This window comes from Janthinobacterium sp. BJB304, assembly GCF_002735765.1.
Classification (GTDB): domain Bacteria; phylum Pseudomonadota; class Gammaproteobacteria; order Burkholderiales; family Burkholderiaceae_D; genus Janthinobacterium.
The window spans coordinates 57,672-155,068 of the sequence record NZ_PDZN01000018.1 but is presented as its reverse complement, the minus strand read 5'-3'; the positions used below and the strand labels follow the sequence as shown (position 1 = coordinate 155,068).

Annotated in this window: 83 protein-coding genes (1 of these 83 only partly in view); 49 read left to right on the top strand and 34 right to left on the bottom strand. The window is 65.4% G+C overall.

The window, feature by feature from the left end; translation table 11 throughout:
- On the top strand, window positions 1–275 hold a 275-nt coding region (locus CSQ95_RS20935; RefSeq protein WP_143450023.1), incomplete at its 5' end, for a hypothetical protein.
- 4 nt (window positions 276–279) lie between these two features.
- Window positions 280–648 (top strand): hypothetical protein, encoded by a 369-nt coding sequence (locus tag CSQ95_RS29255; RefSeq protein WP_143450022.1) that lies wholly within the window; start codon window positions 280–282, stop codon window positions 646–648.
- A 466-nt stretch (window positions 649–1,114) separates the two neighbouring features.
- Here CSQ95_RS29255 and CSQ95_RS20930 read toward each other — a convergent pair whose 3' ends face one another.
- Entirely contained in the window at window positions 1,115–2,050 is a 936-nt protein-coding gene (locus tag CSQ95_RS20930; RefSeq protein WP_257218131.1) for a transposase, read from the bottom strand.
- Window positions 2,051–2,215: 165 nt separating this feature from the next.
- On the opposite strand from CSQ95_RS20930, the gene CSQ95_RS29250 reads away from it, so the two are divergent.
- From CSQ95_RS29250 to CSQ95_RS29235, 4 genes are all read left to right on the top strand, one after another.
- Window positions 2,216–2,479, top strand: coding sequence for a hypothetical protein (locus CSQ95_RS29250; RefSeq protein WP_143450021.1), 264 nt, complete (start codon window positions 2,216–2,218; stop codon window positions 2,477–2,479).
- Window positions 2,476–2,949 (top strand): hypothetical protein, encoded by a 474-nt coding sequence (locus CSQ95_RS29245; RefSeq protein WP_143450020.1) that lies wholly within the window; start codon window positions 2,476–2,478, stop codon window positions 2,947–2,949. The genes CSQ95_RS29250 and CSQ95_RS29245 overlap by 4 nt, the downstream gene beginning before the upstream one ends.
- 280 nt (window positions 2,950–3,229) lie before the next feature.
- A complete protein-coding gene (locus tag CSQ95_RS29240) occupies window positions 3,230–4,003 on the top strand; it encodes a hypothetical protein (RefSeq protein ID WP_143450019.1) in 774 nt (257 codons plus the stop codon).
- Between the two features lie 176 nt (window positions 4,004–4,179).
- The gene (locus tag CSQ95_RS29235; protein WP_143450018.1) at window positions 4,180–4,575 is read left to right on the top strand and encodes a hypothetical protein; all 396 of its coding nucleotides are present in this window, start codon (window positions 4,180–4,182) and stop codon (window positions 4,573–4,575) included.
- A gap of 194 nt (window positions 4,576–4,769) precedes the next feature.
- Here the strand turns inward: CSQ95_RS29235 and CSQ95_RS30140 are convergent, their stop codons facing one another.
- Window positions 4,770–5,360 carry a transposase gene (locus CSQ95_RS30140; protein ID WP_257218132.1) on the bottom strand — a complete coding sequence of 197 codons (591 nt, stop codon included), beginning with the start codon at window positions 5,358–5,360 and terminating at the stop codon, window positions 4,770–4,772.
- Between the two features lie 62 nt (window positions 5,361–5,422).
- Here CSQ95_RS30140 and CSQ95_RS20920 point away from each other — a divergent pair, with 62 nt between their 5' ends.
- Entirely contained in the window at window positions 5,423–5,824 is a 402-nt protein-coding gene (locus CSQ95_RS20920; RefSeq protein ID WP_099410889.1) for a hypothetical protein, read from the top strand.
- Between the two features lie 420 nt (window positions 5,825–6,244).
- On the opposite strand, the gene CSQ95_RS29230 is transcribed toward CSQ95_RS20920, so the two are convergent.
- The 4 genes from CSQ95_RS29230 to CSQ95_RS20905 all read right to left on the bottom strand — a co-directional run bounded on the left by CSQ95_RS29230 (window position 6,245) and on the right by CSQ95_RS20905 (window position 9,532).
- A complete protein-coding gene (locus tag CSQ95_RS29230; protein ID WP_143450017.1) occupies window positions 6,245–6,532 on the bottom strand; it encodes a hypothetical protein in 288 nt (95 codons plus the stop codon).
- Between the two features lie 107 nt (window positions 6,533–6,639).
- Window positions 6,640–7,173, bottom strand: a complete 534-nt coding sequence (locus CSQ95_RS20915; RefSeq protein WP_099410888.1) for an ankyrin repeat domain-containing protein — start codon at window positions 7,171–7,173, stop codon at window positions 6,640–6,642.
- Between the two features lie 171 nt (window positions 7,174–7,344).
- Window positions 7,345–7,947, bottom strand: a complete 603-nt coding sequence (locus tag CSQ95_RS20910; protein ID WP_099410887.1) for a DUF4291 domain-containing protein — start codon at window positions 7,945–7,947, stop codon at window positions 7,345–7,347.
- A gap of 385 nt (window positions 7,948–8,332) precedes the next feature.
- Window positions 8,333–9,532: a YbfB/YjiJ family MFS transporter gene (locus CSQ95_RS20905; protein WP_099410886.1), complete on the bottom strand. Its 1,200-nt coding sequence runs from the start codon at window positions 9,530–9,532 to the stop codon at window positions 8,333–8,335.
- Between the two features lie 307 nt (window positions 9,533–9,839).
- On the opposite strand from CSQ95_RS20905, the gene CSQ95_RS20900 reads away from it, so the two are divergent.
- From CSQ95_RS20900 to CSQ95_RS29715, 5 genes are all read left to right on the top strand, one after another.
- Window positions 9,840–10,514, top strand: a complete 675-nt coding sequence (locus CSQ95_RS20900; protein ID WP_070288048.1) for a CsgG/HfaB family protein — start codon at window positions 9,840–9,842, stop codon at window positions 10,512–10,514.
- 17 nt (window positions 10,515–10,531) lie between these two features.
- A complete protein-coding gene (locus tag CSQ95_RS20895) occupies window positions 10,532–10,891 on the top strand; it encodes a DUF4810 domain-containing protein (protein WP_205602385.1) in 360 nt (119 codons plus the stop codon).
- Window positions 10,888–11,550 carry a DUF799 domain-containing protein gene (locus CSQ95_RS20890; protein ID WP_070221498.1) on the top strand — a complete coding sequence of 221 codons (663 nt, stop codon included), beginning with the start codon at window positions 10,888–10,890 and terminating at the stop codon, window positions 11,548–11,550. Before CSQ95_RS20895 ends, CSQ95_RS20890 begins: the two co-directional genes overlap by 4 nt.
- Window positions 11,551–11,800: 250 nt before the next feature.
- Complete coding sequence (locus tag CSQ95_RS20885) at window positions 11,801–12,466, top strand: response regulator transcription factor (protein ID WP_070288051.1); 666 nt, start codon at window positions 11,801–11,803, stop codon at window positions 12,464–12,466.
- Entirely contained in the window at window positions 12,460–13,770 is a 1,311-nt protein-coding gene (locus CSQ95_RS29715) for an ATP-binding protein (RefSeq protein ID WP_099410885.1), read from the top strand. Before CSQ95_RS20885 ends, CSQ95_RS29715 begins: the two co-directional genes overlap by 7 nt.
- A gap of 57 nt (window positions 13,771–13,827) precedes the next feature.
- On the opposite strand, the gene CSQ95_RS20875 is transcribed toward CSQ95_RS29715, so the two are convergent.
- Together CSQ95_RS20875 and CSQ95_RS20870 are read right to left on the bottom strand one after the other, a co-directional pair.
- The gene (locus CSQ95_RS20875) at window positions 13,828–14,466 is read right to left on the bottom strand and encodes an NAD(P)H-dependent oxidoreductase (protein WP_099410884.1); all 639 of its coding nucleotides are present in this window, start codon (window positions 14,464–14,466) and stop codon (window positions 13,828–13,830) included.
- A gap of 108 nt (window positions 14,467–14,574) precedes the next feature.
- Window positions 14,575–15,573, bottom strand: a complete 999-nt coding sequence (locus CSQ95_RS20870) for an aldo/keto reductase (protein WP_099410883.1) — start codon at window positions 15,571–15,573, stop codon at window positions 14,575–14,577.
- Between the two features lie 115 nt (window positions 15,574–15,688).
- Between CSQ95_RS20870 and CSQ95_RS20865 the strand changes: the two genes are divergently transcribed.
- The gene (locus tag CSQ95_RS20865; RefSeq protein ID WP_070221493.1) at window positions 15,689–16,579 is read left to right on the top strand and encodes a LysR family transcriptional regulator; all 891 of its coding nucleotides are present in this window, start codon (window positions 15,689–15,691) and stop codon (window positions 16,577–16,579) included.
- On the opposite strand, the gene CSQ95_RS20860 is transcribed toward CSQ95_RS20865, so the two are convergent.
- Together CSQ95_RS20860 and CSQ95_RS20855 are read right to left on the bottom strand one after the other, a co-directional pair.
- Window positions 16,576–17,658: an ATP-binding protein gene (locus tag CSQ95_RS20860; RefSeq protein WP_099410882.1), complete on the bottom strand. Its 1,083-nt coding sequence runs from the start codon at window positions 17,656–17,658 to the stop codon at window positions 16,576–16,578. The two genes, CSQ95_RS20865 and CSQ95_RS20860, sit on opposite strands and share 4 nt — an antisense overlap.
- Window positions 17,658–18,407: a response regulator gene (locus CSQ95_RS20855; RefSeq protein ID WP_070221491.1), complete on the bottom strand. Its 750-nt coding sequence runs from the start codon at window positions 18,405–18,407 to the stop codon at window positions 17,658–17,660. The genes CSQ95_RS20860 and CSQ95_RS20855 overlap by 1 nt, the downstream gene beginning before the upstream one ends.
- Window positions 18,408–18,540: 133 nt before the next feature.
- Between CSQ95_RS20855 and CSQ95_RS20850 the strand changes: the two genes are divergently transcribed.
- Genes CSQ95_RS20850 through CSQ95_RS20840 form a run of 3 tightly spaced genes read left to right on the top strand, consistent with a single transcriptional unit; the run spans window position 18,541 to window position 24,251 of the window.
- Window positions 18,541–19,698: an efflux RND transporter periplasmic adaptor subunit gene (locus CSQ95_RS20850; protein WP_099410881.1), complete on the top strand. Its 1,158-nt coding sequence runs from the start codon at window positions 18,541–18,543 to the stop codon at window positions 19,696–19,698.
- A gap of 33 nt (window positions 19,699–19,731) precedes the next feature.
- Complete coding sequence (locus CSQ95_RS20845) at window positions 19,732–22,878, top strand: efflux RND transporter permease subunit (RefSeq protein ID WP_099410880.1); 3,147 nt, start codon at window positions 19,732–19,734, stop codon at window positions 22,876–22,878.
- Window positions 22,878–24,251 carry an efflux transporter outer membrane subunit gene (locus tag CSQ95_RS20840; RefSeq protein WP_099410879.1) on the top strand — a complete coding sequence of 458 codons (1,374 nt, stop codon included), beginning with the start codon at window positions 22,878–22,880 and terminating at the stop codon, window positions 24,249–24,251. Before CSQ95_RS20845 ends, CSQ95_RS20840 begins: the two co-directional genes overlap by 1 nt.
- Window positions 24,252–24,259: 8 nt before the next feature.
- On the opposite strand, the gene CSQ95_RS20835 is transcribed toward CSQ95_RS20840, so the two are convergent.
- Together CSQ95_RS20835 and CSQ95_RS20830 are read right to left on the bottom strand one after the other, a co-directional pair.
- Entirely contained in the window at window positions 24,260–24,946 is a 687-nt protein-coding gene (locus CSQ95_RS20835; RefSeq protein ID WP_099410878.1) for a DAPG hydrolase family protein, read from the bottom strand.
- 4 nt (window positions 24,947–24,950) lie between these two features.
- Window positions 24,951–26,132, bottom strand: coding sequence for an MFS transporter (locus CSQ95_RS20830; RefSeq protein ID WP_099410877.1), 1,182 nt, complete (start codon window positions 26,130–26,132; stop codon window positions 24,951–24,953).
- A gap of 134 nt (window positions 26,133–26,266) precedes the next feature.
- On the opposite strand from CSQ95_RS20830, the gene CSQ95_RS20825 reads away from it, so the two are divergent.
- The 6 genes from CSQ95_RS20825 (at window position 26,267) to CSQ95_RS20800 (ending at window position 33,994) form a co-directional block, all read left to right on the top strand.
- Complete coding sequence (locus CSQ95_RS20825; protein WP_099410876.1) at window positions 26,267–27,031, top strand: IclR family transcriptional regulator; 765 nt, start codon at window positions 26,267–26,269, stop codon at window positions 27,029–27,031.
- A gap of 219 nt (window positions 27,032–27,250) precedes the next feature.
- Window positions 27,251–30,046 (top strand): heparinase II/III family protein, encoded by a 2,796-nt coding sequence (locus CSQ95_RS20820; RefSeq protein WP_143450016.1) that lies wholly within the window; start codon window positions 27,251–27,253, stop codon window positions 30,044–30,046.
- A gap of 154 nt (window positions 30,047–30,200) precedes the next feature.
- Window positions 30,201–31,481 (top strand): arsenic transporter, encoded by a 1,281-nt coding sequence (locus CSQ95_RS20815; RefSeq protein WP_099410874.1) that lies wholly within the window; start codon window positions 30,201–30,203, stop codon window positions 31,479–31,481.
- Between the two features lie 45 nt (window positions 31,482–31,526).
- Complete coding sequence (locus tag CSQ95_RS20810) at window positions 31,527–32,156, top strand: NAD-dependent dehydratase (RefSeq protein WP_099410873.1); 630 nt, start codon at window positions 31,527–31,529, stop codon at window positions 32,154–32,156.
- 47 nt (window positions 32,157–32,203) lie between these two features.
- Window positions 32,204–32,680, top strand: a complete 477-nt coding sequence (locus tag CSQ95_RS20805) for a GNAT family N-acetyltransferase (protein ID WP_099410872.1) — start codon at window positions 32,204–32,206, stop codon at window positions 32,678–32,680.
- A gap of 24 nt (window positions 32,681–32,704) precedes the next feature.
- Window positions 32,705–33,994, top strand: coding sequence for a nucleotide disphospho-sugar-binding domain-containing protein (locus CSQ95_RS20800; protein ID WP_099410871.1), 1,290 nt, complete (start codon window positions 32,705–32,707; stop codon window positions 33,992–33,994).
- Here CSQ95_RS20800 and CSQ95_RS20795 read toward each other — a convergent pair.
- The 3 genes from CSQ95_RS20795 to CSQ95_RS20785 form a co-directional block, all read right to left on the bottom strand.
- Window positions 33,991–34,938, bottom strand: coding sequence for a DUF2145 domain-containing protein (locus CSQ95_RS20795; protein ID WP_257218130.1), 948 nt, complete (start codon window positions 34,936–34,938; stop codon window positions 33,991–33,993). The genes CSQ95_RS20800 and CSQ95_RS20795 overlap by 4 nt on opposite strands.
- Complete coding sequence (locus CSQ95_RS20790; protein WP_070224319.1) at window positions 34,935–35,366, bottom strand: hypothetical protein; 432 nt, start codon at window positions 35,364–35,366, stop codon at window positions 34,935–34,937. Before CSQ95_RS20790 ends, CSQ95_RS20795 begins: the two co-directional genes overlap by 4 nt.
- A gap of 92 nt (window positions 35,367–35,458) precedes the next feature.
- Window positions 35,459–36,256 carry an HDOD domain-containing protein gene (locus CSQ95_RS20785; protein ID WP_257218129.1) on the bottom strand — a complete coding sequence of 266 codons (798 nt, stop codon included), beginning with the start codon at window positions 36,254–36,256 and terminating at the stop codon, window positions 35,459–35,461.
- 283 nt (window positions 36,257–36,539) lie between these two features.
- On the opposite strand from CSQ95_RS20785, the gene CSQ95_RS20780 reads away from it, so the two are divergent.
- Window positions 36,540–37,037 (top strand): cupin domain-containing protein, encoded by a 498-nt coding sequence (locus CSQ95_RS20780; protein WP_099410870.1) that lies wholly within the window; start codon window positions 36,540–36,542, stop codon window positions 37,035–37,037.
- Window positions 37,038–37,072: 35 nt separating this feature from the next.
- Here the strand turns inward: CSQ95_RS20780 and CSQ95_RS20775 are convergent, their stop codons facing one another.
- Both CSQ95_RS20775 and CSQ95_RS20770 read right to left on the bottom strand, forming a co-directional pair.
- Entirely contained in the window at window positions 37,073–38,179 is a 1,107-nt protein-coding gene (locus CSQ95_RS20775; protein WP_099410869.1) for an acyl-CoA dehydrogenase, read from the bottom strand.
- Window positions 38,180–38,253: 74 nt separating this feature from the next.
- Window positions 38,254–39,039 (bottom strand): helix-turn-helix transcriptional regulator, encoded by a 786-nt coding sequence (locus CSQ95_RS20770; protein WP_257218128.1) that lies wholly within the window; start codon window positions 39,037–39,039, stop codon window positions 38,254–38,256.
- 106 nt (window positions 39,040–39,145) lie between these two features.
- Here CSQ95_RS20770 and CSQ95_RS20765 point away from each other — a divergent pair, with 106 nt between their 5' ends.
- From CSQ95_RS20765 to panB, 3 genes are read left to right on the top strand one after another with little or no spacing between them, the layout of a single operon-like run.
- Window positions 39,146–40,093 carry a DMT family transporter gene (locus tag CSQ95_RS20765; protein WP_099410867.1) on the top strand — a complete coding sequence of 316 codons (948 nt, stop codon included), beginning with the start codon at window positions 39,146–39,148 and terminating at the stop codon, window positions 40,091–40,093.
- A gap of 33 nt (window positions 40,094–40,126) precedes the next feature.
- Window positions 40,127–40,573, top strand: a complete 447-nt coding sequence (locus tag CSQ95_RS20760) for a PaaI family thioesterase (RefSeq protein ID WP_099410866.1) — start codon at window positions 40,127–40,129, stop codon at window positions 40,571–40,573.
- A 14-nt stretch (window positions 40,574–40,587) separates the two neighbouring features.
- Complete coding sequence (panB, locus tag CSQ95_RS20755; RefSeq protein WP_099410865.1) at window positions 40,588–41,424, top strand: 3-methyl-2-oxobutanoate hydroxymethyltransferase; 837 nt, start codon at window positions 40,588–40,590, stop codon at window positions 41,422–41,424.
- Here the strand turns inward: panB and gstA are convergent.
- Complete coding sequence (gene gstA / locus CSQ95_RS20750) at window positions 41,421–42,035, bottom strand: glutathione transferase GstA (RefSeq protein ID WP_099410864.1); 615 nt, start codon at window positions 42,033–42,035, stop codon at window positions 41,421–41,423. The genes panB and gstA overlap by 4 nt on opposite strands.
- A 108-nt stretch (window positions 42,036–42,143) precedes the next feature.
- Window positions 42,144–43,040, bottom strand: coding sequence for a LysR family transcriptional regulator (locus CSQ95_RS20745; RefSeq protein WP_099410863.1), 897 nt, complete (start codon window positions 43,038–43,040; stop codon window positions 42,144–42,146).
- Between the two features lie 94 nt (window positions 43,041–43,134).
- Between CSQ95_RS20745 and CSQ95_RS20740 the strand changes: the two genes are divergently transcribed.
- Window positions 43,135–44,562, top strand: a complete 1,428-nt coding sequence (locus CSQ95_RS20740) for an MFS transporter (protein WP_099410862.1) — start codon at window positions 43,135–43,137, stop codon at window positions 44,560–44,562.
- Here the strand turns inward: CSQ95_RS20740 and CSQ95_RS20735 are convergent.
- On the bottom strand, window positions 44,514–45,233 hold the full coding sequence (locus tag CSQ95_RS20735; RefSeq protein WP_070288097.1) for an SDR family oxidoreductase: 720 nt from the start codon (window positions 45,231–45,233) through the stop codon (window positions 44,514–44,516). The two genes, CSQ95_RS20740 and CSQ95_RS20735, sit on opposite strands and share 49 nt — an antisense overlap.
- Before the next feature lie 60 nt (window positions 45,234–45,293).
- Complete coding sequence (locus tag CSQ95_RS20730) at window positions 45,294–46,157, bottom strand: LysR family transcriptional regulator (RefSeq protein WP_070224324.1); 864 nt, start codon at window positions 46,155–46,157, stop codon at window positions 45,294–45,296.
- A 123-nt stretch (window positions 46,158–46,280) separates the two neighbouring features.
- Here CSQ95_RS20730 and CSQ95_RS20725 point away from each other — a divergent pair, with 123 nt between their 5' ends.
- From CSQ95_RS20725 to CSQ95_RS20715, 3 genes are read left to right on the top strand one after another with little or no spacing between them, the layout of a single operon-like run.
- On the top strand, window positions 46,281–47,816 hold the full coding sequence (locus tag CSQ95_RS20725; protein WP_257218127.1) for an MFS transporter: 1,536 nt from the start codon (window positions 46,281–46,283) through the stop codon (window positions 47,814–47,816).
- Between the two features lie 47 nt (window positions 47,817–47,863).
- The gene (locus tag CSQ95_RS20720; protein WP_099410901.1) at window positions 47,864–48,664 is read left to right on the top strand and encodes a hypothetical protein; all 801 of its coding nucleotides are present in this window, start codon (window positions 47,864–47,866) and stop codon (window positions 48,662–48,664) included.
- Window positions 48,665–48,688: 24 nt separating this feature from the next.
- Window positions 48,689–49,138, top strand: a complete 450-nt coding sequence (locus CSQ95_RS20715; RefSeq protein WP_099410861.1) for a VOC family protein — start codon at window positions 48,689–48,691, stop codon at window positions 49,136–49,138.
- A gap of 127 nt (window positions 49,139–49,265) precedes the next feature.
- Here CSQ95_RS20715 and CSQ95_RS20710 read toward each other — a convergent pair whose 3' ends face one another.
- Window positions 49,266–49,511: a hypothetical protein gene (locus CSQ95_RS20710; protein ID WP_070224327.1), complete on the bottom strand. Its 246-nt coding sequence runs from the start codon at window positions 49,509–49,511 to the stop codon at window positions 49,266–49,268.
- A 293-nt stretch (window positions 49,512–49,804) separates the two neighbouring features.
- Here CSQ95_RS20710 and CSQ95_RS20705 point away from each other — a divergent pair, with 293 nt between their 5' ends.
- Window positions 49,805–51,205: a PLP-dependent aminotransferase family protein gene (locus CSQ95_RS20705; RefSeq protein WP_180279118.1), complete on the top strand. Its 1,401-nt coding sequence runs from the start codon at window positions 49,805–49,807 to the stop codon at window positions 51,203–51,205.
- Window positions 51,206–51,247: 42 nt separating this feature from the next.
- On the opposite strand, the gene CSQ95_RS20700 is transcribed toward CSQ95_RS20705, so the two are convergent.
- Complete coding sequence (locus CSQ95_RS20700) at window positions 51,248–52,309, bottom strand: nitronate monooxygenase family protein (RefSeq protein WP_099410860.1); 1,062 nt, start codon at window positions 52,307–52,309, stop codon at window positions 51,248–51,250.
- A gap of 87 nt (window positions 52,310–52,396) precedes the next feature.
- On the opposite strand from CSQ95_RS20700, the gene CSQ95_RS20695 reads away from it, so the two are divergent.
- Both CSQ95_RS20695 and CSQ95_RS20690 read left to right on the top strand, forming a co-directional pair.
- Entirely contained in the window at window positions 52,397–53,272 is an 876-nt protein-coding gene (locus tag CSQ95_RS20695; protein ID WP_099410899.1) for a LysR family transcriptional regulator, read from the top strand.
- The gene (locus tag CSQ95_RS20690; protein WP_257218126.1) at window positions 53,269–54,399 is read left to right on the top strand and encodes a YbfB/YjiJ family MFS transporter; all 1,131 of its coding nucleotides are present in this window, start codon (window positions 53,269–53,271) and stop codon (window positions 54,397–54,399) included. Before CSQ95_RS20695 ends, CSQ95_RS20690 begins: the two co-directional genes overlap by 4 nt.
- 3 nt (window positions 54,400–54,402) lie before the next feature.
- Here the strand turns inward: CSQ95_RS20690 and CSQ95_RS20685 are convergent, their stop codons facing one another.
- From CSQ95_RS20685 to CSQ95_RS20675, 3 genes are read right to left on the bottom strand one after another with little or no spacing between them, the layout of a single operon-like run.
- Complete coding sequence (locus tag CSQ95_RS20685) at window positions 54,403–55,446, bottom strand: serine hydrolase (RefSeq protein WP_218963628.1); 1,044 nt, start codon at window positions 55,444–55,446, stop codon at window positions 54,403–54,405.
- A complete protein-coding gene (locus CSQ95_RS20680) occupies window positions 55,437–56,240 on the bottom strand; it encodes an alpha/beta fold hydrolase (RefSeq protein ID WP_099410859.1) in 804 nt (267 codons plus the stop codon). The genes CSQ95_RS20685 and CSQ95_RS20680 overlap by 10 nt, the downstream gene beginning before the upstream one ends.
- Entirely contained in the window at window positions 56,237–57,253 is a 1,017-nt protein-coding gene (locus CSQ95_RS20675) for a M14 family zinc carboxypeptidase (protein ID WP_070288115.1), read from the bottom strand. Before CSQ95_RS20675 ends, CSQ95_RS20680 begins: the two co-directional genes overlap by 4 nt.
- Window positions 57,254–57,460: 207 nt before the next feature.
- Between CSQ95_RS20675 and CSQ95_RS20670 the strand changes: the two genes are divergently transcribed.
- From CSQ95_RS20670 to CSQ95_RS20620, 11 genes are all read left to right on the top strand, one after another.
- A complete protein-coding gene (locus tag CSQ95_RS20670; protein WP_143450015.1) occupies window positions 57,461–58,204 on the top strand; it encodes a hypothetical protein in 744 nt (247 codons plus the stop codon).
- Window positions 58,201–58,776, top strand: a complete 576-nt coding sequence (locus CSQ95_RS20665) for an RNA polymerase sigma factor (RefSeq protein ID WP_070288122.1) — start codon at window positions 58,201–58,203, stop codon at window positions 58,774–58,776. Before CSQ95_RS20670 ends, CSQ95_RS20665 begins: the two co-directional genes overlap by 4 nt.
- A gap of 8 nt (window positions 58,777–58,784) precedes the next feature.
- Window positions 58,785–59,759, top strand: coding sequence for a FecR domain-containing protein (locus tag CSQ95_RS20660; protein WP_099410857.1), 975 nt, complete (start codon window positions 58,785–58,787; stop codon window positions 59,757–59,759).
- A 153-nt stretch (window positions 59,760–59,912) separates the two neighbouring features.
- Window positions 59,913–72,539 carry a filamentous haemagglutinin family protein gene (locus CSQ95_RS20655; protein ID WP_099410856.1) on the top strand — a complete coding sequence of 4,209 codons (12,627 nt, stop codon included), beginning with the start codon at window positions 59,913–59,915 and terminating at the stop codon, window positions 72,537–72,539.
- On the top strand, window positions 72,536–73,261 hold the full coding sequence (locus tag CSQ95_RS20650) for an RNA polymerase sigma factor (RefSeq protein WP_099410855.1): 726 nt from the start codon (window positions 72,536–72,538) through the stop codon (window positions 73,259–73,261). The genes CSQ95_RS20655 and CSQ95_RS20650 overlap by 4 nt, the downstream gene beginning before the upstream one ends.
- A gap of 76 nt (window positions 73,262–73,337) precedes the next feature.
- Window positions 73,338–73,994, top strand: a complete 657-nt coding sequence (gene paoA, locus CSQ95_RS20645) for an aldehyde dehydrogenase iron-sulfur subunit PaoA (RefSeq protein ID WP_099410854.1) — start codon at window positions 73,338–73,340, stop codon at window positions 73,992–73,994.
- Entirely contained in the window at window positions 73,991–74,950 is a 960-nt protein-coding gene (locus CSQ95_RS20640) for a xanthine dehydrogenase family protein subunit M (RefSeq protein ID WP_099410853.1), read from the top strand. Before paoA ends, CSQ95_RS20640 begins: the two co-directional genes overlap by 4 nt.
- Before the next feature lie 4 nt (window positions 74,951–74,954).
- Window positions 74,955–77,153: an aldehyde oxidoreductase molybdenum-binding subunit PaoC gene (gene paoC, locus CSQ95_RS20635; protein WP_099410852.1), complete on the top strand. Its 2,199-nt coding sequence runs from the start codon at window positions 74,955–74,957 to the stop codon at window positions 77,151–77,153.
- A gap of 125 nt (window positions 77,154–77,278) precedes the next feature.
- A complete protein-coding gene (locus tag CSQ95_RS20630) occupies window positions 77,279–78,916 on the top strand; it encodes a response regulator (protein ID WP_257218125.1) in 1,638 nt (545 codons plus the stop codon).
- Window positions 78,913–79,941, top strand: coding sequence for an ABC transporter substrate-binding protein (locus CSQ95_RS20625; protein WP_099410850.1), 1,029 nt, complete (start codon window positions 78,913–78,915; stop codon window positions 79,939–79,941). The genes CSQ95_RS20630 and CSQ95_RS20625 overlap by 4 nt, the downstream gene beginning before the upstream one ends.
- A gap of 10 nt (window positions 79,942–79,951) precedes the next feature.
- Window positions 79,952–82,468, top strand: a complete 2,517-nt coding sequence (locus CSQ95_RS20620) for an ATP-binding protein (RefSeq protein ID WP_099410849.1) — start codon at window positions 79,952–79,954, stop codon at window positions 82,466–82,468.
- Between the two features lie 177 nt (window positions 82,469–82,645).
- On the opposite strand, the gene CSQ95_RS20615 is transcribed toward CSQ95_RS20620, so the two are convergent.
- Window positions 82,646–83,260 (bottom strand): bifunctional 2-polyprenyl-6-hydroxyphenol methylase/3-demethylubiquinol 3-O-methyltransferase UbiG, encoded by a 615-nt coding sequence (locus CSQ95_RS20615; protein ID WP_099410896.1) that lies wholly within the window; start codon window positions 83,258–83,260, stop codon window positions 82,646–82,648.
- Window positions 83,261–83,426: 166 nt separating this feature from the next.
- On the opposite strand from CSQ95_RS20615, the gene CSQ95_RS20610 reads away from it, so the two are divergent.
- The 3 genes from CSQ95_RS20610 (at window position 83,427) to CSQ95_RS20600 (ending at window position 87,405) form a co-directional block, all read left to right on the top strand.
- Window positions 83,427–83,945 carry a sigma-70 family RNA polymerase sigma factor gene (locus CSQ95_RS20610; RefSeq protein ID WP_257218124.1) on the top strand — a complete coding sequence of 173 codons (519 nt, stop codon included), beginning with the start codon at window positions 83,427–83,429 and terminating at the stop codon, window positions 83,943–83,945.
- On the top strand, window positions 83,942–84,916 hold the full coding sequence (locus CSQ95_RS20605; RefSeq protein ID WP_099410847.1) for a FecR domain-containing protein: 975 nt from the start codon (window positions 83,942–83,944) through the stop codon (window positions 84,914–84,916). The genes CSQ95_RS20610 and CSQ95_RS20605 overlap by 4 nt, the downstream gene beginning before the upstream one ends.
- Before the next feature lie 95 nt (window positions 84,917–85,011).
- Window positions 85,012–87,405 (top strand): TonB-dependent receptor, encoded by a 2,394-nt coding sequence (locus CSQ95_RS20600; RefSeq protein ID WP_099410846.1) that lies wholly within the window; start codon window positions 85,012–85,014, stop codon window positions 87,403–87,405.
- 51 nt (window positions 87,406–87,456) lie between these two features.
- On the opposite strand, the gene CSQ95_RS20595 is transcribed toward CSQ95_RS20600, so the two are convergent.
- Genes CSQ95_RS20595 through CSQ95_RS20585 form a run of 3 tightly spaced genes read right to left on the bottom strand, consistent with a single transcriptional unit; the run spans window position 87,457 to window position 91,402 of the window.
- Window positions 87,457–89,871, bottom strand: coding sequence for a TonB-dependent receptor (locus CSQ95_RS20595; protein ID WP_257218123.1), 2,415 nt, complete (start codon window positions 89,869–89,871; stop codon window positions 87,457–87,459).
- A 51-nt stretch (window positions 89,872–89,922) separates the two neighbouring features.
- Window positions 89,923–90,888 (bottom strand): FecR domain-containing protein, encoded by a 966-nt coding sequence (locus CSQ95_RS20590; protein WP_099410845.1) that lies wholly within the window; start codon window positions 90,886–90,888, stop codon window positions 89,923–89,925.
- Between the two features lies 1 nt (window position 90,889).
- On the bottom strand, window positions 90,890–91,402 hold the full coding sequence (locus tag CSQ95_RS20585) for a sigma-70 family RNA polymerase sigma factor (RefSeq protein ID WP_086139509.1): 513 nt from the start codon (window positions 91,400–91,402) through the stop codon (window positions 90,890–90,892).
- A gap of 187 nt (window positions 91,403–91,589) precedes the next feature.
- Here CSQ95_RS20585 and CSQ95_RS20580 point away from each other — a divergent pair, with 187 nt between their 5' ends.
- Both CSQ95_RS20580 and CSQ95_RS20575 read left to right on the top strand, forming a co-directional pair.
- A complete protein-coding gene (locus CSQ95_RS20580) occupies window positions 91,590–92,576 on the top strand; it encodes a magnesium and cobalt transport protein CorA (protein ID WP_099410844.1) in 987 nt (328 codons plus the stop codon).
- Between the two features lie 300 nt (window positions 92,577–92,876).
- Window positions 92,877–93,845, top strand: coding sequence for an IS1595 family transposase (locus CSQ95_RS20575; RefSeq protein WP_099410843.1), 969 nt, complete (start codon window positions 92,877–92,879; stop codon window positions 93,843–93,845).
- A gap of 19 nt (window positions 93,846–93,864) precedes the next feature.
- On the opposite strand, the gene CSQ95_RS20570 is transcribed toward CSQ95_RS20575, so the two are convergent.
- From CSQ95_RS20570 to CSQ95_RS20555, 4 genes are all read right to left on the bottom strand, one after another.
- The gene (locus CSQ95_RS20570) at window positions 93,865–94,563 is read right to left on the bottom strand and encodes an alpha/beta hydrolase (RefSeq protein ID WP_099410842.1); all 699 of its coding nucleotides are present in this window, start codon (window positions 94,561–94,563) and stop codon (window positions 93,865–93,867) included.
- 114 nt (window positions 94,564–94,677) lie between these two features.
- The gene (locus CSQ95_RS20565; protein WP_180279117.1) at window positions 94,678–95,619 is read right to left on the bottom strand and encodes an alpha/beta hydrolase; all 942 of its coding nucleotides are present in this window, start codon (window positions 95,617–95,619) and stop codon (window positions 94,678–94,680) included.
- A 154-nt stretch (window positions 95,620–95,773) separates the two neighbouring features.
- Window positions 95,774–96,619 carry a universal stress protein gene (locus CSQ95_RS20560; RefSeq protein WP_070288151.1) on the bottom strand — a complete coding sequence of 282 codons (846 nt, stop codon included), beginning with the start codon at window positions 96,617–96,619 and terminating at the stop codon, window positions 95,774–95,776.
- Window positions 96,620–96,643: 24 nt separating this feature from the next.
- A protein-coding gene (locus tag CSQ95_RS20555; RefSeq protein WP_099410840.1) for an alpha/beta hydrolase crosses the window boundary here: on the bottom strand, window positions 96,644–97,397 show its 3' portion. The gene runs 1,052 nt beyond the window's last position; 754 of the gene's 1,806 nt are visible here — the last part of the coding sequence; its start codon lies beyond the right edge, outside the window; its stop codon occupies window positions 96,644–96,646.

Below are 97,397 nucleotides of genomic sequence, written 5' to 3'. Positions count from 1 at the left end.
CCCATCCCCCATGTGACCCCATCCCCCATGATGTTTATGTAATTCGGGATGCAAAATCGGGAGAGTTACTTCACTTCGGGGAAGCAGGTCGTGACTACCTTACACGGTTTACAGAGCATCAGCGTGTTTTCGCGAAAAAAGATATAGCACTAGATGTCGATTTATTGCGTACGGTAGAGGGGAAGAAAAATGCAAAGGAGCTTGAGTTGAAATATATACAAACCTATACTAAAACTTTCGGAAAACGTCCTCCGTATAACCCAGTAAACCATTAGTGATATGAAAATTTCTCTCAGTTTTGCAGCAGAAAACCCTCAATTTTTAAAAAAAATACGCCGAATTAGATCGGACTTTGAAGGTTTTTTTGATGATTTCTCATTGGTGGATTTAATCAATCCAATTTATGAGGCAATATTAATTGGTGTGACTGATTCAAGAGGGGATGATTTTTTTGAAATAATTAAAAATAGAGATGGATACTTTCAAACTCTTGCAGGTTTGGGCGGATTTAATGATGATGAGGTATTGAGGAGAAAATTATTCCTCATAGTGTCTAGATCAATATCGGCGTGCCCATTTTCAAATCCTGACAGGGAAAAATTTTCTACTCTTTTGAAAAAATGGGAGGGTGAAATAATGAAAAATTGAGTTTCTCCGATGATCTAAGTATTTAGATTTGTGTGATTATGGCCCCATCCGTAGCTGGCCCCCTCTTCAAGGCTCGGCATGTTTTGAGTACACTCTTTCCTTCCGCCTAATACGGGAATCGACCGAGTCGCAGGCCGAGCTGGTGCGTCGTTACAATGTTACGCGGCAAACCGTCGGTCCCGGGGTCAGGTCCGCCATTTGTACACGATCTCAGCTTTGGCCGTCTCTTTTTTTGGCAAGTTGCGCTTTATTAAATGCCGATACGGCTCGACTGACTGTCTTGCTCGAGACGTGAAAAGCGGCGGCGATATGGGACATGGTAAAAGCGCTCGATAGATAAGCGCGTGCCATCGCCTCGTCTCTGTCGCTATAGTGCGCCCGAAACTGCTCTAATGACAGCATGACAGCGCAGCGCTGCGACCTTGGCGCATGGAGCCAGGGTCAGGTCCGCCATTCGTACACGAGCTCAACCTTGGCTGTCTCGATCTGCAGCAGGTCGCGCTTTATTAAATGCCGATACGGCTCGACTGACTGTCTTGGCCGAGACGTGAAAAGCGGAGGCGATATGGGACATGGTAAAAGCGGTAGACAGATACGCGCGTGCCATTGCCTCGTCTCTGTCGGCATAGCGGGCCTGATATTGCGCGAGTGACAGTGTGACCGCGCGGCGTTGCTGCCTTGGCGCATCTTTGAATGCATTGGACCGCTGCGATTGCTGATGTGCCGAAACAAAGGCGTCATCGCCCAGTAGCATCTGGTGGCAAGTGTGGGCGAGCGGACTAGTTTCACCCATACCGGCCGCGACAAACCGAGAATAGTTGGCGACCGCCTCGTCGCGCGTGGCGCCAAACTGGCTCAAGAGCCAGTCACGCGACAACCAGCATGGAGACGCTGCTTCGTCCAAAACGTAGTGATGGCTGCTCCAGTACCAGTCGCCGGGTGATGCCACCATGTGCGCCCGGACTGGATTCAAGACGATGTAGCGGGCCAATTCCAACAGATAATTTTCCTGCTGTACCAAGATGGCTTTGTAGCGGCCTTGCAATACGTGCCCGACAAGCTTGTGGCGCCGATTGAAATGCTGGGTATAAACGCCATTCAGCTGGCGCATGCCCTGCGACAGATTCGCCTCGACCGTTTCAACGAGCAGATGATAATGATTGCTCATCTGGCAGAAACTGTGCACGACAAAATGGTACCGCTCGCAGACCAGGGCTAGTACCTCTTGCCAGGCAAGGCGATCGGTATCGTCCCGGTAAATGGTGCCACGCCGGTCGCCGCGCGAAGTAACGTGGTAGAGGGCGCCGGGAAATTCAAGGCGTAGGCGGCGGGTCATGCGGTAGACGTTATCTGATCCGTACGCATTGGCACCGAGATTGCGCAAAGGTTTGGACAATGGCATGGCTGAGGTCGTGTCTGAATACCGGACCTGACCCCGTCCCCCCTTGTTAGGACTTTAAGTATTTCTGGTACCACAGAGACATCACTATCTCCATTTTTTGATTATGCAAAAAAATATGAAGGTGATGTTTTTAAAATAGTAGTAAAGCCAGGAACTTCGGAAAAATTGCAAGAAATAGGAACTTTTGCAAATTCCGCAGCCTTTGTCGAATTCCCCGATATGGTGGAGGGGAGAAGTGGGTGGGGGAGTAATAGCGTTAGATTTAAGGTGGAGGCTAAACCTAAGAGGGATGATCCTTTTAAAGAAATGAAAATTAATAATGGTCTTGGTGTTATGAATACGCAGCTTGGGATTGGGCCTGGCTTAAAGATATTCAATGATAATATACTAATGATTGAGAAGGTTGGGGAAGGGGATTCGAGGAAATGACGAGTTACTTTGAAGGTTTGAATGAGGGGCATTGTTTTAAGGTTGTATATTCTTTGTTTGATTTTCTTGAGAGAGAGAAGAAGAATAGTGGACGTGAGGATTTGTTTGAGGATGAGGGAGATGATAATTTTAAAACTTTTGGTGCATTTGGTTCGATGCGTTGGAAAAAACATTTAATGGATGGGGAAATTCCAACGGTGCTCGTCTCTGGTGTTGTTGGACGTACTTTTTTTTCTGGACAGGATGATCATCTTGATGATGAGGTAAATGCCTTTAATTTTTTGATGGAGAATGGCTGTGTGGTCAAGGAGGGAATGTATTTCAATGATAAAGAAGATTTTTTTCTTTATAAAGAAGGCGCTAGGATAAATATTCTTTATGCTTTTGATTTGCCTGAATATTTACATATTAAGAATGGCTGCAATTACTCTGATGCAGTTGTTGTTAAAGTGGAAATATGTCCCCTGTGACAAATAAGCGCGTGCCATCGCCTCGTCTCTGTCGCTATAGTGCGCCCGAAACTGCTCTAATGACAGCATGACAGCGCAGCGCTGCGACCTTGGCGTATCTCTGGGCGTCTCGGTGCGCTGCGATTGCTGATGTGCTGAAATGAAGGCCTCATCGCCTAGAAGAATCTGGCGGCAGATGCGAGCCGCCTTGGATGCGCAGATCAGAGCACAGGGCTTCACGCCGCTTCCACCAAAAGTGGTCGTTCCTACACGCACACCAAAACCATGATAAGAGAATTCGATGACTGAGAAAGCATTTGCAATAGGACTTTATAGTTACACGACTCCAGCTCCAGGTGCTGATGGCTTGAAGGCATTGCACGATTTAGTTACGTCAATTTTCCATCGTATCGGGATTGCACCAACATATTTTGCGGCCGAAGGTTTAGGTTATAAGGGCGAGTTAACAAAAATTGGTGGAAGAGTATACACAAAGGCGCTGAAATCTGGCTTCTCTGATATCCATGTTATGTCATTGGTTGCAAATCCAGAAGGCAGCGCAGAGCCTGGTTATGATAGTTTTGCTTCGGCCTCTTTAAGTTATGTTGAAGAGATTGGTGAGACGTTGTTTTGTTTGGCAATTGAAGAGCGCTTCTTGGAGTTTCGCGGCGATATTTTTGAAAGAATTTTAATGTCGTGTATTGGTCTGAGGCACTGGAATTTTGGGTATGCTCTTTCTGAATTTATTGAAAAGAAACCCGAATTCCATGTCCTGGGTCTGGACGGTGGAAAGCTGACTGCTGAGGATCGAAAGCGTTTAAATAAATGGTATGCGTCACTACCTGAAGTACGCTTCCAAAAAATTCGAGATGTATATCCAGTAAACGTCCTAAATGATACACAATTAAATGCACAGGTTTCAGCTTCTCAGACCTTGGAAGATATTATTCGTGCAGATTCATTCTCTTCTTTGCGGCGTGTTGGCGATCGTCAGCTTTGGTTGTGGGAGGTCCAGCTAGGTGGTTTAGATGATCTTCGAAATATGCTTGCAACCGGCAACGTATTGATCACCTAAGGAAGTGCTGATCAATTCGCTTTCGTAACGAGTTTTGGCGCGCCAAATGGTCGACTGGCGCGTCGCTCGAGCCCGCTCGGCCGGTGTCACGCACGGACTAGCTCAACCTAACCCCATCCCCCTGGATATGATGACGTCATTAAAAACAACTAAGCGATAATAAAGTGAGGAAGATTATGATTGAAATATTGCATCCAATGGAATTTGAATTGCCTTGTCCGCTACCCATTGAAATGTCCATAATATTAAATTCTGTTATAGAAAAGTATTTTGTTCATGATATAACTGCTGGTGATTATGTGAGAGCTGCTGAAGGTTTTTTCCGTTCTGTGAAAAGACGAAAAAATAATAATTATGTTGAGTATGTATTGGGGAAAACACAGGAAATTTATGATGTGCTAATAAAAATCCAGGATTATATTAAAATTTCCAGGATTGATTATTTACTAACATCCGGATTGATGATTGGTGTGTATATTATGAAAGATAAAGGGGAAGTGATAGGTTGCATAAAGGGATGCCGTGCGGATAAAATGACTGAGGAGGAATTTATTAATTCGAATTATGAGTAGTTAGGGAGCCAGGGTCAGGTCCGCCATTCGTACACGAGCTCAACCTTGGCCGTCTCGATCTGCAGCAAGTTGCGCTTTATTAAATGCCGGTATGGTCCGACAGACTGCCCTGCTCGACACGTGAAAAGTGGCGGCGGTGTGGGAGATGGTAAAGCGGTTGCAGATAAGCGTGTGCCACTGCCTCGTCTCTGGCGCTATTGCGGGCGTGATATTGCCCCGAGTGACAGTGTGACCGCGTAGCGCTGCTGCCTTGGCGTATCTTTGAATGTATCGGAGCGCTTCGACTGCTGATGTACCGAAACGAAGGCGTCATCGCCCAGAAGGCTCTGGTGGCAGGTATGGGCGAACGTACTAGTTTCGCCTATACCTGCCGCTACAAGCCGAGAATAGTTGGCGATCGCCTCGTCGCGTGTAGCGCCAAACTGGCTCAAGAGCCAGTCACGTGCCAACCAGCATGGAGGTGTCGCGTCGTCCAAAAAGTAGCGATGACTGCTCCAGGGCCAGGCATCTGGCGATACAACCATGTGCGCCCGGACTGGATTTAAGACGATGTAGCGGGCCACTTCCAACAGATAGTTTTCTTTCTGCACCAAGATAGCTTTGTAGCGACCTTGCAATACGTGTCCTACAAGCTTGTGGTGCCGATTGAAATGCTGGGTATATAAGCCATTCAGCTGGCACATGCCCTGCGACAGATTAGCCTCGACCATTTCAACGAGCAGATGATAATGATTGGTCATCTGGAAAAAGTTGTGCACGACAAAATGGTGCCGCTTGCATACCAGGATTGGGTAAAAAAGACGGTTGTTATGTCTTTAATTAGGGATTGTGCTAATGGGATGAAAAAATGAGCTATGAATTTCTTGAGGACTACCTTCCTGATGATATGCGAGTGAATTACAAAATAATAAAATGGTGGTTTTTTAAGTATGCCTATAGGTATTGTCGAAATCGTATTGATCGTATGAATTCGGCAGGGGATTTTTGGGCTGATAATGAATCTGAGTATGCTTATGCCTATGAGCAATTTAATTATGGTATTGAGCAGCCTCTTGAGTATTTAATGATTCAGGTTGTATCTCTGATTGTTGATTCTGGCAGAGGTTCGGAACGATTTTGCGATTTCCATCGTGGCGAGATTGATGAAATTTTAAGACTGAATAAATTGGAGGATTTATTTTTAATGATTGATGATGAGGTTGAATTGAGAGATTTTAAGTGTGATCTAAAGGCTTTAAAAATTTTCTAATTTATATATTATTTATGGATGGAGGCGTCTGCCAGTGCTCGTTTGTCGAACAGGGGGGCGCATTAGGTGCCGGTACCAACACCTATGACATGCCCAAAATTGATGCCTGTTTGACGGTATTGACCTGCCTGGTCCCGTCAAACAGGCCTTGGGTGTGGTTGCGACAACAGTAATGGGCGCCGTTCGCGGTCGTAGCACGGAGTGGTGCGGGGGCGGGGGCAGGTCTGCCTTTCGTACACGGTCTCAACATTTGCTGTATCGATCTACAGCAAGTTGAGCTTCACTAAATGCCGATACGACCCGACTGACTGTCCTGCTCGAGACGTGAAAAGCGGCGGTAGTGTGGGACAGGGTAAAAGCGGTAGGCAGATAAGCGTGCCATTGTTTCGTCTCTGTCGCTATACCGGACCTGATATTGCGTCAATGACAGGGTGACAGCGTTGCGCTGAAGATTGGCGTATCCTTAAATTTATCGGAGCGCTTTGATTGCTGCTGTGCTGAGATGAAGGCGTTGTCGCCCAGAAGAATCGGATGACAGGTGTGAGCAAGCGGGCTGGTGTCTCCCATCCCGGCCGCGACAAACCGGCAGTAGCGGATTTTGCAGGTGAGGGTATTTTTGAGGGTATCGGCAACTGAATGGTTTGGAAAACGCCGAAAAATCAAACGCTTAGCCACCTCATTGACCATCGAGTGGGAAAAATCATTCACCAGCCGCGTAAGCTGACGCCGGCTCAACGACACCGCCAGCCCCCTGATTTTTGAGGATCTTTTTTTGCCGGCGGCGCTTGCAAAACGGCTGGTGATGTCAGCATCGGCTAAGCCGTCTGTCCCAAGCCGACCAGCCGGCCCAGCGTCTCCTGCGCATTCATGCTCTTGGCCAGTTTGACGGCAGTCATGCCGCGGCTGTCCACGGCATCGATGCGGGCGCCGTGTTGCAGCAGCAGGTCGAGGATGGCGAGGCGGTTGAACATGGCGGCCATCATCAACGGTGTCTTGCCGTCCGGGCTGGCGCCGTCCACGCTGGCGCCGTGCTGGAGCAGCAATTCGACGATGTCCTGGTAGCCCTTGTAGGCCACGCCGGCCAGCGGCGTCTGGCCCTGGTCGTTGGGCACGTTGGCGTCTGCGCCCGCTTCGAGCAGCAGGCGCGACGTTTCCAGGTGGCCATGGTAACTGGCCAGCATGATCAGGCTGTCGCCTTTCTCGTTGCGGAAGTTGACCGGGACGCCCTGGGCGACCATGGTGCCCAGTTGCAGCGTATCGCCTTCGCGCACCAGGGCAAACAGGCCCTGGATGAATTCCAAGGTTTCGGCATCCATCGTTGGCGGGAGTTTTCGGGCATCGGTATTCATCGTGTTCTTTTCGCGAAAGTGGGCTATGCCTTTAGTCTACTATGCGGTCGGCGCAAACGCATTTTCCGCCAGGCCAGCGCGGCGCCGATGACGGAGAACCGCTGCCAGGTCCGCGATGCATAGACGACCTCATCCCTGTCGGCGCAATCAGCATCTAGCCACCACCGGCGCTCAGGACTGATGGAATGCTGACGAGTACGGTCTCTCTTTCGGCAGCAGTTGCCCAGCTTCCTCCAACTTCTCTTGAATAAGCAATCCGTGAATGGCGTGGGCCAGTGGCGTCACGTCCTCTATCCTTGTAATCCATTTCTGTACATAAAGCTCAACGGCTTCTTTGCCGAGGCCAATCTGAATGGCTCTGTGTAGTTGCGGCTGCAACAGCAGATCCCGTTCCGGATCCCATTGGATGCGCACGGGTAACGCTTCTTTTTTCTTTGTCCATTCATCCTTGCTGATGGACGCGTCTGCGTGGCTCAGGCAGCCGTGCTCCAGTGCCCATTCAAATCCTGATCTGCTGATATCGATCGCCAGAATACGTTTCTGCCCGACGTCTTTGAATCCCCATCCAGCGCGATACATCATCCATAAAAAAGATGGCTTAATCCAGGTCATGCGTTCCATCTTAAATGGCGGCGAGGTGAATGTGCCATTCGCCAGGGCCGCCTCCGCGATCACATCGGAATAGGCTTGATAGACGCGTATGGTTGCTGCGTCGTAGGAAGCCCTGATCTGACGATGAGGGATTGCTGTTGCCCTGTGACTGTGATCTTGCATTTTTACCTCGTAGATGCCGGGGGAAGCCCGGCAAGTTGAACAATGATGCCGGCAAGGCCGTTGTCCCGCGTGGATAGCTTGGCACGCCGCAGTTGCAGCCCATCCGTCTCCGCTTGATGGACCTTGTCACCAGTCACTGGGCGATGGCTATTTGTTTTTCGTGCGCCTGAAATCGGTGGCGAAATTGGAAATTGAACAGGTTTAATGCATTGATGTTGAAGAATTGGCCGCAAGTTTTAATTATATCGGTTCGGCTTCTCGGTGCTCTGCTTGAAAATGTCAGCTATTAAACTATATTGGAAAATGCATGTTATTTTTATATCGGAGTCAAATGTGTGTGCGGGGTCGTGGGATTCCAATAAGGGCGCCAGATGAAGACAGCCGCTCACGCGCCCGCCGCCAGCGCTTTTTGCCGCGATGCCAATGCCGCGCCGATGAACAGGGCGATGGCCGAGGCGATCAAGCCCCGCTCCAGTCCCGCCGGGCCGTCGGCGATCCAGCCGACCACGACGGGGCCGACGATCTGGCCCAGCGCGAACACGGTCGTGTAGGCGCTGATGCCGGCCGTCCACGATTGCTGCGGCAGGTTATGCCGCACCAGCGCCGTGGTCGACGCCACCACCGACAGGAACACGGCGCCGAAGACCAGGCCGGAGAGGAAGACGACGGGCACAAAGCTCGTCAGCGCGGGCAGGATGGTGACCACGCCCAGCACGCCATTTAATATCGCCAGCGATTCGCCGCCCCTGTAGCGGTCGAGCATGCGCGCCCAGATGCGCGACGAGGCCACCACCGCCAGGCCCAATACCGTATAGAACACGGTGATCAAGTTGGCACGCATGCCTTGCTGCTTGAGCAGGGCGATGACGAAAGTCATGTAGCCGATGTAGCCGACGCCAAACATGAAATAGCCAGCCAGGCTGGGAGAAAAGTCGCGCCAGGCGAAACGCCGCGGTGTGTCGACGGCGCGCGGCGTTTCGCCGATCGTTTTGGCCGGCAGGGCCATGAGGGCGGTGGCGGCCAGGCAGGCGAGTCCCAGGGCCAGCCACGGCCATTGCCAGGCATGCGCGGCGCCGTGGTCTTGCGCGGCGGCCAATGCCGCCGGCACCAGCAGGGCTGACAGCGCGATGCCGAAGCCCGTGCCGCCGTAGTACAAACCGATGTAGAAGCCGGCGCGCTGGCTGTGCATGGAACCGAGCCGCGCCGCCAGCACGCCGCCGGCGATGAAAATGAAGGCGCTGGCCACGCCCGCACACACGCGCTGCAGGAACAGGGCGGCCGTATCGCTGACCAGGCCCGACATCAGCATGAAGACGCTGGCCAGCACGGAACCGGCGATCAGCAGGCGCCACACGCCCAGGCGGCGCATCAGGGCCGGCGTGGCCAGCGCGCCGAGAAAATAGCCGAGCGCATTGAAGGTGTTCATGGCCCCGGCCAGTAGGTAGGACCAGCCCAGATCGTCACGCATGGGCGGCAGCAGCAAGCCATAGGAAAAGCGCGACAGGCCCAGGGCGACGGCGGCGCCCAGCGAGAGCGCCAGCGCCGTGGCCAGCGGATGGGACGGGGAAGGATCGTGTGTCGGCATGGCCTCAATACCCGTTTATGTGAGAGCGTGGAGTGGGCGCCGGGCGGGGGCAATCGGCGGGCAAGGTCTGTGCGGGACAGCGGCTGTGGCGCTGACGACACGCTTTTTTACTGCCAAGTTAATGAACAGGAGCCTGGAAGTCAAGCAGGGCCGCGCCTGTCATGGCAGTCAACAATGCAAATTCTGTCATCGTTACTTTTGGAGAGAATTGTGAGACATGCAATCTCATATAATTGCAATTAGGAAATTAACTTGCCAAAATTCAATTTTGCGGGTTGCTCCTGATCCTCCATATCTTAAGGGCACTATGAACAAGAATAAACCTGGCGCGTTGTTGATTGCAGCGCTGATTGGTGCGGCGTTGGCTGGCTGCGCTTCCGAATCGTCGCAAGCCCTGGCTGTTCCCACAGTCGCCAGTGCGGCCCGACCTTACGTCGGTCCACGCACGCTGATCGCTGTCGGCAAGTTCGACAACCGCTCCAACTTTATGCGCGGCATCTTTTCCGATGGTGTCGATCGTCTGGGCAGCCAGTCGAAGACAATTCTGATTGCACACCTGCAAACATCCAACCGCTTCAACGTCCTCGACCGCGACAATATGGCCGAGCTCAAGCAGGAAGCTGACTTCAAGAAGCAGGGCCAGAACATCAAGGGCGCGGACTTTGTCGTTACGGGCGACGTGACCGAATTCGGCCGCAAGGAAGTGGGCGACAAGCAATTGTTCGGCATCATGGGCCGCGGCAAGACACAAGTGGCATATGCCAAGGTCACCTTGAACGTTGTCAATATCGCCACCTCGGAAGTCGTGTACTCGGCCGGCGGCGCCGGCGAATACAGCCTGTCGAACCGCGAAGTGCTGGGTTTTGGCGGCACCGCCAGCTATGACGCCACCCTCAACGGCAAAGTCCTGGATCTGGCCATGCGCGAAGCGGTCGAGCGCCTGGTGGCCGGCGTCGAAGCGGGCGCATTGCGCAAACAATAAGGTATCCCATGACAACAATGATGAACAAGGGCGCTGCCCTGCTGGCCATGCTCGCCTGTGCCGCCCTGACCGGTTGCGCCACGCAATCGAAGACCCTGTACCAATGGGAAGGCTACCAGCCGCAAGTGTACGAATACCTGAAGGGCGAAAGCCCGGAGCAGCAGATGGCCGCCATGGAAAAAGACCTGCAAGTGATCGCTGCCAAGGGTAATCATGCACCGCCGGGCTTCCATGCCCACCTGGGCATGCTGTACTCGATCGCCGGCAAGCCGGAGCAGGTCGCCGCGCAGTTCGAAGACGAGAAAAAACTGTTCCCGGAATCGACGCCGTACATGGACTTCCTGTTGGGTAAATTGAAAAAAGGCGAGAAATTATGATGTCGCGCATGTTGAAAATGGCCCTGTGCCTGGGTCCCGCCATCTTCATGGTCGGTTGCGCCACCAAGCAGGCGGCATACGATTACACCGCCTTCAAGGCGGCCAAGCCCCGCTCGATCGTGGTCTTGCCGCCGTTGAACAACTCGCCGGAAGTCAATGCCGGCAACAGCGTCTACGCGCAAGTGACCTATCCGCTGGCCGAAGCGGGCTACTACGTGCTGCCGGTGGCCGTGGTCGGTGAAACCTTCAAGCAGAACGGCTTGACGAACGCGGCCGATATCCACGGCGTCGATGCCAAGAAGCTCAACGAGATCTTTGGCGCCGATGCGGGCCTGTACGTGACGATTTCCAAATACGGCACGACGTACGCCGTGATCGACAGCGTGACGGTGGTGGCGGTCGATGCCAAGCTGGTCGACCTGAAGACGGGCGCCTTGTTGTGGCAGGGCGCCGCCAGCGCATCGAGCAATGAAGGCAACAACAGCGGTGGCGGCGGCCTGATCGGCGCCCTGGTGACGGCGGCGGTCAAGCAGATCATCAACACCAGCACCGATGCCAGCCATCCTATCGCCGGCACGGCGAATGCGCGCCTGCTGTCGGCCGGCGTGCCGAACGGCTTGCTGTACGGCCCGCGTTCGGAACGCTACCTGGCGCAGTAAGCGTCCTGCCGCACCCGCACGGGGCCTGCATCCGCCAGGGCCTGTCGCAGGCCTGCCAGGCCGGTGTCGAAAGGCATGCCTGGCAGCGCCGAACTGTTCGTCCACGATCATCACATCCCGGCCTGCGCGATGCGCACCCGGACATGACGCAGCCCGCAGTCCGCGGAGCCTGTGAGACTTCGACTGGCGCAAGCCCACTTTCCCCAGCCACGTTAAGATAGCGGTATTTTCAAGACTGCGAGGGGACCAGGTGCGCGTGTTGCTGGTGGAAGACGATCCGATGATCGGGGAAAGCCTGGTCGAGGGCTTGCGCGGCGAGTGCTATGCCGTGGACTGGGTGCGCGACGGCCACGATGCGGAGCTGGCGCTGGCCGGCTTCGCCTACGATTTGATGCTGCTGGACCTGGGCTTGCCCGGCAAGCAGGGCATGGACGTGCTGCGCGCCATGCGCGCGCGGGGCGCCGAGTTGCCCGTGCTGATCATCACGGCGCGCGACGGCACGCCGGCCCGCGTGGAAGGACTCGACAGCGGCGCCGACGATTACCTGGTCAAACCGTTCGACCTCGACGAGCTGCTGGCGCGTATCCGCGCGCTGCTGCGGCGCCGGGTCAGCCGTTCGCGCTCCGTCATCGAGCATGGCGCGCTGATCCTCGACCTGGCCAGCCACGACGTGACGTTCGAGGGCGAACTGATCAAGCTGCCGCCGCGCGAGTTTTCCGTGCTGCGCGCCTTGCTCGACCATCCGGGCAAGGTGGTGTCGAAGCGTCAGCTGAGCGAAAAGCTGTACGGCTGGGATTGCGAAGTGGAAAGCAATACCGTCGATGTGTACGTCTACCAGCTGCGCAAGAAGCTGGGCGCGGACGCCATCCAGACCGTGCGCGGCGTGGGCTACAAAATGCGGGTGGCGTCTTGCTGACCATCCGCCGCCAATTACTGCTCGGCTTGCTGGCCGCCACCTTGCTGTGCGTGCTCGGCGCCGGCATTTCGCTGTTCCGCTCGCTGCTGGAAGAAACCAATGAACTGGCTGACTTGCAGCTGCGCCAGCTGGCCGTGGCCTTGCCCGACGAGTTCGAGCCGCAGGCGGGCCTGGCCGCCGCGCAGGAGCCGGAAGAGGCGTTCGTGCTGCAGGCGTGGGACGAGGACGGCAAGCCATTGCCCATCCTGCAGGGCCAGCCGGCATTGCCGCGCTATGCGCTGGCCGGCTTTGCCGATGTCACATTGCACGGCGAGGACTGGCGCCTGTACGGCGAGACGCGGCGCGGCCGCTACGTGCAGGTCGCGCAGGCGCAGGCCGTGCGTGACCAGCTGGCCTGGCAGATGACCATGCGCGCCGGCGCGCCCCTGCTGGTGTTCGCGCTGATCCTGGCGCTGCTGATCGTCGCCGTCGTGGGGCGCGCGCTGGCGCCGCTGCACCGGCTGGCCGAATCCGTGGCCGGCCGTTCGCCGGAAGCGCTCACGCCGCTGGCGGCCGACGACATGCCGCCCGAACTGCGGCCCGTGGCGCTGGCGCTGAACAGCCTGATGGGCCAGTTCGAAGCGGCGCTGACGGCACAGCGCACCTTTGTCGCCGATGCCGCGCATGAATTGCGCTCGCCGCTGACGGCGCTGAAACTGCAGCTGCAGGTGGCCGAACGGGCCGGCAGCGAGGAAGAGCGCCGCGTCGCGCTGGGGCGCCTGCATGAACGGCTGGACCGCAGCACGCACCTGGTGCGGCAATTGCTCAGCCTGGCGCGCCATGAAACGGCGCTCACGGCCAGCCAGCTGCACACGGTGGACCTGGGGCAGTTGCTGGAAGCGGCCGTGGCCGACCACAGTGCGCTGGCCGACAGCCGCGCGATCGACCTGGGCGTGGTGGAAACGCTGCCGGCCCCGGTGCTGGTACAGGCCGATCCCGACGGCTTGCAGGTCTTGCTGAATAACCTGATCGACAACGCCTTGCGCTACACGCAGCAGGGCGGCCGGGTCGATCTGCAGGCGGCGCTGGAAGAGGGGCGGCCCCTGCTGCGCGTATCGGACAACGGCCCCGGCGTGCCGCGCCAGCACCATGCACGGCTGTTCGACCGCTTCTTCCGTCCCGACGGCAACGACGCCTGGGGCTGCGGCCTGGGCCTGTCCATCGTGCGCCACATCGCCGAGCACCACCAGGCGGACATTGCACTGGCCGAAGGCGAGGCGGGGCGGGGCTTGCAGGTGACGGTGCGCTTTCCGCAAGCGGCCTGAACGAAAAAAAAGCGGATGCCGGCGAGGGCATCCGCTTTTCAGTCACGCTCGAGGCGCTTACGCCAGCTCGGTGATGAACTGCTCGCGTGCAGGGCGCACTTTTTTCAGGTCCACCAGCCAGTCGCCTTCGTCGGCGCGGTAGCCCAGCGGCAGCATGACGACGGAGCGCAAGCCTTTTTCGCGCAGCTTCAGGATCTCGTCGACCTTGGCCGGATCAAAACCTTCCATCGGCGTCGAATCGACTTTTTCCTGCGCCGCAGCGATCAGGGCCGTCCCCACGCCGATATACGCCTGGCGCGCCGCGTGCTGGTAGTTGGTCTCGGCATCGCGCTGCGGATACGTGGCCAGGATCTGCTGGCGGTACGCTTCCCAGCCTTCGTTCTTGAAGCCGCGCACGGTGTTGACCAGGTCAAAGCGGGCGTTGATGCGCTCGGGCGTGTAATTGTCCCAGGCGGCAAACACCAGCAGGTGCGAGGCGTCCGTCACTTGCGACTGGTTCCACGCGTGCGGCTTAATCTGCTCGCGCAGGGCCGGATTCGTCACGACGAACACTTCGTAAGGATGCAGTCCGCTGGAGCTGGCCGTCAGGCGCACGGCTTCCAGGATGCGCTCGACCTTGTCTTGCGGCACCGTTTTCGTCGGGTCCATTTTCTTGGTGGCGTAGCGCCATTGCAGTGTTTCGAGCAAATCGGACATGTGAATCCCTTTCAGAGTGAATAGTTCAGATTGGAAATGATAGCGGATTCAGCCATTTCAAGTGCGGCCCCTCAAAGAGAGTTGTATAGATGAGCTGTCTCTTGCCCTTTACAGCCCCACCATGGCCAGCTCCACTGCCGGGTAGCGCTCGCCTTGCACGCTGGCGGGCGCGATGGCGGCGCCGATGGCGGCCAGCTCGGCGCCGCTCAGAGTGAGTTGCGCGGCGGCCACGTTCTCTTCCAGGTGGGCCAGGCTGCGGGCGCCGGGAATCGGCACGATGTCGTCGCCTTGCGCCAGCAGCCAGGCCAGGGCCAGCTGGGCCGCCGTGGCGCCGCACGCCGCCGCCAGGCGCTGCAATTCGGCAACGAGATGTCCGTTGGCCGCCATCGCCGGCGGCTGGAAGCGGGGCAGGCTGTGGCGGTAATCGTCTGGCGCCAGCGCGGCGCTGGATGCGAGCCGTCCCGTCAGGAAACCCCGGCCCAGCGGGCTGTAGGGCACGAAGCCGATGCCGAGCGCGCGGCAGGCGGGCAGCACGTCCGCTTCCACGTCGCGGCTCCACAGCGAGTATTCGGACTGCACGGCCGCAATCGGATGCACGGCGTGGGCGCGGCGCAGGGTGGCGGCCGACACTTCCGACAGCCCCAGGTGGCGCACCTTGCCCGCCCGTACCAGTTCGGCCATGGCGCCGACCACGTCTTCGATGGGCACGGCCGGGTCCACGCGGTGCTGGTACAACAGGTCGATGCACTCGATGCCGAGCCGGGACAGCGACCCTTCCACCGCCTGGCGAATATGTTCGGGGCGGCTGTCGACACCGGCCATGCGTTCCACGCCCTGGCCGTGCGGCAAGATCTTGAAGCCGAACTTGGTGGCGATGCTCACCTTGCCGCGTAATTCCTTCAAGGCGCGGCCTACTAAGTCCTCGTTGGCGTAGGGACCGTAGACTTCCGCCGTATCGATCAGGGTCACGCCCAGCTCCACGGCCCGGTGCAGCACGCGCAGCGAGGCGGCCTCGTCGGCGCCGCCATAGGCAAAGCTCATGCCCATGCAGCCCAGGCCGATGGGGGCGACGCGCAAGCCGGAGTTGCCCAGTGTTCTGTGTTCCATTTTTCACTCCTCTTCAAAAAAAGATGCAAGGAGTATGGATGAAGGAACAGCATGCGATAAGATGGCTAATCCTGTATGTATTACTGAATTTTTTTCATGAATTTTTTCCTCGACAATGGCTGACCTCAACGAATTGACGGCCTTTGCCGCCGTCGCCCGCCTGCGCAGCTTCCGCAAGGCGGCATTGGAGCGGGGCGTGTCCGCCTCCGCCCTCAGCCACGCATTGCGCGCGCTGGAAGAGCGCCTGGGCGTGCGCCTGCTGAACCGCACCACGCGCAGCGTCACGCCGACGGAGGCGGGGCAGCAGCTGCTGGCGCGGCTGGCGCCGGCCATGCGCGAAATCGACGATGCCTTGCAAGACTTGAGCGCCCTGCAGGATGTGCCCGCAGGCACGCTGCGCCTGAACGTGCCCCGTCCCGCCGCTCGGCTGCTGCTCGCGCCCATGCTGGCCGGTTTTGTCGCCCGCTATCCGCGCGTGCAGGTCGAAGTGGTCACCGATGACGGCATGATCGATATCGTGCGCGACGGTTTTGACGCGGGCATCCGCTTCGGCGAACAGGTGGCGGCCGACATGATCGCCGTGCCCGTGGGCGCGCCGCAGCCGTTCGTGGTGGTGGCGTCGCCCGCCTACCTGGCGGCGCATGGCGCACCGGGCACGCCGCGCGACTTGCTGGCGCACGCCTGCATAGGCCGGCGTTTTCCCAGCGGGCGCCAGTATGCGTGGGAGTTCGGGCAGGATGGGGAAGCCGTCAGCATCGCCGTCGGCGGTCCGCTGGTGTTCGACGACGACGAGCTGATGCTGCGCGCGGCCCGCGATGGGGCGGGACTGGCCTATGTGTACGAAGCCGACGCACGCGCCGATATCGCGGCGGGGCGCCTGGCGTGCGTGCTGGAAGACTGCCTGCCGCCGCCGTCCCGTTACTTCCTGTACTACCCGAGCCGGCGGCAGATGCCTGCCGTGCTGCGCGCCTTTGTCGACATGGTTCGCGCCGACGGTCTTGCTTAGGCGGCCGGCGGCGCGCCGTGCTCGACCGGCCACTTGACGGTAAACACGCTGCCGCCCGCCTTGCCGCGCGTGCAGGCCGCGCTGCCGCCGTGCGCGCGCGCGATGGCTTCGACCACGGCCAGGCCCAGGCCGCTGCCCGCGTTCAGGTCGCCGCCGTCGCTGTCGCCGCGGCGAAACGCTTCGAACACATGCGGCGCCAGTTCCTCTGCAATGCCGGGGCCCGCATCCTCGACGCTCAGGTAATACTGGCCGGCCTGCACGCGGGTGCGCACGCGCAGCAGGCCCGGATGCGCATAGCGGCGCGCGTTGTCGAGCAGGGCCAGCACGATTTGCCGGATGCGCGCCGCGTCGCAGCAGACGGGATGGTCGGACAGGTGCAGCTGCAGCGTAAAGCCGGCCGCCTCCATCTCCTGCGCCAGCAGGCGGCGCACTTCCTCGATTTCCAGGGTCAGGTCCGTCCACGCCATGCGCAGCTGCATGTGGCCGCTGTCGGCCAGGCTCAGGGTGCGCAAGTCCTCGATCAGGCGGCCCAGGTCCTCGACTTGCGCCAGCAGGCTGGAAAACGGCACTTCCTCGGGCTTGAACACGCCGTCGACGACGCCTTGCAAGGTGCCGCGCAGGATGGTCACGGGCGTGCGCAGTTCGTGCGCGATGGCGGCATTCCACGTTTCGCTTTCCTTGGCGCCCCGCTGCAGGCGCTCGGCCATGCTGTTGAAGTCGTCGACCAGCATGGCCGTCTCGCCCAGGCTGCGGTCGCCCGCGAAGGCGCGCGCGGACAGGTCGCCGTGGGCCACGCGGCGCACGCTGTCCATCACGGAATTGATCGGTTTCAGGATGCGCGCGGCCAGCTTGAGGGCGAAAAAGGCGGCCAGGCCCAGGCCGAAGACGGTGATGGCGAAGATCCACAGCCATTCGACGGTGCTGGGCGACCAGTCGTCGGGCTCGGACAGCATGTCGGGATCGATCTTGAAGGCGATGGCGAAGAAGGTCCAGGAACCGATCCAGATGATCAGGATGCTGCACACCATCAGCACGGACATCGACAGGATGATCTGCCGGTTCAGGCCAGTGAAGCGCATCAGAGCTCGCTTTCCAGCCGGTAGCCCACGCCGCGCAGGCTGGCCGGCATGTTCATCACGCCCGCTTCCTCGAGCTTCTTGCGCAGCTTGCTGACGTGGCTGTCCACCGTGCGTTCCATCGAATTGCTCTCGGGCATGCACGACTCCAGCAATTCCAGGCGGCTGCAGACGCGGCGCGGCGTGCGCGCCAGGTGCGCCAGCAGGCGAAATTCCGTCAAGGTCAGGCTCAAGGGCACGGGCGCGCCGTCGCGCAGCACGCTGGCCACGTACGTTTCCTGGTCGATCTCGATGGGGCCGCAGCGCAGGCGCTGGCCGCCCACCGGGTGGTGGCGCACGCGCGAGCGGCGCAGCACGGCGGCCACGCGCGCCACCACTTCGGCCGGATTGAAGGGCTTGATGATGTAGTCGTCGGCGCCTACGCGCAGGGCGGCCAGTTTGTCGGCATCCTGGTCGCGGGCTGTGAGCATGATGACGGGCGTTTCGCCGCGCCGCCGCACTTCCGCCAGCACGGCCCAGCCGTCGACGCGGGGCATCTGCACGTCGAGCAGCAGCAGGTCCGGCGCCAATGCCAGGTGCTGCTGCAGCGCTTCCTGGCCATCGAGGGCGAAGGCCGTGCGGTAACCGTCGCGCTCCAGATAACCGGCGAGGATGCGGGCGATTTGCGGTTCATCTTCGGCGATCAGGATGAGGGCGGAAGGGGGCGTGGTGGCAAGAAAAGAGGGCTGGCTGGCGCTGTGATGATAGTTCATGCAAATAGTCTAGCATTCTTCTTTCTCTCCATCGAATCTCCACATTTCTTTGACGAAATGTCCACCTTGGCCTTTTATGCTGCGCTTATCTGTCGACCGGACCGCCGGTTGGGATCTGCCATAGAGAAAGACCATGCATCCGAGCCACTTCACCAAGAAAAACATGTTGATCGCCGCGGCACTGTTCAGCCTTGCCGCCTGTTCCAAACCCGCGCCGGACGAGGCGGCCGCGCCGCCCGCCGCCGTGACGGTGCTCAAGCTGCAAGCGGCACCCGTCGTCCTCAGCGACGAATTGCCGGGCCGGGTGGCCGCCTTCCGCACGGCCGACATCCGCCCGCAGGTGGGCGGCATCGTGCTGCGCCGCCAGTTCGAGCAGGGCGCCGACGTGACGGCGGGGCAGAAGCTGTTCCAGCTCAACCCGGCGCCGTTCCAGGCGGACGTCGATTCGGCCGCCGCCGCCCTGCAGCATGCGGTGGCCACGGCGAACCGCGCCAGCAGCCAGGCGGACAGGTTAAAGCCGCTGGTGGAAGCGGACGCCATCAGCCGCCAGGCATATGACGACGCCGTGGCCCAGCGCGAGCAAGCCGTGGCCACCGTGGCGCAGGCGCGCGCGACCCTGGCCCGGCGCCGCCTGGACCTGGCCTTTGCCAGCATCGAGGCGCCGATTGCCGGGCGCATCGGCTCCGAACTGGTGACCGAAGGCGCGCTCGTAGGCGTGGCCGATGCTGCGCCGATGGCGCGCATCCAGCAGATCGACAAAGTGTATGTCGACGTGCGCCAGCCGGCCGCCGCGCTGGCCGCGCTGCAAGCCTCGGGTACGGGTGGCGCGGACAAGCTGCCCGTGACCATTCTAGGCGCCGATGGCCAGCCGCATCCCGTTACGGGCCGCATCCTGTTCTCGGGCATCAGCGTCGATGCGGGCACGGGCGACGCCGTCATCCGCGTGCTGGTCGACAATCCGCAGCGCCAGCTCTTGCCGGGCATGTTCGTGCGCGCCCGCATCGCCCGAGCCGTGCAGGCCAACGGCGTGCTGCTGCCGCAGCAAGCCGTCTTGCGCAGCAGCGGCGGCCAGGCGCAGGCCTGGGTGTTGGACGGCACGAACAAAGCCAGCCTGAAACCGATCGCCGTGGGCGACGTGGTCGAGCACCAGTACGTGGTCAACGGCGGCCTGAAGGCGGGCGACACCGTCGTCATCGAAGGCCAGGAACGGCTGCAGCCGGGCGCCACCGCCGCGCCGCAGCCATGGAAGCCGGCCGTCGTGGCAGCCGCAGCTGCCGCCAAAGCGCGTTGATGCGCCATTTGAATTCAATGAAAGTCTAACGACATGCCTCAATTTTTCATCAACCGCCCCGTCTTTGCGTGGGTGGTGGCGGTCTTCATCGTCCTGTTCGGACTGATCGCCATACCGCAATTGCCGATTGCGCGTTTTCCTTCCGTGGCGCCGCCCAGCGTCAGCATCAGCGCCGTGTATCCGGGTGCCACGCCGCAAACCATGAACGATTCCGTGGTGGGCTTGATCGAACGCGAACTGTCGGGCGTCAAGCACCTGCTGTATTTCGAGTCGTCCACCGACACCTCGGGTTCGGCCTCGATCACCGTCACCTTCCAGCCGGGCACGGACCCGGAAATGGCGCAGGTGGACGTGCAGAATCGCCTGAAAGCCATCGAGCCGCGCTTGCCGCAAGCCGTGCGGCAAAACGGCTTGACGGTGGAATCGGCGTCGTCCGGCTTTTTGATGATCGTCAGCCTGATCTCCGAGAATGGCCAGCATGACGAAGTGGCGCTGGGCGACTACCTGGCGCGCAACGTGACGGAAGAGCTGCGCCGCATTCCCGGCGTGGGCAAGGTGCAGCTGTTCGGCTCCGAGCGGGCCATGCGCATCTGGGTCGACCCGGCCAAGCTGGTGTCCTACAACATCGCCATGGGCGAGCTGACGGCCGCCATCGCGCAGCAAAATGTGCAGATCGCACCGGGCCGCCTCGGCGATTCGCCCGCCGTGCACGGCCAGCGCGTGACGATTCCGCTGACGGTGCAGGGGCAGCTGCAAACCCCGGCCGAATTTGCCGCCATCGTGCTGCGCGCGAATGCGGACGGCTCGAAAGTGACCATCGGCGACGTGGCAAAAGTGTCGCTGGGCGCGCAAAGCTTCAATTTCAGCATCCGCGAAAACGGCCAAGCCGCGTCGGGCGCCGCCATCATGCTGTCGCCCGGTGCCAACGCCGTGCAGACGGCGGCGGCCGTGCGCGCGCGCATGGCCGAACTGGCGCACACCATGCCGGCCGGGATCAAATACTCGGTGCCGTTCGATACGGCGCCGTTCGTGAAAATCTCGATCGAGAAAGTGATCGTCACCTTGCTGGAGGCGATGGTGCTGGTCTTCCTCGTCATGTACCTGTTCCTGCAAAAGATACGCTACACCCTGATTCCCGCCATCGTCGCGCCGATCGCCCTGATGGGAACGTTTACGGTGATGCTGCTGGCCGGCTATTCCATCAACGTGCTGACCATGTTCGGCATGGTGCTGGCCATCGGCATCATCGTCGATGATGCCATCGTGGTGGTGGAAGCGGTGGAGCGCCTGATGGCGACCGAGGGCCTGTCGCCGAAGGAAGCGACCTCGAAAGCGATGCGCGAAATCACGGGGGCCGTGGTCGGCATCACCCTGGTGCTGACGGCCGTGTTCATCCCGATGGCGCTGGCCAGCGGTTCCGTGGGCGCCATCTACCGCCAGTTCACCCTGGCGATGGCCGTGTCGATCCTGTTCTCGGCGTTTCTGGCCTTGACCCTGACGCCGGCCCTGTGCGCCACGATGTTGAAACCAATCGGACCGCATGACCATGATAAAAAAGGCTTTTTCCTGTGGTTCGACCGCCAATTTGAGCGCATGACGGCCCGCTACGAAAAAGGCGTGGTGGCGATGCTGAAACGCGCCGGCCGCTCGATGGTGCTGTACGGCGCCATCGTCGCGGCGCTGGGCGTAGCCTTCATGCAGCTGCCGTCGGCCTTTTTGCCGGAAGAAGACCAGGGATATTTCATTACCTCGATCCAGCTGCCGTCCGATGCCACCATGGAGCGCACGCTCGATGTCGTCAAATTGTACGAACAGCACGTGGCCACGCGGCCCGGCATTGAGGTAAATCAATCGATCCTCGGCTTCAGCTTTTCCGGCGCGGGACCGAACGCGGGCCTGGCCTTCACCATGCTGAAGGACTGGAAACAGCGCAACGGCGCCACGGCGCAGGAAGAAGTGGCGCTGGCGCAGGCGGCCATGTCGCAGGCGAAGGAGGGCGTGATCATGAGCCTGATGCCGCCCGCCATCGATGAACTGGGCAACTCGTCCGGCTTTTCCATGCGCCTGCAAGACCGCGCCAGCCAGGGCATCGCGGCCCTGCAGGCGGCGCAGAATCAGCTGCTGGGCCTGGCCGCGCAAAGCAGCAAGGTGGCGGGCGTGTATCCGGACGGCTTGCCGCCCGGCGCCAGCGTGCGCCTCGATATCGACCGCACCAAGGCCGAAGCGCTGGGCGTATCGTTTACGGCGATTGCCGACATGCTGACGGCGGCCATGGGTTCGACCTATGTCAACGATTTCCCGAACGCGGGCCGCATGCAGCAGGTGATCATCCAGGCCGACGCGCCGTCGCGCATGCAACTCAACGACGTGCTGGCCTTGCGCATCCGCAATAACGCGGGCGGCATGGTAGCCTTGGGCGAACTCGTGCGCCCCGTGTGGAGCGAGTCGCCGCTGCAGCTGGTGCGCTACCAGGGCTACCCGTCGGCGCGCATTTCCGGCAGCGCGGCGCCCGGCGTGTCCAGCGGCGACGCCATGCTGGAAATGGAGCGGCTCGTGAAGCAATTGCCGCCGGGCTTCGCGCTGGCGTGGACGGGCCAGTCGCTGCAAGAGAAGGAATCGGCGTCGCAGGCGCCCATGCTGATGGCGCTGTCGATGCTGGTGGTCTTCCTCGTGCTGGCGGCCCTGTATGAAAGCTGGTCGATTCCCGTCTCCGTGATGCTGGTGGTGCCTTTGGGCTTATTGGGCGCCGTGCTGGCCGTGATGCTGCGCGGCATGCCGAACGACGTGTTCTTCAAGGTGGGCATGATCACCATCATCGGCCTGTCGGCGAAGAATGCCATTCTGATCGTCGAGTATGCGCGCCAGTTGCAGGCGCAGGGCAAGGGGCTGGTCGAGGCGACGGTGGAAGCGGCGCGCCTGCGCTTGCGCCCGATTTTGATGACGTCATTGGCGTTCGCGCTGGGCGTGGTGCCGCTGATGCTGGCCACGGGCGCCAGCGCCGAGACGCAGCACGCGATCGGCACGGGCGTGTTCGGCGGCATGATTACCGCCACCGTGCTGGCCGTGTTTTTCGTGCCCGTGTTCTTTGTCGTGGTGCTGGGCGCCGTCGACAAGATGGGTACGTACTTCAACAAACGCAGTGATCGCATCGCCGTCAAGGCGGTGGAAGGAGAGTTGTAATGCGTTTCTTTTTTCTCACGCCCCTGGCCGCGCTGGCCTTGTCGGCGTGTTCCCTGACGCCGCCGCTGGTCAAGCCGGCGGCACCGATACCGGCCAGCTATGCAGAATCTGCCGCGCCAGCCACGGCCGACACCGCGGCCGACCTGGGCTGGCGCCAGATGCTGCTCGATGCGCGGCTGCAGCGCCTGGTCGATATCGCGCTGGAAAACAACCGCGACTTGCGCGTGGCTTCGCTCAATGTGGAAGCCGTGCGGGCGCAGTACCAGATCCAGGATGCGGGCCGCTATCCGGCCATCGGCGCGAATGCGGGCGGCGTGCGCCAGCGCGGCGCCGACGCTGTGACACAGAATCAGTTCACTGCCGGCATCGCCATGAGCGCGTTCGAGATCGACCTGTTCGGCCGCCTGCGCTCGCTATCGGACGCGGCGTTTGCCCGCTATCTGGCCACGCAGCAGGGCCAGCGCGCCGCGCATATGGCCCTGATCGGCGCCGTGGCCGACGCCTACCTGGAGCAGCGCCTGGCCGAGGAACAGCTGGCGCTGGCCCGGCAAACCCTGCTTGACTGGCGCCAGGCGCTGCTCCTGACGCAGCGCCTGCACGGCGCGCAGCAGGGCAGCGGCCTGGACGTCGCGCAAGCGCAAGGGCAGGCGGCCACGGCGGAAGCGGACGTGCAGGCGCGCGAACGGGCCAGTCTACTTTCGCGCAACAACCTGGAATTGCTGCTCGGTGCGCCGCTGCCAACGGACTTGCCCGCCGGCCGGCCGCTCGATGGCCAGCCTGTGCTGACGCAGCTGCCGCCCGGCCTGCCGTCGGACTTGCTGGCGCGCCGTCCCGACATCCTGCAGGCCGAATATGCGCTGGCGGCGGCGAATGCGGAAATCGGCGCCGCCCGCGCCGCCTTCTTCCCCCGCCTGTCCCTGACGGCGTCGCTGGGCTTTGCCAGCCCGGAACTGGGCGACCTGTTCCGCGGCAGCGCGCGCAGCTGGTCGTTCGCGCCGCAAGTGACGCAGCCGCTGTTCCAGGGCGGCCAGCTGCGCGCGGAACTGCAGCTGTCGCGCCTGCGCAAGGACGTGGCCGTACTGCAGTACGAGCAGGCGATCCAGGCGGCGTTCCGCGAGGTGCGCGACGGCCTGGCCGGCAGCGCCACGTTTGCGCAGCAGATCGCCGCGCAGGAGCGCGTGGTGGCGGCGGCGCGGCAGCGCCAGCGCCTGTCGCAGCTGCGCTACGACGCGGGCCAGGACAGCCGCCTGGAATTGCTCGACGCGCAGCGCCAGTCGTATGCGGCCCAGCAAGCCCTGCTCGACGCGCGGCGCGACCAGTTCAAGTCGGCCGTGGCGCTGTACAAGGCGCTGGGCGGCGGCCTCGAGGAGTAAACCTCCGTCTACCAGGGCAGCGCCACGGGCACGCTGTCGCGGTGCTTCGCCTGGTAGTGGGAACGCAGGAATTGCGCCAGGAAGGTGAATTCGTTGTAGCAATGCATGAGCAGGGCGCGGGCGAATGCCTCGGGGAAGAGGGCGGCGATCTCTTGCGGGCTGTGGCCGGCGTCCGGCAAGTCCTGGCCCATGTAGAAATGGCTGCGCAAGGTCATGCCCCAGGCCGTGTCGCGGCCCATGTGCAGCAGGCGCCCGCCGATGACGGCGCCGTCCGCCGTGCGGGGCGGCGCATAGCTCATGCCCACCCTGGCGCACACGGCGGCAGAAATGCGGCCCTCGGCCCGCGCCGCCTCGTATTGCCGTCCCTCGAAGAATTCACGCGGATCGCGGAACTGGATGGCCAGCTGTTCGGCCGGCATGCCGCTGAAAAATTCTTCCGCCAGATGGATGGAGCCGACGTGCGTCCCGGCGCTGCCTTCGGCCCAGCCGCTGGCCAGGTGGTCGACCGGGTGCCACATCAGGTAGCGTTCCGTGTCGGGCCGCGAGCGGAACCACCATTCAAACATCTCGCCAGTGCAATTTGGCAAGTCGGTGCGGCACGCCACGTGCAGCACGCCGCTGGGCAGCCGTTCGAAGCCCGTTTCCAGTGCCAGGGGAGCGGGGTGCAGCAGGGCGTGGACGTCGTTGAGATCCATGGTCTTACCTTTCAGTGCGGGTGGTGGAAACAGCGGTGGTGCCGGCCGGGCGGCGGCGCAGCAGCGGGGCGGCCGCCACGGCCGCGCCCAGCAGGGCCAGCGCGGCCGTGGCGGCAAACATCGTGGCGTGGCTGCCGGACAGATACGTCATGAAGGAAGAGAGAAATTGCCCGCCGAAGATGGCCATCGACAGATAGGCGAGGTTGCGGTTGCGGCTGGGCAAGTGGCTGCGCTCGACCGTCATGTGCGTGCACAGGGGCACGGACAGGCCGAAGCCCATCCCCAGCGCCACGGCGCCGGCCAGCAGCGTGGGCAGCGCGGCGGCGCCCGCAAACAGCAGATGTGCCAGCGCATAACAGGCGAAGGCGGCGCCCAGGGTGCCGTGTTCATGCAGGCGCCGGACCGCCTGGGGCATCAGCCAGGCGGCCGCCACGGCCACCAGCGACACGAAGGAAAGCAGATACCCGGCCCGGTCCTCGCTCCAGCCCAGTTGCTGCAGGCGCAGGGGCAAAACGATGATGGCGGCGAAAAATACCGTCATGGAGAGCGCCGCCAGCGCATGGACGAGGAGCAGGGCGCGCGACGGGCCGGGCGCTGGCGGCGCGCCATCCAGGCCGGCATCCGGGGCAGGGGCAGGTGCCGGCACGCAGCGCCAGGCGCATGCCAGCAGCACCCACGAAGCCAGATACAGCAGGAAGGGATAGCGCCAGCCCGCCGTGGCCAGCAGGCCGCCCAGGGCGAGGAAGAGCACGCCGCCCAGTTCGATCGTCATGCCTTGTCTGGCGATCATGCGCAGCCTTGCCTGGCCGCTGAACAGGGCCGAGATCAGCCCCGTGCCCGACGCCATCACGAGCGCCGTCGGCGCACCCAGCAGGAAACGGTTGGCGAACACGGCAACGTGCCCATGCAGGAACATGCCCGAGACGCCCAGCAAGCCGTACAGGAACAGCCCCGCCAGCAGGGTGCGGTGCAGTCCCAGGCGCTGCATGAGCATGGCGGCGAAGGGGCCGGACAGCACCACGCCCAGCGAGGGCAGCGTGACGAGCCAGCTGGCGGCGTCGGCCACCCCGAGGCGCGCGGCAATGGACGGCAATCCCGGGACCAGCACGCATCCCACCATGATGGTCAGGCTGGCAACGGAAAGGAGCGTGCACGTTGCTGTCTTCGATATACTGCGGCTGGACATGCGCCTCCCCCGGTGCCTGAGTTGAAAACCGTTATACGGAACACTGTTCCGAATGATGGAACAATTATAGGGCCATGTACAATGCCGGTCAATGCCGTCACGGCAGCTATCGTCATGCATAATTGGGTAAAGAGATGAGTGAAGAAAACGAAGGCAATAGCGGCAAGCAAGTCATTGCGCGCGCGGCGGCGGTGCTGCGCGCGCTGGAAAACCAGACGGGCGGCCTGAGCCTGGCGCAGATCGCCAAGGGCGCGGACTTGCCGCGCACCACGGTGCACCGCATCGTCGCCGCGCTGGAAGCCCAGCAACTGGTCAGTTCCGGCGTCGGCGGGGTGAAGCTGGGTCCGGCCATCGCGCGTCTGGCGGCGTCGGCGCATACGGACGTGGTGGCGGTCCTGCGGCCGTATGCGGAAGCGTTGGGCCGGCGCACGCGCGAAACGGTGGACGTGTGCGTGTACCGCGGCCTGCATGCGGTGTCGGTGGACCAGTACTGTTCCGACCATGAACTGCGCGTCGTGTCGGCCGTGGGAACGGCCTACCCGATCCACTGCACCGCGCATGGCAAGGCCTTGCTGGCGCAGATGCCGGAAGACGCGCTGGCCCGGCTGTTCGGCGAACGCCTGGAAGCGCGCACGGACCAGACCATCACGGCGCTTGCGCAACTGCTGCCGCACCTGGAACAGGTACGCGCGCAGGGCTATGCCGTCGATATGGAAGAGCACGCACCTGGCGTGTGCGGCATCGGCGTGGCCCTGAACACGGGCACGAGCGAGCGCTACGCGCTGTCGCTGGGCGTGCCGGCCCTGCGTTTCCACGCCCAGCGGGAACAGCTGCTGTCGGCGCTATTGCAGTGCAAGGCGGAAGTCGAAGCCGTGCTCGGTGCGCCGGGCGCTGCGTAGCGCACACCATGGGCGGGCATAAGATGGCTTGATTGCCGGCGAATCTGCTTTCGGAATGCTACGCGGGCTTGACGTATCGCCATTTCCCGCTGCTGCTGGCCGCCATGCGTATGGGGCGCGCCTGTCGTGCGTGGAAATGATTTCAAAATAATAAGTATTCTGCCGCCTTGATGTTATTATAATGGTAACATCACTATTCCTCAGTGTTCTGCGGGACTGGTGTCTTTTCTGGTTCACATTGCAAAAGGAGTAGGTATGCGTCAATCCCATGTCGCGCTGTTGTTATCGGTTTGCATAGGCGGAGCGCACGCTGCGCCCGCGATCCTGGCATTCGATGCCGATCACCTGAAGGTGGTTGAGGGCCAGCCGGTGCGCCTGCACTGGGAGGTGAGCGGGGCAGCCACGGTCACGCTGAATGGCGTGCCGGTCAGCGGCAACAGCCAGATTGTCAGGTATGCGGCCGGCGATGCCGCCACCTTGCGCCATACCTTGACGGCCAGCACTCCCGGCGAACCGGAAACCGCTACGCGCACCATCGAACTGTCTGCCGGGGTCTTGCTGGACAAGGACTACATTCCCGAAGCGTACGCGACCGGCTGCAAACCCGTGCAGGAGAGCGATTTTGTCATGGGCCATGAGTATGCCCGCATCGAGCCGCGCGACTGCACGTCCGTGAAAGTGCGTAATCCGGTGTTTGTCTGGCCTGACTTTTATAACGTCGCAGAGATGGTGTTGACGCTTAACTTTCCCAGTGGAAAAAGTCCATTGAGTATCACCACGACGCGCACGTCGCTGATCCTGCCCGAGCTGTTGAACGAAACCGGGCTGTACACGTGGCAGGTGCAGTATCATTTTCCGGACGGCCGGATCAGGTCCGGCGCGGTCCGGCGTTTTCATTTCGACGGCAATGCCGTCGACAACCTGCCCGACCTGCCCGCCGCCACCGAAGTCATCGCCAGGATAGGACAGCGCCTGCATCCGCGTCTGATTCCGGTGGCGGCGAATGGCCAGGTCCTGCAGATGTCGGCCATCCACGCCGCCGTGCAGGCCAGCCCCCTGGCGGCATCCTACAAAACGTACCTGGCCGAGGCGGAGCAGGTACTGGCCAATACGAAGTACCCGATGCCCGCGGAGCCCATCGGCCTGAAACCGGAAGCTATCGCCGACGCAGCGTTCAGGGCTGCCCAGGGGATAGAGCGGTTGTCCGTGGCGGCGCTGCTCAAGGGCGACCAGCGGTATCACGCACAGGCCATCGCCCGCCTGCTGCAGCTGGCCAGCTGGGCGCCGGACGGCGTGACCGGCGAATGCCAGCAGGACCAGGCCAACAGGCTGATCATGGTCGCCCTGGCGCAAGGCTTGGACATGCTTTACTACAACATGACCAGGGCGGACCGCTATGTACTCATCAAGGCGATCAACGGGCGGCTCAATCCTCTGATGTACAAGATGGAGGCGGGTTTGCGCGCCAATCCGTATGATTCCCATGTCCTGGCCGCGGCCTACTATGCGGTGCAAACCCTGATGCTGTCGACCGGCGCCGTCGGCCAGGGACCTGGCGGCGACGTGACGTTTGAACAGGGTGCGGAATATGACAAGTCCTGCAATGCAAAAGGCAAGCCGTTGGCGCCGGTTAACCGTTTTACCACTGCCTGGGAAACGCTGATCACGAGTTCGGGCACGTGGGGCGGCGGCACGGACAGCGCGTTTGGCAACGGCATCAATTATGCCTGGAACGCGCTCAACTCGTATGCACCGGCCATGGCTTCGTATCTGTTGATGGCCAACGTGGATATCAGCCATATCCCCGCGCTGCGGCAGTTCGGCGACAATTTCCACGCGCAGACGGTGCGGGGCCGCTGGAGCAAGGTGCGCGGCACGTTCGGCGACGGCAGCAACCTGACGGGGGGGTATGAATCCTATGCCTGGAACTCCTACCGCCTGTTTGCCCAGGTATCGCAGAATCCTGTCGATGAATGGTATTACCGGGACAATATTGAGCAGACCCAGTCTTTTTACTTGCCTTTCCAGCATTATTTTCTGACGGCAATCAGACCTCCCGTTGAGCCCGCTGTGCTGCCCATCTTGAAACGCACGTATCTGTTCGAGGATGCGGGCGTGGTCGCCATGCACTCCAATGCGGCCGATCCGCAGCGTTCCAGCCTGTTTTTCCGTTCCAGCCGTCTCGGCGCCATCAACCACAGCCATGCTGACAACAATGCGTTTACCTTTGTGTCAAAAGGCAAGAGTATTTTCATTTCTGGCGGCACCTATAAGGAATTTGGCAGTCTGCCGGAGCAGCGGATCAGACGCGCCACGCGCTACAAGAATGCGCTGACGTTCGACGCGGGAGAGGGATATGAGGACGCCGGCATAGGCCAGGCCGAGCCGGCGGCAAGCCCCGTTGCGCCGGGGGCGCCGCTGTTTTATATGCAGCCACATGGCAGGCTGATCAATTTTCATGCGGCCGAGACGAGCGACTGGTCGGTCGCCACCGGGGATGCCACGGACGCCTACCGCAGCCGCGACATAAAAACGTCAGTCTGGAACCCCTTGCTGCAAGGCGCGGTGCGCACGGTCGCCTATAACCCGAAGGCGGGCGTGGCCCTGATCTACGATTGGGCGCAAAGTGCGACCAAGCGCCGCTGGCAGATGAATTATCAGACGCTGGTGGCGCCGGTGGACATCGGGGCGCGGCAATTCAGGGTCGATGCGGGCGATGGCGTCAGCGTCTGCGTCAGTTATCACGGCTATGACGGAACGTTTTCGGCGCCGGAAAAGATGTCCAAGGTAGCCCAGGATACGCAACTGGCATGGCCGGCAGGGGAACCTGAGCAATATCATACGGCGTACAAGACGAATATACGCAGCAATTCCATGGCCAGCCTGATCGTCCTGAAGGAAGACTGCAATGCCGTTTCCGTGACGGCCGAGTATTTGTCGCCGACCAAGCTGCTCGTCAAGGTCGATACGAGCTGGTTCCTTTTCGATAAAAAAGCTGTGCAGCTATCGGAATAGGGAGGGCTTGGCAAGGCGCCGTGCCGGCCGCTTGCGGTCAGGTGAATGATGACTTTGATTCTATTTGATATTTCCAGTATTATGGAATCATTGTATCCACTCACCGGCCTTGGCGCGATTGCGCGCCTTGCTGCCCTCTCCGGAACCTTGCCGCATGCTCACCGCTTTCCTGATCTTTCTCGCCACCTTAACCCTCGTCATCTGGCAGCCGCGCGGCCTGGGCATCGGCTGGAGCGCCGTCATCGGCGCTGGCGTCGCCTTGCTGGCCGGCGTGATCCACTGGGGCGACATCCCCGTCGTCTGGCATATCGTGTGGAACGCCACCGGCACGTTTGTTGCCGTCATCATCATCAGCCTGCTGCTGGACGCGGCCGGCTTCTTCGAGTGGGCGGCGCTGCACGTGGCGCGCTGGGGCGGCGGCAGCGGGACAAAACTGTTCGTGCTGCTGGTCTTGCTGGGCGCGTTGGTATCCGCCGTGTTCGCCAACGACGGCGCCGCGCTGATATTGACGCCCATCGTCATCGCCATGCTGCGGGCATTGAAGTTTTCCGCCAAAGCCACCCTGGCCTACGTGATGGCGGCCGGTTTCATCGCCGACACGGCCAGCCTGCCGCTGGTGGTGTCGAATCTGGTCAATATCGTCTCGGCCGACTATTTCAAGATCGGCTTTGCCGAGTACGCGTCCGTGATGGTGCCCGTCAACGTCGTCGCCGTGGGCGCCACCCTGGCGGCCTTGCTGATCTTTTTCCGCCAGGATATCCCGCGCGACTATGACGTGGCGCAGCTGAAACGCCCGCGCGCCGCCATCCGCGACTTGCCCACCTTCCGCGCCGGCTGGCTGGTGCTGGCGCTGCTGCTGGCGGGCTTTTTCTCGCAGGAAGCCCTGGGCGTTCCCATCAGCCTGATCGCCGCCGTCGGAGCCGCGCTGCTGCTGGGCGTGGCAGGCAAGGGCCATGTGATTTCCACGCGCCACGTGCTGCGCCATGCGCCATGGCAAATCGTCGTCTTTTCGCTGGGCATGTATCTGGTCGTGTATGGCTTGCGCAATGCGGGCTTGACGGCTTACCTGACGGGACTGCTGAACCACTGTGCCCAGTACGGCGTGTGGGGCGCGGCCATGGGCACGGGCGTGTTGACGGCCTTGCTGTCGTCCGTGATGAACAACCTGCCGACGGTGCTGGTGGGCGCGCTGGCCATCGACCCGACGACGGCGCAGGGCGCCGTGCGCGAGGCGATGATTTACGCCAACGTCATCGGCAGCGACCTGGGCCCGAAGATCACGCCCATCGGCAGCCTGGCTACCTTGCTGTGGCTGCATGTGCTCGACAGCAAGAACATCCACATTTCCTGGGGATATTACTTCCGCGTCGGCATCGTGCTGACCGTGCCCGTGCTGCTGGCGACCCTGGCGGCGCTGGCGCTGCGCCTGTCCTGAGTTCCGTGTATGGTGGTGGCTGACAGCAACTTAAACGGGAAATCCATGAAATTATTGCTTGTGGGCGCCACCGGCCTCGTGGGCCGCGAAGTGCTGCGCCTGGCGCTGAGTGACGCGCGCGTCAGCCAGGTCGTCGCCCCCGTGCGCAAGCCCTTGCCGGCGCATCCCAAACTCGATGCGCCGCTCGTCGATTTCGACCGCTTGCCGCCCGGCGCGCCCTGGTGGCAGGCGGACGCCGTCATCTGCACCCTGGGCACGACCATGAAGTTGGCCGGTACGCGGCAGGCATTTTCGCGCGTGGACCACGACTACCCGCTGGCCGTGGCGCGCCTGGCGCTGGCGGCCGGCACGCGCGCGTACGCGCTCAATTCCGCAGCCGGCGCCAATCCCGGCTCGCGTATCTTCTACAACCGCGTCAAGGGCGAACTGGAACGCGACCTGGAAGCACTGGGTTTTGCGTCGCTCACGCACGTGCGGCCCGGGCTGATCGGCGGCGAGCGCGACGTGGCGCGCGCGGGCGAGGGCGCCGCCTTGCGCCTGCTGCGCGTGCTGGGTCCCGTGCTGCCGCGCCGCTGGCGCATCAATCCCGCGCCGCGCATCGCCGGCGCCCTGCTGGAAGCGGCGCTGGCCGCCGCGCCGGGTGTACACGTCGTCGGTTCGGAACAGCTGGCCTGAACGCGCAGCCCGTATAATCGGCGTTCATGTTCTTTTGAGTACGCAAAATGCAAACAGTACGTCCTTACCGGGCCGGCGACCGCGACGCCTGCCTGGCTCTTTTCGACGGCAATACGCCGCGCTTTTTCGACCCGTCCGAGCGCGCGGCCTTCGTCGCCTGGCTGGAAGCATCAACGCAGCCGTATCTGGTCATCGAACGTGCGGTCGAGGGAGCAACGCGCATCGTCGCCTGCGGCGGCCATGCGATCGAGGCGGGCGGCACGGTCGCCAGCCTGTGCTGGGGCATGGTGGCGCAGGACGTGCACGGCCAGGGACTGGGCCGCGCGCTGACGCAGGCGCGCCTGGATGCGATACGCGCCGTGCCGCAAGTGGCCAGGGTGAGCATGAACACCAGCCAGCACACGCAGGGCTTTTATGCGCGCTTCGGCTTCGTGCCGGTCAAGGTGACGCCGGATGGCTTCGGACCCGGCATCGACCAGTGGGACATGATGTTACAACTGCCGGCGCGTGGGGCGCACCGATGAGCGCCGCCAGGCACGGAGGCCACCTTGGCGGATGACCGCCACCCGACGGCGCCGCTCGTCATCGTCGCCAGCAACGGCACCGGCGGCGACATGCAACCATTTATCGCGCTGGCGCAGGGCTTGCGGCAACGGGAGCGGCGCGTGCTGCTGCTGGTGCCGGCCTGGCAGGAAGCGGCGGCGCTGGCGTCAAGGCTGCCGTATCGCACCTTCGGCACGCAGGAAGAGGGGCAGGCCATGCTGGGCGACCCCGGCCTGTGGGATGAGCGCAAGGGCTGGGGCGTCGTGTGGCGCGGCCTCGTGCCGTACCTGGGCGCCGTGCGCGACGTCGTGCAAGGCTTGCCGGACGGTGAAGAGTGCGTGGTGCTGTGCCATCCCTTCCTCGTGCCGATGGCCGCCCTGGCACGCTCGGTACGCCCGGACCTGCGCATCGTCGCGGCCTTTCTGGCGCCATCGAACCTGTGCAGCAGCCATGATTTCCTGGCGGCCGGCTCGCTGCGCATTCCCGCCTGGGTGCCGCTGTCCTGGCGCGAGGCGCTGTGGCGGATGATCCACCGCGGCATGGTCGACCCGGTGCTGCTGCCTGGCCTGAACGGTGCGCGCGCGCAGCACGGCCTGCCGCCCGAAGCGCATTTTTTTGCGCACATGCTGGCCGCGCCCGATGCCTCGCTGGGGCTGTTTCCCGCCTGGTTCGCCGCCCCGCAGGCGGACTGGCCGCCGCATTTCGTGCAAGCCGGTTTCGGCGGCGCCGCCCCGCATGGCGCCGCGGCGCTGCCGCCGGAACTGGAACGCTTTCTGGGCGAGGGCGAGCCGCCCATCGTCTTTACGCCCGGGACCGGTCACCAGCACGCGCAGCGCTATTTCAGCATCGCCCTGGACGTGTTGCGGCGGCTGGGGCGGCGCGGCTTATTCCTCACGTCCCATGCGGCGCAGGTGCCGCAGCATTTGCCACCCAGTGTCATGTGGCAGGCGTACGCGCCGTTCGCGGCCCTGCTGCCGCGCGTGGCGGCCGTGGTGCACCATGGCGGCATCGGCACCAGCGCGGATGCCTTCCGCGCGGGCATCCCGCAACTGATCGTGCCGTTCGCGTACGACCAGTTCGACAACGGCTGGCGGATCAAGCGGCTCGGCGTGGGGGATGTCTTGCTGGCCAGGCGTTTGTCGGCGGGGCGCATGCGGCGCCAGCTGGCGCGTTTGCTGGCCGCGCCCGAGGTTCAATTGGCGTGCGGCGAGGTGGCCCGCCGGATGGGGCAGGGGCCGCAGCCGGCGCACTTGCTCGATCAGGTCGAAGCGGCGCTGGCCGCCCGGACTGCTTAGGGAATGTTGTGCGGCGTATCGTCGAGGGCGATGACGCGGTCGTGCGGGCCGGGCACGCAGCCGTCGGCGACCGGTTCCCAGCCCCGGTGCACCACCACCTGTTTGCCGTCGTGGCAGATTTCCACGCGCTCGCTGGCCGGCAGGCGCTGGCGCGCGAACGCTTCCAGGCTGGCCGGCAGGCTGACTGCCAGCCGCATCGTGCCGATGGCTTCGGGCGGATGGTCGTCCATGTGCACGAGGGGCACGAAGATGGAACCGAGCATCAGCCAGCGGGCGCCCACGTCCACAGGAGCGGGGGTGTAAGGCGCGGCGCGCAGCCAGTCCTGGGCGCGCGCGCGCAAGTCGCTGCCCGCGGCCAGCTCTCCCCAGGCGGCGGCCAGCATTTCCGCCACCCACTGATTGCAGTTCTGGTATTTCAAATTGAAAGCGTACGCGTTGGCGCTGTAGCGGCCCGCCAGCAGCTCTTGCACGCGCACAGGGTCGAGCAGGGCGCGGCGCAGGGGCGGCACGGTTTCGGCCGGCAGTTTCACCAGTGCGATGTAGCCGAGCGATGGATTGGCCGTGCCCATGGCGAAACCGGCCGTGCCCTGGTCGAAGATGCGCGGACGGCCTTCGTCGCAGGCGTAGTACAGCTGGCGCGCGGACCAGCCGCTGTCGTTGTCGTGGCGCCAGGCCAGCGCCGCGTGCGAATAGCGGATGCCGAAGCGCGCCAGGTCCAGGCCGGAGCGGCTGATGAGGGCCACGCTGCCTTCGCTGGCGGCCAGTTCCTCGCGCACGACGGCGGCAAAGCGCAGCAGCCGGTCCTGTTCCGTGGCCGTGAGTTCCTGCGCGCGGTCGCAAAAGCGCGACGAGGCCAGCGAGGTGCCTGCCTGGGCGGCGCCAGCGCTGAAGATGGCGCAAACGCCCAGCAGCAGTGCCGGGCGGTGCAGGAGAAAACGAATCAAAGGCTGACGGGACGCGTGGCCAGTTCGCCGTACCAGTCGTCGGCCAGCACGAGGAAGAAGGCGGCGCGCGTGTCGTTGCGCGAGAATTCGATGCCGTAGGCGCGGTTTTGCGCATGCACCATGTCGCCTTGCGCCAGCTGCTGTTTGTCGAGCGCCGCCTGCGGCAAGTCCAGCACCAGCGGCGTGGCCGTGGCCTCGGCCTGCATGGTCAAACGCGTCATGCCGTCGCGGCCCGGCACGGCGGCCACGTCGATGATGCGGTAGGGGCCATTGGCCACCTTGTTGTCGCGCGAGGAACTGTTGCTCGAACCGTTGAGCGAATCGGAAATGCTGCCGCTCGACTGGGAGCCGGCGCTGGAGGCCGAGGAAACGAAGCTGTCGGCGTTGGCGTTGCACGCCATGGTCAGAGCTGCGGCCAGGCCGAGCATGCGTAGGGAGGTAGTCAAGGCAGTTTTCCAGTGCACATCAATGAAAGCGGGCCGGGTCCGTCCGGGCCTCCGCCATCATAGCAGATCGGCCGTCAGCTAAGCAGCACCTTGATCAGGGCCTTCGCTTCGGCCGACGGCTGCGTGCGCAGCGCCTGCAGCACGGGGTCGTGCTCCAGGTAGGCCTGCAGCGGCGCGCTGATGGTGACGTAGGCCTGCGGCAGCGGCGAAGGCACGGGCGCCAGCGCCTTGGCCAGCAGCAGGGTGTCGCGCAAGCCTTCGGGCGGCAACATGATGGTCGAGCCGGGCAAGGCGTTGACGGCATCGGCCACCGACAGCGGCACGCCCAGCTGGCGCATCAGCGCGCGGCCGATCACTTCCAGGGTGGAGGCCATCTGCGTTTCCAGCTCGGTGTACAGACCCGGGGTCTTGTCGGCCTGGGCCAGCAAATAAAAACCGGCTACTTCATGCACGATACCGGCGAACAGCGCCGTATCGGCATCCGTCTGCGTGACGGCGCCTGCCAGCGCATGCGCCAGCGCCGCCACATGCACGGTGTGCGCCCACAGCTGGGTGGCGCGGGCGCGCAAGGCTTCGTCGCGGATGCCCGCGTTCAGCTGGCGGATGACGGCCGCCGTCGCCAGCGCATACAGGTTGCGGTGGCCCAGCCGCTCGACGGCGGCGCGCACGCTGGTGATGGCGGGCGTGTGGCCGGACGCGAACATGGCCGAATTGGCCAGCGCCACGGCGCGCGCCGACAAGGTGGGTTCGCACAGCAGCAGCCGGCTGATGTCGGCCGAGTGGCAATCCGGGTTGGCCAGTTCCTTTTGCAGGAGCAGGGCCGTATTGATGCTGGTGGGAAAGGACAGGGTTTCCGTTTCGGCGCTGGCCAAAAGTTGCGCAAGGCTGCTGAGCGTGTTGACGTGCATGGATGAGAGGGAGCGAGAAGTAGCAATGTCCCCATATTATCAGGCAATCCGGCTGGCATGGCGTTCGCATGCCTTTCTGCCATCGGCCGTGCATCGGCTTATTCATCAGCCCAGCTTATAAGCCCTAGTGGCGTTGCGCCGCTTATCAGCGCGAGCCAGCACTGTTAAGCTTGACTGGCCAGGACAGGCGAAGCCGGCTGCCCGGCGGCACGTGTGCTTATCTTACCGGCATGAAAGGAAACCAGACATGCATCGATACGCCGCGGCACTCTTGCCGCTTTGCCTGCCCGCCGGCGCCGTTTCTGCCACCGCTTCTGCCGAGGCAGGCGCCATTTCTGCGCCAGCGGCCGTCACCGTCACGCGCGCCGCCGCCATGCCCGCCATCACGGGCGACGCCCGCTACTTCACGGGCGCGGTCGAGGTCGACGCCATGTTCCAGCGACCGTCTCCGGCTCGCGTGGGCGGCGGCATCGTCACCTTCGCGCCCGGCGCACGCACGGCCTGGCATACGCATCCCTTGGGCCAGACCTTGATCGTTACGCAAGGCTACGGCTGGGTGCAGCACTGGCAGGGACCGCTGCAGGCACTGGCCGCGGGCGACGTGGCGTGGATACCGCCCGGTGTCAAGCACTGGCATGGTGCGACGGCCACGTCCGCTATGCAGCATGTTGCCATTGCGGAGGCGCAAGACGGATCGGCGGTCAGCTGGCTGGAGCAGGTGACGGACGACAGTTATCCGCGCTAAGACGCTGGCTGGCGTTGCCGCGCGGCGCGTTCACGCTACGGCAGCAGCAGCGCATGCTGGCTGGCCGTATGGAAATCGCGCCAGACGCGGTTGATGGCGCTGTCTTCGCGGGCCGCGTACAGGCCGCAATATGGATACAGGCCGTCGACGGCCGCGCGGCAGACGGCGACCAGGGCCAGCGAAGCGGCTTGCACGGCCTGCATGGCGTCCGCATCGAGCGCCGCGCCGGCGGCCACCGTTGCCCAGCTGTCATCGAGCACGGCATAAAAGCGCGCGCGGGCGGCGATCAATGCGTCTTGCTTGCCTTGCAGCATGGATATTACTTCCGGCACCTCCAGCAGCGGCAGGCCGGCCCGCGCATGGCGGCGGTGGCGCATGCATTCTTCGGCCAATTCCATGAAATGCGCGGCCATGCCGGCCACGTTGGCGGCCAGGGTCACGTAGGCGAGCGAATAAAACGGGTAGCGGTACAGGGGGCCGTCGGCCGTCGCGGCTGCGGGACTGATGGTGAAACCGTGTTCCTTGCCGAGCCACTGGCCGTCGATGCGGTAGCTGTGCGAGGCGCTGGCGCGCATGCCGATGCTGTTCCACGAGGGCACCAGCCGCACCAGGGCGGCGGGCACGAGGAAGGCGCGGATGCGCGGCTGGCCTTGTTCGTCGAGCAGGGGCTGGCCAGCGCGCCGCAGCCGGGCGTTCAGGGTGAAGTGGGTCGCCATGGGCGCGCCGCTGGCGTAGTCCCAGCTGCCCGTGATGCGGTAGCCGTCGCCTTCTTCCTCCGCGTAGCCGGTGGCCGCGCCGCTGCCGCCAAGGCAGGCGCGCGGCGTGCCGATGATGGCGCGCGCCATGTCGGGCGCCAGAAAGCCGGCGAACCAGCCGGCGCCCGCGCACAGGGTCAGCACCCAGCCCATGCTGCCGTCGACGGCGGCCACGGCTTCTTCCAGGCGCACCACTTGCGGCAGGGGCAATTCCGCGCCGCCCGCGCTGCGCGGCGCCAGCATCGTCAGCCAGCCGCGCCGGTGCAGCAGCGCCTGCTGGGCCGGATGCAGGAAGCGGGCGGCATCGGCCGCCTGGGCGTGGCGCGCGATGCGCCGGGCGTCGCGCCCGGAAAGGGCAGCAAGGGTAGCGAGGGCAGCGTGCGGCATGAGTAAAGTCCGGCAATGGCGAAGGCGGGCATTTTCGCACAGTGGGCGTGGTTGCGGGCGCCTGGCGAGTGCGGCTAGGCGCTGCGCCGCCGGTACTCGTCCGGCGTCTCGCCTGTTACCTTGCGGAACATGGTAATAAAGGCAGAGGAGCTGGCATATGCCAGGTCGAAGGCGATGCTTTCCACCGTCTGGCCTGCTTCCAGCATGGTCATGGCCTTAATCACGCGCAACCGCGCGCGCCATTGGGCGAAACTCATGCCGAGGTCGCGCTGGCAGCGGCGCATCAGCGTGCGCTCCGTGGTGTTGACGGCCTGCGCCAGCACGGCCAGCGGGCGGTCGTCGCCGGGGGTGTTGTCGAGCATGGCCAGCACCTTGCCCAGCATGGGGTCATCCGAACTGGGCAGATAGCTGCCCACGGGCGTGGCGCGCGCCAGCTGGTCCAGCAATACGTACAAGAGGCGCTCTTCATGAATCGTCTGCGGCATCCCGGGCGGATGGCTGCGCAAGTGCTCGTGCATGGCGCGCACGAAGGGCGTGACGACCAGCGCGCATGGCGCGGCGGGCAGCTCCCCGCACAGTGCTTCGCTCACGTACAGCGAGCTGTGGCAGGCGGGATGGCGGTTCTGCCCCGTATGCGCCACGCGGGGCGGCAGCCAGATGCCGTACTGGGGCGGCACCAGATAGTGTTTTCCTGCCACCAGCACTTCCACCACGCCGCTCAGCGCATACACGAACTCGCCCCAGGAGTGACTGTGGCTGGGATAAATCCCTGCGGCCGGCATGGCGGCGCTGCGAAAGCAGATGGGGGCTGGCAGGGCGCCGCTGTAGGGTGCCAGCAGCAGATGTCTTGTGGTGGGCACGGGCATTGTGGTTGGCTGTATTGAAGGAGGGAGTGTCGGATTCTCACTATATCAAGAAAAGCCGCACCGTTGATAATGAGGACTCCGACATGCGACAAGGAATACTGTGGAGATGCGCAAGGCAATGGATGGGCAGGCGGTGGCCGTCATGACACTGCTGTGCGTCGTATGGAGTTTGCAGCAGGTGGGCATCAAGGCGGTGGCGCACGACATGGCGCCCGTGCTGCAGATCGCGCTGCGCTCGGGCCTGGCTGCCGTGCTCGTGGGCCTGCTGATGCTGGCGCGCCGCGAGAATCTGGCGCAGGCGCGCGCCGCCTGGCGCCCGGGCTTGCTGGCGGGAGGCTTGTTCGCGCTCGAATATGTGCTGCTGGGGGCGGGATTGCAATACACGAGCGCAGCGCATGCCGTGGTGTTCCTCTACACGGGCCCGTTGTTCGTGGCGCTGGGTTTGCACTTTCGGCTGCCGTCCGAGCGCCTTGCCCCGTTGCAATGGGCCGGCGTGGCGCTGGCCTTTGCCGGCATCGTCGTTGCTTTTGTGCCCGTGGCTCCGGCAGCGGGTGAGTTGGCCCATCCGCATGGCTTGCTGGGCGATCTGCTGTGCCTGGCTGCTGGCGCGGCATGGGGCGCCACGAGGGTGGTGGTGCGCTGTTCGCGCCTGGCGCACGTGCCGGCCACGCAAGTGGTGCTGTACCAGTTGACGGCGGGCTGCGTGCTGCTGCTGGGCGCGGCAGCGTTGTTGGGCCAGTTGGCCTTCGCGGCCACGCCCCTGGTCATCGGCAATCTGGTGTTCCAGTCCGTGATTGTCTCGTTTGCCAGCTTGCTGGCGTGGTTTCATTTGCTGCGCCGCTATCTGGCGTCGCGCCTGGGCATATTTTCCTTCCTGACACCGCTGTTCGGCGTGCTGCTGGGTGCGGTGTTGCTGGACGAGCATGTGTCGATGGCGTTTCTCCTCGGCGCGGCGCTGGTGCTGGCCGGCATTGTGCTGGTCAGTGCAAGCGGCCCGCTGACGCTGTTGTTCGCAGGGCGTGAGAAGCAGGGTAGAGTGGTGCCGTAAGTTTTTTCTGTTCACTTGAGAAAGTATTTCACCATGACACGACTTCCCGACCCGCACTTCGCCGACCGAGTCCGCGCCAGTTTTGATTTACAGAACGCCATGACCCTGATCCGGGCCAGCCTGCCCATGGTGGCGCATGGCAGCACGGAAATCCACGTGCCGCACTGGAGTGGCATCGAGCAGCAGCACGGCTTCGTACATGGCGGGGTGGTGGGCATGATCGCGGACTCGGCCGCCGGCTACGCGGCCATGACCATGGTGCCGGAAGGCGCGTCCGTGCTGACGGTGGAATACAAGATGAATTTGCTGGCGCCCGCCGATGGCGAGAAATTGATTGCGCGCGGCAAGGTGGTGCGGCCCGGCCGCACGCTGATCGTCACGCAAGCCGAAGTGTTTGCCGTCAAGGATGGCCAGGAAACCCTGTGTGCGCTGATGCAGCAAACCATCATGGTGATGCACGGCAAGTCCGAGAAAACTTAACTTAACGAAATGAAATGAAGATCATGCCCACGCCGGACCACACTGAACACTTGCCGCATAGTAAGCCGTTGACGCTGCCAGCCTTGCTGGGCATGCGCGATGCGGGGCAAAAGATTGTCGCCCTGACTTGCTATGACGCCAGTTTCGCCACTCTGATGAATGCCTGTGGCGTGGAACTGCTGCTGGTCGGCGATTCGCTGGGCAATGTAGTGCAAGGGCAAGGCACGACCTTGCCCGTCAGCGTGGCCGACATCGCTTATCACACGGCCAGCGTGGCGCGCGGCAACCGTACGGCCGTGCTGGCGGCCGACATGCCGTTCGGCAGCTATGCCACGCCGCAGGCGGCGTATGCCAACGCCGTCCAGCTGATGCGGGCGGGCGCACACATGGTCAAGCTGGAGGGCGGCGGCTGGCTGTGCGAAACCGTGCGCTTTCTCACCGAACGGGGCATCCCCGTGTTCGCCCACCTGGGCTTGACGCCGCAGTCCGTACACCAATTGGGCGGCTTCAAGGTGCAGGGCAAGACGCCGCACAGCGCGGCCTTGCTGAAAGCCGATGCGCTGGCCCTGCAGGCTGCCGGCGCATCGCTGTTGCTGCTCGAAGCCATACCGGCCGCGCTGGGCCGGGAAGTGTCGGCGCTGCTGGCCATTCCCACCATCGGCATCGGCGCCGGCCCGCACTGTTCAGGCCAGATACTCGTCATGCACGATATGCTCAACGTGTTTCCTGGCAAGAAGGCACGCTTCGTGCGCGACTTCATGACGGGGCAAGCCAGCATCGGCGGCGCCTTCACGGCCTATGTCAGCGCCGTCAAGGAGCGGTCTTTTCCTGCACAGCAACACTGCTTTTAAGCAGCCTTGGCCAATCCTTCCGCTTCCCAAGCAGCCTTGACGCTGTCGCGCTGGGCCACTCTTGCGAGGAAGGCCTGCAGATGCGCCAGCGCGGACAAGTCCACGCCCACGTTCGGCGCCCAGCCGGTAACGACGAACAGATAGGCGTCGGCCACCGTGAATGTGTCGCCCGTCAGATAGGCGCGGCCTTCCAGGCGGCTGTCCACCCACTTGAATTTTTTGCCCAGTTGCTCGATGAATAAGGCCTTGGTGGCGGCGTCGAAGCGGGGATCGAACAGGGGACTGAACGATTTGTGCAGCTCGGACGTGATGTAGTTCTGCCATTCCAGCACCTTGTAGCGGGCAAAGTTGCCCGCGGGCGGCAATAAATCCTGCCTGCCGGCCCGTTCGGCGATGTACTGGGCGATGACGGGGCCTTCGCTCAAGGTCGTGCCATCGTCGAGCGCCAGCAGCGGGACCTGGCCTTTCGGGTTGAGGTCGTAGTAATTGCCGCCTTCCTGCGTGCGGTGCTGGCCCAGGTCGACCTTCACGAGGGTGAAGGCCGCCCCTGTTTCGCGCAGGATGATGTGCGGCGCCTGCGAGCAGGCGCCCGGCGAATAAAAGAGTTTCATGGCGATCCTTGAACAGGTGGGAAAGCAGCCACTATAGTCCTGTGCCGCCGCACCGTAAATGCGTGTTCGTGTGGTGACTATGCGCACCCGGTGAACGATTGCGCTGGCTCAAAGCCGGGGATGGCGCAAGGTGTCGAGCAGCAAGGTAAACGCGGGCGAGGGGTGGCGCCGGCTCGGGTAATACAGCTTGTAGCCCGCATACGTGGGGCACCAGTCGTCGAGCACGCGGATCAGGCGGCCATCGGCGACGTAAGGCTGCACCACATCTTCGGCCATGCAGGCCAGCCCCAGGCCGTCGAGCGCCGAATGCAGCCGCATGGCCATGTTGTTATAGATCAATTGTCCTTCCACGCGCACTTTCAGCTCCTGCCCATCCTTGGCAAATTCCCAGGCGTACAGGCCGCCCAGGGTGGGCAGGCGCATGTTGATGCAGTTGTGCGCCATCAAGTCCTGCGGCGTGACGGGCGGCGCATGGCGGGCGAAGTAGGCGGGAGAGGCAACGATGGCCATGCGGAAATCCGGGCCGATGGGCATGGCGATCATGTCCCTGGCCACTTGCTCGCCCAGGCGCACGCCCGCGTCGCAACGGGCGGCCACGATATCGGTCATGCCATTGTCGACGACGACTTCGATGTGGATGTCGGGATACTCGGGCAGCAAGCGGGCGATGGCCGGCTGCAGGACGGTCAGCGCCGCATGTTCGCCCGCGCTGATGCGGATGTTGCCGGCCGGCTTGTCGCGCCGCTCGCTGAGCAGGGCCAGCTCCGCCTCGATCTCGTCGAAGCGGGGCGCCACCGTGCGCAGCAGCTGTTCGCCCGCTTCCGTGGGAGAGACGCTGCGCGTGGTGCGCACCAGCAGGCGCAGACCGAGCCGTTCTTCCAGCGCGCGCACCGTCTGGCTCAAGGCCGACTGCGACACGCCCAGCCTGGCCGCCGCCCGGGTAAAACTGCCTGCGCGGGCCACGGCCACGAAGGCGAGGATGTCGTTGAAGTTGGTCTGCGCCATGGTGGGCTGCCTTTCTCATTCATTAGTGACACTAATAAGTTCATGCGGACTTTAGCATCTATTCATGGTAATGGGGAAGGCATACAGTGGCGGCATGAAAACTGTTCCCGATCCCGCTGTCCCCGCCGCGCCGCACAAGGCGGCCATCCTCGCCATCATCCTCGTCAGCTATGTGATGATCGTGCTCGACACGTCCATCGTGCTGACGGGCTTGCCGAAAATTCACCAGGAACTGGGCTTTACGGATACGGGCCTGGCCTGGGTGCAAAGCGCGTATACCCTGACGTTTGGCGGCTTGCTGCTGCTGGCCGCGCGCGCCGGCGATGCGGTTGGCCGGCGCCGCCTGCTGCAGCTGGGCCTGGCGCTGTTCACCGTGGCGTCGCTGGCCATCGGCCTGGCGCAGTCGCCGGCCATGCTGATCGCCGCGCGCGCCATCCAGGGCGTGGGCGCGGCCATCCTGGCGCCGTCCACGCTGGCTTTGCTGCAAACCACGTTCGCGGAGGGGCGTGAGCGCACGCGGGCCATCGCCCTGTACAGCGCCGTGGCGGGCATCGCCGCCAGCGTGGGCCTGGTGCTGGGCGGCGTGCTGGCCGAATGGCTGTCGTGGCGAGTCGGTTTCTTCCTCAACCTGCCCATTGGCGCGGCCATGCTGGCGGCAGTGCGCCGTTTCATTGCGGAAAGCGCCCGCAACCGGGGCCAGTTCGACGTGGCCGGCGCCGCCAGCTCGACCGTTGGCATGTCGGCCCTCGTGTATGGCTTGATCCGCTCGGCCGGCGCCGGCTGGGGTGACTACCTGACGCAAGTCGCCCTGGCGGCGGGCATGTTGCTGCTGGCCGCGTTCATCGCCATCGAGCGGCGCGCCGCGCAAGCCATCCTGCCGCTGCGTCTGTTTGCCGATAGGCAACGCAATGCTGCGTACGGGGCCAGGGTGCTGTTCCTGGGCGCCATGGTCGGCTTTTTCTTTTTCACCACGCAATTCCTGCAAGTGGTGCTTGGCTATCCGCCATCGCTGACGGGCCTGGCCTTCTTGCCCATGACTTTGGTGAACTTCGGCGTGGCCCTGTGCGTGCCGCGCTTGACGCGGCGCTTCGGCAATGCGCGCCTGCTGGCCATGGGCCTGGGCTTGACCCTGCTGGGCATGGCATGGCTGAGCCGTGTCGATGCAGGTACGGCCTACTGGCTGGGTGTGGCCCTGCCGATGGTGCTGATCGGCGCGGGGCAGGGCATGGCCCTCAGTCCGCTGACGGCGGCCGGCGTGGCCGGCGTGCCGGCGCAGGATGCGGGCGCGGCATCCGGCATCGTCAACGTGGCGCACCAGCTGGGCAGTTCGCTGGGGCTGGCGACGCTGGTGGCGATCTCGGCTGTTGGCGCGGGCCAGCTGGCGGGCGTGCCGCTGCTGGCGCACCGCGTGACGCTTGCCCTGGGCAGCGCGAGTGCCATGCTGGCGCTGGCCTTGCTGCTGGTGCTGACTTGTCAGGCGCGCCCGCCGAGGCTGCCTCCGCCATCCACTGCCAAGACTTGACCTGTCACGTAACTGGCCTGCTCCGATAGCAGGAAGCCGGCGGCGGCAGCGACTTCATCCGGCTGTCCCAGCCGCCGCATTGGTATCGTGGCAAGCACCTGGCGTTCCATTTCGCTGCCGACGGGGCGCGTCTTGCGGAACAGTGCCGTTTCCACGGGGCCTGGGGCGATCGCATTGACCGTCACGCCGTGCTGGGCCAACTCCAGCGCCCAGGTTCTCGTGCAGCCGACCAGGGCGCTTTTGGCGGCGGAATAGGCGGTGCGGTCCACGCTGCCGTAGACTGCGCGGCTGCAGATATTCACGATGCGGCCATAGCGGCGCTGCTTCATCGCATCCACGAACTGCTGTGTCACCTGGATGGCGGCGCGCACGTTCAGGTCGAACACGCTCTGCAAGGTGGCAAAGTCGATTTGACCCAGCGGCTGGGGCGAGGCAATGCCCGCATTGTTGACGATGCCATCGATATCAAACTGTTTTTCCAGCGCCTTGAGAACCTGCGCCGTCTGCGCCAGATCGGCCAGATCGCAGGCCACCAAGGTGCCCGGAAAGTCGACGCCCGCAACGTGCCGCGCGATGCCGATCACCCGATGGCCTTGCTGATGCAGCAGGGTGCAGATGGCATGGCCGATGCCGCGTGTCGCGCCGGTGACGAGGAAAGTACGAGATGTCATGGGGAGGAGGTCCTTTGGCCTGGAAATGTCTGCCTGCGAAGGCTACACTTTTTTGCAAAGTCACGTCGCCGCAGCGGCCGACCATTCGCGCAGCAATTGCCCGAACGCTTCGGCCGCCGCCGTGCTGCCGGCGGCGCGCCAGACGAGCTGGAACTGGGCAGCGGGCAAGGCGGGCAAGCCATGCTGGCCATCGATGACGACCATGCCCGCTTCCAGGTCGCCTTGCGGCAGGGCCGTGACGGCCAGCCCAGCCAGCACGGCGGCGCGTAGTCCCTGCTGGCTGGGCGAGGTGAACGCCACGCGCCAGTCGAGCCCGGCGCCATCGAGGGCGTCGACGCCCACTTGCCGGTGCAGGCACGGCGCCGGTGAAAACGCCAACGGCAGGGGCAGCGCGCCGTCGTGGTGGTGGAAATCGTGCGCCGCGGCCCAGACGAAGCGCGTGCGGCGCAGCACGGCCGTCTCATCGCCGCTATCGGCCGGGGCCATGACGACGGCCAGGTCCAGCGCATCGGCGGCGACGAGTTGCTGCAAGTCAAGATAGGTGCCCACCGTGACATCGAGCCGCACGGCGGGAAACAGGTGCGCGAATTGCGCCAGCAGGGCGGGCAGGCGCGCGCCCATGAAATTTTCCGGCACGCCAAAGCGCACGGCGCCCGCGATCGAGGAACGCTGGAAGCGCCGCGACAGGGCATCCTGGGCCGCCAGGATCTGCCGCGCGTGGCGCAGAAAATCCTCGCCGTCTTCCGTCAGGCGCAGGCTGCGCGTCGTGCGCTGCAGCAGCGCCGTGCCAGCCTGCTGTTCCAGGCGGCGGATCTGGTGGCTGACGGCGGACTGGCTCAGGTGCAGCCGTTCGGCGGCGCGTGTAAAGCCGCCCGTGTCCGCTACGGCAAGCAAAGCGCGCAGCAGGGCGGTATCGAAGTCCATGGCGTCTAGTTCCTGTGATTCATGATGAAAATGAATGAATTGTACAAAATTTTATCATTTCCCTCATGAGTCGAGGCTTTCTAGAATGGCGGCTCGCGGTGCGCCGTCCCCACGCGCGCCTCCATGACTACCGACATCAAGGCTTCGATGCACCTGACTACTTCGCAACAAAATACACTGACCCTGGCCGCCGTCTGCCTGGCCTCGCTCATGTTCGGCCTGGAAATTTCCAGCGTGCCCGTCATCCTGCCCACCCTGGAAACGCTGCTGCATGGCGACTTCAAGGATTTGCAGTGGATCATGAACGCCTACACGCTGGCTTGCACCACGGTGCTGATGGCCACGGGCACCCTGGCCGACCGCTACGGCCGCAAGCGCTTGCTGCTCGCCAGTCTGGCGCTGTTCGGCGTCAGTTCACTGGTCTGCGGCTGGGCCGGCAGCACGGGTGTGCTGATCGCCGCGCGCGCGCTGCAGGGCGCGGCCGGCGGCGCCATGCTGATCTGCCAGGTGGCCGTGCTGTCGCGGCAGTTCCCGGCCGGCGCCGCGCGCGGCAGGGCGTTTGGTGCCTGGGGCATCGTCTTTGGCATCGGCCTGGGTTTTGGCCCCATCATCGGCGCGGCCATCGTCGCGCTGTCAAACTGGCAATGGGTATTTCTCGTGCACGGGCCGCTGGCCGTCGTCGCGCTGCTGCTGGCGGGCCTGGGCGTGACGGAATCGCGTGACCCGCAGCGGCGCAATCTGGACGTGGCGGGCATCGCCACCTTGTCGCTGGGCGTGTTCAGCCTGGCCTGGTGCATCACGCAGGGGCCGGCGCTGGGTGTCACGGACCCGCGCACCGTGGGCAGCCTGGCCGTGGCGCTCGTCAGCCTGGTGCTGTTTGCCGCCATCGAACGGCGCCAGCCCGAACCGATGGTCGATTTTGCCGTCTTCCGCATCCGCCGCTTCTCGGGCGCCTTGCTCGGCTCGGCGGGCATGAACTGCAGTTTCTGGCCGTTCATGATCTATCTGCCCCTGTACGTGCAGCATGGCCTCGGCTACAGCAGCCTGGGCACGGGCCTGACCCTGCTGGCCTACACCTTGCCCACCTTGCTCATGCCGCCGCTGGCCGAGCGGCTGGCGCTGCGCTACCGCGCCGACCTGGTGATCCCTGCCGGCATGCTGGCCATCGGCGCGGGTTTCCTGTTGATGCTGTGGGGCAGCCATGCGGACGCCGCCAGCTGGCTGACGATCCTGCCCGGCTGCCTCCTGGCGGGCACGGGCCTGGGCTTGACGAATACGCCCGTCACCAATACGACGACGGGCGCCGTGCCCGGCGAACGGGCCGGCATGGCGTCCAGCATCGACATCAGCGCGCGCATGGTCAGCCTGTCCATCAATATCGCGCTGATGGGTTTTATTCTCGTCGAAGGCATCCAGTCCGCCTTGCGGCCCCGTCTGCCTGGCGGACTGGACGCGGCCACCGTGCGCGCCATGGCTGAGGACTTGTCGGCAGGCAAGGGTGCCGGCGCGCTGCCGGCCGGCGTGGCCCAGCTTGCGCTGGCGCAAGGCTTTGGCGCCGTGATGCTGTACGGCGGCGTGGCCGCCTGCCTGTTCGCCGTGGCCAGCTGGCTGGTGTTTGGCGCCGGGAGGGTGAGTGCGCCAAGTGCGGGAAGGCTATAATCGGGGCACGTTGACAAGTGTTGCTCAACGTCATTACGAGGCTGCCCATGCATAAACTGATTTCCGAACTCACCCGCCTGTACCTGTTCGAGGAACAGCAGCACTACGTCGATGCGCAGGGCGGCGTCCAGCCTTTGACGCCGGCCGTGCTGGCACGCCACCTGTCGGGCGAGCAGACGGTGGCCGTGCAACTCGTGACCGAGAGCGGCCTGACGCGCGCGCTGGTGCTGGAGTTTGGCGGCAAGGGCGGCGGCGAGGCGCACTGGAGCGCGCTGTGCATGATCGCCAATGCCGTGCAGCACGAGCTGGACTTGCCGGCGCCCGCCGTCAGCATCTCGGGCACGGCGTTCCAGTTATGGCTGTCTCTGGCCACGCCCGTGCCCGTTGCCCAGGCGCGCCAGTTCGTGCAGCTGCTGCGTTCCACCTTTTTGCCTGCTTCGACCGACATCCTCGCCGCAGCGCCGCCAGACTACGTGACGCAGGCGGCGCTGCCGCCATGCCTGCAGCCATCGGGCAAGTGGGCCGCCTTCATCCACCCCAGCATGGGCGCCGCCTTCGTCGACGAGCCGGGCCTGGACATGCCGCCGCCGCCCGCCGCCCAGCTGGGTTTCCTGGAAAGCTTGCGCAGCATCACTCCGGCACAATTCGCGCAGGCGCTGGCGAAGCTGCAGGGACATGCGGGGCTGGCTGATGCCGTGCCCGCTCTCGCGCCCGTCGCCGCGCCATTACCGGCGGTAAAGCCCGTTACGCAGCCAGGCTTGCTGCTGCAGGACGCCACACTGGAGGACATCGTGCGCTGGCTGCATGCGCGTAACATCGAGCCGACGTTCCGGCACAGGTTGCCGTAGCGGCTTAGACACCCAGGAGGCAATATGACAGTCAAGCGCATGGACAACGTCGGCATCGTCGTGGAAGACATCGATGCCGCCATTGAATTTTTCACCGAACTTGGACTCGTTCTCGAAGGGCGCGCCCCAATTGACGGCGACTGGGCCGATGGCGTCACCGGTCTGCGCGGCATGCGCGTGGAGATTGCCATGATGCGTACGCCGGACGGTCACAGCCGTCTCGAGTTATCCCGTTTCCTCGCGCCGGCCGTGGTCGCCGATCACCGCGACGCCCCAGTGAACGCTCTCGGTTACCTGCGTGTCATGTTTACCGTCGAGGATATCGACGATACGCTCGTCCGGCTCGTCCAACGCGGCGCGAAGCTGGTCGGCGAAGTAGTCCGGTACGAACACATGTATCGGCTCTGCTACATCCGTGGTCCCGAAGGCATCCTCATCGGACTTGCCGAACAGCTCCCGCGGCAGACGCCCTGAGGGAAGCCGCCGGAAGTAGAAAGCCAAAGGCTCGCCGTCCAATCCCTTGCTGAGGCAAGCCTGCGCGAAACGCCGCGGCGGGAAATTGCTGCCGCATCGCTGCATATCGGCCGGCGACTTTCTGTCATCATGGCATGGTCATGTCCAGACCGACCATGCTGACGACGAAGAAGGTGACGATCCCGAGTGCCAGAAGCAATAGCGCGAAGATGGCGACCACCTTGCCGCTCGCGCGCAGCACCGCGCGATTCTGCTTCGCCTTATCCTTATCCTTCTTGCCTTGATCGTAATGCCACTTGATGGCGAAGAACATGCCGGTGGCGAGCACGAGTGCCTTGAATGTCACGAAGACTATAGGGGTCCAATCGATCATTTTGCGTATTTCCAGTCTATTACTTGATTACTTGACACTATCTGTCGTGAGGCGCACTGCCTCAAATTGCTGCTTCAGCAGCTTCTGTTCCAACTTTTTCTTCAACTATCCCCCAGGCATCCTGTTTGACTCTTTCATTATAGCCAGCTCTGAAATAACGACGGTATCGAGCGCAGCGATGCGCCGCATGCGGATGAGTGAGGAAAAAACGTCTGCGACTGCCATGCAAGGATGGTGTTGCTGCACGTTATGAGGCATACTACCTTAAAACAATCTCCATACATTGAGACAAAATGTCCCAGTTAAAAACCATACAAGATGAAAATTTGACGGGCTGGTTGCCGCGATTGGCCGGGAACAAGGGGCCACGTTTTTTGCAAATTGCGGATGCCTTGCAGGTGGCGGTGGCAGACGGCTCGCTGACAGCGGGCGACCGTCTGCCGACGCAGCGCCAGTTGGCGGCACAGCTGGGCGTCGACCTGACGACGATCACGCGCGCCTACGACGAAGCCAGACGCCGCAACTTGCTGGAGGGGCGCGGCGCGCGCGGCACGTATGTCGCGGCGCCGAAAGTCGAATTGACCGCTATCCTCGACCTGAGCATGAATACGCCGCCACCGCCGGAGGGCGTGGACTTCGACGACATGTTGCGACAAGGTTTGTCTCAAGTACTGATGCGCGCCGATAATGAGTTGCTGATGACCTATCACTTGGGCGGGGGAAGCGACTCCGACCGCAAGGCCGGAGCCAGGTGGCTGGAACCGATGTTCGGACCTCTGGATTCAAGGCAGGTGGTTGTCTGTCCCGGTGCGCAAGCGGCGATCGCCGCATTGATCCTTGCGCTGACGGAGCCTGGCGATGTGATCCTGGCAGAGCCGACGAGTTATCCGGGCTTGCGTGCCGCTGCGGCCCAGTTCGGCCGGCACGTCATCGCGGTGGGCGCGGACAAGCACGGGATGCTGCCTGAGCTGCTTGAGGAAGCGTGCCGCCAGCACCAGCCCGCGCTGGTCTACCTCAATCCGACATTGCAGAACCCGACCGCCATCACCATGCCGGAACGCCGGCGCAAGGAGCTGGCCGGCATTGCGCAGCGCTGCAATGTACGCATCGTCGAGGACGATCCCTACTGGCTTCTTGCCGATGCTCCGCCGCCGCCCGTTGCCGCGTTTGCCCCGGCGCAGGTGCTCTACATCTCCACGCTGTCGAAATGCCTCACGCCCGGCTTGCGTGTCGCCTTCGTGCTGATACGCGACCCGGCGGAGCGCGAGCGTTTCCTGGTCGCGCTAAGATCATTTGCGCTGATGGTCGCTCCTCTGACGGCCGCCCTGGCCACGCAGTGGATACTCGACGGCTCGGCTGACAGATTGATGGAAGGCGTACGCAAGGAGGCGCGCCTGCGCCACCGGATGGCGCGCGATGTGCTGGCGGGCCGCTACAGCGGCGCCGGAGACGGTCTGCATGTATGGCTCGAGTTGCCCGCGTATTGGAACTCCTCGCAGCTTGCGCTCGCAGCCGCCAGCTACGGCATCGCCGTCACGCCGGCGGAGGCGTTCGCAACGGGCAGCGCATCCGTGAACGCCATTCGCATCTCTTTGGGCAGCATCAAGGACCGTGGACGCTTGCAGGCCGGTCTTCAGCGGCTGTCTCACCTGCTTGCGCGGCGGCCCGAGTCGTTCAGCGCTGCCGTGGTGTGACTGGCCGGGATGCGCCTCCGTATTGCCAGAAGCATCCCGGCATCAGGCCGCCATTTCCCTTGCCAGTGCCGACACCAGTTCCTCCGCCCCCATTTCCCGCGCCAGCGGCGCGCCCTGGCCGGCCCATTGCGCGGCGAATTCGCTGTCGCCGTGCCGGCTGGCCAAGGCGTTCAATTGTTTGGCGGCATCGTAGGCAACGGGATAGTCGGCTGGGGGCGGGCTGCCCGGCGCTTCGCCATGTTCGATCAGCCGGTTCACCATGCCGCGCGCCAGACGGCCCGAGAGCACGCTGGTCAGGCGCGTGCTTGCGGCCCGCGCGCTTTGCAGGTTGGCGCGGTAGCCCGCATTGGCCGACGATTCCGGGCACAGCACGAACGCCGTGCCCAGCTGGGCTGCCGCGGCGCCCAGGTCCAGCGCGGCGCGGACGCCTTGTCCATCCATGATGCCGCCGGCCGCGATCAGGGGCAGGGTGGTGCGGCCCGCCAGCAGGCGCAGCAGCACGCTGGTGCTGTGGCGCTCGTCCGGCGCTTGCGGGTCGAAGACGCCACGGTGGCCGCCCGCTTCCACGCCTTGCGCCACGATGGCGTCGACGCCCGCCTGTTCGATCAGCATCGCCTCGCGCAGATTGGTGGCCGTGGCCATCGTGTAGACGCCGGCCTGGCGCAGGGCGGCGATCTGCTGCCGCGCCGGCAAGCCGAAATGGAAGCTGACGACGGCGGGACGCTGTTCCAGCAGCAGGGCAAACGCTGTCTCATTGCCGAGAAAGGTTTGATATATCTCGTCGAGTTCCGTAGGCACGGCCGCGCCCAGTTCCGCGAACAGGGGCGCCAGATGGGCCAGCCAGTCCGCCTCGCGCCGCGCATCCCTGACCGCCGGCGCATGGCAGAACACATTCACGTTGAAGGGGCGGTCCGTCAGCGCGCGCGTGTCGGCCATCATCTGGCGCGCCTGCGCCACGGTGCCGGCGCCGATGGCCAGCGAACCGAGGCCGCCCGCGTTCGAGACGGCGGCCGCCATGCGCGGCGTGGAGACGCCCGCCATCGGCGCCTGGATGATGGGGTGCTGCAAGCCGAGACGGTCGAGGAAGCGCTGGGACGTGCTCATGATGTTTCCTTCATGAAATTGAGGATATTGCGCAATATTCTTGTTTGAAGAATATAATAGCATAATAATTCTTAAATCGAGAACATGATGGACATGGAATCCCTGACGATTTTTTGCGCCGTGGCCAGTGAACTGAGCGTCACCCAGGCCGCAGCCAGGCTGGGCCGCGCGCCGTCCAGCGTCACCACGCGCATCCAGCAGCTGGAAGCCGATATGGGTGCCGACCTGTTCGTGCGCGCCAATAAACGCATGGCCCTGACGGCGGCGGGCGAGCGCTTTCTCGAGTATGCGCAGCGTTTGCTGGCGCTGGCGGAAGAAGCGCGGCATGTCGTCACGGGCGGGCGCGACGGCGGCACCCTGCGCGTGGGCAGCATGGAAAGCACGGCGGCCAGCCGCTTGCCGGCGCTGCTGGCCGCGTATCACGCCCGCTATCCGGACACGCGCCTGGCGCTGAGCACGGGGCCGTCGCGCCCCCTGATCGAGCAAGTGCGCACGGGTTTGCTCGACTGCGCTTTCGTCGCCTTGCCGCCAGCGTTCGGCGGCGCCGCCGCGCTGAAAGAGCTGGGGCTGGCATCGACCGCCGTGTGGCGCGAGGAATTGTGTCTGTTGCTGCCGGCCAGTGAAGGGCAGGCGCGCCACGCCATCGACGTGCGCACGCGCTCGCTGGCGGCCTTTCCGCAGGGCTGCACCTACCGTGGCATCGCCGAAGAGCTGCTGGGCGTGGCAGGTTCGACCGATTGGCGCGTGCAGGAGTTGAGTTCGTATCACACCATGATCGCCTGCGTGGCGGCTGGCGCCTGCGTGACCGTGCTGCCGGCCAGCGTGCTGGCGCTGTCCGATGCGCCAGCCACCTTGACAACGCTGTCCGCCGGGCAAGCCGACACGGTGCTCGTGTGGAGAGTCGGATTCGACGTGCCCGCCTTTCAGCATTTGCTGGTGCAACTGGGCGAGGCGGCGCCGTGAGCGGGGCGGCCAGGCTGCGTTCGGCCATCGCCGCGGCGGTCATTCTCGCCATCGGCATGGGCTTCGGCCGCTTCGCCTTCACGGCCATCTATCCGCAGATGGTCGAGGAAGGCGTCTTGAGCTTGCGCGAAGGCAGCCTGGCCGCCTCGGCCAATTATGCCGGTTACCTGCTGGGCGCCATCCTGGCCATGCGCGCGCGGGCCCGTAGCGCGCACCGGCTGTGCCTGTGGTCGGCGGCCGGCACGGCGCTGTGCCTGGGCGTGCTGGCGGTGCCGATGCCCGTCTGGCTCATCGTGGCGGTGCGGGGCGTGGCGGGCGTCTTCAGCGCCCTGGCCATGGTGGCCGCCTCCTTGTGGCTGCTGGAACAGCGCCGGCATGGCCGCGGCGCGCCGCTGCTGTACGCGGGCGTGGGCGTCGGCATCGCCGTCTCGGCCGAATTGCTGGTGCTGGCCTCGCAGCTGGGCTGGCACAGCGCGGGCATGTGGCTGCTGCTGGCCGGGGGCGCCGCGCTGGCGGGGCTGGCGGCCGCGCCCGCGATTGCCGCTGGCGGACCGGCGACGCTGGACGCGCCGCCGCACGCCATCGCACCGGCGCTGGCGTCCGTGGCGCCGTGGCCGCTGGTGCTGATCTACGGCTTGGCGGGACTCGGCTACATCGTCACGGCCACGTATTTGCCCGTGCTGGTCGGCGCGGCCTTGCCCGGCTTGAATTCCGCCCACGTGTGGGCCGTGTTCGGCCTCGGGGCGGCGCCCTCGTGCTTCCTGTGGCACCGGCTGCACGAGGGCCTGGGCACGCGCCAGGCGCTCAGGCTGAACCTGCTGCTGCAGGCGCTGGGCGTGGCTTTGCCCGTGCTGGCGCCCTCGGCCGCCGGCTACCTGCTCAGCGCCATCCTCGTCGGCGGCACGTTCGTCGGCACGGTGACCATCGCCATGCCGGCCGCGCAGCGGGCAGCCGTCAAGGCGGGCACCAACATGATGGCAGGCATGACGGTGGTGTATGGCGTGGGTCAGATCATCGGCCCCATGCTGGCTGGCAGCCTGTATGCGCAGTCGCACAGTTTCAACAGTTCGCTGCTGGCGGCCGCCGGCGCGCTGCTGCTGGCCATCATCGTGAGCTTGCGGCTATAAAGTTCAAAGACCGAAGGCGCGGCGCATGAAAGCGTGCCGCAGCGCGTTGACCCTGGCGGAATCGCGCGTGAAGTACAGCTTATTGGTCAGCAGCACCGCATAGCGGCCGCGCTGCGGGCTGATCCACAGGGCCGTGCCGGTGAAACCCTGGTGGCACCAGATGTCGTCCTGCGGCCCGCTGCCTGTCGCCGGGTGCCAGAACAGGCCGCGCGACGGGCTCAAGGAACCCGTTTGCACGGTCAGCGAATCACGCACCCAGCCGGCGTCGAACACCTCGCCATGGCGCTCCTGCGCCAGCATCGCCTGCAGGAAGCGTTGCAGGTCCGGCACATTCGAAAACAGCCCGGAAATGCCGCATACGCCGCCCAGCAGCCGCGTCGAAAAATCATGCGTCACGCCGGCAAGATGGGCGCCCGCCTGCTCGCAATACTCGGTCGGCGCGACCAGCTTGCCATGCGCAGCCGGCAGCGGGCCAAAGCGCGTGGCGGCCATGCCCAGCGGCCGCAGCACATGTTCTTCCAGGGCCTGGTCCAGGGGCATGCCCAGCAGCCGCTCGATGACCAGGCCGAGGATCAGGGCCGCGCGGTCCGTGTAGTCGACCGCCTGGCCTGGTATGCCTTCCAGCGGTTCGCGCAGCACGCCGCGCACGATATCGTCGTACACCTCGCCATAGCTGGCGCGCAGGCGGGCGCGCAGCGGCAGGCCGGCCGTATGCGTGAGCAGCTGGAAAATCGTGACGGGCGCCAGCGCATAGCCGTGCGTGCCGGGCAGCACGTCGGCCAGGCGGGTGTCCAGGCCCAGGCGTTCCTGCTTCAGCAGCCGGCCCGTCAGCGACCAGACGCTGATGATCTTGGTCAGCGACGCGATGTCGAACAGAGTGTCGACCTGCATCGCGGCACTGGCGGGATCGGGCGTGAGCCGCCCGGCCGCGCCCGCCACGCCGTCGTCGACGGTGCCCACGGCCCAGGCCGCACCCGGGAAAATGTGCTCGCGTACGCCGGCCTCCGCCAGCGCTGCCAGCTGGTCCGTATGGTTGCTTATCTGCATATTAATTGGGCTGTGTTTATCTGCTTGTCGTCTGCCGCTGGCACTCCCAGCCAGCGCGCCACCGATTGCGCCAGCCATTCGCCCTCATCGAGCGGCAAGTCGTGGCCCGCATCGCCGTGGATCAGGCAATCGGCTTGCCAGACGCGCGCCAGGCGCTGCGAGCAGCGGTGGTCGACCAATTGATCTTGCGCGCCGGCCATCACCAGCACGGGCATGGCCGGACGGCTGGCGGGGGCGCGGTAGCGGGCGGCCGACAGCAGCTGGCGCAGCGCATTGCACCGGTTGACCGGATATTCCTGCTGGTAACTGAGCCAATCCGCCAGCAGCGCCGGATTGCCATGGGCGTGCCTGCGGCTCGTCAGGCGCAGGATCAGCGCTTCCTGGCTGCGTGCATCACCGGCCAGCAACTGGCGCAGCAGGGCGCCGTAGTTTTGCCAGCGCAGGCGCCGGTAAAACGGGCTGTATGGCCGCATGCTCGTGTTGACGAGCACGCAGCGTGCGATTTCCTGCGGATAGCGGCTTGCCCATTCGACGGCCACCATGCCGCCCAGGGACAGGGCCAGCAAGTGGTATGGCGCGGGGATGCCGCGCGCCAGCAAGTGATGGCGGCAGTTCTCCACCATGGCGGCCACGCGGGTGGCGCTGTCTTCGTCGTGGCGCGTGCCGTTGCCGGGCAGGTCGGACGTGACGATGCGGGCGCCGGGCAGGGCGCGCGCCAGGGTGGCGGGGAAGCTGCCCCAGTGGCGCTGTTCGCGCATCAGGCCGCGCAATAAAATCCAGGTGGGCGTCGTCATGATTCGTACCATTGCGCCAGGGCGCGCCGGCGCTGCGCCTTGCGCAGCAAGCCTTCCGGCATCCAGCGGCCGTGGCTGCTGGCGGCGCGCATGAGGAAATCGAACCACACCAGGTGCCGCCGCAGCACGCGCTGCAAGCGGTGCGCGGCCGTGGGGTTGAAGATGCTGACCCGGTTGAACAGCTGGCGCGGATTTTTCTTGACCCACAGCCACGAGCCCATTTCCAGGGTCAGGGGCAGGAACACGCGGCCCGTGTAGCTGGTGCCGTTCAGGTACAGATAGTCCCACAGGTCGCCATGCGTGCGGTATTGCCGGCTTTGCGGCTCGAACACATAGTTGTGGTTGGGGTAGCTCTGGCTGAACAGCTCTTCCAGCGCGCCGATCTCGGCCAGGTGTTCGATCGGCACCTTGGTGTGGGCGTGCGGAAACCAGATGCGGTCGCGCAAGCCGAAGCCGGAATGGCAATCGAGGGCGATGCTGAACTGGCGCGACAGCAGTTCGCGTTCGACGAGGTCGCACACGGCCTGGCTTTCCCGCTCCATCGGCCCTCCGGCCGCGCCCCGGTACCAGGGCAGGCGGGGGCTGTAGCGCTGGCCGCCCAGCATGAACGGCACATTTTCGCGCGCACTCAATGGCGCGTTGCGCATCAGGTCCACGCCGCGCGGATTGCTGCGCGTCGCTTGCCACATGCCGCCCGGATTGACCAGCGGCATGAACACGAGGCGCATGGTTTCCAGTTGCTGGTGCAAGGTGGCGTCCCAGCGCAGGCGCGCGACCAGGCTTTCCAGGAACGAGAGCAGCACTTGCGTGCCGATGCGTTCGAGGCCGTGGATGCCGCCGAAAAAGCCCAGCACGGGCACGTCGGGGCTGGGATTGCCCATGGCGATCGAATACACGGGAAATGCGCGTCCATCGATGGCGATGCTGCAGGGCGCGGCCACTTCCAGGTGACTGCCGCCCTCGTCGATGAGGCGCTTCAGCATGACCAGCTCGGGCAGATTCTTTTCGATCATCAGGCGTCTGAAAGGGAAAGTAGCAGCCAGTGTAGCCGAAATCATTGCCGCGTCCGACGTCCCGCATGGCGAAATTTATTGGTGATAAGCATGTCACGAAGCCGTCATGTTTGCTGTGTAGTCTGTTGCAGTTGACGCAAGGATTGTTCATTGTAAACACCCCAGGCGTCCGCTTTACTCCTCACACGATAGCGACACGATAGCGATATGACAGGCAGCCCGGCATCCGTCCATGTGCTTGCGCTGGCCGGATACCTGGTACTGCTGGGTTTCCTGGCCGCGGTGGGGCCCGTGCGGGCGCAGCCGGCCGACGGCGCCGTCTTGCAGTTCGATATCGCCGCGCAAAACCTCGGCGACGCGCTGGATATATACAGCCGCCGCACGGGCATCGCCGTGCTGATCGACCAGCGTTACGCGCAGCGCCAGTCGGGCGCCGTGCGCGGCCCCTATGCGGCGGGCGCGGCCCTGCAAGTCTTGCTGGAGGGCACGGGTCTGCAATCGCGCCTGTCCGACGCGCAAGCCGTCATCGTGTATGCCCCGGCCGCGGCTTCGGCGCTAGCCGCAGCGGATCTGCCGCCGGCCGCGATGCTGGCCGCCGCCGACATCCCGGGTGCCACGCAGGGCGGCGGCGACCACGCGGCCTATGTGGGCCGGCTGCAGCACGTGCTGCTGGGATTGCTGTGCCGCGCCGCGCAGACGCGCCCCGGCGGCTACCGCCTGGCGCTGCAGCTGTATCTGAATCGCGCCGGCGTCGTCGACCGCGTGCACCTGCTCGACAGCACGGGCTTGCGCGCGCGCGACACGGCGATTGCGCGCGTGGTGCTGGGCATGCGCGTGGGCGCCGCGCCGCTGCCGTCGATGCCGCAGCCTGTTTCCATCCTGCTGCTGCCGCAAGGGCCGGGCAGCGAAGTCGATTGCGTCGCTGGCGTGCAAGGAATCTCCGCGCCATGAGCCTGCCCGACCTGCGCACCAGGCTCAAAGGCCACCTCAGTTCGCGCTACGCCGTGCTGCGCTGGCGCCTCGAACGCGTGGTCGGCTGCAAGCACCACGCGGCCGATGCGCTGCAGGAAACCTGGCTGCGCCTCGAGGCGATGGTGGCGCCCGGTCCCGCCGCCGCGCCCGTCCATAATCCCGACGCCTACCTGCTGCGCATGGCGGCCAATATCGCCACCGATGCCTACCGCCGCGACCGCATTATCGTCACCGAGCGCGAACGCGAGGAGCTGATGCACATGGCCGACGAGACGGGCGACGACATCAGCGACCCGGCGCGCATCGTCTCGGCGCGGCTCGACGTGCAGGCGCTCGACGCGGCCTTGGCGGGCCTGTCGCCGCGCCGCCGCGCCATCCTGACGGCGGCGCGCATCGACGGCATGCTCAATGCGGAGATCGCCGAGCGCTTCGGCATTTCCGTGGCGATGGTGAAGAAAGAATTGCAGGCCGCCATGCAACACTGTAAAACGTGCATGGCCGACGCCGATGCGGCCCAGCGCAGCGATGTGTCGGGCCGCCGTAAATATTGATGAATCCCATGACCGCTTCCGACCGCGATCCACGCGACCTTGTTGAACATGACGACACTGCCATCGGCCGGGAAGCCGCCGCCTGGTGGGCACGCCTGCGTGCCGACGATTTCACGCAGGCCGACGCCGACGCCTTGCGCGCCTGGTGCGCGCGCAGCCCCGCGCATGCGCGCGCCTGGCGCGAACTCAGGCAGGTGTGGCAGGCGCTCGATCCCGCCTTGACCCGCGCCGCCGCCGCGCCGCCGCGGGCAAACGTGCTGGCGTTCCCGCTCCGTCCAGGGCGGCGCGCTTTTCTCGGCGGCGCGCTGGCGGCCGGCGTGGCCGTGCTGGCCCTGCGCCCGCCGCTGGGCGCCTGGCCGTCGCTGCAGGAGCTTGGCGCCGACTACCGCACGGGCACGGGCGAGCAGCGGCAACTGGCCCTGTCGCAGCAGATGACGGTGCAGATGAATACGCAGACGCGCATCGATGTGCGGGCGCCCGAGTCGATCGAACTGCTGGGCGGCGAGGCGGAAATCCTCGCCAGCGGCGCGCGCCAGCCCGTGTCGGTGGTGGCGGGCGCGGGGCGTTTATTGGCGCAGTCGGCCCGCTTCAATGTGCGCCACACGGGCGACGCCGTCTGCGTGACTTGCCTGGCGGGCGCCGTCGAGGTGGTCTGGCAGCAGCGGCGCCAGACCCTTGATGCAGGACAGCAACTGGTGTACGACGACGGGGGCGCGCAGGCGGCCACGACCGCACCAAAGGGCGAAGCGAGCGCCTGGCGCACGGGTGCGTTGTCGTTTGCCGGCAAGCCGCTGTCCCAGGTGGTCGATGAAATCAACCGCTACCGGCCCGGCCGCGTGCTGCTGCGCAATCCCGAACTGGGCCGCCGCCTCGTGCGCATGCGCTTTTCCATCCGCCAGATGGATGGCGCGCTGGCGATGATACGCGACTTGACGGGAGTAGAAATGATCAGTTTGCCGGGCGGCATCGTCTTGCTGAGCTGATCTCGGCGGATGCCGGATGCCCCGGCGGCACGCGTATCAAAATATTTTTCAAAAAACATTATCCCTTCCGCCGCCCAGCTACGTCATGGAGGCATGGACGCTTGCGCTAACGCCAGGCTCCGTTCCCATCCCACTAGCCAGGAAACTATTGCCATGACCAAGCTTCACACTGCCCAGCGCCCAGTCCCAACCGTTGACACGGGCGCGCAGCGTACTTCCACGCTGGGCAGCCGCCTGCGGCTCACGCCGCTTGCTTACGCACTGACCACCATGCTGATGGCGGGTGCCTTCAGCACGCCGGCGCGGGCGCAGCAGGCGTTCAGCGGCGGCTGGTTCGCGGCCAAGGGTGCGGCGCAGAATACGGCTGCCACCTCGGGCCGATTGCCGAATGGCCAGCCGCTGCCCCTGGGCAGCCGGCCCGAGGGCCAGCAACAGCAGGCCAATCAGCAGTTGCAACGCTCGCTCAACAACCTGAACCTGGCCGCGCGCGCCATCGCCGCGCAGCAATCGGCCCAGGCGCAGGCGCGCCAGAGTGCCGCCGGCGGCGCCATCGCGCCGAACGGCCTGGCGCAGGGCGGCTTGCAGGTCGACACCAACAGCCTGACGGCCGGCTGGCTCAATGCCCAGGCGCCCGTGCAGACGGTGGCGAACGGCAAGACGGCCGTGGTGGTGCAGCAGACGGCGGACAAGGCCATCCTGAACTGGGAAACATTTAATGTGGGAAAGGATACGACCCTGACCTTCCAGCAGCAAAAGGACTGGGCCGTGCTGAACCGGGTCAACGATCCGCAAGCGCGTCCCAGCCAGATCCAGGGGCAGATCAAGGCCGACGGCACGGTGCTGCTCGTCAACCGCAACGGCATCGTGTTTACCGGCACGAGCCAGGTCGACACGCGCAGCCTGGTGGCGGCCGCGGCCCGCATCAGCGATACGCAATTCCAGAAAAACGGCATCTACAGCGCCGGCACGGCCGGCGCCACGACATTTACTGACGCGGCCGGCAAGGTACAGGTACAGGCGGGCGCGCGCCTGGCCAGCAATGCGCCCAAGGGCAGCACGGAAGGCGGCGGTTACGTGATGCTGCTGGGCAAGGAAGTGCACCAGGCGGGCGAGATCGCCACGCCCAAGGGCCAGGCCCTGCTGGCCGCCGGCGACAGTTTTACCATTAAAAAAGGCGTGGGCACGGATGGCAATCCGCTGTCGAGCACGCGCGGCAGCGAAGTCACGCCGCAGTTCGCGGCCGGCAGCACGGCGGGCAAGGTCGTCAACACGGGCCTGATCCAGGCGCGCGAAGGCGACGTCACCCTGGCCGGGCGCGACGTGCGCCAGGAAGGCGTCGTGCTCGCCTCCACCACGGCGGCCACGCGCGGCACGATACACCTCAACGCCCTGGGCAGCGACGCGGCCGTCATCGTGGGACGGGGCGCCACCACGGCCATCGTCATCGAGGACGACGGCAAGACGACGGCGCTCGACAGCCAGCGCGACGCCATGCGCGGCCCGGCCGCGACGTCCACGGAAAACATCGTTGCCGTCAACGACCGCCGCGACCAGTCGCGCATCGAGATCGGCAGCACCGGCACGGTGGAATTCATGGGCGACTCGCTGACCCTGGCCACGGGCGGCCAGATCGCCGTCAACGCGGCCAGCCGCAGCCTGCTGCGCGACGGCGCCCAGCTCGACGTCTCCGGCGCCGTGGGCGTGAAGGTGGCCATGGAGGCGAACAATGTCGAGATCAACGTGCAGGGCAACGAGCAGCGCGACGCGCCCGTCAACCGCGACGGCAAGGCCTTGATCAACAACAATATCTGGGTCGACCGCCGCAAGCTGGTGTTCGTACCGAAGGGCACGAACGGCTACGACAGCGACCGCTGGTACACGGCCGGCGGCTTGCTGGAAGTGGCCGGCTACCTGGGCACGCAGGGCCATTCCGTCAGCGAGTGGATGGCGCAGGGCGGCACCGTCAGCTTCGGCGGCAAGGATGTCGTCACGCAAGCTGGTTCTGCCATCAACCTGTCGGGCGGCACCCTCGACGTGCAGACGGGCGCGCTGCGCCAGACCTGGCTCAAGGGCGCGGACGGCAAGCTGTATGAGGCGGGCAGCGCGCCGGCCGACTTGCCGTATGCGGGCGTGTACAAGGGTTACGAGGAAGAACATGCGCGCTGGGGCAAGGATGCCAGCGCGTTCTACGCCAATCCATTGATCGCCGCGCAAAAACGGCTGGAAAACGGCTATACGGTGGGCCGCGACGCCGGCAAGCTGGTGGTCGCCACCGGTTCGGCCGTGCTGGAAGGGGGCATCGCGGGCGAGGTCTTCCAGGGCGAGCGCCAGACCCAGGCGCCGCAGGCCCTGCTCGACGGTTACCAGCAGTCGCAGTTCGCCGCCGCGCAGCGGGGGCAGCTGATCGTCGGCCAGTACCAGCCGATGTTCGACAAGCGCACGGGCGTGCTGCAGCATGCGCTGTCGGCCGTCATGGACGAGGTGCGCCTGACGCGCGTGCAGGACGGCATCGCCGCCGGCCTCGACGTGACAGGCGTGCTGGCTTCAGAGCGCCAGGGCAAGCTGCTGCTCGATACCAACTTGCTCAATGACCAACATCTGGGCGCCATCCGTATCGCCGCGAAAGGATCGATCACCGTCGACAGCGCGCTGCAGGTGGCCGACGGCGGCAATATCACCCTGTTCGGCAAGGACGTGGCCATCAATGCCAGCCTGCGCAGCCATGGCGGCAGCATTGCGGCCGGTAATGTGCTGAATCAGCTCGGCGCGCTGGGCATGAACGACACGGTCGTCAATCCGGGCGGGCCCGTGGGCAAGCTGGTGCTGGCCGACGGCGTGAGCCTCGATACCAGCGGCTTGCTCAGCAATGTGCTGCGCGATCCGCTGGCCGCCGCCGGCCTGCCCTATATCAATGGCGGCAATGTCTCGCTGCGGGCGTACGGCGACGTGCGCCTCGGCAGCGGCAGCCTGATCGACGCCGGCTCGGGCGCGGCCATCCTGTCGCAGGCGAAACAGCAGGGCGGCAAGGGCGGCAATGTGAGCCTGGCCAGTTATGGCGCCAAGGCCGACCTGGTGCTGGGCGAAGGCGCACAAGTGCGCGGCCATGGCGTGCAAGGCGGCGGCAAGCTGGAATTACAGGCAAACAAGATTTTGATCGGCAAAACTGAAAAAACCGAGGCCGGCCCCCTGCACTTGGGCGGCGACTTTTTTGAGCAGGGTTTTTCCAGTTACAGCCTGGTCGGCAAGCAGGGCTTGACGGTTGCGGACGGCACGCAAGTCGACGTGCGCATGCCCGTGCTGCGCGTGGTGGACAATGAAAAACTGGCCCTGTGGACGCCGGAACAGGTCACGGAAAACCCGCTCAAGGGCACCTTGATCCAGCGCAAGGGCGCCAGCCTGGCCCTGCAGGTGGGCGATATCCAGTCCGGCGCGGTGGACATGGCCGGCGCCGAGCTGCTGATAGGCAAGGGCGCCGTGGTGAGCGTCGATGCGGGCCAGTCCATCAAGCTGGCCAGCGTGGGCCAGTTGACGGTGGAAGGCCGGCTGAACGCCTGGGGCGGCAAGATCAGCCTGGGCGGCGTGGGCGTCGACGTGAACGTGTCCGAAGCGGTGGAAGCGGCCGGCCATGGCCGTTCCATCTGGATCGGCGAGAATGCCGTGCTCGACGTGGCGTCGCGCGCCGTCACGGCCACGGACGCGCAGGGCCGGCGCTATGGCAAGGTGGCGGACGGCGGCAGCATCGTCGTCGGCGGCGAAATCGACCACGCGCAGGGCAGTACGTCGGCGGCCAGCCTGTTCGTCGTCGTGCGCGACGGTGCCGTACTCGACGCTTCCGGCGCGCACGCCGTGCTGGACGTGAACGGCGCGGCCATCGACGTGGCCAGCGCGGGCGGCAGCATCGCGCTGGCGTCGAACAATGGCTTGTACCTCGATGGCCAGCTGCTGGCCAGGGCGGGCGGCGCGGGCGCGGCGGGCGGCAGCCTGTCCGTGGCCACGGGCACCCCGATCTACCTGAAAACGCTGGCGACGGACAAGGTGCTGCAGGGGCGCCAGCTGGCCTTGACGCAGCACAAGGTTGCCAGCGACCTGGCCGGCGGCGTGCATGCGCAGGATGCGGCGCAGGACGGGCCGCAGGCGCTGCAGTACGGCCATGGCCGTTACTCGGTCGAGCAAGTGGAGGCGGGCGGCTTCGGCAGCCTGGCCCTGCTCGGCGCCGCCTCCTTCGATGGCGACGTGTCGCTGACGCTGCAGCAAAGCTTCCAGCTGTACGGTGCGCCCGTGCTGGCGCCAGGCAGCAAGCCCGGCGCGAAGATCAGCATCGCGGCGCCGTATGTGCGCCTGGCCAGCCTCAAGCCGGTGGGGCGCGACTACTATGTCACGCCAGGCGGCGCGGATCAGTCGCCGGTGGCCGGCCAGATCAGCATGGCGGGCGACCTGATCGACGTGCGCGGCATGGTCAATATCGTTGCCGACGACGTGCGCCTGAGCAGCCGCGGCGACCTGCGTTTCCTGTTGTCTCCGCTGGGATGGGATGGCAACCAGGCGACGACGGTGCTGTCCACATCGGGCGACATGACCCTCAGCGCGGCCCAGCTTTACCCGGAGACGGGCGCCGGCGCCGCCGTGCGGGCCGGTTATGGCAAGATCAATGGCAAGATAGGCTACGATCCCGCGCACAGCCTGAACTTCGCGCGCACCACCGACAGCGTGCCGGCCATGCCGTATTCCGCCTTCGGCTCGCTGGAGCTGGAGGCCGCGCACATCGAGCAGGGCGGCGTCGTGCGCGCGCCGCTGGGGCGCCTCGCCATCGGCGCGGCAGGCTATGACAATGACAAGAGCCTGAGCGTTAATTTGTTGCCAGGGAGTATCACCTCCGTCAGCGGTGCCGGCCTGGTCATGCCGTACGGCGGCACCCTCGATGGCCAGACCTGGAACGTCAACGGCAAGCCGGCCACCCTGACGGGCGTGGGCGGCATCAATGCGCAGGGCGGCTTGCGCATCGGCGTGGACATGGCCGGCGTGGCCGTGGACGTGCGGCCTGGCGCGCTGCTCGACCTGTCCGGCGGCGGCGAACTGACGGGCGCCGGTTTCATCGCGGGCCGCGGCGGCTCGACCGACGCGCGCTACCACCCGCTGGTACAGGTGGGGGCCAATGGCGGCTTTGTCCTGCCGGGCCTGGCGACGAATCCCGTGTACGCCATCGTGCCCGGCGTGCAGGCGCCGCAGGCGCCCGCGGGCGGCGACAAGGGCGCCGCCGATCCGGCCATCGGCCGGCAGGTGACGCTGGGCGGCGGCGTGCCGGGCTTGCCCGCCGGCACCTATACCCTGATGCCGTCGACCTATGCCCTGCTGCCGGGCGCCTTCCGCGTGGAACTGAACGGCCTGGCGGGCCAGGGCAGCGCCGGCACGCTGGCGCAGCCGCTGCGCAACGGTTCCTGGACCGCGCCCGGCACCCTGTCGATCGCCGGCACGGACATCCGCGCGCCGCTGGCCAGCCAGCTGATACTCACGCCGGCCAAGGCCTTGCGCACCTATTCCCAATACAACGAAACCGGCTATGCGGCCTACGCGCTGGCCGATGCGCAAACGCGGGGCATTCCCCGCGCGCAGCTGCCGGCCGACGCGAAGACGCTCAAGCTGACCCTGGCGCAGGACGGCGGCCCGGACACCTTCCAGTTCAAGGGCACCGGTAAATTCGGCGCCGCCGAGGGCGGCTATGGCGGCACCGTGCTGCTGATGCCGGGCCAGAGTGCCAACGGCGATATTGAAATCCTCGCCGACGGCGCGCCGGCCACCAGCGGCGCCGGGCAGGTCAGCGTGCGCGCGTCAAGCCTGAACAATATCGGCGCGGCCCGCATCGTGGTGGGCAATTCATCCACGGTGGAGTATGGCCAGGGCGGCAATTACGTGAACTTCGGCGTCAATTCGGCGCGCGCCATCTACCTGCGCGCGGGAGCCATCCTGTCGGCGCCCGAGGTATTCCTGGTGGCCCAGGATCCTGGCAATTATGAATTGGGCGATGGCTTGATCGATATCGCCGCCGGCGCCGGCATCAACACTGTGGGCCGCGGCAAGGCCGCATATGACGCCAACGACGGCTTCGTCTACAAGAGCCGCCCGGATGTGCACGTGCTGGCCGCCTCGAACGGTTTGCTCAATGTGGCGCCGGTTGGCGGCGCGACGCGCGGCGGCATCCGCATCGGCGTATGCGACGACGCTTGCGCGGGCACAGGTACGGGCACAGCGAGCCTGTACTCGGAAGGCACGTTGCTGCTGTCGACCACCGGCAGCTTCCAGCTGGACGACACGGCGCGCTACGGCACGCGCAACCTGAGCCTGGCCGTGGGCGCCATCAATATTGGCTCGAACGAGGCGCTGGCGGCGGCCCAGGCCAGCGGCACGCGTTCCACCGGCCTGGCCATGAACCAGGGCTTGCTGGACCGCCTGCTGCGCGGCGATACCAGCACGGGCGCGCCGGCCCTGCAGGCGCTGATGCTGAGCGCGGCCGACAGCGTCAATTTCTATGGCGACGTGGTGCTCGATACCTATGACAAGGGCACGGGGAAATCGACCTTGGAGCGCCTGGTGCTGACCACGCCCGCCATGTATGGCCAGGGCGGCGCCGATGCCGTGGCGACCATCCGCACGGCCAACCTGATCTGGGGCGGCGCCCTGTCGCCGGCCGGCAATGTCATCGCGCATGGCGCCGGCACGGGCAGCGGCACCCTGAACCTGGAAGCGGAGCGCATCGATTTCGGCTTCGGCCCGTTCACGCAGCCGGCCGGCGTCGCCTCGTTCGACCGCCTGGCGCTGGGCTTTGGCAACGTCAACCTGAAGGCGTCGGGCCAGGTCACGGCCAACCACAAGGGCAGCCTGTCCGTCTACCAGGCGCAGGGCGCCTACGAGGCCGGCAAGGGCTTTCAGTACAGCGGCGGCAAGCTGAATATCAGCACGCCGCTGCTGACGGGCGACGCAGGTTCCTCGCACAGCTACACGGCGGGCGGCGCGCTGAAGGTGGCGGCGCCGGCCGGCGCGGCGCCAGCGGCTCCCGTCAAGAATAACGCGGCGCTGGGTGCGCAGCTGGCGCTGAACGGCGACAGCGTGAGCGTGGCGACGGCCGTGGTACTACCGAGCGGCAAGCTCACGATCAGCGCCCAGCACGACATCACCGTGGCCGACGGCGCGCGCATCGACATGGCGGGCCGCAAGAGCACCTTTTTCGACGTGGATAAATACAGCTGGGGCGGCGACGTGACGCTGGACAGCCGCGCCGGCGATATCCGCGCAGCTAGCGGTGCCGTGATCGACCTGTCGGCCGAGAACAACCGCGCCGGCAGCCTGAAGGCCGTGGCCCTCGATGGCGCGGCCGGCATGGTCGACTTGCAGGGCAAGATACTGGGCGGCGCCAGCGGCAGCCACGATGCGGGCGGCACCGTGGTGCCATACAAGAAGGGCAGCGTGGACGTGCGCGCGCAGACGCTGGGCGCGGGCGGCACCCTGGATAGCCAGTTCGCGTCGCTGAACACGCGCCTGACGGAAGGCGGCGTGACGGGCGGGCGCAGCTTTCAGCTGAAACAGGGCGATTTGACGATAGGCAATGAACTCAAGGCGGGCGAGGTGCAGGTATCGCTCGACAATGGCCGCCTGACGGTGGCAGGCACGATCGACGCCAGCGGCGAGCGCGTGGGCAGCATCCGCCTGGCCGGCAAGCATGGCCTCACTTTGGCCGGCAATGCCGTGCTCGACGCGCATGGCACGCTGTTGCGCGTCGACAGCTATGGCAAGATCATCGACAGCCCGAACCGGGCCACGGTGGAATTGAACGCGGGCGAGGGCACATTGGACCTGGCCGGCGGTGCGCAGATCGACCTGCGCCACGGCACGGCCGCCTTGGCCGGCAAGGGCAAGGGCGAATACGACGGCGCCGCGCGCGGCACGCTGGAACTGAGCGCGCCGCGCCTGGGTAGCGGCGGTTCCCGCACGGATGCGGACGCAGCCACCTTTGGTGATATCGCCATCGCCACCGGCGGCGGTTTTACCGTGCGCGGCGCGAAATCGATCGCCGTCAACGCCATGCAGCGCTATGACGACGCGGCCTACGCCACGGACCTGTCGGCCAGCGGCCGCCCTTACCAGGTGATCGACCAGGCATATCTTGACAGCAAGCATGCGGACAGCACGGCCTTCATCGACGCGGCGCTGGTCAACACGAACTTGCGCAATATCAAGCTGGCGGGCTTGAACACGGCCGCGTATGCCGATGCGCTGCACTTGCGCCCCGGCGTCGATATCGTCAGCAAGACGCCGGACGGCGACCTGCTGGTGCGGGGCGACCTGGACCTGTCGGGCATGCGCTACGCCAGCCTCAATCCACGCTTTCAAGCAACAAATGTGCGCGGGTCGGGCGAGGTGGGCAGCCTGTTGCTGCGCGCCGGCGGGGATTTGAGCATCTACGGCAGCATCAACGACGGCTTCGCGCCGCCGCCCGCCACCACGGACGACGGCGGCTGGGTCTTGCTGCCGGGGCGCGACATCAATGGCAGCGACGTCATCGTGCCGGGCCAGGGCGTGACCGTGGCCGACGGCACCTTGTTCCCGGGCGGGATCGCGCTCAATTACGACGTGCCCCTCAAGGGCTTCAATCTGGATGCGGATACGCGCCTGCCCGCGGCCATGACCCTGGACCAGGCCGTCACCTTGCCGGCAGGCACGGTGCTGGCGGCCGCCGTGCGCGACAGCGCCGGCAATATCGTCCACGCGGCCGGCAGCCTGCTGGCCACGGCGCAGACCTTGACAGCCGGCATGCGCCTCGATGCGGGCAGCGTGCTCAGGCAAACGGTGAAAGTGCGCGCCATGACCTGGCCCAAGGGCGTGCCGCTGCCTGGTGTGGCGGGCGAACGCTCGGTGTTCGCGCTCAACGGCAACCTGGCGCTGGCCGTGGGCGCCCTGATCCCGTCCGGCACCGACGTCAAGCTGATGCCCGATGTGAACGCGATTCAGCTGCGCCCGGACGTGGCGGGCAGCCAGGGCAAGCTGTGGGCCATCGCGCCCATGCTGGCCGAAGGCTCGCAAGCATGGGGCATGCGCCTGGTGGCGGGCGCCGACCTGGAGGCGGCCGACACGCGCGGCGTGCAGGCGCATCCCGCGCACGGTACCCTGCGCCTGGCCGACAGCCACTACGGCATGTACGGCATCCTGATCCCGCCGAAAGGCGTGCAGTACTGGAGCAAGGAAGCGGGAGAGCAGGGTATCGAAGGCGTCGTGGCGGGCGAGCCGATCTCCGAGGAATTCCTCAATCAGAACGGCACCACGATTGCGCAGTTCTGTGCCGACACCCCCGGCTGGTGCGATCTGAGGGTGGCCTACGTGTGGACCAAGGCCGGCGCGGAAGAGTTTGCGGATCCCAGCGTCAAGGCGGGCGACCTGCTCGACCCCGTGGCGCTCAATTGGCCGACCATTTGCGAGGACAATCCCACCTGGTGCGGCATGGCCAACGCCACGTTCGACTACAAGGCGTCGAGCCTGCGCCACAGCGTGCTGCGCACGGGCACGGGCGACCTGGACCTGGTCAGCGGCGGCGACCTGCGCGTGGACAGCCTGTATGGCGTGTACACGGCAGGCATGTCGTCCACGCCGACGTTGCCAGGCGACCCGTTCAACCAGGCACGGGCGCGCAATGCCGACGGCAAGGTATTGAACAATCCGGACGGTGCGCACGAACACCTGGTCGACGGCGGCGCCGACAGCATCTACCGCGCATGGTATCCGGACCAGGGCGGCAATCTGCTGCTGCAGGTGGCCGGTGACTTGAGCGGCTCGCTGATCGACGCGGCTGTCGCCAGCAACGGGCGCCCCGTCAGCAAGGATGGCTTGGGCGATTCGGTGGCGGTTGGCAACTGGCTGTGGCGCCAGGGCAGCGGTGGCGTGGCCACGGGCGGCGCGCCCCAGCCGACGGCGTGGTGGATCAATTTCGGCAGCTACGTGGGCCGCGATACCCTGGCCGATACGGTGCTGGGCTTTACAGGCTTCGGCACCCTGGGCGGCGGCAATCTGCGCGCCGACGTGGCGGGCGATGCGGGCGTGCTGGCGCCGCTGACCGGCAGCTCTTATAGTGAAAACATCAATCGACGCTCGCAGGGCTTGCTGCTGGCTGTCGGCGGCACGGGCCGCGTGCAGGCCGACGGCAGCCTGCTGCTGACGGGCGGCGGCGACCTGGACTTGCGCGTGGGCGGCGCCCTCAACCCCGCCAGCAAGCCCGGTGGCGGCCACCGGAATGGCGCGCTGGTCGACTTGCGTGGCCACGTGGAAACGTTGGCCACGCAGTTGGGCAGCGTGGCGCTGGAATACGGTACGCGCAATACGGATCACGTGCCGCTGGAAACGCGCGCCTTTGACGCCTTCCGTGCCACGCGCGCCTCGCCCCGGGGCGGCATGACCCTGGTGCCGGGCGACGCTACCTTCAGCGTGGCAACCCTGGGCGACCAGGTGCTGCAGGACGTTGCCGACCCCGGCCGCGTGACCGCGTTCAATGCCACGCCGTTTACCGGCGCGGCGGGCGAGCAGGGCTACGGCTACAGCTGGTTCAGCTTGTGGACGCCGCGCACGGCGCTCGACCTGTTCTCCGCCGGCGGCAACATGACGCCGCTGACGGGGCCCATCGGCACGGCCACCGACCTGGCCATCGTCTATCCCTCCATCGTGCGGGCGGCTGCCGCGAATGGCAGCCTGTACTACGGCAAGACCATCGCGGATTGGGGTAGCGCGTCCGTGTATGCGGATCCTTTGGTGCTGGCGCCGTCTTCCAACGCCCAGTTGCAATGGCTGGCCAGTGATTCCATCTATGCGGGCGGCTATGCCGTCAGCCAGTCCGGCGCTGCCGCCGACAGCATCGCGACGCCGTTCAAGCCTGGCTTCACGGGCTGGGATATCAAGCCTTACGTGAGCAGTCCCCTGGCTAGCAATGTCTCAAGCACGGGGACGCCGGCAACGAAGTGGAACTTCCCGCTGTTCGCCTTCGGCCCCGATTCCGCCGCCGGGCCCGCCAACAGCGGAACGCAAGCGGCCCGCATCTATGCCGTGAAGGGCGATTTGATCGGCGTCAATAGTGGCCGCATGGTCGCGTTCTACGACGCCAAGCATGCGGGCACCACCTGGTATGAGGGGGCGCAACCGGTGTGGATGAAGGCGGGCCGCGATATCGTCGGCAGCGGTACGGCATTGCTGGAGGGCATCGACGGCACGAGCAGTGGCGACATCATGTTCCACAATTACAGCAACCTGTTCGTGCACAACAATGCATTTGACGTCTCGGTGGTCTCGGCCGGGCGCGATATCCTCAGCAGTTCCTTCAACGTGGCCGGCCCCGGCACGCTCGATATCAGCGCCGGGCGCAACATATTGATGCAGGACAAGGGCAGCGTCGTCAGCCTCGGCCCTGTCGTCGCCGGAGACAAGCGTCCGGGCGCCAGCATCGCCATGCAGGCGGGCGTGGGCGCGGCTGGCCTCGATTACCTGCGCTTCGTCAAGCCGTATCTGGACCCGGCCAACGTGGCCCAGGCGGGCGTGCCGCTGGCCGAGCAGGCTGGCAAGGTGGTGAAGTCGTATGCGACCGAATTGACGACCTGGCTGAATGAACGCTACGGCTTCAAGGGCACGGCCGCCGAGGCGCAGGCCTTTTATCTGGCCTTGCCCGAGCCGCAGCAGCGCGTCTTCGCCCGCGACGTGTATTTCGCGGAACTGAAGGCGGGCGGGCGCGAGTTCAACGATGCGGACAGCGCCCGCTATGGCAGCTTCCTGCGCAGCCGCAATGCCATCGCGGCCCTGGCGCCGGCCAAGGACGCCAGCGGCAAGGCCATCGATTATGCGGGCGACATCGTCATGTACCGCGGGCTCTACGCCAAGCGGAACGACGGCGAGCAGCGCTGGGATTATTTCCCCCGCAGCGGCTACGTGCACACCAACTTCGGCGGCGATATCCAGCTGCTGACGCCTGGCGGCAAGCAGGTGTTCGGCATCGAAGGTGAGGCGCCGCCGTCGACCTCGGGCGTCATCACCAAGGGCGGCGGCAACATCGAGCTGTTCTCGCGCGGCAGCATCCTGCTGGGCCAGAGCCGCGTCATGACGACGTTTGGCGGTGATATCCTGGGCTGGTCGTCGGAGGGCGACATCAACGCGGGGCGCGGCTCGAAGTCGACCATCGTCTACACGCCGCCCAAGCGCGTGTATGACAACTGGGGCAACGTGACCCTGTCGTCCGACGTGCCGAGCACGGGCGCCGGCATCGCCACCCTGGCGCCGATCGCCGAAGTGCCGGCCGGCGACGTCGACTTGCTGGCGCCGCTGGGCACCATCGACGCGGGCGAGGCGGGCATCCGCGTCTCGGGCAGCGTCAACCTGGCCGCGCTGACGGTGGTGAACGCGGCGAACATCCAGGTCAAAGGCGAATCGAAGGGCATGCCGACGGTGGCGTCCGTCAACGTGGCCGCCATGACCAACGCCAGCGCGGCCGCCACGCAGGCCACGGCCGCCGCCCAGGAGGTGGTGCAGCGCGAGCGCGCCGCCACCCGCGCCGCGCAGCCGTCCGTGTTCACGGTGCGCGTGCTGGGCTTTGGCAACGACGCGCCGCCCGACAGCGCGCAAGCGGCGCCGCAGGATGGCGCGCGCACCGAGGCGGCCGACTACAACCCGCGCAGCGCCGTGCGCGTGCTGGGCCTGGGCACGCTGCCGGAATCGGCCACGCGCCAGCTGACGGCGCAAGAGCGCAGCAGGTTGTCGCCATGATGGCCGGCATGGCTGGCGCCTTGCCCTTGCGCATGACAGGTGCCATGCGGCAGGCAGGCATGGCCTGGTACCGGCCCGCCATCCGGCCCCGCATGCAGGCGGCCAACGATATGGCGCCCGTGCCAACGCCGGCGCCGGGGCAGGGCTCCAGGCTGCAGGCGGTGCTGGAAGGCAATTACGCGGCCCTGCACCGGCGCCTGACGCGCCACCTGGGCTGCGCCGAGCTGGCCAGCGACAGCCTGCACGACGCCTGGCTGCGCCTGGGCGCGCTGGCGGCCGGGGACGGCGCGGCGCTGGCGCACAGCCCCGTCGCCTATGTGTTTCGCGTGGCGTGCAACGCGGCCATGGACAGCCTGCGGCGCAATCGCGCCTGGCTGTATGCGGACGAGGAGGATGGCGCCGCCGGCCTCGTCGATTTCCTCGCCGATACGGCGGCGGGACCGGAGCGCCTGGCCGAGCTGCAGGCCGACGTGCGCCGGCTGGCGCAAGCCGTCGACTTGCTGCCGCGGCGCCACCGGCAAGTGCTCGAAGCGCTGCGCGTGGATGAGCTGACTCGCCAGGAAGTGGCCGAGCGGCACAACATGTCGCTGCGCAACGTCGATACGGCTTTGCGCCAGGCGCTCGACCATTGCGCCCGCCACACGGGCTACGCGGCGCAGGGCGGCGTCGGCACGACCCGGCGCAGCTTGAGGCTGAACGTTCGTTCGCGTACAGACGCTTAGGCATCCGGCCGCCAGACTGCTGCTTCGGGCCTGCATGCGCCCACCCAGCCAGTCCACAGCCAGGAGGAAGCGCGAGATGACAGACTGTAATCACATCAATGCCGGCAGGCGCGGCTTGCTGATCGCCGGTGCGCTGTCGGCCACGGCGGTGGCCGTGCCCGGCGTGACGGGGGCAGCCGAAGCGGCCCATGGCGCGGCCCAATCCGGACAGGCGCCGCCCGTCCTGATGAAAGTCGGCCTGAACGTCAACGGCCGGCGCCACAGCCTGGAACTCGACACGCGCACCACCTTGCTCGACGCCTTGCGCGAACATTTGCACCTGACGGGGACCAAGAAGGGCTGCGACCATGGCCAGTGCGGCGCCTGCACCGTCATGCTCGACGGCCAGCGCATCAATGCCTGTCTGACCCTGGCCGTGATGCATGACGGCGCCAGGGTCACCACCATCGAGGGGCTGGGCACGCCCGAGAAACTGCATCCGATGCAGGCCGCCTTCATCGCGCATGACGGTTATCAATGCGGCTACTGCACGCCGGGGCAGATCTGCTCTGCCGTCGCCGCGCTGGGCGAGATCCGCCAGGGCATCCCCAGCCACGTCAGCGCGGACCTGAACGCGGCCCCGCAAGCGACGCCCGAAGAATTGCGCGAACGCATGAGCGGTAATATTTGCCGCTGCGGCGCCTATTCCAACATCATCGAAGCCATCACCGAGGTGGCGGGGGGGGCGGCATGAGAGTGTTCAGCTATCAAAAGCCCGCCACGCCGGCCGAAGCGGCGGCGGCCGCCTTGACTACGCCGGGCGCCCGTTTCATCGCGGGCGGCACGAATCTGCTCGATCTGATGAAGCTGGAGATCGAAACGCCCGCGCATTTGATCGACGTCAATGGCCTCGCGCTGGACAAGGTGGAGACGACGAAGGACGGCGGCTTGCGCATCGGCGCCCTCGTGCGCAACACGGCCCTGGCCGCGCACTCCACGGTGCGGCGCGACTATGCCGTGCTGTCGCGCGCCCTGCTGGCCGGCGCCTCGGCGCAATTGCGCAACAAGGCGACGACGGCCGGCAACCTGCTGCAGCGCACGCGCTGCCCGTATTTCTATGACACGAACCAGGCGTGCAACAAGCGCGTGCCGGGCAGCGGCTGCTCGGCCATAGCCGGCTTCAGCCGGCCGCTGGCCATCCTGGGCGGCAGCGAGGCGTGCATCGCCACGCACCCAAGCGACATGGCCGTGGCCATGCGCGTGCTCGACGCCGGCATCGACACGGTGCGGGCCGACGGCAGCACGCGCAGCATCCCCATCGCCGACTTTTACCGCTTGCCGGGCAGTACGCCGCAGCTGGAAACGATGCTGCAGCCGGGCGAATTGATCACCAGCGTGACCTTGCCCCGGCCTATCGGCGGCACGCACGTCTACCGCAAGGTGCGCGACCGCGCCTCGTATGCGTTCGCGCTGGTGTCTGTCGCGGCGATCATCTTGCCCGATGGCACCGGCAGGCTGGCCCTGGGCGGCGTCGCGCCGCAGCCGTGGCGGCTTGCCGCCGCCGAGCAGGCCATGCCCGCTGGCGCGGCCGCCGTCAGCGAACGCCTGCTGGCCGGCGCCAGGCCGACGGCCGATAACGGCTTCAAGCTGATCCTGGCGCAGCGCACCGTGGCGTCCGTCCTGGCGCAAGCACCAGCGAAGAAAGGCTAGGGCCATGAAATTCACGACACCTGCGACCACCAATCCCATCGACCAGCTGAAAGTCGTGGGCCGCCCCACGGACCGCATCGACGGCCCCCTGAAAACCACGGGCACGGCGCCGTACGCGTATGAACAGAACAAGGCCGCGCCGCATGCCGCCTACGGCCACGTCGTCGGCGCGGCGATTGCCAAGGGGCGCATCGCTTCGATCGACACCAGCGCCGCGCGCCGCGCGCCCGGCGTGCTGGCCGTGGTGACGGCGGAATCGGCGGGCAAGCTGGGCAAAGGCAAGATGAACACGGCGAAGCTGCTGGGCGGGCCGGACATCGAGCATTACCACCAGGCCATCGCGCTGGTGGTGGCGGAAACGTTCGAGCAAGCGCGTTCGGCCGCGCAGTTGCTCGATGTCAAGTATATCGAGCAGCCGGGCGCCTTCGATTTGGCCAAAGCAAAGGGCACGGCGGCCAAGCCGAAGGACGGCAAGCCCGACAGCAAGACGGGCAACTTCGCCGGCGCCTTTGCGAATGCGCCAGTGCGCCTGGACGCTACCTATACGACGCCTGACCAGTCGCACGCCATGATGGAGCCGCACGCCTCGATTGCCGCCTGGGAGGGGGATAAATTGACAGTCTGGACGGCGAACCAGATGGTGGACTGGGGCCGGGGCGATCTGGCCCGCACCCTGGGAATGCCGAAGGACAAGCTGCGCATCGTCTCGCCCTACATCGGCGGCGGCTTCGGCGGCAAGCTGTTCGTGCGCGCCGAAGCGTTGCTGGCGGCCCTGGGTGCGCGCGCGGCGCAGCGTCCCGTCAAGGTGGCCCTGACGCGGCCCATGATGATCAACAACACGACGCACCGGCCCGCCACCATCCAGCGCCTGCGCATCGGCGCCACGCGCGACGGCAAGATCACGGCCATCGGCCATGAATCGTGGTCGGGCGACCTGAAGGGCGGTCAGCCGGAAACGGCCGTGATGCAGACGCGCCTGCTGTACGCGGGGGCCAACCGCATGACGGCCATGCGCCTGGCCGTGCTCGACTTGCCAGAAGGCAACGCCATGCGCGCGCCGGGCGAGGCGCCGGGGCTGATGGCGCTGGAAATCGCCATGGACGAGCTGGCGGAGAAATTGAACATGGACCCCATCGTCGTGCGCATCCTGAACGACACCAAGGTGGACCCGGAAAAACCGGGCAGACCGTTTTCCCAGCGCCGCCTGATCGACTGCCTGCGCACGGGCGCCGTTGAATTCGGCTGGAAAGAGAGAGCAGCCCAGCCGGGCATGCGGCGCGACGGCCGCTGGCTCGTGGGCATGGGCGTGGCGGCCGCTTTCCGCAACAACCTCGTCATGCAGTCCGCCGCCCGGGTGCGTCTCGATGGCAACGGCATCGTGACCGTCGAGACCGACATGACGGATATCGGCACGGGCAGCTATACCATCATCGCCCAGACGGCGGCGGAAATGCTGGGCGTAACCTTGAACCGGGTCGTCGTGCGTCTGGGCGACTCGGATTTCCCCGTCTCGGCCGGTTCGGGCGGGCAGTGGGGCGGCAACAGCTCGACGGCCGGCGTGTACGCGGCCTGCGTGCGCCTGCGCCAGGCCATCGCCGGCAAGCTGGGCTTTGATGAAAAGGAGGTGCGCTTTTCCGATGGGCAAGTCAGCCAGGGCGAACGCAGCGTGCCGCTCGCCGCCGCCGCCTTTCATGGCGATATCGTCGCGGAAGACCATATGGAATACGGCGAGCTCGATAAAAAATTCCAGCAATCGACGTTCGGCGCGCATTTCGTCGAAGTGGGCGTGGACAGCGACACGGGCGAAGTACGCGTGCGCCGCATGCTGGCCGTGTGCGCGGCCGGCCGCATCCTGAACCCGAAATCGGCGCGCAGCCAGGTGATCGGCGCCATGACCATGGGCGTGGGCGCGGCCCTGATGGAGGAACTGGTGGTCGACCGGCGCCGCGGCTTCTTCGTCAACCACGACCTGGCCGGCTACGAAGTGCCAGTGCACGCCGACATCCCGCACCAGCACGTGATCTTTCTCGACGAAACGGATCCCATGTCCTCGCCCATGAAAGCCAAGGGCGTGGGCGAGCTGGGCATCTGCGGCGTGGCGGCGGCCGTCGCCAACGCCGTCTACAACGCGACGGGCGTGCGCGTGCGCGACTATCCGCTGACCCTCGACAAGTTGCTGCGCGGGCTGCCCGTCATGAGCTGACATCTGCCCCGCGCCAGCGCGCGCGTGACAAAGCGTGTATTTTTGGTAATTTCCAGATGCTATGCTCGGAACGCATGCTGCGGGGCAAGTTCCCTCTCCGCAAGGCCATGCCGCCAGGAGAATGCATGAACAGATCATCAATGCCGCCCCGGATACTGATCGTCGATGACGAGCTGGCGCACGTGCGCGCCCTGTGCGACACCTTGCGCGGCCAGGCGTACGACACGACGGGGCTCGCTTCGGGCGAGGCGGCGCTGGCCCTGCTGGCCGTCGAATCGTTCGACCTGCTGCTGGTCGACCTGATGATGCCGGGCATGAACGGCATCGCCGTGGTGGAAGCGGCGCGCAAGATCGATCCGGACCTGGCCTGCATCATCATGACGGGCGAAGGCACGATCGCCTCGGCCGTGCAAGCGATGAAGGCGGGCGCGCTCGATTACGTCGTCAAGCCGTTCAAGGTGTCGGGCATCCTGCTGATACTGGCGCGGGCGCTGGAGACGCGCCAGCTGCGCATCGCCAATGCGCGCCTGGAACTGCTGCTGCGCCAGCACACGGCCGAACTCGACGCCATGAACCGGGATTTGCGGCTGGCCCGCGAAGTGGCCGAGCGGGCGAACGAGGAAAAAACCAATTTTCTGGCCAGCATGAGCCACGAGCTGCGCACGCCGCTCAACGCCATCCTGGGCTTTTCGCAGATGCTCACGTCCGATTCCATCCCCTCGACGGTGCAGGAAAAGAAAACCTTTGCCTCGCACATCTTCGGCGCCGGCCGGCATTTGCTGACCTTGATCAACGATATCCTCGACATCGCCAAAATCGAGTCGGGCAATATGGCGCTGTCGATGGAGTCCGTGGGCCTGGCCGATATCTACCACGAATGCTGGCAAATGATGGAGCCGCTGGCGCGCAAGCGCGGCATCACCTTGACGTTCGTCGAAGCGGGCAGCGTGCACGTGCTGGCCGACCGCACGCGCCTCAAGCAGGTGCTGCTCAACCTGCTGTCGAACGCCGTCAAGTACAACCGCGATCAGGGCGAGATCCACGTCGATTGCCAGCCCGTCGATGCACGGCAGCTGCGCCTGTCCGTGCGCGACACGGGCGGCGGGCTGAGCGCCGCGCAGCTGGAGGTGCTGTTCCAGCCCTTCAACCGCCTGGGACGCGATGGGCGCGACGAGGAGGGCACGGGACTGGGGCTGGTGGTCAGCAAGCGCCTGGCCGAAGCCATGCAGGCGACCATAGGCGTGACCAGCACGCCCGGGCGCGGCAGCACTTTCTGGCTCGATATTGACAGTTGCCCCGCGCGCTACCCGCTGCAGGAGAGTCCGCGCCTGTCCGCCATTGCCCGGTCCGCTGAAACGATGCCCCTGCCGGAGCGCAAGACGCTGCTGTATGTGGAAGACAATCCCCTGAACGTGACCCTGGTGGCGGGCTTGGTGCATTTTCGCCCCGATCTCGACCTGCTGTCTGCCGGCGACGGGCAGACGGGCCTGGACATGGCGCGCCGCCACCTGCCGCAGCTGATACTGATGGATTGCGACTTGCCCGACATCAGCGGCACGCAAGTCATGCAGCTGCTGCGTGCCGATGCCCGCACCGCGCACATTCCCGTCATCGCGCTGACGGCCGTGGCCGGACCCGGCGATATCCGCCAGGGGCTGGCTGCGGGCTTTTTCCGCTATCTGACCAAGCCGATCGACGTGGCGGCGTTTTCCGAGGCCGTCAACAGCGCGCTGGAATCGGCCACGGCGCCGTGCAGCGCATGAACGGCCCGGCACCGGCGCGGCGGGCGGTCTGGCTGGCGGCCGCACTGCCGCTGCTGGCGCTGGCCGCCGTGGCCGTCTGGCGGCTCGCTGCCCGTCCCGCGCCGCCGCCCGGTCCCGTGGAAGTGCTGCGCCTGGCCGTGAATGCGGAGTATGTGGGCAGCTGCCCCGTGCTGGCCGCGCGCGGACACGGTTATTTCGCGCGCGAAGGCATTGACGCGCTGCTGCAGCCGTATTCGTCGGGCAAGGCTTCGCTGGAAGCCGTGCTGCAGGGCAAGGCCGACCTGGGCACGGCGTCCGATATTCCCGTGGTGCTGGCCAGCCTGCAGAACCAGTCCGTCGTCATCATCGCCAGCATCTTCGAGGCCGAGCGCGACCACGGCATCGTGGGGCGCCTGGACCGCGGCGTGTCCACGCCCGCGAGCCTGAAGGGCAAGCGCATCGGCGTCACGTTGGGCACTTCCGGCCAGTTCACGCTCGAGGCCTTTTTGAACCGTCAGAAGCTGCTGCCCGCCGAAGTCAGCATGCGCAACTACGCGCCGGACCAGCTGGCCGGGGCGCTGGCGCGGGGCGAGGTCGATGCGGCGGCAGGCTGGGAACCGTTCCTGACGGGCATGACGCACGCCATTGCCGGCAATGCGGCCATCTTCTATGGCGAAGACGTGTATGCGGGCCTGTTCAACGTGGCCGGCACGGGCGGTTATGTGCGCAGCCACCCGGCGACGATGCGCAAGGTGCTGCGCGCACTGATCGCCGGCGCGCGCTTTTGCCGGGACGAGCCCGATGCCGCACGCGCGCTGTTTGCCAAGGCGTCGGCCGGCGAGGCGCAGCGCCTGCAGGCGGCCTGGCACGGTTATCAGTTCGGCATCGTGCTCGACCAGCGCTTGCTGCTGGCGCTGGAAGACGAGGCGCGCTGGGCCATCAAGAACCGGCTGGCCGGGAACGGCGAGATGCCGAACTTCCTCGATGCCGTCTACCTGGACGGCCTGGAAGCCGTGGCGCCGTCGGCCGTGACGGTCATCCATTGAGAAGGCCACCGTGAAAATCGTCACGCGCTTCAAGCTGGCAGAACTGTTTTGCGTGCTGCTGGTGGCCGTCATCGTCGCCGTGCTGTTCTCCACCAGCATGGCGATGCAGCGCGAACTGGCGAAGAACAAGGCGGCGGCCGATATCCTGCAAGCCGTCACGTCGCTGCGCTACCTGTCGATCGAATATGCGCTGCACCATGGCGCGCGCACGCGGGCACAGTGGCAGCTGCGCAGCGAGTCGCTGTCCACCGGCTTGCTGGCCACGCCGGCCTTCGGCGCCGGCGAGGAGCGCGCGCTGCTGCGGGAATTGCGGCGCGACCTGGCAAGCGTGGACGGCCTGTTCGAGCTGTTTGTCGCGAATCACCGCGAGCTGGGTCAGGACCCGCAGCGGCGCGAGGTGCTGGGCGAGCTGGAGTCGCGCCTGTCCGGCCAGATCATGGGCAAGGTGCAGGGCATGATCGCCGATGCGATGCGGCTGTCCGCATTGAGCCGGCAAGGCGTGCTGGACGCCCAGCAGCGGGCCAACGTGGCCGTGATACTGTTCGGCGGCATGATCATCGCGCTGGTGGCCGGTTTGATCTATTTCACCATGACCAGCGTCACGGGGCCGCTGGAGAAGCTGCGCCAGGGCACCCTGATCGTCGGCGCAGGCAAGCTCGATTTCTCGCTCGGCGTGCATACCAGGAATGAAATCGGCGACCTGGCACGCGCCTTCGACGGCATGACGGAAAAGCTGCGCCGCACCACCGTCTCGCGCGACGAACTGGCGCAGGCGAATGCGGCCCTGGAAACGCAGATACAGGAACGCCAGCTGGCCGAGCGCAAGGTGCATGAACAGCTTGAGCGCCTGAACCTGCTGCAGCAGATCACGCGCTCGATCGGCGAGCGGCAGGATTTGCGCAGCATTTTCCAGGTGGTGGTGCGCAGCCTGGAAGAGCAGCTGCCCATCGATTTCAGCTGCATCTGCCTCTATGAACCGTCCGAACACGCGCTGCAGGTGACGTGCGTGGGCGTGCGCAGCGAGGCGCTGGCGCTATCGTTCATGATGGGCGAACACGCGCACATTCCCATCGACGAGAATGGCCTGTCGAGCTGCGTGCGCGGCAAGCTCGTGTATGAAGCCGACATCGCCGACGTGGCGTTCCCGTTTCCGCAGCGCCTGGCGCAAGGGGGGCTGCGCGCCCTCGTCATGGCCCCGCTGCTGGCCGAAAACACGGTCTTCGGGATACTCATCGTGGCGCGCCGCGCCGCGCACAGCTTTACCAGCGGCGAGTGCGAATTCCTCAGCCAGCTGAGCGAACACGTGGCGCTGGCCGCCAACCAGGCGCAGCTCTACGGCGCGCTGCAGCGCGCGTATGACGATTTGCGCCAGACGCAGCAGTCGGTAATGCAGCAGGAGCGCCTGCGCGCGCTGGGGCAGATGGCCAGCGGCATCGCGCACGATATCAATAACGCCATTTCCCCCGTGGCCTTGTACACGGAATCGCTGCTGGAGACGGAAACCAATCTCAGTCCGCAGGGCCGGCATTGCCTGGAAGTGATCGAACGCGCCATTGACGACGTGGCCGCCACCGTGGCGCGCATGCGCGAATTCTACCGCCAGCGCGAACCGCAACTGGCGCTCTCGCCCATCGACGCGAACCTGGTGGTGCAGCAGGTGCTGGACCTGACGCGCGCGCGCTGGAGCGACATGCCGCAGCAGCGCGGCATCGTCATCGCCCTGCACACGGAGCTGGCGCACGGCCTGCCCATGCTGCCCGGCAGCGCGGGCGAGCTGCGCGAAGCGCTGACGAACCTGGTCTTCAACGCCGTCGACGCCATGCCGGAAGGCGGCACCCTGAGCGTGCGCACCAGCTGCGTCGGCGTAGCGGGCGAGGCGGCGCGGCAGGTGCGCATCGAAGTGGGCGACACGGGCATCGGCATGGACGACAATACGCGCCGCCGCTGCCTGGAACCGTTTTTTACCACCAAGGGCGAGCGTGGCACGGGTCTGGGCCTGGCCATGGTGTACGGCATGATGGAGCGCCATGGCGCCAGCATCGACATCGTCACGGCGCCGGGGCAGGGCACGGCGGTGCGCCTGGTTTTCCCCGCCTGCGCCGCGGACGAGGGGCAGCAAGCGCCCGACATGGCCTACCTTGTGCCACCGCGCCTGCGCATCCTCGTAGTGGACGACGACCCGATGGTGCTCAAGTCCCTGCGCGACATCCTGGAAATCGATGGCCACGACGTGGTGTCGGCCGATGGGGGCCAGGCCGGCATCGATAGCTTCCTGGCCGCGCGCGACAGGCACGAGGATTTTGCCGTGGTCATCACGGACCTGGGCATGCCTCACGTGGACGGGCGCAAGGTGGCCAGCGCCGTGCGCCGCTGTTCGCCGGCCACGCCCATCATCATGCTCACGGGCTGGGGCCAGCGCCTGGCGGCCGACAGCGATTATCCCGACCACGTCAACTGCGTGCTGGGCAAGCCGCCCCGGCTGAAGGAATTGCGGCGTGCCCTGAATGCGGTCATGTCGACGGTTTAGAGCCTATCCCAGTAGGGAGCGTCTTCTGCTGGCAGTTCATCCGGAGTGCGGACAAGGCGTGAGGAGCACGCGTGGCGAGCCACGCGACGACGATCAACGCAGTCCCCGCTTCCGAGGGGCGCCAGCAGGGGATGTATTCATCTACTGGGATAGGCTCTTAGCCTGCTGCGGCCTCCGTCACCGCTCGAAGACCAGCCAGGCCCAGCTGACTCCCGCCTGGCGATTCTGCTGCTGAACGGACGGCGCCTGCGCACTCAGAACGACTGCGAGATGGTGGCGTGCCGCAAGGTCTATCGTTTCACTGGCAGAGACGTCAAAGATGCGCCGGTTCTCCGGGGCGGGGCCATGCCTGAGCGACATGACGAGCAGCGCGCCGGGCTTGAGCAACTGGCTGATGTTTTCCATCGCCGCGCTTCTTTCTTCCGCTGCAAGATGCATCCAGACGGCAGTGAGGAAAACCAGGTCGAACCTGGTTTCGCGCGCCGTCATCACTGACAGCGCGGGCAGGCTGTCGTCCACCCACTCGATATCGGGCGAGGCATGCGCCTGCATGCCCGCTTCCCGGAACGCGGCGACGGGCTCCACTGCCACCACCTTGTGCCCCAGGCTCGCCAGCCACGCCGAATCGGAGCCTGTGCCGGCACCGATGTCGAGCACGGCGCCTGCCCGGCGTGGCAGCAGGTGGCTGACCACTTTGTATTTATCAGCGGCGATCACGCCGGCATACCGGGTGATCAGCTGTCCGGCATTGTCGGCATATCCTTCGGTGCCCGGGACTGGGGATGCATGCATGCGATGGCGAGTGTCCAATGGGATGGAGGTCAAATCAACACCCTGCGCGCGGCGCGTGCGATCGGTGGTGTTGCCTGCGTAGGACAACTTTAGCAAAATTGCGCGACATCTTCCAGTCCCTGCCATATAATGAGAATCATTATCATTTATGTCGCCGGATCCGCTCTTGTCTGCCTTTTCTTTTCCCCCGAATGACGCCGCCTTGGCCGCCAGCCTCTTTACGGGCCACCAGGGCTGGCTGCTGCAGCGCTTGCTGTTGCGCTTGCGTAATCGGGCGGAAGCCGAGGATGTGGTGTCGGAAACCTTTGTGCGCGTGCTGCATGCGGGAAGATTGTCCGCCATCCGCGAGCCGCGCGCCTACCTGACGACGGTAGCGAAAAGCATCTTGCTGCAGCAGTGGCGGCGGCGCGATATCGAGCAGGCGTATCTGGAGACCCTGGCGCTGCTGCCCGATGCCGTCCAGCCGTCGCCGGAGGAACGCGCCGTGCTGCTCGAAGCGCTGGGACGCCTGTCGCGCGCGCTCGATACCCTGTCCGCCAAGGCCCGCAGCGCTTTTCTGATGAGTCAGCTCGACGGCTTGACGTATGCGCAGATCTCCGTTGAACTGGGCGTGTCGGCCAGCATGGTGCGCCAGTACATGGCGCAGGGCTTGCGCTGCTGCCTGGCGGTGGCGGACGCGGCATGAGCGTTGCTTCGACCATCCAGGATGCCGCCATCGGCTGGCTGGTCGAACTCAGTTCGGGCGAAGCGGACGAAGGACAGCGCCAGGCCTTCGCCCGCTGGCTGGCCGCCGATGCGCGCCATGCGGCCGCTTGGCGTACGCTGGGGCAGGCTGTCGAGCACAGCGTCGGCCCGCTGCAGGCGGCGGGCGGGGCGGCGGCCGTCGGGCACACCCTGGCGCGCGCCGCGCGGCACGATGACCAGCGGCGCCAATGGCTGCAGGGCGTCCTGTGCCTGGCGGGCGCGGCGTTCGGCGGCGCCTGGCTGCTGCGCGGCAGCCCCTTCTTGCCGGACTGGAGCGCGGACCTGCATACGGCCACGGCCCGGCGGGGCCGCTACACGCTGGCCGATGGCAGCGTGCTGACCCTCGACGCCCGCTCCTCGGCCGATACGGATGTCCGTCATGAACACCGGCAAGTCGCCTTGCGCCAGGGCCAGTTGCTGGCGCGCGTGGCGCCTGGCGCCAACGCGCCGTTCGTGCTGCGCAGCGCGCATGGCACGGTGACGGCGCGGGGCGGCGAGCTGATGCTGCGGCGCGAAGCGCGCGGCACCGTGGCGCTGGCCGTGCGGGGCGATCTCGACGTGCGTCCGGCCGGCAAAGGCCTGGCGCGCGTGCTGCGCCAGGGCCAGGCGGCGCGGTTTGACGAGGATCGATTGACCCTGCTGCCCGGCATGGCGGCTGGGCAGGCGACGGCGTGGGAGCAGGGCATGCTGGTGGCTGTCGATGAGCGGCTGGGCGACGTGGTGGCCGCCTTGCGCCCGTACCGCTACGGCTACATCGACATCACGGCGCAGGCGGCGGCGCTGCGCGTGTCCGGCAATTATTCGCTCGACGACAGCGGCGCCACCCTGCTGGCCCTGGCCGAAACCCTGCCCCTGACCTTGCGCCAGGGCCCTGGCGGCTGGTGGACGGGACTCGACCTGAAGACAAGCTGAGATATTTTTTGCGCCGGCACTGTCACTTTCGGCGCGCCGCGACTCATACCTGGTGTAGCCCCACTTTTCCTTCACCATCAAGATAGAGTCCCAGCATGCCACCATTGTTGATGCGCCAGATTCCCCTGGCTGTAATGTTACTTTCCTGCGCCGCGCCCACCGTCCTGGCGCAGACGCCACCGGCCCACGTCACGTCGGCCACCATGCGCTACGATGTGCCGGCCCAGCCCCTCAATGCCAGTCTGATCGCCATTGCCAGCCGTGGCGGCGTGCGCATTTCCATCGATGCGGACCTGGCGCGCGGCGTCAGCAGTGCGGCCGTGCACGGCGATTTCACGGCGGAGCAAGCCTTGCGCCGCGCCTTGCAGGGCACGCGGCTGGCCTTGCTGAAGACGGACAGCGGCGTGTATACCGTGCAAAGCGCCGTGCAAAGCGCCGCGCAAGCCGCGCCGCAGGCCGCCGCCCAGCTTGAGGCGACCATGCCGGAAGTGGTCATCACCACCAATTACCTGGGCCAGGTGACGGAGGACACGGGTTCCTACACGACGGGCGCCGTCAGCACGGCGAACCGCCTGGTGCTGTCGCCGCGCGAGACGCCGCACGCGGTCAGCGTGGTGACGCGCCAGCAGATGGATGATTTCGGCCTGGTGCAGCTGAGCGAGGTGCTTAATCACACGCCGGGCGTGTATGTGCAGCACATCGACAGCGAGCGCACGATTTATTATGCGCGCGGCTTTTCGCTCGACAATTTCAGCTACGACGGCTTGCCATGGACGCGCGACGCCTCGCTGAACCTGGGCGAATCGCTGGCCAATATGGATCTGTACGACCGGGTCGAGGTGCTGAAGGGCGCGAATGCGCTGATGAGCGGTGCCGGCACGCCGGGCGCCACCGTCAATCTGATCCGCAAGAAACCCACGCGCGAATTGCGCGCGCTGGCCGACCTGTCGGCCGGATCGTGGAGCAATTACCGCGCCATGGCGGACGTGGGCGGTCCCCTGAACGCCAGCGGCAGCGTGCGCGCGCGCGCCGTCGCGTCCTACCAGGACAAGCACTCGTTCGTCGACCGCTACCAGCGCCGCTCCGAACTGGCGTACGGCACGCTGGAGGCCGACCTGTCGCCGCGCACCTTGCTGACCGTGGGCGCCGACTACCAGCACACGGTGCCGCGCAATAGCGATTGGGGCGGCGCACCGCTGTTCGACGCGGACGGCAAGCGTTTCACCATGCACCGCTCGTTCAACGGCGCGCCCACCTGGAGCACGCAGCAGACGGAGGCCAAATCCGTCTTCGCTTCGCTCGAGCACACCTTCGACAATGGCTGGCTGGCCAATTTGCGCCTGATCCACCAGGCCAACGCCCTGTATGCGCCCGTCGCCTACCTTGACGGTTTTCCGAAGGCGGACGGCAGCGGCACGGCCGTCACGGCGCGCCAGTACAACAGCGACGCCACCAGCAATGGCCTGGACGTGTACGCCAAGGGCCCGTTTTCCCTGCTGGGCCGCACGCATGAACTGGTGGTGGGCGCGAACGCCTACCGCAAGCAGTCGGACGACGTCTTCAGTCCGTATACCTTCATCAAGGTCGACAATATCTATACTTACCGTGGCGTCGTGCCGGAACCACAGTGGGAGCTGGACACGGCCCGCGAAGTCATCCGCCAGAAGGCCGTGTACGCGACGGGCCGCTTTTCGCTGCCGCAAGGCGTGCACGTGATTCTGGGCGGCCGCCTGTCGTCCTACGTCAACCCCACGGCCGACATCGACGAGTCGTCCATCTTCACGCCGTATGCGGGCCTGACGTGGGACTTCGCGCCGAATTTGACGGCGTTTGCCAGCTATAGCGATATCTTCAGTCCGCAAAACAGCCGCGACGTCGACAACAGGACCCTGGACCCCGTGCTGGGCACGAATATCGAGGCGGGCGTAAAGGGCGTGTTCCTCAACGGCCGCCTGAACGCCAGCGCGGTCGCCTTCGAGGTGCGGCAGGACAACTTCGCCGAGTCCGTCGACGCGGTCAACAAGGTGACGGGCATGGACGCCTACCGCGCCATCGACGGCGTGCGTTCGCGCGGCGTGGAACTGGAAGTGTCGGGCCAGCTGATGCCGGGCTGGCAGCTGCAGGCCGGCTACACGCACAAGGTGGCGCGCGATGCGGGCGGCAAGGTCAATACCCTGGCGCCCGAAGACCAGCTGAGCCTGTACAGCACCTGGCAGCCGATGCCGCGCCTGACCGTGGGCGGCGGCGCCCGCTGGCAATCGCGCACCTGGCAGCAGACCCGGGCCGTGCGTGGCGGCTTGACCACTGTGCACCAGGGCTCGTATGCCGTGTTCGACGCCATGGTGCGCTACCAGCTCTCCGGCCGGCTTGCCCTGTCGTTCAACCTCAACAACCTGACCGACCGCGCTTACTACGGCATCAGCACGGGCCGCAGAGTCAGTTACGGCGATCCGCGCAATGCCATGCTGAGCCTGAATTACAGCTATTGACGTGATTGATGTAGAGCAAGCCGGGCGCATGCCGCCCGGCTTGTGCTCGTACTAAAAACGGTACGTCAACGTCCCCCGCACACTGCGCGGCGCGCCATACGTGCCTTGCGCATAGGTGTTGATGTTGATGTATTTCTTGTCGAGCACGTTTTCCACGTTCAGCTGGGCCGTCAGCTGGCGTGACAGCTGGTACGTGGCCATCAGGCTGACCGTGCTGTAGGCTTGCTGCGTGACGCGCTCCTTGCCGTTCGGGCCCGCATCGTCAAAGTAGAACTTGCTTTGCCAGTTGACGCCGCCGCCCACGGTGAGGCCGGGCTGGACTTTCCAGGTGGTGAACAATCGCGCCGTCGAGCGGGGCGACAGGGTGTTGATATCCTGCTGCTCGCGGTCCTTGGCGCGGAAGTGGCTGGCGCTGGCCGTCACGTTCCAGCCTGGCGCCAGGCGGCCCGACAATTCCCCCTCGATGCCGCGGCTGGTGGCGCCGCGCGCTGCGGAATACGCTTGCGTGGTGGTGCCGGGGACCCGGTGTGCGCCGTCGGGCTGGGCCAGCTTGTCCTGTTTGATCTCGAAGAGGCCGATGGAGCCGTTGGCCTGGCCGCCGTCAAATTCCCCCTTCACGCCCACTTCCATGCTCTGGCCCGTCAGCGGGTCCAGCCAGGCGCCCGCGCGGTCCTGGTTTTCCTGCGGGCGGAAGATGTCCGTGTAGCTGGCATACATCGAATACGTGTCGTTCAGGTCGACCACCAGGCCCGCGTAGGGCACGAACTTGCTTTTGGCGAAGGCGAAGCGGGCGCTGCCGTCAAAGCCGGTACGGTCCTTGTCCCAGCGGCTCAGGCGTCCGCCGACGATCAGTCTGGTGCTGTCGGCCAGGTTCAGGCGCGCCGCGCCGTAGGCACCATATTGCCTGGTCGTGTATTTCTCCGACAGCACGGGCTCGCCCCAGGCCGGCTGCGGGTAGCTGCCATCCCAGGCGAGGAAATTGCCGATCGGTTCGGGATCGAGCGCTTCCTTGACGCTGAATTCGGCGTGCTGCACCGTGTAATTGGCGCCCACGATGACTTCATGTTCGCGTCCGCCCAGGGTAAATGGGCCGGACAGTTTCAGGTCGGCGCTGCTCTGGTCGCGCGAGCCGATGTAGCGGTTCGGGTAGCCGAGCATGCCCAGGCCCGTGATGCGGTCGGGCCGCTCGGCCAGGAAGAGCAGCGGCGTGTCTTCCGTGTGCTTGCTGTACATGGCTTGCGCCTGCGCCTTCCAGCCCTGGCCCAGCGCGTGTTCCAAGGTGGCGTGCACGTTGGTCTGCTCGGTGGCCCAGGCGGCCCAGCGGGGCGCCGTGGTGACGGAACGGTCGAAATCGGTGCGCGAACCGTCGCTGTACCACAGGGGGAAGCCGCCCCAGTTGCTGCCTTTCGGGTCGTTCTTCTGGTAGCTGGCGCCCACCATGACGACGGTGCCGGGCGCCAGGTCCGCCTCGGCGGTGGCGTAGACGAGCTGGCGCTGGTTCGAATAGCCATTGGTAAACGACTTGCGGTCTTGCCAGGCGCCAGCGATCCTGCCGCGCACGGAGCCGTCTGCGTTCAGCGGCGCGGCCAGGTCGACGGTGCCCCGGTAATCGCTCCAGGAGCCGGCCGCCAGCGACCATTGCCCCTCGAACTGTCTGGCGCTGGCCCGCTTGCGCACCAGATTGATCGAGGCGGACGGGTAGCCGGCGCCCGTCAGCAAGCCCGTGGCGCCGCGCGTCACTTCGACCCTGTCGTAGATCAGCGAGTCCATTTCCGATTCGCCGCCCGAATACTGCACCTTATACGTGGTGGGCACGCCGTCGTACTGGAAATTGTCGACGTCGAAACCGCGCGCGGAAAAGGTGCTGCGCTCCGTGTCGAACTGGTTGACGGCGATGCCGGGCGTATTGCGCAGCACGTCGCGCACCGTCAGCAAGTCCTGGTCATCCATGCGCTGGCGCGTGATGACGCTGACCGATTGCGGCGTCTCGCGCAAGGACAGCACCAGTCCGGTGGCGCTGGCCGTGGCCGGCGTCGTGTACGAATGCGTCCCTTCCGTGCTGGTGCTGCGCTCGGCCGTGGCGCGCACGGCGATGCCGGGCAGGGTGGTTGCCTCGCTGGCGGACGGCAGCCTGCGCACGGCGTAGTGGCCGCCGCCCTGGTCGACCGCAATCAGGCCGCTGTCGCCGAGCAGGCGGGCAAAGCCGTCGGACACCTGGTAATTGCCGCTCAAGCCCCGGCTGTTCAAGCCCGCGTACAGGCTGGCGGCGCCGGAAATGCTGACGCCCGCCTCGGCCGCAAAGGCGGACAGGGCGGTACTGAGGGGGCCGGCTGCCACCTGGTAGTGGCGCGCGGGCGCTTCCTGATGCTGGGCGAATGCGGGCGGCGTCAGGGCCAGGCTGCCCAACAGGGCCAGGGTCATGCTGGTGTTGCGGTAGTGCTTCATTGCTTGTTTCCCTTCGTTCATGTGTTGGTCCTGTGTGGATTGACGGGGCACATGCGCGAAAGGGACATTTTTTTAAAATATTGATGCGGGTTCGATGGAAATCCACCAGCGGCTGTGGCGTTGCACACGGATGGGTAGCGAGGCTTGCAATAGTGATAATAATTTATCCGTATCATGCAATTGGTACACGCCCGACACGCGCAGCCGCGCCACGGCCGGGTCGCAGCGCACCACGCCGTGGCGGTAGCGGCTCAGCTGCGCCAGCACGTCGGCCAGCGGCGTGTCGTCTGCGTACAGCAATCCTTTGGTCCACGCGGACGCATGCGGCGCCAGCGGCTGCGGCGCGCTGGCCGCCGCTTCGTCGAAACTGGCTTGCCAGCCCGCCTGCACGATGACGGGCAAGCCTTTCGCGGGCCGCACTTCGACGGCGCCCTGGGAAACGGCCACCTGGGTGCGCGCGCCGAACAGGCTGTCTTCCTGGCGCACCGTGAAGCGCGTGCCGAGGGCACGGATGCTGCCGTTGCTGGTGCGCACGATGAACGGACGCTGGAGCGGATCGGGGTGGGTCGCCACGTGCAGTTCGCCGGCGCGCAGCTGGACCAGGCGCAGCGCGTCGCTGAAAGCGAGGTCGGCGGCGCTGGCCGTGTTCAGGCTCAGGGCGCTGCCGTCGGGCAAGGCAAGATGGCGGATTTCGCCCGTTGCCGTGCGCAGGTCCGCCGTCCATGCCTGCCATGGCGGCACTTTCAGCATGGACCAGCCCGCCGGCCCGGCGGCGATCAGCAGGGCCAGGGTTTTCAGGGCGGCGCGGCGCGGCGCGCCGGCCGGGCGGTCGAGCACAGGCATGGCCAGCGGCGGTGGCAGCATGCCGAAGGTGCGGCACACCTGCTCGGCCCGTTGCCAGGCCGTTTCATGGTCGGGGTGGGCGGCGCGCCAGCGGGCCAGTGCCTGCCGCGCATCAGCGTCCAGTTCGCCGCCTTGCAGACGCATCATCCAGTGCGCCGCCACGCGCGCGGCGCGCGCATCGAGGGTTGCGCCCATGTCAGGCCAGCAGCAGGATGCATTGCTCGAACGCCTGCACCATATAGCGCTTGACGGTGCGCTCGCTGATGTTCAGGCGCGCGGCGATGTCCGCATACGCCAGGCCTTCCAGCTGCGACAGTAAAAAGGCCGTGCGCACCTTCGCGCCCAGGCCGTCGAGCATGGCATCGATCTGGTGCAGCGTTTCCAGGATCAGCAAACGCTCCTCCGCCGATGGCGCGGCGGGCGCGGGCAGCTGCGCCAGGGTGGCCAGCCAGGCTTGCTCCAGCGACTGGCGGCGGTAGTGGTCGATCAGCAGGCGCCGCGCCACGGTGGTCAGGTAGGCGCGCGGTTCGCGCAGAGTGGCGGCAGGTTCGCCAGGCGTGGCCAGCAGCTTGACGAACGTATCCTGCGCCAGGTCGGCCGCATGATCGGTGCAGGACAATTTGCCGCGCAGCCAGCGCAGCAGCCAGGGATGGTGCTGGCCATACAGTAGTGCGACAGGATCGGCGGCAGGGGATACGGCATACGTCACGGCACACTCCAGTTGGCGCGGAAGTCCCGTGCCGCTGGCGCATGCAGGCCCTTCTTAAATGCGAATGGTTCTCATTTTACATTGACGCGCCCGAATGTCAATGCGCTGGCTCAGTGGGCATGGCCATCATGGCATTTCCGCTATACTGGCCCCCCAATAATATTGCCGCCACCAGCCGAAAATCACCATGGACCTCAGTACCCACGCCGCCGTCGTCAATTGCGAAGCGTATCGCGACGGCAGGAAGATCGCCCACTTCGACATCGACAAGGTGGGCGACTTTCTTTGCGACCCCGATTGTTTCGTCTGGATCGGCATGGCCAGCCCCGACGTCACGGCCATGCAGGCGCTGCAATCGGCCTTTGGATTGCACGAACTGGCCGTCGAGGATGCGCAGGGCGCGCATGAGCGGCCCAAGCTGGAAGAGTACGGCGACACGCTGTTCATGGTGATGCACACGGCCACCCTGGACGGCGACGCCATCGTCTACGGCGAAACCCACGTCTTTCTCGGCCCCCGCTTCATCATCACGGTGCGCCACGGCCCCTCGGCCGGCTACGCGAAGCTGCGCGAGCGCAAGGAAAGCGTGCCCGAGAAGCTGGCCAGCGGCCCCGGCTACGTGCTGTATTCCATCATCGATTTCATCGTCGACCAGTACCAGCCGTGCATCGACCATTTGCAGGCCCGTTTCCAGCACTATGAATTGCAGCTGTTCAAGCCCAGCCTGAGCGAAGACAAGCTGCAGGATTTCTACCAGCTCAAGACGGAGCTGCTCAAGCTCGATGCGGCCGTCAATCCCCTGCACGACATCTGCACCCAGCTGATCCGTTTCCATGGCGACATCGTGCCCAAGGAAAACCGCATCTATTACCGCGACATCCTCGACCACGTCAAACGGGTCACGCACACGGCGGGGCAGATGCGCGAGCTGGTCAATTCGGCCATGCAGGTGGCGCTGGGGCAAATTTCGATCCGCCAGAACGAGGTGGTCAAGCGCCTGGCCGCCTGGGCCGCCATCCTGGCCGTGCCCACCATGGTCTTCAGCCTGTACGGCATGAACTTCGAATTCATGCCGGAACTGAAGTGGCGCGGCAGCTATCCGGCCGTGATCGTCGTCATCATCGCCGGCTGCTACTGGCTGCACCGGCGCCTGAAGCGCGAAGGGTGGCTGTAGCGGCAGAAGGCCGGCATGCAAATATTGGAGAGTTTTGCCGCGCAATCAGCTGCTACGATGAAGTGGCATGGCAATGCGGTTGACGGCAGGTGGCTGAACCTCCTTGGCGTGGATAGCGGTCCGGCCGGCGCTGTACCCCAGAGCTGCCGGCGCGGACCACATTGCCTGTCCGACGCCAAAGGCTCCTGGTTTTCAGGAGCCTTTTTTTTGGGGCTCTGTCCCCGACAAATAGGGGAACTCAAGGAATCTTCCCCAGCCCCGGCTGTCTGACTGTACCTATCAGACAAACGGGAGCCTTCCATGCAGCCAGCCGAATGGAAAACCTTCATCGCCCAGTTCGCCGCACTGAGCCGTCACCAGCGTTTGGCGAGCACTGCTCTGCTGCGCGGGGCAGGATCGCAGAACGCCGCCGTGGCACTGGTCGAAAGCGTGGCCCGGCAGCGGTTACACTGTCCCGCCTGCAACAGCAGCCATGCGCACCGGCACGGTCATGCGCACGGACTGCAGCGCTACCGTTGCGTGCCGTGCGGACGCACCTTCAATGCGCTCACCGGCACGCCGCTGGCGCGCTTGCGCCATAAATCACTGTGGCTCGACTACGCCGACTGCCTGCTCGAGTCGGCTTCTGTGCGCAAGGCAGCAAGCCAGCTGGGCGTGCACCGCAACACCGCCTTTCGCTGGCGCCACCGGTTTTTAAGCCTGGCCAAGACGGACCGGCCCCATTGCCTGCATGGCATCGCCGAAGCGGACGAGCTGTATGTGCTGGAATCGGAAAAGGGCGCGCGGCATCTGACGCGTCCGGCGCGCCGCCGTGGCGGCCATGCCCGCAAGCGCGGCATTTCCAGTGAACAAGTCTGCATCCTGGTGGCGCGCGACCGCACGGGACAAACCCGCGATTTCGTCACGGGAAAAGGGGCGCTGACCAAGGCGCAGCTGCATGCTTGCCTGCCTCCGGTGATCGACAAGGACATTTTTCTGGTCACCGATGGCCATGCCGCCTATCGCGCCTTCGCGCGTGAAGCGGGCATCAGTCACCAGGCCGTCAATGTGCGTGCCGGCATCCGCGTGCAGGGCGCCGCCCACGTGCAGAACGTCAACGCGTATCACAGCCGCTTGCGCGGCTGGCTGCGCATCTTCCATGGCGTGGCCAGCCGTTATCTGCCGAATTACCTGGGGTGGCGCTGGATACTGGACGCCGGGCGCATCCGCTCCCCAGAAACATTATTGAAGGCAACATTGGGCGAGTTCCCACATTTGACGGTGACATAGCCTTTTTTGCCCGTGCCGCTTATGCCTGTGCCACCGCGCTTGCCGCCTCCAGAATCAGCGCCGCCACCTCCACGGGACGCGAGGCCAGCGACGCATGGCTGGCGTTGAGCGTGATGACTTTGCGCGCTTGCAGGCGCGCCGCCATGCGCTCCTGGTTGACGGGGGAAATCATGCGGTCGGCGCTGGAAACCTGGTACCAGCTGGGTTTATGCTTCCAGGCCGGGTCGTTGACGGTTTCGCCGAAGGTGCTGGCCAGCGGCGCCTTCTGCACCACGCCCAGCACGGCGCCTTCTTCCGCGTCGAGGTCCTGGCAAAAGCTGTCATGGTATTGCTCGGGTTTGACCCACAGATAGCCGTCGCTGTCGCCTTCCAGGCTGGCCGCGCCCAGGGGCGGGTGTTCCTGCGTGATGCTGCCCGGGCTTTCGCCCGCATCGGGGGCGAAGGCGGCGATGTACACGAGGCCCGCCACATTCGGCGCATTGCCGGCCACGCTGATGACGGCGCCGCCATAGGAGTGTCCTACCAGCAGCACCGGGCCATTTACCTGCGCCACCATCTTGCGCGTGCGCTCGGCGTCGTCGGCCAGCGAGGTCAAGGGAAGTTCGACGGCGCGGATGGCCGTGTGGCCCTGCCGGCGCAATTCGACGATGACGCGGCTCCAGTGGGCGGCGCCGCCCCAGAAACCGTGGACGAGGACGATGGTGGCTTGCTGGCTCATGCGGATACTCCTTGTTGCAAAGGAAACAGCGAAGACCGCACAGTTGCAAAGGAGTAACAGTGCGGCGGACAGGTGCCCATCCATTGTAGACCTTCCTCCGCCGCCATCGTTGCCTTACTCTTCCCAGCGCATGGCGTTGATGGCGCCCACCATGATGGATTCATATTCGATGAAAAAATCGCTGTGGAAGCCGTTACGGATGAGCAGATGGGTACAGCCGGGCAGGGCGGCGGCCAGACGTTCGCCATCGGCCAGACGCAGCGGGCGGAAAACCTCGAAAAACGCCCGTCCGTCCGCCACGATTGCGGGATCGGACTGCGGCGACAGCCATGGCAGCAGGTTGCGCAAGGTGCCGGGATCGACGGTGATGACCAGCGCCGGGGCGCGCACGCGGCGGTAGTCGGGCGAAAAATGGTGCGCGGCCTTGTCCATGGCCCTGGCGACGTCGGGCGGCGTATTCGGGCGCACCGAACCGTCGGGCTGCACCTCGAGCTTATCGCGCCAGAATGCCTCCAGCGCGGGCCACCATTGCTTGTTGACCCGCCTGGCATAGGCGATCGAGGCGGCCATCGACGCCAGGTCGGCCGGTCCCGGCTCCTGTGCCTCGAAGGACAGCTTCTCGCTTTCCTCGTCATCGCCGCCGCTGGCCAGGTAGTCGAAGGTCGTGTCCAGGTAGACGAGTCCGCGCACGCGCCGCGGATGGCTGCCGGCGAACAGGGTCAGCTCGTTGCCGGCGATGGAATGGCCGGCCAGGATAATGCGTTCGATCCGCAGGGCGTCGAGCACGGCCAGCAGGTCGGCCACCAGCGTGGCGGGCGCATACGTCATATCGTTGGCGGGCGGTGGCTTGCTCGATGAACCGTAGCCGCGCCGGGTGATGGCCAGCACGCGGTGGCGGCGCGCCAGCGCGGGCGCCAGGCTGTCGAAGGCGTAGGCGTTGGCGCCCAGGCCGGCCAGCAGCACGATCACGCCGTCGCCAGCGCCGTCCTGCGCCGCTGGCCAGTCGCGCACGTGCAGGCTGACGCCGGGGGCAACGCGGATCTGCCGGTCCGTCACCGCTGCCGCCTGCGGGCGTGGAAATGGGGGATGGCGTCGGCCGGTCTGGTCATGCGGGACTCCTTGTGGGATGAGGGCATGGCCAGTATCGGCGCCGCGCATGAAGCGCGGATGAGGACGGGGTGAAGAAGGGCTGAAGGAGCTGCCGGCCCCGCTAGTGCGACACCAGCACCGGTAACGTCATCTCTTGCAGCACCGTGCGCGTGACGCCGCCCAGCAGCGCTTCGCGCAGGCGCATGTGGCCGTAGCAGCCCATCACGACCAGGTCGCAGTGCCGCTGGGCCGCCATGGCCAGCAGGGCCGTGCCCACGTCCTGGCCCGGCGGCGTGTCGTGCTGCAGCACCTCGACGTTGACGCCGTGGCGCGCCAGGTACAAGGCCAGGTCTGCGCCCGGCTGCTCGCCGTGCGCGGCCGGCTGGGCGTGCGAATTGACGACGGCCAGGGTCACTTGCCGGGCCCGTTGCAGCAGCGGCAGCGCATCGGTGATGGCGCGCAGCGCTTCGGCGCTGCCGTTCCAGGCCAGCAGCGGATGCTGCGCGATGCCCGCTGGCGCGGCGCAAGGCGCGTGCGGCACCATCAGCACGGGCCGGCCGCAATGGAGCATCAGGTATTCGGCCGTGCCGGCGATGACGCGCGACGGCGTGTCCTGCGCATCCGTCTGGCCCAGGATCAGCAAGTCGCAATAGCGCGCCTGCAGCAGCAGCGCGCCTTGCGCGTCGTCGTCGACGAAGCGCGTTTCGTAGGTGCCCAGGCCTTCCTCGCGGGCGATGCGCTCGAAGTCGTGCAAGGCTTCGCTGGCCTGGGTGCGCAGCGCCTGCATCTGCGCCGGCGCAAACTGCAGCGCGTTGACGCCGCCGCCATACGCATAGCGCGAAATGCCGCTCATGGCCGAACCGATCAGGTGCGCGCCCTCGGCGACGGCCAGGCGCACGGCCAGGCGGATGCGCTGGGCGCAATGGCGGGAATTGTCGACGTGGACCAGCAGGGTGGTGTAGGGCATGGCGTTTTCCTCGGTTGTTGGTTGTCAGGTCTGCAGCACGTAGCTGCCCGGCGCATCGCCCAGGTCGGGTCCCATGGCCGGCGGCGCCGCTTGCGCGCCAGGGCGTTCTGCCAGCCAGGCTTGCCAGGCGGGCCACCACGAACCGTCATGGTGCGCCACCTCGCGCTGCCAGCTGTCCGCGTCGATGTAGGGCGCGTCGTGGCGGTGCGTGGCCAGCTGGTAGCTGCGGTGCGGCTGGCCCGGCGGCGAGACCACGCCCGCATTGTGGCCGCCCGAGGTGAGCAAGAAAGTGACGTCCGTGTCGGTCAGCAGCTGCAGCTTGTATACGGAGCGCCATGGCGCCACGTGGTCCGTCAGGGTGCCGACGGCGAAGACGGGCGCCTTGATGTCGGGCAGGGCGATGTGGCGGCCCGCCGTGCGGTAGCGCCCTTCGGCCAGGTCGTTGTGCAGGAACAGACGGCGCAGGTATTCCGAATGCATGCGGCAGGGCATGCGCGTGGCATCCGCATTCCAGGCCATCAGGTCGCTGTCCTGCTCGTCGAGGCCAAGCAGATAATGGCGCAGCTGGCGCGACCAGATCAGGTCGTTCGAACGCAGCAGCTGGAAGGCGCCCGCCATCTGTTTCGTATCGAGGTAACCCTGCTTCCACATGGCCGCTTCCAGGAAACTGACCTGGCTGTCGTCGATGAACAGCGACAGTTCGCCCGGCTCCTTGAAATCGACCTGCGAGGCCAGCATGGTCAGGCTGGCCAGGCGCATATCGCCGTCGCGCGCCATG

What these genes read in the sequence shown, in the direction of transcription:
- CSQ95_RS29255 (WP_143450022.1), top strand. Translation starts at nt 280, where the DNA reads ATGAAAATTTCTCTCAGTTTTGCAGCAGAAAACCCTCAATTTTTAAAA.
- CSQ95_RS20930 (WP_257218131.1), bottom strand. Translation starts at nt 2,050, where the DNA reads ATGCCATTGTCCAAACCTTTGCGCAATCTCGGTGCCAATGCGTACGGA.
- CSQ95_RS29245 (WP_143450020.1), top strand. Translation starts at nt 2,476, where the DNA reads ATGACGAGTTACTTTGAAGGTTTGAATGAGGGGCATTGTTTTAAGGTT.
- CSQ95_RS29240 (WP_143450019.1), top strand. Translation starts at nt 3,230, where the DNA reads ATGACTGAGAAAGCATTTGCAATAGGACTTTATAGTTACACGACTCCA.
- CSQ95_RS29235 (WP_143450018.1), top strand. Translation starts at nt 4,180, where the DNA reads ATGATTGAAATATTGCATCCAATGGAATTTGAATTGCCTTGTCCGCTA.
- CSQ95_RS20920 (WP_099410889.1), top strand. Translation starts at nt 5,423, where the DNA reads ATGAGCTATGAATTTCTTGAGGACTACCTTCCTGATGATATGCGAGTG.
- CSQ95_RS20915 (WP_099410888.1), bottom strand. Translation starts at nt 7,173, where the DNA reads ATGAATACCGATGCCCGAAAACTCCCGCCAACGATGGATGCCGAAACC.
- CSQ95_RS20910 (WP_099410887.1), bottom strand. Translation starts at nt 7,947, where the DNA reads ATGCAAGATCACAGTCACAGGGCAACAGCAATCCCTCATCGTCAGATC.
- CSQ95_RS20905 (WP_099410886.1), bottom strand. Translation starts at nt 9,532, where the DNA reads ATGCCGACACACGATCCTTCCCCGTCCCATCCGCTGGCCACGGCGCTG.
- CSQ95_RS20900 (WP_070288048.1), top strand. Translation starts at nt 9,840, where the DNA reads ATGAACAAGAATAAACCTGGCGCGTTGTTGATTGCAGCGCTGATTGGT.
- CSQ95_RS20895 (WP_205602385.1), top strand. Translation starts at nt 10,532, where the DNA reads ATGATGAACAAGGGCGCTGCCCTGCTGGCCATGCTCGCCTGTGCCGCC.
- CSQ95_RS20890 (WP_070221498.1), top strand. Translation starts at nt 10,888, where the DNA reads ATGATGTCGCGCATGTTGAAAATGGCCCTGTGCCTGGGTCCCGCCATC.
- CSQ95_RS20875 (WP_099410884.1), bottom strand. Translation starts at nt 14,466, where the DNA reads ATGTCCGATTTGCTCGAAACACTGCAATGGCGCTACGCCACCAAGAAA.
- CSQ95_RS20870 (WP_099410883.1), bottom strand. Translation starts at nt 15,573, where the DNA reads ATGGAACACAGAACACTGGGCAACTCCGGCTTGCGCGTCGCCCCCATC.
- CSQ95_RS20865 (WP_070221493.1), top strand. Translation starts at nt 15,689, where the DNA reads ATGGCTGACCTCAACGAATTGACGGCCTTTGCCGCCGTCGCCCGCCTG.
- CSQ95_RS20860 (WP_099410882.1), bottom strand. Translation starts at nt 17,658, where the DNA reads ATGCGCTTCACTGGCCTGAACCGGCAGATCATCCTGTCGATGTCCGTG.
- CSQ95_RS20855 (WP_070221491.1), bottom strand. Translation starts at nt 18,407, where the DNA reads ATGAACTATCATCACAGCGCCAGCCAGCCCTCTTTTCTTGCCACCACG.
- CSQ95_RS20850 (WP_099410881.1), top strand. Translation starts at nt 18,541, where the DNA reads ATGCATCCGAGCCACTTCACCAAGAAAAACATGTTGATCGCCGCGGCA.
- CSQ95_RS20845 (WP_099410880.1), top strand. Translation starts at nt 19,732, where the DNA reads ATGCCTCAATTTTTCATCAACCGCCCCGTCTTTGCGTGGGTGGTGGCG.
- CSQ95_RS20840 (WP_099410879.1), top strand. Translation starts at nt 22,878, where the DNA reads ATGCGTTTCTTTTTTCTCACGCCCCTGGCCGCGCTGGCCTTGTCGGCG.
- CSQ95_RS20835 (WP_099410878.1), bottom strand. Translation starts at nt 24,946, where the DNA reads ATGGATCTCAACGACGTCCACGCCCTGCTGCACCCCGCTCCCCTGGCA.
- CSQ95_RS20830 (WP_099410877.1), bottom strand. Translation starts at nt 26,132, where the DNA reads ATGTCCAGCCGCAGTATATCGAAGACAGCAACGTGCACGCTCCTTTCC.
- CSQ95_RS20825 (WP_099410876.1), top strand. Translation starts at nt 26,267, where the DNA reads ATGAGTGAAGAAAACGAAGGCAATAGCGGCAAGCAAGTCATTGCGCGC.
- CSQ95_RS20815 (WP_099410874.1), top strand. Translation starts at nt 30,201, where the DNA reads ATGCTCACCGCTTTCCTGATCTTTCTCGCCACCTTAACCCTCGTCATC.
- CSQ95_RS20810 (WP_099410873.1), top strand. Translation starts at nt 31,527, where the DNA reads ATGAAATTATTGCTTGTGGGCGCCACCGGCCTCGTGGGCCGCGAAGTG.
- CSQ95_RS20805 (WP_099410872.1), top strand. Translation starts at nt 32,204, where the DNA reads ATGCAAACAGTACGTCCTTACCGGGCCGGCGACCGCGACGCCTGCCTG.
- CSQ95_RS20790 (WP_070224319.1), bottom strand. Translation starts at nt 35,366, where the DNA reads ATGCTCGGCCTGGCCGCAGCTCTGACCATGGCGTGCAACGCCAACGCC.
- CSQ95_RS20780 (WP_099410870.1), top strand. Translation starts at nt 36,540, where the DNA reads ATGCATCGATACGCCGCGGCACTCTTGCCGCTTTGCCTGCCCGCCGGC.
- CSQ95_RS20775 (WP_099410869.1), bottom strand. Translation starts at nt 38,179, where the DNA reads ATGCCGCACGCTGCCCTCGCTACCCTTGCTGCCCTTTCCGGGCGCGAC.
- CSQ95_RS20760 (WP_099410866.1), top strand. Translation starts at nt 40,127, where the DNA reads ATGACACGACTTCCCGACCCGCACTTCGCCGACCGAGTCCGCGCCAGT.
- panB (WP_099410865.1), top strand. Translation starts at nt 40,588, where the DNA reads ATGAAGATCATGCCCACGCCGGACCACACTGAACACTTGCCGCATAGT.
- gstA (WP_099410864.1), bottom strand. Translation starts at nt 42,035, where the DNA reads ATGAAACTCTTTTATTCGCCGGGCGCCTGCTCGCAGGCGCCGCACATC.
- CSQ95_RS20745 (WP_099410863.1), bottom strand. Translation starts at nt 43,040, where the DNA reads ATGGCGCAGACCAACTTCAACGACATCCTCGCCTTCGTGGCCGTGGCC.
- CSQ95_RS20740 (WP_099410862.1), top strand. Translation starts at nt 43,135, where the DNA reads ATGAAAACTGTTCCCGATCCCGCTGTCCCCGCCGCGCCGCACAAGGCG.
- CSQ95_RS20735 (WP_070288097.1), bottom strand. Translation starts at nt 45,233, where the DNA reads ATGACATCTCGTACTTTCCTCGTCACCGGCGCGACACGCGGCATCGGC.
- CSQ95_RS20730 (WP_070224324.1), bottom strand. Translation starts at nt 46,157, where the DNA reads ATGGACTTCGATACCGCCCTGCTGCGCGCTTTGCTTGCCGTAGCGGAC.
- CSQ95_RS20725 (WP_257218127.1), top strand. Translation starts at nt 46,281, where the DNA reads ATGACTACCGACATCAAGGCTTCGATGCACCTGACTACTTCGCAACAA.
- CSQ95_RS20720 (WP_099410901.1), top strand. Translation starts at nt 47,864, where the DNA reads ATGCATAAACTGATTTCCGAACTCACCCGCCTGTACCTGTTCGAGGAA.
- CSQ95_RS20715 (WP_099410861.1), top strand. Translation starts at nt 48,689, where the DNA reads ATGACAGTCAAGCGCATGGACAACGTCGGCATCGTCGTGGAAGACATC.
- CSQ95_RS20710 (WP_070224327.1), bottom strand. Translation starts at nt 49,511, where the DNA reads ATGATCGATTGGACCCCTATAGTCTTCGTGACATTCAAGGCACTCGTG.
- CSQ95_RS20705 (WP_180279118.1), top strand. Translation starts at nt 49,805, where the DNA reads ATGTCCCAGTTAAAAACCATACAAGATGAAAATTTGACGGGCTGGTTG.
- CSQ95_RS20700 (WP_099410860.1), bottom strand. Translation starts at nt 52,309, where the DNA reads ATGAGCACGTCCCAGCGCTTCCTCGACCGTCTCGGCTTGCAGCACCCC.
- CSQ95_RS20695 (WP_099410899.1), top strand. Translation starts at nt 52,397, where the DNA reads ATGGACATGGAATCCCTGACGATTTTTTGCGCCGTGGCCAGTGAACTG.
- CSQ95_RS20685 (WP_218963628.1), bottom strand. Translation starts at nt 55,446, where the DNA reads ATGCAGATAAGCAACCATACGGACCAGCTGGCAGCGCTGGCGGAGGCC.
- CSQ95_RS20680 (WP_099410859.1), bottom strand. Translation starts at nt 56,240, where the DNA reads ATGACGACGCCCACCTGGATTTTATTGCGCGGCCTGATGCGCGAACAG.
- CSQ95_RS20675 (WP_070288115.1), bottom strand. Translation starts at nt 57,253, where the DNA reads ATGATCGAAAAGAATCTGCCCGAGCTGGTCATGCTGAAGCGCCTCATC.
- CSQ95_RS20670 (WP_143450015.1), top strand. Translation starts at nt 57,461, where the DNA reads ATGACAGGCAGCCCGGCATCCGTCCATGTGCTTGCGCTGGCCGGATAC.
- CSQ95_RS20665 (WP_070288122.1), top strand. Translation starts at nt 58,201, where the DNA reads ATGAGCCTGCCCGACCTGCGCACCAGGCTCAAAGGCCACCTCAGTTCG.
- CSQ95_RS20660 (WP_099410857.1), top strand. Translation starts at nt 58,785, where the DNA reads ATGACCGCTTCCGACCGCGATCCACGCGACCTTGTTGAACATGACGAC.
- CSQ95_RS20655 (WP_099410856.1), top strand. Translation starts at nt 59,913, where the DNA reads ATGACCAAGCTTCACACTGCCCAGCGCCCAGTCCCAACCGTTGACACG.
- CSQ95_RS20650 (WP_099410855.1), top strand. Translation starts at nt 72,536, where the DNA reads ATGATGGCCGGCATGGCTGGCGCCTTGCCCTTGCGCATGACAGGTGCC.
- paoA (WP_099410854.1), top strand. Translation starts at nt 73,338, where the DNA reads ATGACAGACTGTAATCACATCAATGCCGGCAGGCGCGGCTTGCTGATC.
- CSQ95_RS20640 (WP_099410853.1), top strand. Translation starts at nt 73,991, where the DNA reads ATGAGAGTGTTCAGCTATCAAAAGCCCGCCACGCCGGCCGAAGCGGCG.
- paoC (WP_099410852.1), top strand. Translation starts at nt 74,955, where the DNA reads ATGAAATTCACGACACCTGCGACCACCAATCCCATCGACCAGCTGAAA.
- CSQ95_RS20630 (WP_257218125.1), top strand. Translation starts at nt 77,279, where the DNA reads ATGAACAGATCATCAATGCCGCCCCGGATACTGATCGTCGATGACGAG.
- CSQ95_RS20625 (WP_099410850.1), top strand. Translation starts at nt 78,913, where the DNA reads ATGAACGGCCCGGCACCGGCGCGGCGGGCGGTCTGGCTGGCGGCCGCA.
- CSQ95_RS20615 (WP_099410896.1), bottom strand. Translation starts at nt 83,260, where the DNA reads ATGCATGCATCCCCAGTCCCGGGCACCGAAGGATATGCCGACAATGCC.
- CSQ95_RS20605 (WP_099410847.1), top strand. Translation starts at nt 83,942, where the DNA reads ATGAGCGTTGCTTCGACCATCCAGGATGCCGCCATCGGCTGGCTGGTC.
- CSQ95_RS20600 (WP_099410846.1), top strand. Translation starts at nt 85,012, where the DNA reads ATGCCACCATTGTTGATGCGCCAGATTCCCCTGGCTGTAATGTTACTT.
- CSQ95_RS20595 (WP_257218123.1), bottom strand. Translation starts at nt 89,871, where the DNA reads ATGAACGAAGGGAAACAAGCAATGAAGCACTACCGCAACACCAGCATG.
- CSQ95_RS20590 (WP_099410845.1), bottom strand. Translation starts at nt 90,888, where the DNA reads ATGGGCGCAACCCTCGATGCGCGCGCCGCGCGCGTGGCGGCGCACTGG.
- CSQ95_RS20580 (WP_099410844.1), top strand. Translation starts at nt 91,590, where the DNA reads ATGGACCTCAGTACCCACGCCGCCGTCGTCAATTGCGAAGCGTATCGC.
- CSQ95_RS20575 (WP_099410843.1), top strand. Translation starts at nt 92,877, where the DNA reads ATGCAGCCAGCCGAATGGAAAACCTTCATCGCCCAGTTCGCCGCACTG.
- CSQ95_RS20570 (WP_099410842.1), bottom strand. Translation starts at nt 94,563, where the DNA reads ATGAGCCAGCAAGCCACCATCGTCCTCGTCCACGGTTTCTGGGGCGGC.
- CSQ95_RS20560 (WP_070288151.1), bottom strand. Translation starts at nt 96,619, where the DNA reads ATGCCCTACACCACCCTGCTGGTCCACGTCGACAATTCCCGCCATTGC.